103 protein-coding genes and 2 pseudogenes (2 of these 105 only partly in view) are annotated in these 112,760 nt (G+C 71.0%); 36 read left to right on the top strand and 69 right to left on the bottom strand.

Translation table 11 applies throughout. The features are described 5' to 3' along the window. From glgB to STRCI_RS01815, 5 genes are all read right to left on the bottom strand, one after another. Positions 1–1,966: the 5' portion of a 1,4-alpha-glucan branching enzyme gene (glgB, locus tag STRCI_RS01835; RefSeq protein ID WP_269657013.1), read on the bottom strand. 242 nt of this gene lie to the left of the window's left edge; the window shows 1,966 of its 2,208 coding nt (coding positions 1–1,966); it begins with the start codon at positions 1,964–1,966; its stop codon lies off the left edge, out of view. Between the two features lie 4 nt (positions 1,967–1,970). Next, positions 1,971–3,338, bottom strand: a complete 1,368-nt coding sequence (locus tag STRCI_RS01830; protein ID WP_269657012.1) for a maltokinase N-terminal cap-like domain-containing protein — start codon at positions 3,336–3,338, stop codon at positions 1,971–1,973. Positions 3,339–3,395: 57 nt separating this feature from the next. After that, positions 3,396–5,114, bottom strand: coding sequence for a maltose alpha-D-glucosyltransferase (gene treS / locus STRCI_RS01825; protein ID WP_269657011.1), 1,719 nt, complete (start codon positions 5,112–5,114; stop codon positions 3,396–3,398). Beyond that, complete coding sequence (locus STRCI_RS01820) at positions 5,111–7,093, bottom strand: alpha-1,4-glucan--maltose-1-phosphate maltosyltransferase (RefSeq protein WP_269657010.1); 1,983 nt, start codon at positions 7,091–7,093, stop codon at positions 5,111–5,113. The genes treS and STRCI_RS01820 overlap by 4 nt, the downstream gene beginning before the upstream one ends. Before the next feature lie 79 nt (positions 7,094–7,172). Next, positions 7,173–7,472 (bottom strand): DUF5133 domain-containing protein, encoded by a 300-nt coding sequence (locus STRCI_RS01815; protein WP_269664467.1) that lies wholly within the window; start codon positions 7,470–7,472, stop codon positions 7,173–7,175. Positions 7,473–7,776: 304 nt separating this feature from the next. Between STRCI_RS01815 and STRCI_RS01810 the strand changes: the two genes are divergently transcribed. Together STRCI_RS01810 and glgX are read left to right on the top strand one after the other, a co-directional pair. After that, on the top strand, positions 7,777–8,283 hold the full coding sequence (locus tag STRCI_RS01810; RefSeq protein ID WP_269657009.1) for a pep a2: 507 nt from the start codon (positions 7,777–7,779) through the stop codon (positions 8,281–8,283). Beyond that, the gene (gene glgX / locus STRCI_RS01805; protein ID WP_269657008.1) at positions 8,280–10,427 is read left to right on the top strand and encodes a glycogen debranching protein GlgX; all 2,148 of its coding nucleotides are present in this window, start codon (positions 8,280–8,282) and stop codon (positions 10,425–10,427) included. The genes STRCI_RS01810 and glgX overlap by 4 nt, the downstream gene beginning before the upstream one ends. 10 nt (positions 10,428–10,437) lie before the next feature. Here glgX and STRCI_RS01800 read toward each other — a convergent pair whose 3' ends face one another. Continuing rightward, the gene (locus STRCI_RS01800) at positions 10,438–11,241 is read right to left on the bottom strand and encodes a VOC family protein (RefSeq protein WP_269657007.1); all 804 of its coding nucleotides are present in this window, start codon (positions 11,239–11,241) and stop codon (positions 10,438–10,440) included. 171 nt (positions 11,242–11,412) lie between these two features. On the opposite strand from STRCI_RS01800, the gene STRCI_RS01795 reads away from it, so the two are divergent. Further along, positions 11,413–11,751: an ANTAR domain-containing protein gene (locus STRCI_RS01795; RefSeq protein WP_269657006.1), complete on the top strand. Its 339-nt coding sequence runs from the start codon at positions 11,413–11,415 to the stop codon at positions 11,749–11,751. A gap of 6 nt (positions 11,752–11,757) precedes the next feature. Here the strand turns inward: STRCI_RS01795 and STRCI_RS01790 are convergent, their stop codons facing one another. Then, on the bottom strand, positions 11,758–12,555 hold the full coding sequence (locus STRCI_RS01790) for an RNA polymerase sigma factor SigF (RefSeq protein ID WP_269657004.1): 798 nt from the start codon (positions 12,553–12,555) through the stop codon (positions 11,758–11,760). A gap of 362 nt (positions 12,556–12,917) precedes the next feature. On the opposite strand from STRCI_RS01790, the gene STRCI_RS01785 reads away from it, so the two are divergent. Next, entirely contained in the window at positions 12,918–13,433 is a 516-nt protein-coding gene (locus tag STRCI_RS01785) for a hypothetical protein (RefSeq protein ID WP_269657003.1), read from the top strand. Positions 13,434–13,445: 12 nt separating this feature from the next. Here the strand turns inward: STRCI_RS01785 and hemC are convergent, their stop codons facing one another. Both hemC and STRCI_RS01775 read right to left on the bottom strand, forming a co-directional pair. Next, entirely contained in the window at positions 13,446–14,381 is a 936-nt protein-coding gene (hemC, locus tag STRCI_RS01780) for a hydroxymethylbilane synthase (RefSeq protein ID WP_269657002.1), read from the bottom strand. A gap of 307 nt (positions 14,382–14,688) precedes the next feature. Next, on the bottom strand, positions 14,689–15,972 hold the full coding sequence (locus STRCI_RS01775; RefSeq protein WP_269657001.1) for an MFS transporter: 1,284 nt from the start codon (positions 15,970–15,972) through the stop codon (positions 14,689–14,691). Between the two features lie 74 nt (positions 15,973–16,046). Between STRCI_RS01775 and STRCI_RS01770 the strand changes: the two genes are divergently transcribed. After that, a complete protein-coding gene (locus STRCI_RS01770; protein WP_269657000.1) occupies positions 16,047–17,048 on the top strand; it encodes an ArsR/SmtB family transcription factor in 1,002 nt (333 codons plus the stop codon). Here the strand turns inward: STRCI_RS01770 and STRCI_RS01765 are convergent. The 3 genes from STRCI_RS01765 to ligD form a co-directional block, all read right to left on the bottom strand. Next, entirely contained in the window at positions 17,026–18,045 is a 1,020-nt protein-coding gene (locus tag STRCI_RS01765; RefSeq protein WP_269656999.1) for a questin oxidase family protein, read from the bottom strand. The genes STRCI_RS01770 and STRCI_RS01765 overlap by 23 nt on opposite strands. Positions 18,046–18,136: 91 nt before the next feature. After that, positions 18,137–18,913, bottom strand: a complete 777-nt coding sequence (locus STRCI_RS01760) for an NPP1 family protein (protein WP_269656998.1) — start codon at positions 18,911–18,913, stop codon at positions 18,137–18,139. A gap of 155 nt (positions 18,914–19,068) precedes the next feature. Beyond that, on the bottom strand, positions 19,069–20,049 hold the full coding sequence (ligD, locus tag STRCI_RS01755; RefSeq protein ID WP_269656997.1) for a non-homologous end-joining DNA ligase: 981 nt from the start codon (positions 20,047–20,049) through the stop codon (positions 19,069–19,071). 182 nt (positions 20,050–20,231) lie between these two features. Between ligD and STRCI_RS01750 the strand changes: the two genes are divergently transcribed. After that, positions 20,232–20,882, top strand: a complete 651-nt coding sequence (locus STRCI_RS01750) for a TetR/AcrR family transcriptional regulator (protein WP_269656996.1) — start codon at positions 20,232–20,234, stop codon at positions 20,880–20,882. Between the two features lie 45 nt (positions 20,883–20,927). Here STRCI_RS01750 and STRCI_RS01745 read toward each other — a convergent pair whose 3' ends face one another. Both STRCI_RS01745 and STRCI_RS01740 read right to left on the bottom strand, forming a co-directional pair. Further along, the gene (locus tag STRCI_RS01745) at positions 20,928–21,965 is read right to left on the bottom strand and encodes a YncE family protein (RefSeq protein WP_269656995.1); all 1,038 of its coding nucleotides are present in this window, start codon (positions 21,963–21,965) and stop codon (positions 20,928–20,930) included. A 56-nt stretch (positions 21,966–22,021) separates the two neighbouring features. Beyond that, positions 22,022–23,725 (bottom strand): hypothetical protein, encoded by a 1,704-nt coding sequence (locus STRCI_RS01740; RefSeq protein ID WP_269656994.1) that lies wholly within the window; start codon positions 23,723–23,725, stop codon positions 22,022–22,024. A gap of 109 nt (positions 23,726–23,834) precedes the next feature. Here STRCI_RS01740 and fes (STRCI_RS01735) point away from each other — a divergent pair, with 109 nt between their 5' ends. Then, positions 23,835–25,085, top strand: a complete 1,251-nt coding sequence (fes, locus tag STRCI_RS01735) for an enterochelin esterase (RefSeq protein ID WP_269656993.1) — start codon at positions 23,835–23,837, stop codon at positions 25,083–25,085. On the opposite strand, the gene STRCI_RS01730 is transcribed toward fes (STRCI_RS01735), so the two are convergent. The 10 genes and pseudogenes from STRCI_RS01730 to fes (STRCI_RS01685) form a co-directional block, all read right to left on the bottom strand. Then, entirely contained in the window at positions 25,012–25,779 is a 768-nt protein-coding gene (locus STRCI_RS01730; RefSeq protein ID WP_269656992.1) for a 4'-phosphopantetheinyl transferase family protein, read from the bottom strand. The two genes, fes (STRCI_RS01735) and STRCI_RS01730, sit on opposite strands and share 74 nt — an antisense overlap. After that, entirely contained in the window at positions 25,776–25,955 is a 180-nt protein-coding gene (locus STRCI_RS01725) for an MbtH family NRPS accessory protein (protein WP_269656991.1), read from the bottom strand. The genes STRCI_RS01730 and STRCI_RS01725 overlap by 4 nt, the downstream gene beginning before the upstream one ends. Continuing rightward, a complete protein-coding gene (locus STRCI_RS01720; RefSeq protein ID WP_269656990.1) occupies positions 25,952–29,803 on the bottom strand; it encodes an amino acid adenylation domain-containing protein in 3,852 nt (1,283 codons plus the stop codon). The genes STRCI_RS01725 and STRCI_RS01720 overlap by 4 nt, the downstream gene beginning before the upstream one ends. Continuing rightward, positions 29,800–30,027 (bottom strand): phosphopantetheine-binding protein, encoded by a 228-nt coding sequence (locus STRCI_RS01715; protein WP_269664466.1) that lies wholly within the window; start codon positions 30,025–30,027, stop codon positions 29,800–29,802. The genes STRCI_RS01720 and STRCI_RS01715 overlap by 4 nt, the downstream gene beginning before the upstream one ends. A gap of 9 nt (positions 30,028–30,036) precedes the next feature. Then, positions 30,037–30,663: pseudogene (locus STRCI_RS01710) on the bottom strand (isochorismatase family protein); the annotation flags it as partial. Between the two features lie 15 nt (positions 30,664–30,678). Further along, positions 30,679–32,307 (bottom strand): (2,3-dihydroxybenzoyl)adenylate synthase, encoded by a 1,629-nt coding sequence (locus STRCI_RS01705; RefSeq protein WP_269656989.1) that lies wholly within the window; start codon positions 32,305–32,307, stop codon positions 30,679–30,681. Further along, positions 32,304–33,497, bottom strand: coding sequence for an isochorismate synthase (locus tag STRCI_RS01700; RefSeq protein WP_269656988.1), 1,194 nt, complete (start codon positions 33,495–33,497; stop codon positions 32,304–32,306). Before STRCI_RS01700 ends, STRCI_RS01705 begins: the two co-directional genes overlap by 4 nt. Positions 33,498–33,624: 127 nt before the next feature. Then, on the bottom strand, positions 33,625–34,407 hold the full coding sequence (locus STRCI_RS01695; protein WP_269656987.1) for a 2,3-dihydro-2,3-dihydroxybenzoate dehydrogenase: 783 nt from the start codon (positions 34,405–34,407) through the stop codon (positions 33,625–33,627). Next, on the bottom strand, positions 34,404–35,372 hold the full coding sequence (locus STRCI_RS01690; protein WP_269656986.1) for an ABC transporter substrate-binding protein: 969 nt from the start codon (positions 35,370–35,372) through the stop codon (positions 34,404–34,406). Before STRCI_RS01690 ends, STRCI_RS01695 begins: the two co-directional genes overlap by 4 nt. A gap of 51 nt (positions 35,373–35,423) precedes the next feature. Beyond that, positions 35,424–36,737: an enterochelin esterase gene (gene fes, locus STRCI_RS01685; protein ID WP_269656985.1), complete on the bottom strand. Its 1,314-nt coding sequence runs from the start codon at positions 36,735–36,737 to the stop codon at positions 35,424–35,426. Positions 36,738–36,860: 123 nt separating this feature from the next. Here fes (STRCI_RS01685) and STRCI_RS01680 point away from each other — a divergent pair, with 123 nt between their 5' ends. From STRCI_RS01680 to STRCI_RS01660, 5 genes are all read left to right on the top strand, one after another. Then, positions 36,861–37,868, top strand: coding sequence for a FecCD family ABC transporter permease (locus tag STRCI_RS01680; protein WP_269656984.1), 1,008 nt, complete (start codon positions 36,861–36,863; stop codon positions 37,866–37,868). Then, a complete protein-coding gene (locus STRCI_RS01675) occupies positions 37,865–38,911 on the top strand; it encodes a FecCD family ABC transporter permease (protein ID WP_269656983.1) in 1,047 nt (348 codons plus the stop codon). Before STRCI_RS01680 ends, STRCI_RS01675 begins: the two co-directional genes overlap by 4 nt. 50 nt (positions 38,912–38,961) lie before the next feature. Then, entirely contained in the window at positions 38,962–39,471 is a 510-nt protein-coding gene (locus STRCI_RS01670; protein ID WP_269656982.1) for a MarR family winged helix-turn-helix transcriptional regulator, read from the top strand. A 69-nt stretch (positions 39,472–39,540) separates the two neighbouring features. Continuing rightward, positions 39,541–40,008, top strand: a complete 468-nt coding sequence (locus STRCI_RS01665) for a peroxiredoxin (protein WP_269656981.1) — start codon at positions 39,541–39,543, stop codon at positions 40,006–40,008. Positions 40,009–40,097: 89 nt separating this feature from the next. Beyond that, a complete protein-coding gene (locus STRCI_RS01660) occupies positions 40,098–42,440 on the top strand; it encodes an ATP-binding SpoIIE family protein phosphatase (protein ID WP_269656980.1) in 2,343 nt (780 codons plus the stop codon). A 17-nt stretch (positions 42,441–42,457) separates the two neighbouring features. Here STRCI_RS01660 and STRCI_RS01655 read toward each other — a convergent pair whose 3' ends face one another. After that, positions 42,458–42,898, bottom strand: a complete 441-nt coding sequence (locus STRCI_RS01655) for a cupin domain-containing protein (protein ID WP_269656979.1) — start codon at positions 42,896–42,898, stop codon at positions 42,458–42,460. A gap of 187 nt (positions 42,899–43,085) precedes the next feature. On the opposite strand from STRCI_RS01655, the gene STRCI_RS01650 reads away from it, so the two are divergent. Next, complete coding sequence (locus STRCI_RS01650) at positions 43,086–43,871, top strand: sulfite exporter TauE/SafE family protein (protein ID WP_269656978.1); 786 nt, start codon at positions 43,086–43,088, stop codon at positions 43,869–43,871. A 115-nt stretch (positions 43,872–43,986) separates the two neighbouring features. Further along, positions 43,987–45,051 carry a LacI family DNA-binding transcriptional regulator gene (locus STRCI_RS01645; RefSeq protein WP_269656977.1) on the top strand — a complete coding sequence of 355 codons (1,065 nt, stop codon included), beginning with the start codon at positions 43,987–43,989 and terminating at the stop codon, positions 45,049–45,051. On the opposite strand, the gene STRCI_RS01640 is transcribed toward STRCI_RS01645, so the two are convergent. The 4 genes from STRCI_RS01640 to STRCI_RS01625 are packed head-to-tail and all read right to left on the bottom strand — an operon-like array spanning position 45,014 to position 49,646. Continuing rightward, positions 45,014–46,423: a glycoside hydrolase family 32 protein gene (locus STRCI_RS01640; RefSeq protein ID WP_269656976.1), complete on the bottom strand. Its 1,410-nt coding sequence runs from the start codon at positions 46,421–46,423 to the stop codon at positions 45,014–45,016. The two genes, STRCI_RS01645 and STRCI_RS01640, sit on opposite strands and share 38 nt — an antisense overlap. Then, positions 46,420–47,274 carry a carbohydrate ABC transporter permease gene (locus STRCI_RS01635; protein WP_269656975.1) on the bottom strand — a complete coding sequence of 285 codons (855 nt, stop codon included), beginning with the start codon at positions 47,272–47,274 and terminating at the stop codon, positions 46,420–46,422. Before STRCI_RS01635 ends, STRCI_RS01640 begins: the two co-directional genes overlap by 4 nt. A 15-nt stretch (positions 47,275–47,289) precedes the next feature. Beyond that, entirely contained in the window at positions 47,290–48,240 is a 951-nt protein-coding gene (locus STRCI_RS01630; RefSeq protein WP_269656974.1) for a carbohydrate ABC transporter permease, read from the bottom strand. Beyond that, positions 48,237–49,646 carry an extracellular solute-binding protein gene (locus tag STRCI_RS01625; RefSeq protein WP_269656973.1) on the bottom strand — a complete coding sequence of 470 codons (1,410 nt, stop codon included), beginning with the start codon at positions 49,644–49,646 and terminating at the stop codon, positions 48,237–48,239. The genes STRCI_RS01630 and STRCI_RS01625 overlap by 4 nt, the downstream gene beginning before the upstream one ends. A 161-nt stretch (positions 49,647–49,807) precedes the next feature. On the opposite strand from STRCI_RS01625, the gene STRCI_RS01620 reads away from it, so the two are divergent. After that, positions 49,808–51,358 carry a glycoside hydrolase family 32 protein gene (locus STRCI_RS01620; protein ID WP_269656972.1) on the top strand — a complete coding sequence of 517 codons (1,551 nt, stop codon included), beginning with the start codon at positions 49,808–49,810 and terminating at the stop codon, positions 51,356–51,358. On the opposite strand, the gene STRCI_RS01615 is transcribed toward STRCI_RS01620, so the two are convergent. Then, positions 51,348–52,274 (bottom strand): phosphotransferase family protein, encoded by a 927-nt coding sequence (locus STRCI_RS01615; protein WP_269656971.1) that lies wholly within the window; start codon positions 52,272–52,274, stop codon positions 51,348–51,350. The two genes, STRCI_RS01620 and STRCI_RS01615, sit on opposite strands and share 11 nt — an antisense overlap. Positions 52,275–52,418: 144 nt before the next feature. On the opposite strand from STRCI_RS01615, the gene STRCI_RS01610 reads away from it, so the two are divergent. Further along, the gene (locus tag STRCI_RS01610; protein WP_269656970.1) at positions 52,419–53,393 is read left to right on the top strand and encodes a TauD/TfdA dioxygenase family protein; all 975 of its coding nucleotides are present in this window, start codon (positions 52,419–52,421) and stop codon (positions 53,391–53,393) included. A gap of 4 nt (positions 53,394–53,397) precedes the next feature. On the opposite strand, the gene STRCI_RS01605 is transcribed toward STRCI_RS01610, so the two are convergent. Next, positions 53,398–53,895, bottom strand: a complete 498-nt coding sequence (locus tag STRCI_RS01605) for a hypothetical protein (protein WP_269656969.1) — start codon at positions 53,893–53,895, stop codon at positions 53,398–53,400. Between the two features lie 117 nt (positions 53,896–54,012). Here STRCI_RS01605 and STRCI_RS01600 point away from each other — a divergent pair, with 117 nt between their 5' ends. Next, complete coding sequence (locus tag STRCI_RS01600; RefSeq protein ID WP_269656968.1) at positions 54,013–54,876, top strand: LLM class flavin-dependent oxidoreductase; 864 nt, start codon at positions 54,013–54,015, stop codon at positions 54,874–54,876. Positions 54,877–54,882: 6 nt separating this feature from the next. Here STRCI_RS01600 and STRCI_RS01595 read toward each other — a convergent pair whose 3' ends face one another. Beyond that, positions 54,883–55,716: a YhjD/YihY/BrkB family envelope integrity protein gene (locus tag STRCI_RS01595; RefSeq protein ID WP_269656967.1), complete on the bottom strand. Its 834-nt coding sequence runs from the start codon at positions 55,714–55,716 to the stop codon at positions 54,883–54,885. A gap of 204 nt (positions 55,717–55,920) precedes the next feature. Between STRCI_RS01595 and STRCI_RS01590 the strand changes: the two genes are divergently transcribed. Both STRCI_RS01590 and STRCI_RS01585 read left to right on the top strand, forming a co-directional pair. Next, entirely contained in the window at positions 55,921–57,765 is a 1,845-nt protein-coding gene (locus tag STRCI_RS01590; protein ID WP_269656966.1) for a glycoside hydrolase family 15 protein, read from the top strand. 119 nt (positions 57,766–57,884) lie between these two features. Beyond that, positions 57,885–58,589 (top strand): DinB family protein, encoded by a 705-nt coding sequence (locus STRCI_RS01585; RefSeq protein WP_269656965.1) that lies wholly within the window; start codon positions 57,885–57,887, stop codon positions 58,587–58,589. Here STRCI_RS01585 and STRCI_RS01580 read toward each other — a convergent pair. The 4 genes from STRCI_RS01580 to STRCI_RS01565 form a co-directional block, all read right to left on the bottom strand. After that, positions 58,586–58,912, bottom strand: coding sequence for a hypothetical protein (locus tag STRCI_RS01580; RefSeq protein WP_269656963.1), 327 nt, complete (start codon positions 58,910–58,912; stop codon positions 58,586–58,588). The genes STRCI_RS01585 and STRCI_RS01580 overlap by 4 nt on opposite strands. Positions 58,913–58,940: 28 nt before the next feature. Further along, a complete protein-coding gene (locus tag STRCI_RS01575; protein WP_269656962.1) occupies positions 58,941–60,119 on the bottom strand; it encodes an alpha/beta fold hydrolase in 1,179 nt (392 codons plus the stop codon). 213 nt (positions 60,120–60,332) lie between these two features. Continuing rightward, positions 60,333–62,264 (bottom strand): choice-of-anchor D domain-containing protein, encoded by a 1,932-nt coding sequence (locus STRCI_RS01570; RefSeq protein WP_269656961.1) that lies wholly within the window; start codon positions 62,262–62,264, stop codon positions 60,333–60,335. Between the two features lie 165 nt (positions 62,265–62,429). Next, positions 62,430–63,893 carry a metallopeptidase domain-containing protein gene (locus tag STRCI_RS01565; protein WP_269656960.1) on the bottom strand — a complete coding sequence of 488 codons (1,464 nt, stop codon included), beginning with the start codon at positions 63,891–63,893 and terminating at the stop codon, positions 62,430–62,432. 187 nt (positions 63,894–64,080) lie between these two features. On the opposite strand from STRCI_RS01565, the gene STRCI_RS01560 reads away from it, so the two are divergent. Beyond that, positions 64,081–65,325 (top strand): DUF4132 domain-containing protein, encoded by a 1,245-nt coding sequence (locus STRCI_RS01560; RefSeq protein WP_269656959.1) that lies wholly within the window; start codon positions 64,081–64,083, stop codon positions 65,323–65,325. Between the two features lie 12 nt (positions 65,326–65,337). Here STRCI_RS01560 and STRCI_RS01555 read toward each other — a convergent pair whose 3' ends face one another. The 4 genes and pseudogenes from STRCI_RS01555 to STRCI_RS01540 form a co-directional block, all read right to left on the bottom strand. Then, positions 65,338–65,604: a hypothetical protein gene (locus tag STRCI_RS01555; protein ID WP_269656958.1), complete on the bottom strand. Its 267-nt coding sequence runs from the start codon at positions 65,602–65,604 to the stop codon at positions 65,338–65,340. A 93-nt stretch (positions 65,605–65,697) separates the two neighbouring features. After that, positions 65,698–66,178: pseudogene (locus tag STRCI_RS01550) on the bottom strand (HIT family protein). Positions 66,179–66,274: 96 nt separating this feature from the next. Next, a complete protein-coding gene (locus STRCI_RS01545; protein WP_269656957.1) occupies positions 66,275–67,468 on the bottom strand; it encodes a glycoside hydrolase family 64 protein in 1,194 nt (397 codons plus the stop codon). A 162-nt stretch (positions 67,469–67,630) separates the two neighbouring features. Further along, entirely contained in the window at positions 67,631–68,647 is a 1,017-nt protein-coding gene (locus tag STRCI_RS01540) for a saccharopine dehydrogenase (protein WP_269656956.1), read from the bottom strand. A 135-nt stretch (positions 68,648–68,782) separates the two neighbouring features. On the opposite strand from STRCI_RS01540, the gene STRCI_RS01535 reads away from it, so the two are divergent. Further along, on the top strand, positions 68,783–69,367 hold the full coding sequence (locus STRCI_RS01535; RefSeq protein WP_269656955.1) for a TetR/AcrR family transcriptional regulator: 585 nt from the start codon (positions 68,783–68,785) through the stop codon (positions 69,365–69,367). Between the two features lie 177 nt (positions 69,368–69,544). Here STRCI_RS01535 and STRCI_RS01530 read toward each other — a convergent pair whose 3' ends face one another. Beyond that, positions 69,545–71,254, bottom strand: coding sequence for a DEAD/DEAH box helicase (locus tag STRCI_RS01530; protein WP_269656954.1), 1,710 nt, complete (start codon positions 71,252–71,254; stop codon positions 69,545–69,547). 89 nt (positions 71,255–71,343) lie between these two features. Next, entirely contained in the window at positions 71,344–71,547 is a 204-nt protein-coding gene (locus STRCI_RS01525; RefSeq protein ID WP_269656953.1) for a cold-shock protein, read from the bottom strand. Positions 71,548–71,768: 221 nt separating this feature from the next. Here STRCI_RS01525 and STRCI_RS01520 point away from each other — a divergent pair, with 221 nt between their 5' ends. From STRCI_RS01520 to STRCI_RS01505, 4 genes are all read left to right on the top strand, one after another. Further along, the gene (locus STRCI_RS01520; RefSeq protein ID WP_269656952.1) at positions 71,769–72,077 is read left to right on the top strand and encodes a helix-turn-helix domain-containing protein; all 309 of its coding nucleotides are present in this window, start codon (positions 71,769–71,771) and stop codon (positions 72,075–72,077) included. Continuing rightward, a complete protein-coding gene (locus STRCI_RS01515; protein WP_269656951.1) occupies positions 72,074–73,582 on the top strand; it encodes a helix-turn-helix domain-containing protein in 1,509 nt (502 codons plus the stop codon). Before STRCI_RS01520 ends, STRCI_RS01515 begins: the two co-directional genes overlap by 4 nt. Positions 73,583–73,705: 123 nt before the next feature. After that, positions 73,706–74,281, top strand: a complete 576-nt coding sequence (locus tag STRCI_RS01510; protein WP_269656950.1) for a transcriptional regulator — start codon at positions 73,706–73,708, stop codon at positions 74,279–74,281. A gap of 38 nt (positions 74,282–74,319) precedes the next feature. Then, positions 74,320–74,796: a GNAT family N-acetyltransferase gene (locus STRCI_RS01505; protein WP_269656949.1), complete on the top strand. Its 477-nt coding sequence runs from the start codon at positions 74,320–74,322 to the stop codon at positions 74,794–74,796. Between the two features lie 80 nt (positions 74,797–74,876). On the opposite strand, the gene STRCI_RS01500 is transcribed toward STRCI_RS01505, so the two are convergent. The 6 genes from STRCI_RS01500 to STRCI_RS01475 all read right to left on the bottom strand — a co-directional run bounded on the left by STRCI_RS01500 (position 74,877) and on the right by STRCI_RS01475 (position 79,558). Then, positions 74,877–75,860 carry a BtrH N-terminal domain-containing protein gene (locus tag STRCI_RS01500; protein ID WP_269656948.1) on the bottom strand — a complete coding sequence of 328 codons (984 nt, stop codon included), beginning with the start codon at positions 75,858–75,860 and terminating at the stop codon, positions 74,877–74,879. A gap of 5 nt (positions 75,861–75,865) precedes the next feature. Then, entirely contained in the window at positions 75,866–76,528 is a 663-nt protein-coding gene (locus tag STRCI_RS01495; protein ID WP_269656947.1) for a class I SAM-dependent methyltransferase, read from the bottom strand. A gap of 33 nt (positions 76,529–76,561) precedes the next feature. Next, positions 76,562–77,287, bottom strand: a complete 726-nt coding sequence (locus STRCI_RS01490) for a hypothetical protein (RefSeq protein ID WP_269656946.1) — start codon at positions 77,285–77,287, stop codon at positions 76,562–76,564. A gap of 135 nt (positions 77,288–77,422) precedes the next feature. After that, positions 77,423–77,965: a DapH/DapD/GlmU-related protein gene (locus STRCI_RS01485; RefSeq protein WP_269656945.1), complete on the bottom strand. Its 543-nt coding sequence runs from the start codon at positions 77,963–77,965 to the stop codon at positions 77,423–77,425. Positions 77,966–78,008: 43 nt separating this feature from the next. Continuing rightward, complete coding sequence (locus STRCI_RS01480; RefSeq protein WP_269656944.1) at positions 78,009–78,929, bottom strand: LysR family transcriptional regulator; 921 nt, start codon at positions 78,927–78,929, stop codon at positions 78,009–78,011. Positions 78,930–78,985: 56 nt separating this feature from the next. Beyond that, on the bottom strand, positions 78,986–79,558 hold the full coding sequence (locus tag STRCI_RS01475; protein ID WP_269656943.1) for a hypothetical protein: 573 nt from the start codon (positions 79,556–79,558) through the stop codon (positions 78,986–78,988). Positions 79,559–80,296: 738 nt separating this feature from the next. Here STRCI_RS01475 and STRCI_RS01470 point away from each other — a divergent pair. Next, a complete protein-coding gene (locus STRCI_RS01470) occupies positions 80,297–80,749 on the top strand; it encodes a GNAT family N-acetyltransferase (RefSeq protein WP_269656942.1) in 453 nt (150 codons plus the stop codon). A 13-nt stretch (positions 80,750–80,762) separates the two neighbouring features. Continuing rightward, positions 80,763–81,554, top strand: coding sequence for a maleylpyruvate isomerase family mycothiol-dependent enzyme (locus tag STRCI_RS01465; RefSeq protein ID WP_269656941.1), 792 nt, complete (start codon positions 80,763–80,765; stop codon positions 81,552–81,554). Positions 81,555–81,576: 22 nt separating this feature from the next. On the opposite strand, the gene STRCI_RS01460 is transcribed toward STRCI_RS01465, so the two are convergent. Continuing rightward, a complete protein-coding gene (locus STRCI_RS01460) occupies positions 81,577–83,283 on the bottom strand; it encodes a DUF885 domain-containing protein (protein ID WP_269656940.1) in 1,707 nt (568 codons plus the stop codon). Positions 83,284–83,414: 131 nt separating this feature from the next. Between STRCI_RS01460 and STRCI_RS01455 the strand changes: the two genes are divergently transcribed. Both STRCI_RS01455 and STRCI_RS01450 read left to right on the top strand, forming a co-directional pair. Further along, a complete protein-coding gene (locus STRCI_RS01455) occupies positions 83,415–84,254 on the top strand; it encodes an endonuclease/exonuclease/phosphatase family protein (protein ID WP_269664465.1) in 840 nt (279 codons plus the stop codon). 54 nt (positions 84,255–84,308) lie between these two features. Then, positions 84,309–85,457 carry a PDDEXK family nuclease gene (locus tag STRCI_RS01450; RefSeq protein ID WP_269656939.1) on the top strand — a complete coding sequence of 383 codons (1,149 nt, stop codon included), beginning with the start codon at positions 84,309–84,311 and terminating at the stop codon, positions 85,455–85,457. A 7-nt stretch (positions 85,458–85,464) separates the two neighbouring features. On the opposite strand, the gene STRCI_RS01445 is transcribed toward STRCI_RS01450, so the two are convergent. The 4 genes from STRCI_RS01445 to STRCI_RS01430 form a co-directional block, all read right to left on the bottom strand. Continuing rightward, complete coding sequence (locus STRCI_RS01445; protein ID WP_269656938.1) at positions 85,465–86,466, bottom strand: HEAT repeat domain-containing protein; 1,002 nt, start codon at positions 86,464–86,466, stop codon at positions 85,465–85,467. Positions 86,467–86,472: 6 nt separating this feature from the next. Next, complete coding sequence (locus STRCI_RS01440) at positions 86,473–87,135, bottom strand: HEAT repeat domain-containing protein (protein WP_269656937.1); 663 nt, start codon at positions 87,133–87,135, stop codon at positions 86,473–86,475. A gap of 48 nt (positions 87,136–87,183) precedes the next feature. Then, positions 87,184–88,320: a PP2C family protein-serine/threonine phosphatase gene (locus STRCI_RS01435; protein WP_269656936.1), complete on the bottom strand. Its 1,137-nt coding sequence runs from the start codon at positions 88,318–88,320 to the stop codon at positions 87,184–87,186. Between the two features lie 64 nt (positions 88,321–88,384). Beyond that, positions 88,385–89,584 (bottom strand): cysteine desulfurase-like protein, encoded by a 1,200-nt coding sequence (locus STRCI_RS01430; RefSeq protein ID WP_269656935.1) that lies wholly within the window; start codon positions 89,582–89,584, stop codon positions 88,385–88,387. A gap of 108 nt (positions 89,585–89,692) precedes the next feature. Here STRCI_RS01430 and STRCI_RS01425 point away from each other — a divergent pair, with 108 nt between their 5' ends. Continuing rightward, positions 89,693–90,616 (top strand): LysR family transcriptional regulator, encoded by a 924-nt coding sequence (locus tag STRCI_RS01425; protein WP_269656934.1) that lies wholly within the window; start codon positions 89,693–89,695, stop codon positions 90,614–90,616. 59 nt (positions 90,617–90,675) lie between these two features. Then, a complete protein-coding gene (locus STRCI_RS01420) occupies positions 90,676–92,217 on the top strand; it encodes a serine hydrolase (RefSeq protein WP_269656933.1) in 1,542 nt (513 codons plus the stop codon). Here STRCI_RS01420 and STRCI_RS01415 read toward each other — a convergent pair. After that, positions 92,204–92,914: an AAA family ATPase gene (locus STRCI_RS01415; protein ID WP_269656932.1), complete on the bottom strand. Its 711-nt coding sequence runs from the start codon at positions 92,912–92,914 to the stop codon at positions 92,204–92,206. The genes STRCI_RS01420 and STRCI_RS01415 overlap by 14 nt on opposite strands. Before the next feature lie 87 nt (positions 92,915–93,001). Between STRCI_RS01415 and STRCI_RS01410 the strand changes: the two genes are divergently transcribed. Further along, entirely contained in the window at positions 93,002–93,457 is a 456-nt protein-coding gene (locus STRCI_RS01410; protein ID WP_269656931.1) for a GNAT family N-acetyltransferase, read from the top strand. An 81-nt stretch (positions 93,458–93,538) separates the two neighbouring features. Here the strand turns inward: STRCI_RS01410 and STRCI_RS01405 are convergent, their stop codons facing one another. The 4 genes from STRCI_RS01405 to STRCI_RS01390 form a co-directional block, all read right to left on the bottom strand. Then, positions 93,539–94,975, bottom strand: coding sequence for a GH1 family beta-glucosidase (locus STRCI_RS01405; RefSeq protein ID WP_269656930.1), 1,437 nt, complete (start codon positions 94,973–94,975; stop codon positions 93,539–93,541). Between the two features lie 66 nt (positions 94,976–95,041). Next, positions 95,042–95,962, bottom strand: a complete 921-nt coding sequence (locus STRCI_RS01400) for a carbohydrate ABC transporter permease (RefSeq protein WP_269656929.1) — start codon at positions 95,960–95,962, stop codon at positions 95,042–95,044. Between the two features lie 12 nt (positions 95,963–95,974). Beyond that, complete coding sequence (locus STRCI_RS01395; RefSeq protein ID WP_269656928.1) at positions 95,975–96,973, bottom strand: carbohydrate ABC transporter permease; 999 nt, start codon at positions 96,971–96,973, stop codon at positions 95,975–95,977. Between the two features lie 89 nt (positions 96,974–97,062). Then, positions 97,063–98,367, bottom strand: a complete 1,305-nt coding sequence (locus STRCI_RS01390) for an ABC transporter substrate-binding protein (protein ID WP_269656927.1) — start codon at positions 98,365–98,367, stop codon at positions 97,063–97,065. Positions 98,368–98,665: 298 nt separating this feature from the next. Between STRCI_RS01390 and STRCI_RS01385 the strand changes: the two genes are divergently transcribed. Next, positions 98,666–99,679, top strand: coding sequence for a LacI family DNA-binding transcriptional regulator (locus STRCI_RS01385; protein WP_269656926.1), 1,014 nt, complete (start codon positions 98,666–98,668; stop codon positions 99,677–99,679). 146 nt (positions 99,680–99,825) lie between these two features. Here the strand turns inward: STRCI_RS01385 and STRCI_RS01380 are convergent, their stop codons facing one another. The 4 genes from STRCI_RS01380 to STRCI_RS01365 all read right to left on the bottom strand — a co-directional run bounded on the left by STRCI_RS01380 (position 99,826) and on the right by STRCI_RS01365 (position 103,862). After that, the gene (locus tag STRCI_RS01380) at positions 99,826–100,617 is read right to left on the bottom strand and encodes a hypothetical protein (RefSeq protein ID WP_269656925.1); all 792 of its coding nucleotides are present in this window, start codon (positions 100,615–100,617) and stop codon (positions 99,826–99,828) included. Between the two features lie 24 nt (positions 100,618–100,641). Next, the gene (locus tag STRCI_RS01375; protein ID WP_269656924.1) at positions 100,642–101,304 is read right to left on the bottom strand and encodes a DUF4232 domain-containing protein; all 663 of its coding nucleotides are present in this window, start codon (positions 101,302–101,304) and stop codon (positions 100,642–100,644) included. A gap of 110 nt (positions 101,305–101,414) precedes the next feature. Beyond that, positions 101,415–101,642, bottom strand: a complete 228-nt coding sequence (locus tag STRCI_RS01370) for a hypothetical protein (RefSeq protein ID WP_269656923.1) — start codon at positions 101,640–101,642, stop codon at positions 101,415–101,417. 120 nt (positions 101,643–101,762) lie between these two features. Beyond that, complete coding sequence (locus tag STRCI_RS01365) at positions 101,763–103,862, bottom strand: MMPL family transporter (protein WP_269656922.1); 2,100 nt, start codon at positions 103,860–103,862, stop codon at positions 101,763–101,765. A 75-nt stretch (positions 103,863–103,937) separates the two neighbouring features. Between STRCI_RS01365 and STRCI_RS01360 the strand changes: the two genes are divergently transcribed. Beyond that, the gene (locus tag STRCI_RS01360; RefSeq protein ID WP_269656921.1) at positions 103,938–104,435 is read left to right on the top strand and encodes a MarR family winged helix-turn-helix transcriptional regulator; all 498 of its coding nucleotides are present in this window, start codon (positions 103,938–103,940) and stop codon (positions 104,433–104,435) included. Between the two features lie 28 nt (positions 104,436–104,463). On the opposite strand, the gene STRCI_RS01355 is transcribed toward STRCI_RS01360, so the two are convergent. The 3 genes from STRCI_RS01355 to STRCI_RS01345 all read right to left on the bottom strand — a co-directional run bounded on the left by STRCI_RS01355 (position 104,464) and on the right by STRCI_RS01345 (position 106,458). After that, a complete protein-coding gene (locus STRCI_RS01355) occupies positions 104,464–105,135 on the bottom strand; it encodes an enoyl-CoA hydratase-related protein (RefSeq protein WP_269656920.1) in 672 nt (223 codons plus the stop codon). A gap of 40 nt (positions 105,136–105,175) precedes the next feature. Continuing rightward, entirely contained in the window at positions 105,176–105,748 is a 573-nt protein-coding gene (locus STRCI_RS01350; protein ID WP_269656919.1) for a TetR/AcrR family transcriptional regulator, read from the bottom strand. A 140-nt stretch (positions 105,749–105,888) separates the two neighbouring features. Continuing rightward, positions 105,889–106,458, bottom strand: coding sequence for a hypothetical protein (locus STRCI_RS01345; RefSeq protein WP_269656918.1), 570 nt, complete (start codon positions 106,456–106,458; stop codon positions 105,889–105,891). Positions 106,459–106,749: 291 nt separating this feature from the next. Between STRCI_RS01345 and mscL the strand changes: the two genes are divergently transcribed. Further along, entirely contained in the window at positions 106,750–107,196 is a 447-nt protein-coding gene (mscL, locus tag STRCI_RS01340) for a large conductance mechanosensitive channel protein MscL (RefSeq protein ID WP_269656917.1), read from the top strand. A gap of 83 nt (positions 107,197–107,279) precedes the next feature. Here the strand turns inward: mscL and STRCI_RS01335 are convergent, their stop codons facing one another. The 4 genes from STRCI_RS01335 to STRCI_RS01320 form a co-directional block, all read right to left on the bottom strand. Beyond that, positions 107,280–108,422, bottom strand: a complete 1,143-nt coding sequence (locus STRCI_RS01335) for an acyl-CoA dehydrogenase family protein (RefSeq protein ID WP_269656916.1) — start codon at positions 108,420–108,422, stop codon at positions 107,280–107,282. A 37-nt stretch (positions 108,423–108,459) separates the two neighbouring features. Then, positions 108,460–109,080 (bottom strand): TetR/AcrR family transcriptional regulator, encoded by a 621-nt coding sequence (locus STRCI_RS01330; RefSeq protein WP_269656915.1) that lies wholly within the window; start codon positions 109,078–109,080, stop codon positions 108,460–108,462. Positions 109,081–109,134: 54 nt separating this feature from the next. Further along, positions 109,135–110,952 (bottom strand): AMP-dependent synthetase/ligase, encoded by a 1,818-nt coding sequence (locus STRCI_RS01325; protein WP_269656914.1) that lies wholly within the window; start codon positions 110,950–110,952, stop codon positions 109,135–109,137. A gap of 262 nt (positions 110,953–111,214) precedes the next feature. Further along, entirely contained in the window at positions 111,215–111,418 is a 204-nt protein-coding gene (locus tag STRCI_RS01320) for a hypothetical protein (RefSeq protein WP_269656913.1), read from the bottom strand. Positions 111,419–111,610: 192 nt separating this feature from the next. Here STRCI_RS01320 and STRCI_RS01315 point away from each other — a divergent pair, with 192 nt between their 5' ends. After that, positions 111,611–112,760, top strand: the 5' portion of a protein-coding gene (locus tag STRCI_RS01315) for an oxygenase MpaB family protein (protein ID WP_269656912.1). 86 nt of this gene lie beyond the right edge of the window; only the first 1,150 of its 1,236 coding nucleotides appear in the window; it begins with the start codon at positions 111,611–111,613; its stop codon lies off the right edge, out of view.

Raw genomic sequence — 112,760 nt, 5'->3', positions numbered from 1 at the left:
GGAGGAAGGCGAAGACATTGTCCTCCGCCGCGTCCCCGGCGACCCAGCGGAAGCCGCCCGGGTCGGTGTCCCGCTGCCACAGCGCCGGGGCCGCCCGGTAGACCGTGTTGAGATCACGGACCAGGTCGCGCACGCCCCGGTGATCGGGCTCGGCGCCGTACGCCGGGTCCAGCAGCCACCAGTCGGGGCCGTCGGGCTCCGACCACTCGGCCCCTTGAGCGAACTCCTGCCCCATGAAGAGCAGTTGTTTGCCGGGGTGGGCCCACATGAAGCCCAGATAGGCGCGGTGATTGGCGCGTTGCTGCCACCAGTCGCCGGGCATCTTGGACACCAGCGCCTGCTTGCCGTGGACGACTTCGTCGTGGGAGATGGGCAGGACGTAGTTCTCGCTGTAGGCGTACACCATCGAGAAGGTCATCTCGTGGTGGTGGTACTTGCGGTGCACCGGCTCGTGCTCGATGTAGCCGAGGGAGTCGTGCATCCAGCCCATGTTCCACTTCAGGCCGAAGCCGAGCCCGCCGCTGTCGGTGGGCCGGGTGACTCCGTCCCAGGCGGTGGACTCCTCGGCGATCGTCACCACGCCCGGCGCCCGCCGGTACACGGTGGCGTTCATCTCCCGCAGGAACGCCACGGCGTCCAGGTCCTCCCGGCCGCCGAAGACATTGGGCGTCCACTGGCCGGAGTCGCGGGAGTAGTCGAGGTAGAGCATCGAGGCGACCGCGTCCACCCGCAGTCCGTCGATGTGGAACTCCTCGCACCAGTACACCGCGTTGGCGACGAGGAAGTTGCGCACCTCGACCCGCCCGAAGTCGAACTCGTACGTCCCCCAGTCCGGATGCTCGGCCCGCCGGTCGTCCCCGGGCTCGTAGAGCGGCTCCCCGTCGAAGCGGGCCAGCGCCCAGTCGTCCTTGGGGAAGTGGGCGGGCACCCAGTCCATGATCACGCCGATGCCGGCCCGATGGAGCGCGTCGACCAGGAACTTGAAGTCGTCGGGGGTGCCGAGGCGCGCCATGGGCGCGTAGAACCCGGTGACCTGGTAGCCCCAGGAGCCCGAGAACGGATGGTGGGCGACCGGCATCAACTCCACATGGGTGAAGCCGAGATCCTTGACGTAGGCGGGGAGTACGTCGGCCAGCTCGCGGTAGGTCAGTCCGGGCCGCCAGGACGGCAGATGCACCTCGTACACCGAGAACGGCGCCACATGCACCGGCACGTCCCCGCGGTGCGCCATCCACTCGGCGTCGCCCCACTCGTACCGCGAGGAGTGCACGATCGACGCCGTGTCCGGCGGCACCTCCGCGTGCCGTGCCATCGGGTCGGCCTTGAGGAAGCGGTGCCCGTGCCGGGAGTGGATCTCGAACTTGTACCGCGTGCCCTCGGCGACCCCGGGCAGGAACAGCTCCCACACACCCGCCGCACCGAGGGAGCGCATCGGGAAGGCGGTGCCGTCCCAGTAGGTGAAGTCAGCGGCGACCCGCACCCCTTGGGCGTTCGGCGCCCACACGGTGAACCGGGTGCCGGTCACCCCCTGATGGGTCATGGGCTCGGCGCCGAGCGCCTTCCACAGCTGCTCGTGCCGACCCTCCCGGATCAGATGCAGATCCAGGTCGCCGAGGGCGGGCAGGAAGCGGTACGGGTCCTCGACCTCCTGCTCCCCGTCCTCGTACGACACCAGCAGCGTGTACGACGGGATCCGGGCCAGCGGCAGGACGCCGGAGAAGAGCCCCTCGCCCTCGGAGGTCAGGGCCCGGCGCTCACCGTCCACGACCACGCTCACCGCGCGCGCGAACGGGCGCAGCGCCCGGAACACCACTCCGCCCGGGACCACATGGGCCCCCAGCAGCGCGTGCGGATCGTGATGGGCACCGGCCAGCAGCCGGCCCCGGTCGGTGGGATCCAGCGGCGGGGCCGTCCCGCAGCGTGCGGGGCCGGAGGACTCGGGCAGCGAGGTGTCGCGCAGCGCCATGGGGTCAGCCTCCTCGTACGGCGAGACGTTCGATCGCCGCCATCGGTACGGGAAGCCAGTCCGGACGGTGTCTGGCTTCGTACAGCACTTCGTACACGGCCCGGTCGGTCTCATAGGCGCGCAACAGGCCGTGTTTCTTGCGCGGATCCCAACCGGCGGCGGACGCGTAGCCCGCGCAGAACGCCTCCCGGCAGCGGCGCGCCCACTCCGGACGCCACGGGCGGCGCTGCCGGGCCGCGTAGTCGAAGGAGCGCAGCATCCCGGCGATGTCCCGCACGGGGGAGTGCGGGCTGCGCCGCTCCGCCAGCGGACGCGACGGCTCGCCCTCGAAGTCGATCACGAACCACTCCCGTCCGGCCCGCAGCACCTGGCCCAGATGCAGATCGCCGTGGATGCGCTGCGCGGGCGGACCGGAGTCGCAGGTGCTGAGCGCCCCGAAGGCGGTCCGCAGACCGGGCACGAACGGCCGGAGCGCCGGTACGCAGTGCGCCGCGGCATCCAGCCGCTCGGTCATGCCGGCCGCCGTACGGGCGTTCTCGTGCCGGGTCTCGCAGGGGAACGCCGAGGCGAGCGCGAGATGGACCTCGGCGGTGGCCCGCCCCAACTGGTGTGCCTCCGCCGTGAAGTCGGCACCGGAGGCGAGCGCCTGGAGCGCCAGCGCCCAGCCGTCGGTCGCGTCCCGCAGGAAGGGCTGGAGCACTCCTAGCGTCGCCTCCCACGGGCTGGTGGTGCGGAACCAGGCGACGGGCTCGGGCACCCGTGGGCAGCCCTGCCGGGCCAGTGCGCCCGGCACCTCCAGGTCCGGGTTGACGCCCGGCTGGATGCGCCGGAACACCTTCAGCACGAAGGCGTCGCCGTACACCAGCGAGGAGTTGGACTGCTCGGCGTCCATCAGCCGTGGCGTCAGACCCGGGGGGACCGGCACGGACGAGCAGGACTCGAAGCGCAGCGGGCCCGCCGTCCCGGGGTGGCGCAGCCGGTCCAGGAGCATCTGCGCGGAACGGAGGTCCTGCAGCGCGTCGTACACCGTCAGCCCCGCGAGCGGTCCCTCCTCGGCCCGCCCGATGAGGCTGCGGCCCAGCCGCGGGGACGGGTGCTGGCGCACGCCGAGCAGCAGCTGGTAGCAGTCGCCGGCCGGGGGCGCGGTGGTGCCGCCGGGCGCCGGCACCGGGACGTGGCCCGCGTGGATCAGCAGGTGCAGACAGCCCGGGAACAGCTCGTTCATGGACAACAGGGCCAGGTCGGTGACCGGCCGGTCCTTGCCCGCGAACCACCGCTGCCGCGGCAGCCACTGACGCAGCAGACCGCCGAGCGAGACCATGATGTCGGCGACGGCCGGAGGGCTCGGCCTGAGGGATGCGGTCTTCGTCATGGTGACGCGTCCTTTCGTCGGCACACGCTCAAGGGCACACGCACAAGGGGCAGACGCTCAGGGTCGGCGGCCGATGCGGGAGGCGACTCGGGAGAGCCGGAACCAGTAGAAGCCGTGTCCCGCGAGGGTGAGCAGGTACGGCAGCTCGCCGATGGCCGGGAAGCGGACCCCGCCGAACAGCTCGACCGGGTGCCGTCCGTCGAACTCGCGCAGATCGAGTTCGGTCGGCTGGGCAAATCGGGAGAAATTGTTCACGCACAGGACGAGATCGTCCTCGTACTCCCGCAGAAAGGCCAGTACCGCCGGGTTGGACGACTGGAGTTCGGTGAAGGAACCGAGTCCGAAGGCCGGGTTCTGCTTACGGATCTCGATCATCCGGCGTGTCCAGTGCAGCAGCGACGACGGCGACGCCATGGCCGCCTCGACATTGATGACCTGGTGGCCGTAGACCGGGTCCATGATCGTGGGCAGGTAGAGCCGACCGGGGTCGGCCGTCGAGAAGCCCGCGTTGCGGTCCCCGGTCCACTGCATGGGGGTGCGGACGGCGTCCCGGTCGCCGAGCCAGATGTTGTCGCCCATGCCGATCTCGTCGCCGTAGTAGAGGATCGGCGAGCCCGGAAGGGAGAGCAGCAGGGCGGTGAACAACTCGATCTGGTTGATGTCGTTGTCCAGGAGCGGCGCCAGGCGGCGGCGGATGCCGATGTTGGCGCGCATGCGGGGGTCCTTGGCGTATTCCGCCCACATGTAGTCGCGTTCCTCGTCGGTGACCATCTCCAGGGTCAGCTCGTCGTGGTTGCGCAGGAAGATGCCCCACTGGCAGCCCGAGGGGATGGCCGGGGTCTTGGCGAGGATTTCGGAGACCGGGTAGCGGGATTCGCGGCGGACCGCCATGAAGATGCGCGGCATGACGGGGAAGTGGAAGGCCATGTGGCACTCGTCGCCACCGGCGCGGTAGTCGCCGAAGTAGTCGACGACGTCCTCCGGCCACTGGTTGGCCTCCGCCAGCAGCACCGTGTCGGGATACATGGCGTCGATCTCGCGCCGGACGCGCCTGAGGAACTCATGGGTGGCCGGGAGGTTCTCGCAGTTGGTGCCCTCTTCGGCGTAGAGATACGGCACGGCGTCCAGCCGGAAGCCGTCGATACCGAGGTCGAGCCAGAACCGCAGGGCGCCCAGGATCTCCTCCTGCACGGCCGGGTTCTCGTAGTTGAGGTCCGGCTGGTGGGAGAAGAAGCGGTGGAAGTAGTACTGCTCCCGCACCGGGTCGAAGGTCCAGTTGGACACTTCCGTGTCGACGAAGATGATCCGCGCGTCCGCGTACTGCTTATCGTCGTCGGCCCACATGTAGAAGTCGCCGTACGGCCCGTCAGGGTTCTTCCGGGACTCCTGGAACCACGGGTGCTGGTCGCTCGTGTGGTTCATGACGAAGTCGATGATGACCCGCATGCCGCGCTGGTGGGCGGCGTCGACGAACTCGACGAAGTCGGCGAGGTCGCCGAACTCGGGCAGGACGGCGGTGTAGTCGGAGACGTCGTAGCCGCCGTCCCGCAGGGGGGACTTGAAGAACGGGGGCAGCCACAGACAGTCCACGCCGAGCCACTGGAGATAGTCCAGCTTGGCGGTCAGGCCCTTGAGATCACCGACGCCGTCACCGTTGCTGTCCTGGAAGGAACGGACGAGCACTTCATAGAAGACGGCGCTCTTGAACCAGTCGGGATGCCGGTCCTTGGCCGGGGTGTCCTCGAAGGTGTCATGGACGGGCTCGTTGACGGTCATGACGCGGTAGACCCTCCGATCTGCGGCGAGGCGGGCGAAGCCTGGACGTGGAGTACATGTGCGGGTGCCCGGCCGGGCTCCAGGCGCACATAGTTGGTCCTGCCCCACAGATAGGTCTCACCCGTCAGTTCGTCGTGCACGGACAGGGATTCGTCCCGGTCCAGGCCGAGTTGCGGCATGTCCAACGAGACCGTGGCCTCCTGGGTGTGGTGGGGGTCGAGGTTGACGACCACGACGACCGTGTCCTTGCCGGTGCGCTTGCTGTACGCGAGCACCGCGTCGTTGTCGGTGTGGTGGAAGCGCAGGTTCCGCAGGTGGTGCAGCGCGGGGTGGCGGCGGCGGGCGGTGTTGAGCTTGGTGATGAGTGGAGCGATGGTGTCCGGGGTGTCCCAGTCACGTGGACGCAACTGGTACTTCTCCGAGTCGAGGTACTCTTCGCTGCCCTCGCGCAGGGCGGTGTTCTCGCACAGTTCGTAGCCGCTGTAGATGCCCCAGGTCGGCGAGAGGGTGGCCGCGAGGACGGCGCGCAGGGCGAAGGCGGCCGGTCCGCCGTGCTGGAGGAAGGCGTGCAGGATGTCGGGGGTGTTGGCGAAGAAGTTCGGCCGCATGTAGGCCGCCGCCTCACCCGAGAGTTCCGTGAGGTACTCGGTCAGCTCCCGCTTGCTGTTGCGCCAGGTGAAGTACGTGTACGACTGCTGGAAACCGACCTGGGCCAGGGTGCGCATCATCGCCGGGCGGGTGAACGCCTCGGCCAGGAAGATCACATCGGGGTCGGTGCGGTTGATCTCCCCGATCACCCGCTCCCAGAACAGCACCGGCTTGGTGTGCGGGTTGTCCACCCGGAAGATCCGCACCCCGCAGCCCATCCAGTGCCGCAGCACCCGCAGCGTCTCCGCGACCAGCCCGTCCAGGTCCGCGTCGAAGGCGATGGGGTAGATGTCCTGGTACTTCTTCGGCGGGTTCTCCGCATAGGCGATGGTGCCGTCCGGGCGGTGATGGAACCACTCCGGGTGCTTGTGCACCCAGGGATGGTCCGGCGAGCACTGCAACGCGAAGTCCAGCGCCACCTCCAGACCCTCCTGCCGGGCCTGCCGGACGAACCAGGTGAAGTCCTCCAGCGTGCCCAGCGCCGGGTGGACGGCGTCGTGCCCGCCCTCCGGCGAGCCGATCGCCCACGGCACGCCGACGTCCTCGGGGGCGGGGTCGAGGGTGTTGTTGCGGCCCTTGCGGAACGTGCTGCCGATGGGATGGATCGGCGGGAGATACACGACGTCGAAACCCATCGCCGCGATCTCCGGCAGCCGGCGCGCCGCCGTCCGGAACGTCCCGTGCGGCACCTCCGCCGTCCCCTCGGAACGGGGGAAGAACTCGTACCACGACCCGAACAACGCCCGCTCCCGCTCCACCAGCAACGGCAACGGATCCGAGACGGTCACCAACTCCCGTAGCGGATACCGCGAGAGGACCTTGTCCACCTCGGGCCGGAAGGCCGCCGCCAGCCGGGACACGACCGGCTGGGAATCGTCCCGGAGGTCCTCGACCGCACGGAGGAGGACAGGGCGCCGCTTGGCGGGCACCCTGGCCGCCGCGCGCTCGAAGAGGTCGGCGCCCTCCTCCAGGACCACCCCGGTGTCGATTCCGGCCGGCACCTTGATCCGGGCGGTGCGCCGCCAGGTGGTCAGCGGGTCGCTCCATGCCTCGACCTGGTACGTCCAGTTCCCGGTGGCGGTGGGGGTGACCTCCGCGCCCCAGCGGTCGGTGCCGGGGGCGAGTTCACGCATCGGGGTCCAGGGACCCGGACGGCCCAGTGGGTCCCGCAGCACGACATTGGCGGCCACGGCGTCGTGCCCCTCCCGGAACACGGTCGCCGAGACCTGGAACGTCTCGCCCACGACCGCCTTCGCCGGGCGCCTGCCGCACTCCACGGCAGGCTGCACATGCCGTACCGGGATACGGCCGATGGCCGCGGTTGCCTTCATGGTTGCTCTCGCCTCCGTCGTGCTGGTGGCCGGGCCCCGCAAGGCCCGGCCGTGGGATTCAAGCTGTGCCGGAAGGGGTCTACCTGCCGGCCCGGGAATGCCGCTTGGCCGTAGGTGGACCTCGTCGGACGGCGACGCCGGCCCGGGGGCGTTCGTCCTGCTCGCGCAGATAGGCGCCCACGCTGCTGCGCAGATAGCGCTCGGCGGCGTCCGCGGCCTCGCGCGCGCAGCGCTTCCCCATCAGCACGCACAAGGTGTAGCCCGAGTCCTCGAAGGTGGCCCGCACCGAGCGGTCGGCCGGGGACGCGAGCATGACGCGCTCCCAGGCCCGGTACCGCCCCAGTTGGCGGGCTACCTCGGCTTTTGCCGGTAGCAACATGACGCCGTTCACCTCTCGGGTTTCAGGGCGCAGGTCCACCGGTCGGTCGGGGGTGGCCGTGCGCGGACGCACGCATGCCTCACGGGCGCGCGGGTCTTCACTCATGGTGCACGTGTGACGACTCAGCGTCTTGTTAGAGCTTCAACTATGTCGCCGGTTGCGCTCGGTGCTCCTGTTGCACGAATGGCGTAGCGCTCCCACTCTTGAGGTGACTCAGAAGCGATCGACGCTCACGCTTCGCGTTCGGGGCCCGTCCCGCGGGGACGGAGGAAGCGCCGAGCCTCGCCGGTGAGGAGCCAACGAGATGAAGACCGCAGTGCCTTGCTACTACCACCTCGACGTGGAAGTGAGCCCCGAGCGCGTCGGACAGGTCGGGCGCATCCTGGCCGCTCACCTCCGGTACTGGGACCTGGAGAACCTCGTGCAGCCGGTCTGTGGCGGTGCCGAACTCCTGCTGAACGCCATCGACGAGCACGCCACGGACAAGAACACGTCGATCGAGATGTGGTGGAACGGCCAGCACCTCATCACGGCCATCGGGGACAACGACCGTGACCTGCGCCCGGACCAGGATCTGCGCGGCTGCCTGGAGCAGATCGCCGCGATCAGCGACGGCTGGGGCTGCTGCGCCACGGACACCGGCAGCAAGGTCATCTGGTTCTCGCAGCGGGCCCGCGCCGGCGAGCGCATGCCGCTGGTGCCGACCGCCCCGGCGCCCAGCCTCCGCGAGGTGCGCCAGGTGCCCCGCGAGGTCCCGGCCACCGCACTGGCCGCCCCCGCCCCCGACCGGGTGCTGGAGGGAGCGCGGTGACGGCACGCACCAAGCGCTCAGGGGTGCCCGCCTGGAGCGGGCACCCCTACCCGTTGGGCGCCTCCTACAACGGACAGGGCACCAACTTCGCCCTGTTCAGCGAGGTCGCCGAGCGGGTCGAGCTGGTCCTGGCCGACGACCGGGGACGGCACAGCGCCGTGGAGATGACCGAGGTCGACGGCTTCGTCTGGCACTGCTTCCTGCCCGGCGTCGGCCCCGGCCAGCGTTACGGCTACCGGGTGCACGGCCCCTGGGCCCCGGCCCTCGGTCACCGCTGCAATCCGGCGAAACTGCTCCTCGACCCGTACACCCGAGCGGTGGACGGGCAGATGGACAACCACGCCTCCCTCTTCGAACGCGGCCCGGACGGGCCCTCACCGGGCGACAGTGCCGGGCACACCATGCTCGGCGTGGTCACCGACCCGTACTTCGACTGGGGCGACGACCGGCCGCCGCGCCGCCCGTACGCGGACACCGTCATCTACGAGGCCCATGTGCGCGGTCTGACCCGCACCCACCCCGCCGTCCCCGACGAACTGCGCGGTACCTACGCCGGACTCGCGCATCCCGCGGTCATCGAGCATCTGACCTCGCTGGGCATCACCGCGGTCGAGCTGATGCCGGTGCACCAGTTCGTCCAGGACGGGGTGCTGACCGACCGGGGCCTGACGAACTACTGGGGCTACAACACGATCGGCTTCTTCGCCCCGCACAACGCCTACGCCGCCCACGGCACCCGCGGCCAGCAGGTCGCCGAGTTCAAGTCGATGGTGAAGGCGCTGCACGCCGCCGGTCTCGAAGTGATCCTGGACGTCGTCTACAACCACACCGCCGAGGGCAACGAGAAGGGCCCGACCCTGTCCTTCCGCGGGATCGACAACGCCTCCTACTACCGGCTGGTGGACGGCGACTGGTCGCACTACTACGACACCACCGGCACCGGGAACAGCCTGCTGATGCGGCACCCCTACGTGCTTCAGCTGATCATGGACTCGCTGCGGTACTGGGTCACCGAGATGCATGTCGACGGCTTCCGCTTCGACCTCGCGGCCACGCTGGCCCGGCAGTTCCACGAGGTGGACCGGCTCTCGGCGTTCTTCGACCTGATCCAGCAGGACCCGGTGATCAGCCGCGTCAAGCTGATCGCCGAGCCGTGGGACGTCGGCGAGGGCGGCTATCAGGTGGGCAACTTCCCGCCGCTGTGGTCGGAGTGGAACGGCAGGTACCGCGACACCGTGCGCGACTTCTGGCGCGGCGGCGAACACACCCTGGGCGACTTCGCGTCCCGGCTGACCGGCTCCTCCGACCTGTACCAGCACAGCAGGCGCCGGCCGCGCGCCAGCGTCAACTTCGTCACCGCGCACGACGGGTTCACCCTGCGCGACCTCGTCTCCTACAACGACAAGCACAACGAGGCCAACGGCGAGGGCAACCGGGACGGCGAGAGCGCCAACCGGTCCTGGAACTGCGGCGCGGAGGGCGACACCGACGACGCGGCCGTGCTGGAACTGCGCGCCCGCCAGCAGCGCAACTTCCTCGCCACCCTGCTGCTCTCCCAAGGCATCCCGATGCTCTGCCACGGCGATGAACTCGGCCGCACCCAGCGCGGCAACAACAACGCCTACTGCCAGGACAACGAGGTCTCCTGGATCGACTGGCGGCTGACCGGCGAGCAGCGCGACCTCGCCGACTTCACGCGGTACGTCATCGGCCTGCGCTCCGCCCACCCCGTACTGCGCCGCCGCCGCTTCTTCCGCGGCCAGACCGTCACCCATGCGGGCCAGCCGCTGCCCGACCTGGTGTGGCTGCTCCCCGACGCCCGCGAGATGACGGAGGAGGACTGGCGCCGCTCCGACGCGCACTGTGTGGGCGTGTTCCTGAACGGCGACGCCATCGCCGAGCCGGACCGCTGCGGCCGCCCTGTCGTCGACGACTCCTTCCTGCTGCTCCTCAACAGCTACTGGGAGCCCGTGGAGTTCCAGCTCCCGGACGCCGCCTACGGCGACCGCTGGACCACCCTGATCGACACGGCCGAACCCAAGGGCGCCCCCGACGAGACCGAGCACAAGGCCGCCACGACGATGACGGTCACCGCCCGCAGCCTGGTCCTGCTGTCCCGCCCGTCCCGGGCGTCGGGACCCTAGGCCCTAGGCCCTAGCGCTCGCGCCGCGAGGTCACCGTGAACTGGGCGCCGTCGGAATCGCGGAGCACGGCCTCGTCGTCGGACTTCGACAGCACACTGCCGCCGTTCTGCTCGGCGATCCGGGCGCAGGCGGCCACGTCATGGACCGCGAAGTGCACCTGCCAGTGCGGGCGGATGGTCGGGTCGGGAGCGGCGCCCAGCGCACCCGACTCGATCCGGGCCACCACATCGCCCCCGCTGCGCAGCACGACCTCGCCGCCCTCGTAGTGCACCTCGCAGCAGCCGGGGCGCTGCGAGGCCCAGTCCAGGACCTCGCCGTAGAAGATCGCGGCGTCGAAGGCGTCGCGGGTGTGCAGGCGGATGAAGGCGGGGGAGGAGCGGCGCCAGGTCTCCCAGTCGCTGACCAGCTCGCCCTCCCAGATGCCGAAGGTCGCGCCGTCCCGGTCGGCGAGCAGGGCCGCCCGGCCGGGAGGGAAGGAGATCGGCCCGACGGCCGAGGTGCCACCGCGCTCCTGCACCCGCGACACCGCCTCGTCCGCGCTGCGCACGGCGAAGTACGGTGTCCAGGCGACCGCCATCTGCCACATCGAGGCGACGGCGGCGATACCGGCGACGGGGTGCCCGTCGGCCAGGGCGATCCGGAATCGGTCACCGAGCTTGCCGGTGCGCCAGCGCCAGCCGAGGACGGCGGTGTAGAAGGCCTGTGTGGTCTCCAGATCCCGGCTGGTCAGGCTCACCCAGCAGGGAGCGCCGAACACGGAGTGCGTGGAGACGACGTCCCGCGTGCCGCGGGGAAGCTTCGTGTCGTGGTTCATGACTGGTCGCGTCCTGGTCTCGCCGGGCCGGCGGCCACCGGCGTCTCTTCCCAGTGTCCGGCCGTTACCCCTGGGGGCGCCTGCCGAGTACCCCGGCCGGCTTGCCGAAACAAAGATGATTCCAGGCTCTGGGCGGTGGCATACCGCCGCCCGAGTGACGAGTATGGATACGTGTCCCGCATACCGCCGCATGAGCCGGCCGACGAGACCGGCCGCATCTCCGAGCTGCAGCAAGAGGTGGACCAGCTCAAGGAGGCCGTCACTTCGCACGCCGTGGTGGACCAGGCGATCGGGATGGTCGTGGCCCTGGGCCGCGTCTCCCCCTCCCAGGGATGGGCGGTGCTCAAGGACGTGTCCCAGCACACCAACATCAAACTCCGCCAGGTCGCGGACCTGATCCTGATCTGGGGGCGGGACGGCGAGATGCCCCCGGAGATCCGCGCCGAACTGGAGGACGCCCTCGACCGGCACGGTCCGACGCAGGTCCCGGGGCGTACCGAGGAGCTCTAGCCCCGCTCACGGTGCCTGGACGAGCAGCTCCTCCCGCAGGTGCGCGAAGCAGCCGCTGAGCAGCCGGGAGACGTGCATCTGGGAGATCCCGAGCTGCTCGGCTATGCGGCTCTGGGTCATGCCGTGGAAGAACCGCAGATAGAGGATGGTGCGTTCGCGCTCGGGCAGCCGCTCCAGACAGGGCCGGACGGCCACCCGGTCGACGACGACGTCGAAGGCCGGGTCCGGTGCGCCGAGCGAGTCACCGAGGGCGTACCCGTCGGTGCCGGGCATCTCCGCCTCCAGGGACAGCGCGGAGAAGCAGTCCAGGGCCTCCATCCCGGAGCGGACCTCGGCCTCGCTCAGATCGGTCAGGTCGGCGATCTCCCGGACGGTCGGGGATCGGCCCGGGGTCGTCTGCGACAGCTCCTTCGTCGCCTGGCGGACCCGGTTGCGCAGATCCTGGATCCGGCGCGGCACATGCAGTGTCCACATGTGGTCGCGGAAGTGCCGCTTGATCTCGCCGGTGACGGTGGGTACCGCGTACGCCTCGAAGGCGCAGCCGCGGTCCGGGTCGTAGTGGTCGACGGCCTTGACCAGGCCGAGCGCGGCCACCTGGTAAAGGTCTTCGAGGGCCTCGCCGCGGCCCTTGAACCGGACCGCGATGCGTTCCGCCATGGGCAGCCAGGCCTGGACCAGGCGATCACGCAGTGCCTTGCGTTTCGGGCCTTCGGGCAGCCGCGCCAGTAGCTGGAAGTCGGCCGCGGTGTCAGGGGCGTCGTTGTGCGGGTGCTGGTGCTGCTTCGTTCTGCCGGTGGTGGGCATGAAGCGCACCTCCCTCAGCGGGTGAAGGTGGGCTCCTGCAGACGTGCCTCCGGTCCGAAGCACTCTTAGAGCGTTCCCGGCGTCGACCACTCAAAACTTTTGCCCCGATATAAGGGAAAATGATGCACATTCTGAGATCGGTCGATCTCGGTGCGTGAGAGCACCCCGTCGGCACGTCGGCCGACGTGATGTGCGGCACGCTCGGGTGACCCCGTGTCGGGCCGCTCGGCGGATAGTCCCTGGGCAGCGCTTGATCAGCGATCAAAGCGGGTGAATGCGCTGGCCACAGCGCATTCTGCTCATTTGACAGTGCGCTGAGCACACAGATAGGAAGCAGCTCTCTGAGGTCGAAGAGGTGCAGTGTGTGCGAGCCGAACGTGGTCGGGGACTGGCAGGAGTACGACGAGCATGCCGGTCTGCGTGTCCGCGTCCACCGTCTGGAGAACGCCGAGCCCCCGCGCGGACGTGATGACGCCGCCGAGGGCATGACGTATTTCTGCCTCCGCGTGACGGTCGAGAACCGTGGTGAGCGGCACTACGGCATCCATCTGGAGGACGGGCAGATCGACGTGCGGATCGGCCCGGACGGGGAGAGCGCCTTCGTCGACTGGCGCAACACCCAGTTCATCGAGGGCTTCGACGTCTACCCGCTGCGCCGGGCCACGGCCGTGCTGTACGGGGCCGGACCGGAGGCGAGCCTGAGCCAGATCGACGTGCAGATCCAGCTGCGCGTCGAGGAGGAGTGGACCGAGCGCCGGCTGTGGGCCGGTGGCATCGGGCTGCACGAGGGGCCCGTACACTCCGGCGCGGGCCGGGAGTGCCTCGCCCACCAGGTCAGCAACTTCCTGCGCGACCAGGCCGAAGAGGGCACCGCCTGACCCGTCGCGGGTTCAGTGCGGGATGCCGTCGATGATCTCGCGGGCGCCCTGACGCAGCAGCGCCACGGCGACCGAGGTGCCGAGCGTGGCCGGATCCAGTCGCCCCGCCCACTCGTGGGCGTTGAGCCGGGTCTTGCCGTCCGGGGTGAACACACACGCCCGCAGGGACAGCTCCCCGCCGTGGTCCACGCGTGCGTACCCGGCGATCGGGCTGTTGCAGTGGCCCTGCAGGACGTGCAGGAACATCCGCTCGGCGGTGGCCTCGCGGTGGGTGTCCGGATCGCCCAGGCCGCTGACGGCGTCGATCAGCTCGGTGTCGCCCTCCCGGCACTGCAGGGCGAGGATGCCCGCGCCGATCGGCGGCATCATCGTCTCGGGGGAGAGGACCTCGGTGATCACTTCGCGCCGGTCGATGCGCTCCAGACCGGACACCGCGAGCAGCAGCGCGTCCGCCTCGCCGGCCGCCAGCTTCGCCAGCCGCCGGTTGGCGTTGCCGCGGAAGGGCACGCACTCCAGCTGCGGATGGGTCGCGGCGAGCTGGGCGACCCGGCGCACCGAGGAGGTGCCGATACGGGTGCCGTCCGGCAGCTCGTCCAGGGTGAGGCCACCGGGGTGGATCAGCGCGTCGCGGATGTCGTCGCGCTTGAGGAACGCGGCGAAGACGGTGCCCGCGGGCAGTGGCCGGTCGGCGGGCACGTCCTTGACGCAGTGCACCGCGAGATCGGCCGCACCGGCCAGCAGAGCGGCGTCCACCTCCTTGGTGAACGCCCCCTTGCCCTCGACCTTCGCCAGGTCCCCCAGCCACTTGTCGCCGGTCGTCTTCACCGGCACGACCTCGGTGCGCACCCCCGGGTGCAGGGTAGTCAACTCGGCGCGGACGCGCTCCACTTGGGCGAGCGCCATGGGCGAGTCGCGGGAGACGATACGGATCAGTTCGGGGACGGACATGCCGACACGATAGACCTTCGGATCTCAGGTTCCCTGCGGTACTGCTCGATTCCCCCCGGTTCAGGACAGAGGCCACTCGAAGGGGAAGTGCGCTTCCTGCCGGCGCTCGGCCCGCTCCGACAGCGCGGCCACGTCGTCCGGCCCGCGCACCAGCTGCCGACGATCTCGTGGAGGAACGGATCGAAGGCGGCGGTCTGTTCGCACGGAGTCATGCCGAGCCGGGTGAACAGCTCCCGGTACTCCGCCTCGGCCCGCCGCAGCCACGGCTCCACGACGGCCGGGAACGCGTCGGGGCCCGGGTGGTCGCTCAGGGCGGTGAACAGCTCCCGCGCGTCGACCCACGTGTCCTGCGTCTCCATGCGCGGACCGCAGCGGTGGCCGGTTCATCGGTTCCACCCGATTTCCGAGCCCCCGGACGGCCGTACGAGAGCACTGCGAGGGCCCCGGCCGTGAGCAGACCTCCCACGAGGAAGGTGCCGCGCACCCCGACCCCCGTGAGCGCGGCGCCGCCGAGGAGGGCGCCCAGGGCCACGCCCGCGTTGAAGGCGACCGAGTTGGCCGCGAGAGCCGACTCGGTGCGGCCCGGGGCCACTTGGAGCACCTGGCTCTGCGAGGCCATGAACCCCGGGCCCACCGACGCGCCCAGCAGCATCAGCAGGGCCACGCACGCCACCTTGTTCTGCCCGGTCGCGTACAGGCCGAGCAGGGCGATCAGCTGGGTGGTCACCGGTACGGCGAGGGTGGCCCGCGGGAAGCGGTCGAGGAGCGGGCCGGTGACGGTGACCCCGGCCAGGCCCGCCGCCCCGAACGCCAGCAGCACGGCGCTGACCGCGTCCTCGTCGAAGCCGCTGACCTCGTCGAGGAAGGTGACGACGTAGGTGAAGGCGGTGAACACGCCCGTCACCGACAGGGCGGTGGTGGCGACGACGACGAGGAAGCGGCGCCGGTCGGGGGTGACACCGTAGGCCGAGTGGCTCTCCTGCGGGCGGGACGTCGGCAGCAGGACGGCGATCGCGATCAGTGACACCACCGCGAGCGCGCCGAGCACCACGAACGGGGTGCGCCAGCCCGTGTGTCCGCCCAGCCAGGTCCCGGCCGGCACGCCGAGCACCGTGGCCAGGGAGCCCCCGACCGACAGCAGCCCGATGATCCGGCCCCGCCGCTCGGGCGGGTACAGGCCGACCGCGACCGGTCCCATCACCGACCAGTACAGCGCCTGGGCGAGCGCGGTCGTCGCGCGGGCCGCGAGGAGCGGTCCGTAGGAGACGGACTCCAGGGACGAGGCCCAGCTCGCGGCGGCGAGGAGGCCGAGCAGGACGGTCAGGAGATGGCGGCGGGGGATCGCCCGGGTGGCGTGGGCCAGCGGCAGCGAGACCACGACGACGGTCAGCGCGTACCCGGTGACGAGCAGGCCCACGGACGGGAGCGAGACCCCGAGGTCGTCCGCCATGAGGGGGAGCACGCCGACCGGGAGGTTCTCGGTGGTGTTGAAGGTGAACGCGCCCAGCATCAGCGCCGCGACGACGGCGCCCCTGCGCCAGGCGGCGCCTCGGGCGGTGTGTTCAGGGGCAGTTGATCGGTAATCGGTCATCGGGGCCAGCGTGCGGGGCACGCGAACGCCGCTCTACTCTTTCGTCCCAGGCCGAATCGAGGACGGAGGCCGCCTTGCCCCTCACCCTGGACCTGGGCACCGACGACCTGACCCGCTGCCGGTTCGCGATCTCACCGCTGTGCCAGACCCACGAGGCGCTACGGCTGCTGCGCCGCCCGGCCCGGCACGGCTACCACCGCGGCTGGCTGCGCCGCGTCCGCCGTACCGTCGCCGGACTCGACCTGGCGCCGCTATGGCTGTTCATGCAGCCGCCCGGCCGCTACACCCCCGACTTCCTCGGCCCGCCCCCGCCCGAGCCGTACCCGGCCATCGAGGACGAACTGGCGCGGATGCGGGCCACCGACCCGGCCCTCGCCCACGCCGAGCTGGCCCGCTCGCTCGCCGGTACGCCCGGACTGGCCGCGTCCGCCGAGGGGCGCGCGGCGCTCGACGACCCCGCCGCCACCGTCCGGCGCCTGGCCGACCTCACCGAACGCGCCTGGCACGCCCTGCTCGCACCGGACTGGGCCCGGCACCGCGGCGTCCTGGAAGCCGACATCGCTCACCGCTCCCGGCAGGCCGCGGACGGCGGACTCGACGCGCTGCTCACCGGACTGCACCCGGGCATCGGCTGGGCCGGGCACACGCTCACGCTGCGGATGTCGGGTGACCACGCGGACGCCCAACGCGCCGACGGGCGGGGCGTGTTGCTGATGCCGAGCGTGTTCGTCTGGCCGGACGTGGTCAGCGGCTTCGCCCGCCCCTGGCAGCCCACCGTCATCTACCCGGCCCGCGGCATGGGCCGCCTGCACGACACCGCCCCGCCGGACCCGCCGCAGGCCCTGGCCCGGCTGCTGGGCCATCAGCGCGCCGCGGTCCTCACCGGTCTGACCGTCCCCGCCTCGACCACCGAACTCGCCGCCCGCCACGGCCTCGCCCCCTCGACGGTCTCCGCCCATCTGGCGGTGCTGCGGGAGGCGGGCCTGCTGACCTCGCGGCGCGAGGGGCACTATGTCCTGTACGGGCGGACCGAGTTGGGCGACTCGCTGGTGGTCAGGCGACCAGCGGCTCGCTGATCTCGATCGCCCGCTGGGCCGCGGCGAGCGCGAGGTCGTCGCCGACGTCCAGGGCCGTGTCGGTCAGCTTGATGACGTGCTCGTCGCCGTGCGCGAGCGCCCGCTCCATGACCTCCTCGGCGGTGAGCCGCACGGACGGCCGGTAGGCGACCGGCTCATCGGGGGCGTACATCGCGGTGACCGCGGCGGACGCGGTCCAGGCCGCGTGCAGGCTCGGCACCCACAGCTCGCGCGGCAGCGAATCCAGGGCGCGCAGTACGGCGTTGGGAGCCGTCGCCGCGTGCACGAGCATGGTCGGCTCGCCGTGGCCGTGGGTGGCGTAGCGGTGGGTCGCGGCCCGGACCAGTTCGGTGAGCCGGTCCCGCGCGATGTCCGGGTCGGTGACGTCCTCCGCCCAGCCGGGCAACCGGTGTACGGCGGCCAGCCGGTTGCGGAACCCCATGTGCCCCGGCGCGATCGGGGGTACGGCGTCCAGGGCCTCGCTCGCGATCGCCGTGCCCGGCAGCACGGCGAAGCCGGTCAGGGGCTGATGCCGGGCCGCCCAGTAGCCCAGCGCGTGGGCGAGTTCGGCGCGCCGCGGCGCGGACTCGCCGGTTTCCAGGGCGCGTACGGCGTGGCCGACCCGGATGATCACATGCGTGGCGCCGCCGTAGAGCCCGGGGAGCAGGCGCGACCACCACTCGGTGAGGACGTCGCGCCAGGGGCGGTCGCCGAGGGCGCGGGCGAAGTGGTCCGTCCAGTCGGCGATCCGGCGTGGATCGCCCAGCGCGGTGGGCCAGTTGTCGTCCGTGACCGGGGCCACCCGGTCCGGGAAGTCCTCCAGCCGGTCCTGATACAGATCCACCCAGCGGTGCACCGCGCCCGCCTGCCCGTTCGCGGCGAGCGCCTCGACGACCATGGGGGCGTGGTTGGTGAGCCAGCCCTCGTGTTCCGGACCGGCGGCGTGCAGGCGTTCCAGCGCTTCTTCGAGCAGTCCGCTCGTGTCGGTGGTGTTCATGCCGATCACGCTAGACGGCGGGCGACGGCACCGGATCGGGCCCGGGGCGGAGCGCCGGACGGCGCTGGTCCTAGTCCCCGGGCCCGAGGCCTCACGCGTACGGGTCGAAGGTGATGCCCGACGGCTTGGCGGACGACAGGTGGTTGCCGAAACTGGCGTCCTTCAGGCCGAAGTTGGCGCTGCCGAAGTTGTAGGCGACCAGCTTGTCGCGCACCCCCGACGGGTAGCCGTTCCAGCCGACGAGCGGCGGGTACTGCCAGGTGCCCCGGTGGTTCTCCGGCGGCTCGTCATTGGAGTTGGCGAGCCGGAAGCAGTGCGTGCTGATGCCGTCCTTGTGGTACACGATCTTCGCGTGCGTGCCGTCGAAGCGGACGGACGAGGCCGCGCTCACCGTGAACGAGCCGTGGTTGGACGTCGAGACGTACTTGACGGCGCCGCTCTGCACCCAGATCACGACGTGCTCCCAGTCGTGCCGGTGCCCGCCGATGCTGCTGCCCGGGATGGCCTGGTCCTTCTCGAAGTACAGGCCGTACAGGTACGCGCACCAGCCGTTGTTGCACTTGTAGCGCGAGTAGCTGTTGGTGTTGGCGAGGTCCGAGGCGTCCCGGCAGCTGCCGTTGAGGGCGCCGGTCGGGTTCAGGCCCCCGTTGACGGTCCCGTCGGCGCTGATCGCGGGCGTGGAGTAGCAGCCGTCCGTGTCGTAGTCGAACGCCGGCTGGTAGGTGAACTCGGCGGACTCGGCATTGGCGGGCAGCGCCGGCGGCGGCGCCGCGAAAGCGACGGAGGGGAAGGCGATGACGAGCGCGGCGGCACCGGCAAGGCCGGTGAGCCATCTTCTGCGGTGCTTCTTCGACGACGGTGACGACACTGCGTCCTCCTCGCGGGCGCAGCCCAACGGCTGTGGGGGAATGGGGAGTTCAGCTTCCCGGCTTTTCATGTCCGCGCCAAGAGTGAAAAGGCATCACTCCGGTTACGGCCGACCCAACAGTCGGATCTTGAAAAAGGGTCAGTCCTGAAGAAGGGTCAGTCGACGTCGTCCGGCAGGTCGGCCGCCGACTCCTCCGGCGTCAGGTCCGGCCGCAGCCGCAGCCACGACGGCTGACGCAACAGCCCGGCCCGGGTACGAGTGCTGAACCGCACCTCCCCGACCAGCCGCGGCATGACCCAGTGCGCACCCGGTACCGCGGGCACGGGATCGAAGGGGCATACGTCCGTCTCGGCGGCCCGGAGCAGCGCGCCGAGCTGCTCCCGCTCCTTCGCGCTCCACCCGGTGCCCACCCCGCCGACGTACCGCAGCCGCCCGCCGGCCCGCTGCCCCACCAGCACCGCACCGGGCAGGCCCGTGATCTGTCCCTTCCCCTGCAGCCAGCCGCCCACCACGACGTCCTCGCTGCGCATGTTGCGGATCTTGATCCAGGACCGGGACCGCACGCCCGGCTCGTACACGGAGTCCAGCCGCTTGCACACCAGGCCCTCAAGCCCGTGCTCGCGGGTGGCACGCAGGGCCTCCTCACCGTGGCCGACGATCGCCGCGGGCGTCGACCAGCGCGGCCCCTCCAGGCCCAGCCCCTCCAACTGCTCGCGCCGCCGCACATAGGAGAGCCGGACCAGGGAGCGTCCGCCGAGGTGCATCACGTCGAACAGCGCGAAGTGCACCGGCACCTCGGCGGCCCGGCGTGCCGCCCGGCCCGGTGAGTGCGCAAGACCCATCCGGGACTGGAGCAACTGGAAGTCCGCGCGGCCCTGTTCGTCGAGGGCCAGCACCTCCCCGTCCAGCACCGCGGGCGTGGTGCCGAGCACGCCGGACAGGGGGCTGAGCTCGGGGTAGGCGGCGGTGACCTCCTCGCCGGAACGGGCCCGCAGGACCAGACCGCCGTCCCCGTCGAGGTAGGCCACCACCCGCTGGCCGTCCTGCTTGGTCTCGTAGGCCCAGCGCGCGTCCTGCGCGGCCGGCGGCAGGGTGCCGGGCGTGGCGAGCATCGGAGGGATCAGGGGCAGACTCACGGGTCAGTTGTCGACGGGCGGAGGGTCCCTCACGCCCTCCCGCCTCGGGTTTCGCCTGAACGGCCGCCGCGCGGGGCGGGCCCCGGTCCCCGTAGGCTTCCGTCTTTGGAACAACCGCCGCACGGTGCCCGTAGGGACCGGCCCGCGCGGCAGGCAGGAACGGTCCCGGTGCGGAGACGATCATGGCAGGCAGGGCGGTCCGGGCAGAGCAGGTCAGCGCGACCCGGGAGCTGATCCTGTCCGCCGCCGAGCGGCTCTACGCCGAGCACGGGGTGTACGCGGTCTCCAATCGCCAGGTCGGCGAGGCCGCCGGACAGGGCAACAACACCGCCGTCGGCTACCACTTCGGCACCAGGACCGACCTGGTCCGCGCGATCGTCCGCAAGCACGCGGCGCCCATCGAGGAGATCAGGACCGGGCTTGTCGAGCGGGTCGTCGGCTCCACGGAACTGCGCGACTGGGTGGACTGTCTGGTCCGGCCCGTCTTCGAGCACCTCGCCGCGCTCGGCACCCCCACCTGGTACGCCCGGTTCTGCGCCCAGGTCATGACCGACCCCGCGCTGCACCGGATCATGGTCGAGGAGGCGCTCGGCTCCCCGGCGCTCCGCGAAATCGTCGAAGGGCTGCGCCGCAGTCTGCCCGACCTGCCCGACGAGGTCCAGGCCGAGCGCGGCGACATGGCCCGTCAGCTCATCGTCCACATGACCGCCGAGCGGGAACGCGCGCTCGCCGAGGACACCGCCACTCCCCGCGCCGGCTGGCAGGACGCCGCGACCGGCCTGGTCGACGCCCTCGTCGGCATGTGGCGGGCCCCGGTCACGCCGAGGGGCTGACCCGCACCCCTGGGTGGGACGCGGGTCGGCTCATGACTGCTGCGGTCAGCGGGCGACGCGGATCCGGGTGATCCGGTCCGCACCGCCCGCACCCGCACCGGACTTGTCGACCACGTACGCGGTACGGCCCTCCAGCTCCACGTGGTTGGGGTTGGCGCCGGTCGCGATCGTCTCGACGACCGTGCCCGTACGCGGGTCGACGACGGTGACGTTCGCGGCCGCACGGTTGGCCACCAGCACCTTGCCCGTGCGGTCGTCGGCGGCGACGGACAGCGCGCCCGCGCCCGTGGCCACCGTCTTCGTGACCGCCCCCGACCTCAGGTCGACGACCGAGACGGTGCCCGCGGTCTGGTCGGCCGTGTACGCGGTACGGCCGTTCGCCGACAGCGCGACCGAGATCGGGCCGTCACCGGCCGGGACGAACCGCGGTGTGTCCGACTTGGCGGAGACCTCGATGATCCGGTCGCCGTTGAGGTCCGAGGCGTACACCGTGCCCGTGTCCTCGTTCACGTCGAGCCCGGCGGGACCGGCGCCCTCGACGGTGATCCGCCGCTTCTCCTCGAAGGTCTTGGAGTCGTAGGCGACCAGCGTGCCGTCGCCGAAGGCGCTGGCCCACACGGTGTCGCGCTCGTCGTCCACGACGATCTCGCGGGCGTGCGCCACATTCGGCAGGGTGGCCAGGTGCGCCCCGGTGCGCTGGCTGTAGACGGCGACCGAGTTGTTGCGGGTGTTGGTCACCCAGACGGTGTTGTGCTCGTCGTCGACGGCGACGCCGTACACCGCCTCCAGGGCGCCCGTGGCGGCGTCGGTGACCGGTGGGGTGATCGTCTTCTCGATCGCGAGCGTGTCCGGGTCCACCTTCAGCAGGCTGCTGGTGGTGACCGGCGGACGGCCCACCGCGACGGTGACCCAGAGCGCGTCGTTCCGCTCGGAGTACGCCGACTGGTACAGGCCCCGGACCAGCGAGGCGGTGGTCGCCGTCGAGCCGCTCGCCCCGGCGGAGGCGGTGCCCGCCAGCGCCACGGTGCTTCCGGCGGTGAGGGCTACGGCGACAGCGGTCGCGAGGACGGTACGTGAGGTCATGCTGGGACAACTCCTTGATGAGGACTGTTGGTTGGCTGGCAAAACAGGGAGAGTGGTCAGTCGGCCGCGGGGGTGCGGCGGCGGACGACGAAGAGCGTCGTGGCTGCGGCTCCGGCTGCGCCGCCCGCGGCGGCCGCCGCCGCGGACCAGGCGATGGTCGCGACGGAGACGGGGGCCTCCACGGTGGCGGCGGCGAGGGTCTTCGTCGTCGTGTCGGGTGCGGTGGTGGAGGACGCCTGGGCGCCGCTCGCGTCCGCGCCGCTCGCCGCTCCGGTCGTCGTGAAGGCGACCTTCAGTGAGGTGGGCGGGTTGGGGGCGAGGAAGCGCAGCCAGTGCTCGCCGACGGTGGTGTCCGCGGGAACGGTCACGTCACCCTCGTAGGAGCCCTGGTCGTCGGTCTTCCACTGGCCGAGGATCGCCTCGTCGTCGAGCTTGATGGTGAGCTGCTCGCCGGCCGGGAACTTGGACACCTCGAAGTGGAGCTTGCCGCCCGGCTGGACCTGGGTGGCGGTGATCTCGGCCTTGGCACCGGCGGAGTTGGTGGCGCTGGCCGGGGCGCCGGAGGCGGCCGGGACCGGGGTGGTGGACGCGGCGCCGGTACCGGAGCCGGTGGTTGCGGTGGTTCCGGAGGTGACCGTGAAACCGGCCTTGAGGCTCGTCGGCGGGTTCGGGGCGAGGAAGCGCAGCCAGTGCGCGCCCTTCGTGGTGGCGTCGGGGACGGTCACACTGCCGGAGTAGGAGCCGTCCGCGCCGATCGTCCACTGGCCGAGGATCTTCTCGTCGTCGAGCTTGACGGTGAGCCGCTCGCCGGCCGGGAAACCGGTCACACGGAAGGAGACGATGCCGCCGGCGGCGACTCGGGAGCCTGCGGTGATGGAGGCGGAGGTCGCGGTGGTGCTCGTACCGCTCCCGGAGCCGGAGCCGCTCCCCGAGCCGGACCCTGAATCGCTTCCACCTCCGTCGCCGTCTGAATCACCGCCGCTTGCCGGGGACTTGACCGTGAAGTCGGCCTTGAGGCTCGTTGCCGGGTTCGGTGCCAGGAAGCGCAGCCAGTGCGCCCCCGCCGACGTGGACGACGGAACGGTGACCGTGCCCGAGAAGGTCCCGTCCGCCTTCACCGCCCCCGTCCACTGGGCGAGGATCTCGCTGTCGTCCAGCTTGACGGTGACGTTCTGGCCCTCGACGAAGCCGGAGAGCTTGAAGGAGACCTTCCCGCCCGCCGTGGCCTCGGCCCCGCTGGTCAGCTTCACCGCGGGGTCGGCCGCGGGGGTCGACGGCGTCGGCGTGGGTGTCGGCGTCGGAGTCGGCGTGGGCGTGGGTGTCGGCGTCGGCGTGGGCGTCGGGCTCGTGGCCGCCGTGACTGTGAAGGTCTCGCTCTTCACGCTTGTCTGCGGGGCCAGGAAGCGCAGCCAGTGGCCGTCGCCGGGGCTTGCGTCGGCCGGGACGGTCACCGTCCTCGACACGCTGCCGTCGTCGCCGATCGGGAACTGCTTCAGCAGGGTGGTGTCGTCGAACTTGACGCTGAGCGTGGCCCCGGCCGGGAAGCCGGTTGCCGTGAACGACACCTCGCCGCCGGGTCGTACGGAGGTCGTGCCCAGGTTGACGGCGGGTGCGGCGGAGTCGGCCGCGAGGGCGACCGAGCCGGTGAGGTCGGTCCCCGGAGGGCCCGTCAGCGGAGCGGACAGGGCGCCGAGGCCCAGGGCCGCCGCACCGGCGGTGACGATGAGGACGCGCCGTACGGCGGGTCTGTGGGAAGTCATGGCAGACGTACTCCTGGCAGAGGAAAGAGAGCAGGTGAAAGGGGAAGAGGGGGGCGAGGTTAGGGTGGCCTAATCGGAAGAACCGACCCGCCGACCGGAGTCCGCCCACATGCCCGTGCCCGTGCCACCCGAGGACACCCCGCACCACCCGCCCCGTCTGGCGCGGCCCGAGCCCGTACCCCGGCTGCCCGCACCGGCCTGTGCGCTGCCCGGCCGGGACGGCACGGTGGATTTCTGGGCGGAGGTCCGCCGCCGGGGCACGCCCTGGACCGGACCCGACCCACTGGGCGCCGCCGACCACCTGGCCGTCACGTTCCTGTGGCGCGGCGGCCCCACGACCCGGGCCGTGCAGATCCTGCCGAACAAGCTCGGCGATCCACGGGACCCCGAGGGCAACCTGATGGAGCGCGTCGCCGGCACGGACGTCTGGCACTGGACCGTCCGGCTGCGTGACGACTGGCGCGGCACCTACGACTTCTACGTCGACGAGGGCGACGGCCCCGACCCGGGCACCCCCGGGTACTGGCCGTGGCTGCGGACGAAGCGCCGCGCGGACCCCCTCAACGCCCGTACTCTGCCCCACCGTTGGGACAGCGGTCCGGTCTCCTACGCCGAACTCCCCGCCGCCCCCCGGGTGATGGACCATCGGCCGGACATCGAGCGGGGCACCGTCACCGAGCACGAGGTGGACAGCGCGCACCTCGGCGCCCGGCGCCGGGTGTGGCTGTACGAACCGCCGCGCGCGGCACGGACGTCGGAGAAGCTGCCGGTGCTGGTGCTGCTGGACGGCGACCACTGGCAGCCCCGGCTCGGGCTGTCCCGCCTGCTGGACACGCTCATCGCCGACGGACGCATCCCGCCCGTCGCCGCGGTCCTGCCGGACGCCGTGGACGAGGCCACCCGCTGGGCGGAGTTGTCCTGCCGGCCCGAGTACATCGCCTTCCTCGCCGAGGAGTTGCTGCCCTGGGCCACCGGACGGCTCCCGCTGACCGACGACCCGGCTCGTACCGTGATCGCCGGACAGAGCCTCGGCGGGCTGACCGCCGCCTACGCCGCGGTCCTCGCACCTCATCGCTTCGGCAACGCCCTGGTGCAGTCGGGCTCGTTCTGGTGGCCCGTCGGGGAGCGGGCCGAGTGGCTGAACGGTGTCATCGCCGGACTGCCACGGCTGCCGGTGTGCTTCCGGCTCTCCTTCGGGGAGCAGGAGTGGGTGGCGCTGCCCGCGGCCCGCCGACTGCGGGACACGCTCGGCCGACTCGGCTATCACGACTCCTCCTATCGGGAGTTCAACGGCGGACACGACTACCTCTGCTGGCGCACCGAACTGGCGGACGGACTGGTGGAGTTGCTGGAACGCTGAGCCCCGCCACGCAGGCCGCGGTCCAGCCCATGGGCATCTCGACGTCGGCGAAGGCCCAGCCGGTCGGCCCGGCCGGACGTGGCCCGGTCCCGACGTACAGCTCGTGCAGGGCCCGGAGCGACAGACCGTCGCCCGTCGCCTTGAGGAACGCTTCCTTGCGGGTCCAGCAGCGCGCGAAGGCGGCGACGCGGGCCTTGGGCGGCAGGTTCTCCAACTGGGCCCGCTCGGACGGGTGCAGTGCCCTGGACGCCTCTGCCGCCAGCCGTGGGTCGGGGACCCGCTGGACGTCGACGCCCACCGGCGCCGAGGCGAGCCCGAGGAGGGCGAGTCCGCCGGAGTGGGACAGCGAGAAGTGCACGCCCTGGCCCGCTGGTCCGGCCAGCGCGGGCCTGCCGTGGAGGTCGCCGCAGCGCGGACAGGATTGCCGGATCAGCCGCAGGGCGGGAGCCGCGATGCCCGTGTACGCGCTGAGTACCCGGCGCAGGGCGCTGTGCGCAGCGACGTACAGGGCCCGTTCGGCCGGTCGGCGCAGGGCGGCCGCACGGCGCCGCTCGGCCGCGTCCAGCACCGACTCGTCCAGCGGCGCGCCCGGCTCGGGTGCGCGGACGACCCAGAGCAGGGGACCGTGCGCGAGGTGCGGGGGCCGCAGTCCCGGGCCGCGGACCAGCACCCGGGGCGTGAGCGTCGTGGTCATCCCTCGGCCGCCTCGACTCGTCGCGCACAGTCCGCGTGCGAGGCGGGCCCGAAGCCCGTGGTCCAGCCGGCGGGGACGGCACGCCAGACGGGCCACAGCGACAGCTGTCCGGCCGCGTTCTCCAGCACCAGGTGGGTCGCCCGGTCCTCGGGTCCGGGATCGAAGGGACCGGTCATGCGTCCAGCTCCTTCAGACGGATCGTGAGGCGCTCGGCGACCGCGTCGAGCTGCGCCGCTTGCAGGAGTTGCGGATGCGTGCAGTCCAGGTCGTGGTTGTCGATGACCCCGCTCACATGTGGGCGCCAGGCCCGGCGGGTCAGCCACTCCTCCGCGCGCGGTGCGGCGGCGGTGAAGAACAGCACGTCGCCCTCGTAGCGGCGGTGGTGGTGCTCGCGCATCATCCGCGCGTGGTTCGGCACGATGTCGACGATCCGGGCCAGCGTGTGCTCGGACAGGCCCGCCAGCGGACTGCCCGCCCGGCGCAGCGTGGCCAGCACGTCGTCCCGGGTGCGCTCGCCGCGGCGGTCGAAGCCCGCCATGCGGAGCACCGCGGTCAGCGCGTCGCCCTCCTCGGGCGCCGGCCGCTCGCGCCACTGCTCGGCCGGGAACGCGTCCAGCAGCGCCAGCAGGTCGACCCGCTCACCGGCCTCCTGGAGCAGCACGGCCACCGTGTGCGCGAGCACCCCGCCGACCGACCAGCCCACCAGCCGGTACGGCCCGTGCGGCCGCACCGCGCGGATCCGCCGCACATAGTCCTCGGCCTGCTCCTGAAGACTCGACGGCAGCGGCTCGTCCCCGGCCAGACCGCGCGCCTGAATACCGTGCACCGGCTGCTCCGGCCCCAGTCGCGCCGCAAGGCCCGCATAACACCAGGCCAGCCCGCCCGCCGGATGCACGGCGAACAGCGGCGGCCGGTCACCCGTCGCCCGCAGCGGCAGTACGACGTCCAGGGCGTCGGAGGCGGCCGGTCCCGTGTCGTCGAGCCGTGCGGCGAGCGCGGCCGGGGTCGGCGCCTCGAACAGCGAGCCGATGGTCAGCTCGGCGCCGAACTCCTGGCGTATCCGCGCCACCAGGCGCACCGCGAGCAGGGAGGTGCCGCCCAGGTCGAAGAAGGCGTCGTCGGGCCCGACCTGCTCGACCCCCAGCACCTGCGCGAAGACCAGGGTGAGCGTCTCCTCGCGGGCGGTTGCCGGGCGTCGTGCGCTCTCCCCGCCCGCGAACAGCGGGGCGGGCAGCTCACGTCGGTCCAGCTTGCCGTTCGGGCTCAGCGGGAACGCGTCGAGGGCGACGACGGCGGCGGGCACCATGTGCTCCGGCAACTCCCGTGCGAGCGCGGCCCGTACGGCGACGGGGTCCGCCCCACCGGTCACATAGCCGACCAGCCGGTCCTCGCGCACCAGCGCACACGCGCCGTCGACCCCGGGCTGCGCCGTCAACGCGGTCTCGATCTCGCCGAGTTCGATGCGCTGGCCGCGCAGCTTCACCTGGTGGTCGGTCCGGCCCAGGTATTCGATCTCACCGTCGGCGGTCCAGCGCGCCAGATCGCCCGTGCGGTACATCCGGGTGCCCGCCGGGCCGAAGGGGTCGGCCACGAACCGGGACGCCGTCAGCTCGGCGCGGCGCAGATAGCCGTCCGCCAACTGCCGCCCCGCCAGATACAGTTCGCCCGGCACTCCGGGCGGACAGGGCTGGAGCCCGGCGTCGAGGACGTACAGGCGGGTGTTCCACACCGGCCGCCCGATAGGTACCGGCCCGGACGCCTCGGGCGCACAGGCGTGGTAGGTCACATCGACGGCGGCCTCGGTCGGCCCGTACAGGTTGTGCAGTTCGACGCCGGGCAGGATCCGGCCGAAGGCGTTCGCGGTCTCCCGGGGCAGCGCCTCGCCGCTGCAGAACACCCGGCGCAGCCCGCCGCATCCGGCAGCGTCCGGCCCGGACAGGAACACCTGGAGCATCGACGGCACGAAGTGGCAGGTGGTGACGGCCTGTTCGCGGATCAGCCGGGCCAGGTAGACCGGGTCCTTGTGGCCACCGGGATCCGCCACGACCAGCGTGGCGCCCTCGCGCAGCGGCCAGAAGAACTCCCACACGGACACGTCGAAGGACGACGGAGTCTTCTGTATCACTCGGTCCCCGGCGCCCAGACCGTATTCGTGCTGCATCCAGCGCAGCCGGTTGTCGATCGCCCCGTGCGACACGACCACCCCCTTCGGACGGCCCGTCGAGCCGGAGGTGTAGATGACGTACGCGGGATGCGCGGGCGTCAGCGCCCGCCCCGGGTCCACCCACGGGTACGCCGACACGTCCAGCCCTTCCAGGACCACCAACGGCGTCCCGGACCCCTCCGGAAGACGGCCCGCGCGATCGGTGACCGCACACACCGGCGCCGCGTCCTGGAGCATGTACGCCAGCCGCTGCGCCGGATAGTCCGGGTCCAGGGGCAGATAGGCCGCGCCCGCCTTCAGCACCGCCAGCAGCGAGACGATCAGCTCCGTCGAGCGCGGCACCGACACTGCCACCACCGACCCCGGGCCCGCGCCCAGGGAGCGCAGATGATGGGCCAACCGATTGGCGCGGGCGTTGAGTTCGGCGTACGTCAGCGTCGTGTCGCCGTACACCAGGGCCGGGGCCTGCGGAGTGCGGGCCGCCTGTGCCTCGATCGGGCCGATGAGGGTGGTGGGCGGGAGGGCGACCTCGGTGCGGTTGAACTCGTCGAGGACCAGGACCTGTTCGTCCGGCGTCGCGATGCCGTGCGTGGCCAGCGGCAGATGGGGGTCGGTCTCGGTGAGCCGCTCCAGCAGATGAACGAACCGGTCCTGGTGCGCGGCCAGTTCGGACTCCCCGTACAGCGCCGGGTTGCCGTCGTGGTCGATGCGCAGGCCCCGGCCGTCGGCGCGGTCGTAGACGTTGACCGTGAGGTCGTCGACCGGTCCCGCGGACAGGTTGCGGGCGCGGGCGGGGGCACCGGCGAAGTCCACGCCGTAGTCGAACGGCATGATGTTGACCAGCGGGCCCACCAGGCCCCGTGACTCGCCGAGCAGCCCGAGATCGCGGCGGATGTCCTCGTAGCGGTACCGCTGATGGCGGCGCACCTCGCGGATGCCGAGCACCACCTGCCGCACCAGCTCGGCGAGGCTCGCCTCGGGGGAGACGGTGAGCCTGAGCGGCAGCACGTTCATGACCATCCCGGGCACCCGCAGGGCCGCCGAGCCCATCCGGCCCATCATGGGCAGGCCCAGCACCACGTCCGACTGGGCGGTGGCGCGGGAGGTGTAGAGGGCCTGGGCTGCGATCAGGACGTCCGGCCAGGTGGCGCGGAGCCGGGTGGCGAGGTCGCGGAGACGGCCGGTCGTCTCCGGGGCCGGCTGGGTCGTACGGCGGTGGAAGGTGCGGGACGGCAGCGCGCCGCGGCCCGCGAGCCGGGGCGCCTCCGGGCGGTCGGCGAACGCCTCGGCCCAGTGGGCGCGGTCCGCCTCGAAGGCGGCGGAGTCGCGGTAGGCGGCATCGTCCGCGACCAGGTCGGCGAGGGTGCCGAAGGTGCGCGGGCCGGGCTCGCGGCCCTCGGCGAGCGCCGTGTACACCTCGGCCGTGCGGCGGACCAGCAGGGAGTAGCCGTAGCCGTCCATGACCAAGTGGTGGATGCGCTGGTACCAGAGCCAGCGCCGGTCGCCGACGCGGAACAGGGCGTGCCGGAACAGTGGCCCGGTCGCCAGGTCGAAGGGTTCGGCGAGGTCGGCGCGCATCCAGGACTCGGCCTGCTGCTCGGTGCAGGGGTCGTGCACGGTGAGCGGCAACTCGACGGCGGCGCAGAGGTGTTGGCGTGGACCCTCGGGGGTGTCCTCGACGGCGACGCGCAGTGCCTCCGCCTCCTCGGTGACCCGGCGCAGTGCGGTGGCGAAGAGTTCCGGGTCGAGGGGGCCGTCGATGTCCAGGCACTCGGCGGTGTTCTGGGCGGGGCTGAGCGGGTCGAGGGCCTGCGCGAACCACATGCCGGACTGGGCGGCGGTGAGCGGGAGCGTGGTCATACCGCCCCCAGCAGCCGGGCCCAGGCCGCCACGGCGGGCTGTTCGGCCAGGTCGGCGAAGTCCGCCTTGGCGTCGTACTCATGGCGCCAGCGCTCCAGCAGCGCCATGATGCGCACCGAGTCGAGGCCGTAGTCCACGAGGTTCTCGTCGAGGGGGATGTCCGCCGGTTCCTCGCCCAGGCAGTCGGCGACATCGGCGCGTATCCGCTCCACCGTCAGGGGCATGACCTGGTCCTCCTGGAACACCGCGTCGGTGGTGGTCACGGTCGCGCAGCGGCCGGCGGCCCAGCGCAGGGCCATGTCGTGGTCGGCCCGGGAGAAGTCGGCGACGGCGTCGGCGACGACGAAGGCCTGTATGTCCCGGCTCCAGGCGTCGGCGGCGGTCATCAGCACCCCGATGTGCGCGTACACGCCCGCGACGACGAGCTGGTCACGGCCCGACTCCCGTAGCAGCGCTTCCAGTTCGGTGCGGACGAAGGCGCTGTACTTCCACTTCGTCAGCACCGTGTCGCCCGGCTGCGGGGCGACACGCGCGGGCATGGCCAGCGCCTCGGGGTCGTCAGAGACTCCCGGCCCCCAGAAGTCCAGTTGCAGTCCGCGTTCCTCGGGCGACTGGCCGCCGCGCTGGGCGGAGTAGACGACCGGGACACCGAGTGCGCGGGCCCGCTTCTGCAGCCGGGCGGTGTTGTCGAGCAGCCCGGTCAGCGGGTGTTCACCGGCGGGGAAGGCGGACAGGAAGTGCTGTTGGAGGTCGTGGACGAGCAGGACGGCGCGCGCCGGGTCCACGGTCCAGGAGACGCGGCCCTCGGGCAGCTCGTCCGGAGCCGGGAGCGGATAGGGGGCGATGGCGGGAAGTGCCATGGGAACAGGGGCCTTTCAGTGCTGCTCGGCGGTGGATCGCAGCTGGTTCTTGCTGACCTTGCCGACGCCGGTCTGTGGGAAGGCGGCGACGAACTCGACGAGATCGGGGACCTTGTAGGCGGCGACGCCGCGCTCGCGCACGAACCGTTTGACGGCGACCGGCTTCAGCGGCTCGGCGCCCTCGCGCAGGATCACGTAGGCCAGGGAGCGCTCGCCGAGATAGGCGTCCGGGACCGCGACCACGGACACGTCATGGACGGCGGGATGGGCGAGGATGATGTTCTCGACCTCCTCCGGCGCGATCTTCTCGCCGCCCCGGTTGATCTGGTCCTTGGCCCGCCCCACGACGACGAGATGCCCGGACGGGGTACGGCGGACCAGGTCACCGGTGCGGTAGAAGCCGTCCTCGGTGAAGGCGTTCCGGTTGTGCTCGGGTGCCCGCCAGTAGCCGCGGATGGTGTACGGGCCCCGGGTCAGGAGCTGTCCCGGCGCGCCGTCGGGGACCTCGTGCCCGGTGTCGTCGACGATCCGGATCTCGTCGTCCGGGGAGATCGGGCGGCCCTGGGTGGAGACCACGGTCTCCACGTCGTCGTCCAGGCGGGTGTAGTTGACCAGCCCCTCGGCCATGCCGAACACCTGCATGAGCCGACAGCGCAGCGTGGGCTCCAGCCTCCGTGCGGCCGCCTCGCTGTACTTGGCGCCGCCGACGAGCGTCAACTCAAGGCTGGACAGGTCGTGTTTTGCCCGCGCGGCCGCCTCGGTCCACACCAGGGCGAGCGGGGGCACCAGGCCCGTCATGGTGATCCGCTCGCGCTCGATCAGCGGGAAGGCGGTGGCCGGGTCGGGCTTCGGAGCCAGCACCGCCGTGCCCCCGGCGTACAGCACGCCGAGCCAACCCGGAGAGCTCATCGGGAAGTTGTGCGCGGCGGGCAGGGCCACGAGGAAGCGGGTGTCGGCGTCGACTCCGCAGATCTCGTTGGAGGCCCACAGGGAGTACAGGTAGTCATCGTGGGTGCGCGGGATCAGCTTGGACACGCCCGTCGTGCCGCCCGACAGCTGGAGGAAGGCCAGCTCGTGCGGCTCGGGTTCGTCGAACGGCCCGGCGGGATCGCACGGCACGTCCGAGAGCGGCGTGTGCTCGCCCGGTTCGCCCACCACGAAGACATCGCGCAGACTCGGCGCCAATTCCTTGACCCGCGTGGCGAGTCGGCGGTGGTCGAAGCCCGCGTGCACATCGGGGACGACGTAGGCGACGGCCTCGGTGAAGGAGCAGAAGTGGCCGATCTCCGTCTCGCGGTGCGCGGGCAGGGCGTATACGGGCAGCGCGCCGATCCGGAACAGCGCGAAGACGACCTCCACGAACTCCCCGACGTTCGGGAGCTGGACGACGACCCGGTCGCCCTTGGCGATCCCGCGGGCCGCGAAACCTGCCGCCAACCGGTCGGCGCGGGCGTCGAGTTCGCCGTACGTCCAGGTGCGGCGCTCGGGAGCGGGGTCGACCAGTGCGACGCGGTCGGGGTGGGCGGTGGCGCGCTCGCGCAGCATGCGCCCGAAGGTCTCGCCCCGCCAGTAGCCCGCCGCCCGGTAGCGCGCGGCGAACTCCTCGGGCCAGGTAGGCGCGTCGACGCCCGGAGTGACGGTCACAGCGTCGCCCCCACCGCGTGCAGGAACGTACGGAACTTGGCGGCGGTCTCCGCCGTCTCGGCGGCCGGCGAGGACTCGGCGACCACCCCGGCGCCCGCGAAGAGCCGCAGGCGGCGGCCGTCGGCCTCGGCGCAGCGGATCGTCACCACCCACTCGCCGTCCCCGTCCGCGTCCTGCCAGCCGACCATGCCCGTGTACGGGCCCCGGTCGAAGGGCTCCGACTCGGCTATCACCGCGCGCGCCACGTCGGTCGGCGTGCCGCACACGGCCGGTGTCGGATGCAGCGCGGAAGCGAGATCCAGTGCGGTGGTGTCCGGGTCGGCGAGCTCGCCGGTGACGGTGGTCGACAGGTGCCACATCGTCGCCGTCCGCACCAGCGTCGGCCGCTCGGGCACCTCAAGACGCGTGCAGAACGGCGCCAGGGCCTCGCGTACGGCGGTCACGACGACGGCGTGCTCGTGCAGGTCCTTCGGGGACTCCAGCAGGGCCACCGCCCGGCGCACGTCCTCGGCGAGGTCGGTGCTGCGCGGCGCCGACCCGGCCAGCGGGTTGGCGGTGAGCCGGCCGCTCTCGCGGGCGACGAGGAGTTCGGGGCTGGCGCCGATGAGCGTACGTCCGGGGCCGCTCGGCACGGCGAAGGTGTAGCCCTCGGGGTCGCGGTGGGCGAGGGCGCGCAGCATGGCGGGAAGATCGGGGGCGTGCTCGGAGGTGAGCTCCAGGGTGCGGGCGAGGACGACCTTGTCGAACTCCCCGGTACGCATCCGGGCGACGGCGGCGGCGACCGCCTCGCCGTACCGCCGCGCCGCCGGAACCTCTCGCACCCGCCACTCCGGCCGCTCACCGTCCCGGGGCACGGGCAGCGCGATGAGCGGGTCCTGACGCAACGGGGGCGCCCAGTGCACCACGTCCGGCACCGCGAGCGAGGGCGGCGCGTCAGGTGTGAACGGCAGCGAACCGACGACGACCGGCGCGGGCGCTCCCGGCTTGCGCAGCGCGTCCAGCACCTGCCGGACGCGGTGCGGCAACGGGCCGTCGGCGTGCGGGACTTCGGCGGTGGTGCCGCGCCCGAGCAGGGTACGGCGGGGCGTGGCGAGGAACCGGTCGGTGGCGGGCCGGTAGGCGTCGAGGAGGGAGGTCGCCGCGCCGGGGGAGACCGGTGGGGCGTCGGGGGCGTGCACGGTGAGGGACATGGGTGACTCCAGTCGTCCGGCGGAGGGCGCGGCAGGAGGGTGAGGGGTGGTTCGGGCCCGCGGGAAGGCGTGGTGGGACGGTGATAGGGGGCCGGCAGGGTGCCGCGGTGGATGGGTGAGGGGCCGGTCAGGCCCGCAAGGTCGCGCCGCCGTCGACGTACAGGTCGTGCAGGGTGATGTGGCGGGCGCGGTCGGAGGCCAGGAAGACCACGGCGTCCGCGATGTCGGCCGGGTCGGCGATCCGGCCGAGCGGTATGCCCGTGCGGTAGCCGGCGAGGTCCCCCTCGATCACCTTGCGCGCGGCCGCGTCCTGGTCGGCGGACGTCCACAGCGCGCGCTGCATGTCGGTGAGGGTGGAGCCGGGGGAGACGGTGTTGCAGCGGACCCCGCTGGCGGCGACCTCAAGGCCCAGGCATTTGGTGAACATGACGGCGGCGGCCTTGGAAGCGGCGTAGGCGGCCATGCCGGTACGGGGGATGCCGGCCGCGTTGGAGGCGACGGTGACGATGCTGCCGTGACCTCGCTCGGCCATCCGGCGGGCGACGGCGCGCGAGACGTGGAACACGCCACCGGCGTTCACCGCGAAGGTCGCCGCCCAGTCCTCGTCGCTGAGGTCGACGACGTGCGAAGCGCGCAGGATCCCGGCGACGTTGACAGCGATGTCGAGCGGTCCGAGGGTGCGCTCCACCTCGTCGACCAGGTCTTCCACGGCCGTCGCGTCGGTGACGTCCAGGGTCCGGGCGGCGACCCGGGTGCCGTGTTCGTCGGCGAGGGCCTGTACGCCGTCGGCGGCGACGTCGGTGGCGACCACGCGGGCGCCCTCCGCGACGAGGGCGGTGACCACGGCGGCGCCGATGCCCCGGCCCGCCCCCGTCACGAGGGCGAGCCGTCCGCCGAGCGCTGCGCTCATGAGACGAGCGCCTTCGTCACGTCGTCCAGGACGACGCGCGCCGCGAGCGGGCCCCCGGCGCTGTTCCAGGCGGAGCCGTCGATCACGACGACCTGCCCTTGCTGTTCCGCCTTCAGCCGGCCGAAGTTGGGCACCTCCCGCGCCTCCTCGTACGCCTGCTCACCCACCGCCTTGTCGCCGAGCGCCCCGAAGAACAGCCAGTCGCCGTCGATGGTGGACAGCTTCTCCAGGCTCACCGGCTCGCTGTGCCCGGTGCCGGTGCCCTGCTGGTCCTTCGGGCGGTCCAGGCCGAGCGCGGTGAGGGTGGCGCCCACGTGCCCGACGCCCCGGCCGACGACCGAGGGCGCCCCGTTCTGCCAGCGGATCACGCTGACGACAGCGCCCGCGTTCGAGCCGAGCCTCTTCGTCGTCGAGGCCACGTCCGCCTCGAACCCGTCGAGGAGTTCGGTGGCCCGTGCCTTCTTGTTGAGGGCGTCGGCGGTGGCCGTGAAGGCGTTCGTCCAGTCCTCGTTGAGCTTGGCGGTCACCACGGTCGGCGCGATGGCCTGGAGCTTGGCGACCTCGCCCTTCACCGCCGTCGTCTCGTCGAGCAGGATCAGGTCCGGCTGCAGCGCGGCCAGCTTCTCCATGTCGGCCTCCGCGACGGTCGCGACGACCTCGGCCTTGCCCGCCTTGTCGGCGAGGTAGCTCGACACACCCGACTGTCCGCGCCCGGCGGTGGTGCCGATCGGCTCGATACCGAGGGCGAGCGAGGCGTCCAGCGTGGGCTCGCTCAGCGCGACGACCTTCTGCGGCGCGGCCGGTACCTGGACCTTACGGCCGGTGGCGTCGGTGACCTGCCGGGTGTCAGACCCTTCGGCGGCGGCGCTGTCGCCGCTGTCGCCGCCGCAGCCGGTCAGGAGCAGCGCTCCCGTCGCGATGGTGGCGGTGAGGACCGCCCTGCGGGAGGTCCGGCTCGATGACATGAAGATGCAACTCCTTGTGGACGCAGACGTGTGGACAAAAATGCGGGGGACTCAGGTGGACGCGCCGAGCAGTCGCACCAGGCCGTCGGCCAGGGCCCCGTGCCAACAGGCGTAGTCGTGGCCGCCGTTGAACTCCTCGCGGGTGACCGGGTAACCGGCCTCGCGCAGCGCTTCGTACAAGGCGCGGGTGTGCTCGACCATGGCGCCTTCGTGCAGCCCGACGTCCAGATGGACCGTCAGGGGCCGTCGCGGGGCTGCGGCGAAGCGGCTCACCAGCCAGGGTGTGCCGAAGACATGCGGTTTCGGCCCGCCGCGCGGGTTGAACCCGGGGCGCCACCACAGGGAGGCGGACTGGGCGAGGACCAGGCCGAACCGGTCGGACCGTACGAATCCGGCGTGCAGCGCGGTCATCGCGCCGAGGCTCTGCCCCGCGACAGCGGTTCTGCGCGGGTCGGCGGTGAGCGGCCAGCGGGCCGCCGCCCAGGGCAGCAGTTCATCGGCGAGGAAGGTCACGAAGTCGTCGCGGGCGCCCAGTTCGCGCGCCCGCGTGTGCCGGTCCACCGCGTCCGGCGCCAGCACCACGAGCGGCGGCAGCGCCCCGTCGGCGATCAGCGCGTCGAGTGTGTCGCCGAGGGCGAGCCGCCCGAACCACATGTCGCCGTCGGTCAGCACCGCTACCGGCAGCGGCGGACTGTCGCCCGGATCGTGCCCCGGCGGCCGGTACACCCACACGTCACGGGCGCCGCCGAGCGTGGCCGTGGCCATGCGGTGCCGCTCCACCCGGCCCGCCGGGACCGTGCCCCGCCGTCCGGCCCACGGCTCGGCCGGAGCCTGCGGCAGCGCGAACACGGACGAGGCCGCGGATCGCCAACGGGTGGGTACCGTACGGCGGTTGAGGGGATCGGCGGCGGCGTGCACGGTCAGGGCCCGCAGTCGCTCCTGGAGCGCGTCGCCGTGACCGGGCGGCGCCTTGGGTGAGATGTCCGCGGCCAGCCGGTAGGAGCCGCGATGATCGGCGCGCAGCCGCAGGCACAGATGCCATACGTCGGTGCCGGGCACCCGCTCCAGCAGCGAACCGGCGAGCAGGTCGCGGTCGACGAGCCGGTTGGCGTACAGCAGCACCTGGCGGGTGGCGCGGTGTCCGCGCCACAGGAAGGTGACGGCCCGATGTGCGGGGTCGCCGTCCAACTCCTCGACGAGCGGGGTGCCGAGGCGCTCCACCTCCTCCCAGAACTCGGCGGTGAGCGTCGTGCGCCGGGTCTCATCGGCTGTGTCCAGCCGGTCCAGCAGCCGTGCCACACGTGGTCCGGTGATCCGGACCGGCCGTGCGTCGGCGTGGGGGACCCGGACGGGGGCAACGGTCATCTCTCCTCCTCTCGCCGCGGACGGCGGGGCAACGGAGGGCACGCCGAAGGGCAGTTGGGCGTGCCTGGCAAAGTGTCGACGAAATCGTCAGCACCTATACTTAGGTTAGCCTAAGCTAACCACATGCAATTGGAACACGCCCCCACCCGGCTCCGGTCCGGGGGGCTGCCACTAGGCCTGGTCCTGCTCGCCGTCGCCGTCGCCCTGTCCCTGGCGGTGGGCACCCAGCGGATCCCCCTCGATCAGGTCTGGACGGCGCTGGTCTCGCCCTCGGGCACCGAGAACGACGCGATCGTGCGGGACCTTCGACTGCCCCGCACCCTCATCGGCGTCGCCGTCGGAGCCGCCCTCGGCCTGGGCGGCGGTGTCATGCAGACGCTGACCCGCAACCCGCTCGCCGACCCGGGCCTGCTCGGGGTGAACGCGGGCGCCTCGGCCGCCGTCGTCACCGCGATCGGCGTCCTCGGTGTCACCTCGTTCGGCGGCTACCTGTGGTTCGCCCTAGCCGGAGCAGCGCTGGCGGCCCTGGCCGTGGGCGCCCTGGGCGGCGGCCGACAGGCCACCCCGGTCCGCCTCGCCCTCGCCGGAACCGCCCTCAACGCCGCCCTGTTCGGCTACGTCAACGGCCTGCAACTGTGGGACCTGAACACCCTCGACACCATGCGTGTCTGGTCCGTCGGCACCCTCGCCAAACGCGACGCCGCGCTGCTGCTCACCGTTCTGCCGCTGCTGACGGCCGGGGCCGCGCTCGCCCTTGCCCTGGCCCGCCCGCTCGCCGCCCTCGCGCTCGGCGAGGACCAGGCCCGCGCCCTCGGCACCCGGGTCCGGCTGACCCGGCTGCTGTCCGTCCTCGCCATCACCCTGCTGTGCGGAGGAGCGACCGCGCTGTGCGGCCCCATCGGCTTCCTCGGCCTGATGATCCCGCACGCCGTCCGCGCCTTCTGCGGCCCCGACCCGCGCCGACTGCTCCCGTACTGCGCCGTGTACGCCCCTGTCCTGCTGCTCGTCTCCGACGTGCTCGGGCGCCTCGTCGTCGCCCCCTCCGAGATCGAGGTGGGCGTGGTCACCGCCTTCCTCGGCGGCCTCGTCTTCATCCACCTCGTACGCCAGCGGAAGGCGGCCCACCTGTGAGCCTCGTCGAGTCACGCCCCGGAGTGCTGCGCACCCGCCACTGGTCGCTGCGCTACGACCGTCGCGCCCTCCTGGTCTGCGCCGCCCTGGCCGTCCTGGCGGCGGCCGTGACCGTACTGTCCCTCGGCACCGGCAGCTACCAGCTCTCGCCCGCGCAAGTGCTGCGCACCTTCGCCGGAAGCGGCCCGCCCGGCGCCGAGTTCATCGTCCTCGACCTGCGCCTCCCACGCGTTCTCGTGGCGGTGCTCGCGGGGTTCGGGCTCGGCATGGCGGGCGCCGTGTTCCAGTCGCTGACCCGCAATCCGCTCGGCAGTCCGGATGTGATCGGCTTCGGCAACGGCGCCTCGGCGGGCGCGCTGGTCGCGATCATCCTGTTCGACGCCGGTACGACCCAGACGGCCGCCGGCGCGGTCTGCGGCGGTCTCGCCACCGCGGCCGCCGTCTATCTGCTCGCCTGGAAGCGCGGCGTGCACGGCTACCGGCTCGTGCTCGTCGGCATCGGCGCCTCCGCGGTGCTCGGCTCGGCGACCAGCTTCCTGTACGTCCGCGCCGACATCGGCAAGGCGGCGCAGGCGGCGAGCTGGATGATCGGCTCGCTCAACGCCCGCGACTGGGGTGACGTCCGCGTCGCCGCGCTGGGCCTGGTGGCGCTCGTCCCGCTGGTGCTCGCCCGCACCCGCCGGCTGACCCTGCTGGAGATGGGCGACGACACCGCCGCGGCTCTCGGTGTGCCGCCCGAGCGCAGCCGCCTGGTGCTGCTGTGCGCGGGCACCGGTCTGACGGCGATGGCCGTGGCCGCGGCGGGCCCGGTCCCGTTCGTGGCGATGGCCGCGCCGCAGCTCGCGCGCCGGCTCACCCGCGCCTCCGGCCCCAATGTCCTGCCCGCCGCCTGGACGGGCGCCCTCCTGGTGTGCGCGGCCGACCTGGTCACCCAGCGCGTTACGGGATCGGCGCTCCTGCCGGTAGGGGTGACGACGGGCATCGCGGGCGGCGCCTACCTGGCCTGGCTGCTGCGTGCGGAACGACGGCGGGGGCGGATCTGAACCCGTCGCCAATTAATTGAGTTAGGCAACGAGAGGGTAAACTGGCCGGTATGCCCACCCCACCGCTCCCGGACGTCCCCGCCTCCGCGGAAGTGACCGAGATCGAGCGCGCCCTCACGAGAATCACCTACCTGAGCACCCGTGCCCGTCGGCACGAGCGCCTGATGGCCGTGGCCGGAGTCCCGCTGGACCGGGCCGCCGTGGCGCTGCTGCGGCAGGTCGCGGACACCGAGCCGCTGCGCCCCGGGGAGCTGGCCAACCGGCTCGGGGTGGAGGCATCGCACGTCACCCGCACCGTGCAGCAGTTGGAGAAGTCCGGCTATGTCTCCCGGGTCCCCGACCCCGCCGACCGCCGGGCCCAGCGCATCGAGCTCACCGAGACCGGCCGCGCCGCCGTCGCCCGCGTCCGGGACGCCGGAACCCGCGGTATGCAGCTCGCCCTGGCCGACTGGAAGCCCGAGGAACTGCGGCAGCTCGCCACCCTGTTCCACCGCATGGTCGACGACTTCCTCCGGTACGCCGCCGACGAGGAACCGGAGCAGTACAGCGCCCCGGCCTGACCGGAAGCCATGGTTCTACCCTCCGGTAGCATCGCGCCGCAGACGGTCCGGACGATGGAGGGACAGAAGTTGAGCGCACGCGTGGAGATCGGGGACACGGTCGAGGACTTCACCCTCCCCGACGAGACCGGTACCGACCGCAGGCTGTCCGAACTGCTGGCCGAGGGGCCGGTGGTCCTCTTCTTCTACCCCGCCGCCATGACCCCCGGCTGCACCGCGCAGGCCTGCCACTTCCGGGACCTGGCCGCCGAGTTCGCCGCCGTCGGCGCCCGGCCCGTCGGCGTCAGCGGCGATCCCGTCGAGCGCCAGCAGGAGTTCGCCGGTCGGCACACGCTCGGCATGCCGCTGCTGTCCGACCCCGACGGCACGGTCCGTGAGCGGTTCGGTGTGAAGCGTGGCCTCTCGCTGGCCCCGACCAAGCGGACCACCTTCGTCATAGGGCAGGACCGCAAGGTGCTGGAGGTCGTGCGCAGCGAACTGCGCATGAACACCCACGCCGACCGCGCGCTGGCGGCGCTGCGCGGCCGCGAGGGCTGAGACGCGCGGTTCCCTCCGGCGCGGCGGGCGCGGTCGCCCCGCCCGGTGCGCGGTTGATGCCCCGCGCCAGTGGGACCATTCTGGACACTATGGAACAAGTCGCCGCAGCGGCGACCATCGACGCCCACGGCACGGTGACGGCGTGGAGCGAAGGTGCCCGGACCCTCACCGGATACCCGGCCGAGGAGGTCGTAGGACGCCCGGCGGCCGATCTGCTCGCCGAGGACGTGTCGTCCGCGGCGCTCGTGGCCCGCGCCGGGCGGGTCCTTCTGCGCCACCGTGACGAGGGCACCGTCGCCGTCACCGTGTCGGCATGCCCGCTGCTCGGCCCCGACGGCTCTGACGCGGGCCATGTGATCACCACCGGACGGCACCGCGAGGGCCCGGAGGCCACCCACGGCGCCCGCGCCTTCGAGCAGGCCTCGATGGCGATGTCCGTCTTCGACACCCGGCAGCGCTACGTACGGCTGAACGCGGCCGCCTGCCGGGTGATGGGCGTCCCCGAGGAGGTCCTGCTCGGCCGGCCCTTCCTGGAGACCGTCGAGGACGCCGAGCACAGCCACGGCTTCCACGGAAACCTGCGCCAGGTCGCCGAGACCGGCCGTCCCGTCCATTTCGAGAGCTTCACCGGCGCGCCCGCCCTCAACCGGGACCACGCCTGGAACATCGAGATGTGGCCGGTCCGGGACGACGACGGCGAGGTGGACGGCGTCGCGCTGGCGGCCTTCGACAGCAGCGACCAGTACTGGTCCCGGCGCCGACTCGCCCTCCTCAACGAGGCCGCCGCCTCCATCGGCACCACCCTGGACGTGGTCCGCACCGCCGAGGAACTCGTCGCCCTGATGGTGCCGCGGTACGCCGACTTCGTCAGCGTCGACCTGCTGGAGTGGGTCCTCGGCGCCGATGAACTGCCCACCGTGGCGGAGGGCGACATCGTGCTCAGGCGGGTCGCCCACGGCTCCGTCCACGAGGGCACCCCCGAGGCCGCCGTCCACCTCGCCGAGACCGATGTCTACCGCGTGTTCTCGCCACCGGCGCGCGCCCTGCACACCGGGCGGGCCGTGCTCAGCCAGGCCGGCGAGCCCGACTTCGTCCGCTGGGTCGCCGAGCGCAACGCCCGCGCCCCCGCCGGACGGCCGTACCGCCAAGGCGCCCACTCGATGATCGCCGTGCCGCTGCGGGCCCGTGGCACCACTCTCGGCGTGGTGGTGGGCGTGCGGATCGCGCACCCGGAGGACTACAGCGGCGATGACATCGTGCTGGGCGAGGAGCTGGCCAGCCGCGCCGCGGTCTGCATCGACAACGCCCGCCGGTTCGCCCGGGAGCGCAGCACCGCGCTCGCCCTCCAGCACAGCCTGCTGCCGCGCGGGCTGCCCGGGCAGGTGGCGGTGGAGGTCGCCCACCGCTATCTGCCGTCCGGTTCACCGGCCGGGATCGGCGGCGACTGGTTCGACGTGATCCCGCTCTCCGGCAGCCGGGTCGGCCTGGTCGTCGGCGACGTGGTCGGCCACGGCATCCCCTCCTCGGCGACCATGGGACGGCTCTGCACGGCCGTACGCACCCTCGCCGACGTGGACCTGCCGCCCGACGAACTGCTCACCCACCTCGACGACCTGGTCACCCACCTCGCCTCGGACGGCCATGACGACGAGGTCGCCGAACTCGGCGCCACCTGCCTCTACTCCGTCTACGACCCCGTCTCGCGCCGTCTGACGATGGCCGCCGCCGGGCATCCGCCCCCGGCCGTCCTGCTGCCCGACGGCACCGCGAGCCTGGTCGAGCTGTCCGCCGGACCCCCGCTCGGCGTCGGCGGACTGCCCTTCGAGTCCGTGGAGTTGCGGCTGCCCGAGGGCGCGGTCGTCGCCCTGTACACGGACGGCCTGATCGAGGAGCGCGACCGTGACCTCGACCACGCGGGCGCGGAGTTGTGCCGTGCGCTGGCCACACCCGCCGACTCGCTGGACACCCTGTGCGACACCGTGCTGAAGGCGGTCATGCCGGAGGAGCCCAGCGACGACGTGGCCCTGCTGCTGGCCCGCACCCGGGCGCTGGGCGCGGACCGCGTCGCCACCTGGGACGTGCCGCCGGACCCGGCCGCGGTGGGCATCGCCCGGCAGTCCGCCACCGAGCAACTGGCCGTCTGGGGCCTTGAGGAGACCGCCTTCGTCACCGAACTCGTCGTCAGCGAACTGGTCACCAACGCCATCCGCTACGGCGAACCCCCCATCCAGCTCAGGCTGATCCGCAACCACAGCCTCATCTGCGAGGTCTCCGACGGCAGTTCCACCTCACCCCATCTGCGCCGGGCCCACGCCTACGACGAGGGCGGTCGCGGACTCCTCCTGGTCGCCCAGCTCACCCAGCGCTGGGGCAGCAGACAGACCGGCCGCGGCAAGACGATCTGGGCCGAGCAACTGCTGCCGCCGGCCTGATCAGCGGAAGGGCCCGGTCACTGGAAGCCGCAGCCCGGGTTCGGCGCGTCCTGCGAGAACGGCGCCCCGTGCGGCAGCACGTACAGCACCTCGAGGACGATGGCCGTGTCCCCGAGGTTGCGGCCTATGTGCACATTGCCCGGCCCGGCGGGCTCCTCGATGAAACTCCCCTTGGGATAGACGCCGTCGGAGGCGCAGGTGGAGTCGAAGTGGCTCAGCGTGCCCTTCTTCACGACCCCGTACAGCGGACCGTCGTGGAAGTGCCACCCGGTGGCCTGACCGGGCGGGACGGTGATCTCCCGCAGTATGTAGTCGGTCGCGCCGATCGTGGTCTGGCTGATGACCCGTCCGGTGACCCCGGGTCCCGGGGGAGTGGCCTGGGCGGTACCGGCACCGCCGACGAGAAGGGTGGCGGCGGCCACCGCGGAGGTGACGGCGGAACGGAGCGCGAAGCGCATACGTGGCCTCCCGGCCGAGAGCGGACAGCGTCGACTTCGCGGCGAACATAGGCGCACGGAGGGCCAGTTGGGGCCGGAACCGCAAGATCCGCCCACCCGCGGCTCGTGAACACCTCGTTGCGGATCCGTCGAGCGGGTGTCCGGCGCGCCGATACTGAGCGGCGGCGGCCGAGGAGCGGGGAGCGGGATGGACTGGACGGTGTGGACCGGTCTTGCCGCCGGTCTGCTGATCGCGTCGGTGACCGCGCCCGTCGGTGTGTCCGGGGCGGTGTTCCTGCTCCCGGTCCATCTCAGCGTCTTCGGCGTGCCGAGCCCGGCGGTCACGCCGACGAATCTGCTGTTCAACGTGGTGGCCGGGCCGGGCGCCCTGTGGCGGTACCGCCGCGACGGCGCCCTGCGCGGCGGCCTGGCCCGGCGCCTGATCGTCGGCACCCTCCCCGGTGTCGTCATCGGTGCCGCGATCCGCGTCTTCGCCCTCCCCGGGCCGGGGGTCTTCCGGCTGCTGGTCGCAGGTCTGCTGCTGCCGCTCGGCGGGTGGCTCTGCGTCCGCACCCTCGTCCCGGCCCATCGCCGGACGATCACGGCGGCGGAGCCGTCCCCGGCGGGGCTCACCCTGCTGGCCGTGACGGTGGGGATCGTCGGCGGCATCTACGGCATCGGCGGCGGATCCCTGCTCGGACCGGTCCTTGCCGCAAGGGGTCTGCCGATGGCGCGGGTGGCGCCTGCCGCGCTCGCCGCGACGTTCGCCACCTCGGTCGTCGGCGCGGGCACGTACGCGCTGCTGTCCCTGGTCGGTCCCGGCGACGCCGCACCCGACTGGTGGCTCGGGCTCGCCTGCGGGCTGGGCGGCCTGGCCGGGGGCTATCTCGGCGCCCGCCTCCAGCCCCAGCTGCCCGAGACCGTCCTGCGTCTCCTCCTCGGCGGCCTGGCCGCGACCGTCGGAGCGCTCTACGCGGTGCAGAGCCTGACCTGAGCCCCTCCTGTCCCCGGGGGCTCTCCTCGGACCGACGTCGGCACGGTGTTCGAGGCGGGGCACGGATAGGGTGAGGGTGATCAACCAACGGGTGGGGACAAGGGCGGCGGGCGCAATGGGTGCAGGTGAGGAGAGGCAGCCGGCGGGATCCGCGCGGCCCACGTCACGGGATGTCGCACGGCTCGCCGGGGTGTCGCACACCGCCGTGTCCTTCGTCTTCAACGGCCGCGCCGAGGGCAACCTCTCGCACGCCACCCAGGAGCGCATCCGGCAGGCCGCCGCCCAGCTCGGCTACCGGCCCGACCCTGTGGCCCGCGGTCTGCGGCGCCGTCGTACGGCCGTGATCGGCCTGGTCACCGATGAGATCGCCTCCTCGCCCTTCGCGGGACGGCTGCTGCGCGGCGCGATGGAGACCGCCTGGGACAGCGACCACCTCGTGCTGACCGTGGACTCCGGCGGCGACCCGGCCAAGGAGGACGCCGCGGTCGCCGAACTCCTCGACCGGCGCGTCGACGGCATCATCTACGCGGCCATGTCCCTGCGCCGGGTCCGCGTCCCGGAGGGACTGCACCGCACGCACTCCGTCCTCGCCAACTGCCTGCCCGAGGACGACTCCCTGCCCGCCGTCATCCCGGCCGAGCGCGCGGGCGGGCGCACGGCGGCCCGGCTGCTGCTGGAACAGGGGCACCGCCGTGTCGCCCACATCGGCGGACTCGACGACATCGCGTCCGTCGAGCGGCTGCGCGGTTTCCGCCACGCGCTGCGGGCGGAGGGGATCACCGTCCCCGACGAGTGGGTGGTACGGACCGGCGGCGAGATCTCCGGCGGGTACGAGGGCGCGCTGCGGATCCTCGCCGACGTGCCCGCCGACCGCCGTCCGACCGGCATCTTCAGCTACAACGACCGGGTCGCGGCAGGCGTCGTGCACGCCGCGACCCGGCTCGGCATCACCGTCCCCGGGGAGCTGTCGGTGGTCGGCTACGACGACCAGGAACACATGGCCGCGTTCCTCACCCCGCCCCTCACGACGGTGGCCCTCCCGCACCGGGCGATGGGCGAGGCCGCAGCCCGGCTCCTGCTGGACGCCATCGACACGGGCCGCACCCCGCCGGCCACCACCCGGCGGCTCGCCTGCGACGTGGTCACCCGGTCGTCGGTGGGACCAGCTCCCACCCTGTGACGACGGAGCCCGCACCCGTCACCGTGAGCTCCGGTACGTCGTCCGGGCGCCGGTAGACCCGCTCGGTGACCGTCGCCCGGTCCCCGACGAACAGCTCCAGCAGGGAGCCGTCCACCAGGACCCGTATCCCCAGCTCCGGTCCGCCGGGCACCCGCACCTCGATCGGCTCCGAACCTTCCCGGCCCGTACGTGGCCACCCGGAGCGGTCCAGCGTCACGACACCGTCGGCCGGATCCAGCCCTACCGTCAGCTCCGCTCCCGCTGCGGACCTCAGCAGAGTCACCGTCGTCGGGGCGACCGCGGTGACCGTCAGGTCGTACGCGTGCGGCAGCAGGGACCGCCTACCCGGTGCCGTCATGAACGGCTCGTCCGCGCGCAGCAGTTCCAGCTCCGGCGCCGGTACGACCCGCAGTGCCCCGTCCTCGTGGACGTCGACGACCCGTGGCGCGCTGAGGACCCCCGCCCACCCGGCGCGGTCCACCTCGCCCTGCTCCCGCGCCTCCCAGCTCCAGCCCCACATCAGGGCGCGGCCGTCCTCCTGGAGCACCGCGGGAGCGTAGAAGTCCCGTCCCTGGTCCAGCCGCCCGCCCCCGCGCGCCTCGAATCGCAACTCGTCGGACTCGCACGGCGTCAGACGGCCCGTCAGATAACCCGTCGCCCATGGGTCGCCGTCCCACAGCGAGACGACCAGGACGTGGTCACCACCGGCGGTCGCGTACATCTGCGGGCACTCCCAGCCCACCGCACGGTCGCCGAACGCCTCAGTCGCCACCGGGTCGTTGCCGTCCAGCAGCACGCCCGCGAACCGCCAGTCGGTGAGGTCGTCGCAGTCGTACAGCAGCACCGAGGGCGTTCCGTCGGCGTGGCCCACGCCGAGCAGGGCCCGGCGTCGGCCGCCGCTGCGGAGGACGAACGGGTCGCGGAACATCACCACGTCCAGGCCGGCGGGCGGCCCGGGGACAACCGGCGTGGGCAGCGGCCGCCACTCGGCGAGCGTGGGGTCGTCGGGGTCGGCTGCCCGGGCCAGGCAGACCGTGCCGAGACCGGTGTGCCCGTGGTCGACGCCCGTGTACACCGCGGTCGGCACTCCACCGTCGTCGACCACGCACCCGGACCAGCACCCCGCCTCGTCCGGCCCGCCGGGTGTCGGCGTGAGCGCGACCGGATGGTGCTCCCAGGTCACCAGGTCGGCGCTGGAGACATGACCCCAGTGGACGTTGTTGTGCACGGGCGCGTCCGGGTTGTGCTGGTAGAACAGGTGATGCCGGCCCCGCCAACGGAACGGGCCGTTGGGGTCGTTGACCCAGTTGGCGGGCGGACGGACCCGGAAGCGGGGGGCGTTGGGGTCCAGGGAGGCGGGGGCGTGGCTCAACGGTTGACTCCTGCGGACGTGATGCCCTCGCGCAGAGGGCGCTGGCCGACGACGAACACGGCGACGGCGGGGATCATGGAGAGCACGACACCGGCGAGCACGACCGAGATCGAGCCGGTGCCGAGATTGCCCTGGAGCGAGACCAGGCCCAGCGGCAGGGTGTAGTTCTGGGCGGAGGTCTCCAGGATCAGCGGGCGGAAGAACTCGTTCCAGTGGTAGTTGAAGGCCAGCACGCCGACGATCGCGAGCCCCGGTGCGGCGAGCGGGGCGTAGACCGAGCGGAAGGTCCGCCAGGGCCCGCAGCCGTCCAGCATCGCCGCCTCGCCGAGGTCCTTGGGCATACCGAGGAAGTACTGGCGCATCAGGAAGGTGCCGAACGCGGTCGGGAAGGCCGGGATGATCAGACCGAGCAGGGTGTCGGTCAGGCCCATCGACTTCAGCACCAGGAACACCGGCACGATGGTGACCTGGAGCGGCACCATCATCGTCGCCAGCACCAGCCCGAACAGCGGCTTCTTGAAACGGAACTCCAGGCGCGCGAAGGCGTACCCGGCGAGCCCGGCGGTGATCATCTGGCCGACCGCGATCAGCGCGGTCACCAGCGTCGAGTTCAGCGCGAGCAGCCAGACGTCGAGCTGCTCGAAGACCCCGCGATAGGAGTCCACGGTCGGATCCGTCGGGATGATCCTCGGGGGCAGGTCGAAGGACTCGGCCGGGGTGCGCAGGGAGGTCGACACCGTCCAGATGACCGGCCCGAGGGTCAGCAGGGCGCACCCGGCGAGACCGGTGATCCGCGCCCAGGGCGCGAGCGAGTGCCGGGCACGGCTGAGGTTCAACGTCGCTTGGCTCATGGGGGATTCACCGGCTCACTGGTAGTGGACGAAACGCCGGCTGAGCCGGAACTGGAGGGCGGTCACCGCCATGATCAGGACGAACAGCAGCACGCCCACCGCGGACGCCTCGCCGAAGCGGAGCTGCTCGAAGGCGCTCTCGTAGATGACCATCACGACGGTGCGGGTGGAGTCGCCGGGTCCGCCGTTGGTCAGGACGTAGGGCTGCTCGAAGACCTGGAGGGCGTTGATGATGCCGACAACCGAGGCGACCAGCAGCGTCGGCGACAGTAGCGGCAGGGTGACCGTGAGGTGCTTGCGCAGACCCGTCGCGCCGTCCAGCGAGGCCGCCTCGTGGATCTCCTTGGGGATGTTGTTCAGCCCGCCGACGAACAGCAGGAAGGAGAAGCCGAACTGCTGCCAGACATAGACCAGGACGACCGCCGTCATCGCCGCGTTCTCCGACGTCAGCCAGGGCACCGGCGCGATCCCGACCAGCCCGATCAGCCAGTTGACCACCCCGAAGTCCTGGTTGAACAGGTACTTCATCACCACCGAGATCGAGGCCGCGGACAGCACCAGCGGGAAGAAGAACGCCGACCGGAACACCGAGCGCAGCCACATCGGCATCCGCCCGTTCACCGCCAGCGCCAGCACCAGCGCGATCAGCAGTTGCAGCGCGACCGCGAGCACCATGAACACCAGCGTGTTGCGGAACGAGACGAGCACCGTCGAATCGCCGAACACGTCACGGTAGTTGGCCGCGCCTGCGAAGCTCGGGTCGTCGATGACGTTCCAGTGGAACAGGCTCAGCACGATCGATCCGGCGATCGGTACGACGGTGAAGACCACGATGCCGACGACGGTCGGCGCCAGGAACAGCGCGGCCAGCAGCCGTGTGCCGCGGTCCCGGGCGGAGGGCCGCGGGGCGGACGGGGCGGGGGCCGCCGGACGCGGCCGTACGGCCTGGATCTGGGTGTTCGTCATACGTCACGCTCCATGGCCTTCTCCAGGTCGCTCTGCATCCGGCGCAGCGCGGGACCCACCGCGCGCCGGGAGGCCAGGGCCGTGCCGGTGTGCTTGAGCAGCACCTGCTCCACCTCGGCGACCTGCGGCGGCGCCGGGATCGGCCCGGTGTCGGGGAACTTGTCGAGGGTGTCGTAGAAGACCTGCCAGTGCCGTGGGCCGGTCTCCCGGTAGCGGGCCGCGTCGAGCATCGAACGGCGCGCGGGGGTGGTCTGGTTGGTCTCGAACAGCCGCATCAGGGTGTCCCGGCGCGCGGCGTACTTGATGAACTCCCAGGCCTCCTCCTGGCGTTCGGAGGTGCGCAGGAGTGCGTAGCCGGCGGCGCCGAACTGCATGCGCTGGGTGCGCCAGCGGGGGAAATACTGCACGTCATAGTCGCTCGCCCCCATTCCGGTCAGATGCAGACCGCCCGCCCAGAAGCCGCCCGCGGGCGTGACGCCGACCCGGCCGGTGGAGAACACTCCGACGAGGTTCTGGCCGTTGCCGCCCTCGGGGCGGGTGCACAGGTCCTCCTGGATGAGGGAGGCGAGATAGTCGTACGCCTCCTCCACCCGTTCGTCGGTCGCCTGCGGGGTCGTCCAGCGGAACCCGCCCCCGCGGCCGGAGCGTTCGGCGGCCGGGTAGAAGCCGTCCCACAGCCAGTCGCCGCCCGGCGCCTTGGACTCGGTGAGGAGGTTGGTGCCGTTGGCGAAGAGCCAGGGCACCACTCCGCCCCACAGGCGGTTGGTCCAGAAGTACGGGGTGAATTGCGAGCCGCTGGACTTCTTCATGTCCCGCAGCAGCGCGGTGAAGTCGTCGCGGGTCCAGTCGGGGGCGGGGAAGGTCGCGCCCGCGCGCTGGAGGACCTGGTGGTTGAGGTACATGTCGGCCGCGTTGAACTCGACCGGCAGCTGGTACAGGCTCCCCTCGTACATCATCGACTCCACCAGTGAGGGATGGACGTCGGCGAAGTACTCGCGCAGCTCTGCCGCGTCCCGCTTCACCCACTTGTCCAGGGCCACTCCGAGGCGCTGCGCGAACAACTGGACGCCCTCGGTGGCGACGTAGACGAGGTCCGGGGCGGTGCCGGCGGCGATCTGGGTGAGGATCTTGGCGAAGAAGTCCGACCAGTCGACGGCCTGCACCGCGTTGATCCGCAGCTTGATGTCGGGGTGGAGCTCCTTGAAGCCGTCGGTGAGCGTGCGTATGGCCTCGGGGCCGTAGGCGGGGCCGAGGGTGGCGACGACGAGGGAGCCGTCGTCGCGGCCGGGGATGTCGGCTCCGGTGAGCCGGTCCCAGGAGGCGGCGGTGCCGGCCAGGGCGGCGGCTCCCGCGCCGTAGGCGCCGTACCGCAGCAGGGTGCGGCGGTTGAGGTGCGAGTCGGTCATCGGGCGGGCCTAACTCGTGTTAGTCGAGCAGTGATGCCCCAGATGATGTGGACCGGGTTCCATGCCTGTCAAGAGTCGTGCGCCCCTTGACCTTTAACGTGTTAGGTCCCAGAGTCCTGGAGCACATGAGCCGCCGTGCCGACGGAAGGGACCACTGCCCGATGCGAGGCATGACCAGAAGAGCGCTGTTCGCCGGATCGGCCGCGGGGACAGCGGCCGCGCTGCTGCCCGCCGCACCCGCGAACGCCCGGCCCGGGCGGGCCGCCGCGGACGCGAGCTACCGCGCCGAGTACCACTTCACCGTGCCCGACCAGTGGAAGAACGACCCGCAGCGCCCGATCTGGATCGAGGGCGAGTACCGCTACTTCTACCTCTACAACCCCGACTACTTCGCGGGCGGAACGACCGCCGGAACCGCCTGGCGCCTGGCCACCAGCACCGATCTGGTGGCCTTCCGGGACCGGGGGATCGCCGTACCGAAGGACACCACACCGAACGGCGACGTATGGTCCGGCTCGGCGGTGGTCGACACCGGGAACACCGCGGGCCACGGGGCGGGCGCAGTCGTCGTCCTGGCCACGATGGAGCCGGATGAGACCGCCAACTCCCAGGCCCAGTACCTGTATTACTCCACCGACGGCGGCCGCACCTTCACCCACGACGGCACCGATCCGGTGCTGCCCAACCCCGGAGTGAAGGACTTCCGCGACCCGAAGGTGATCCGGGACGAGGAGCGCGGCCGATGGGTGATGGCGCTGGCCGAGCACACCAAGGTGGGCTTCTACCACTCGGCGAACCTGCGCGAGTGGACGTACGCCGGCGGCTTCGTCAAGGAGGGGCTCGGCGTCCTGGAATGCCCCGACCTGTTCCGCCTCACCGCCGAGGACGGCACCGCGCGATGGGTGCTCGGGGTGAGCGCCAACGGCAAGGGCTCCGGGCTGCCGAACACCTACGCCTACTGGACCGGCGACTTCGACGGCAGCGCCTTCACGCCGGACGCCCCGGAACCGCAGTGGCTGGACCACGGCTGGGACTGGTACGGCGCCGTCACCTTCGACAAGCACCGCGCCGACGGCTCGGTCGACCCCCGGGCGCGCTACGCCATCGGCTGGCTGAACAACTGGGACTACGCCAACATCACCCCCACCATCGACACCGACGGCTTCAACGGCACCGACTCCATCGTCCGCGAGATCACCCTGAGCCGCACCGCCCCGGACACGTACTACCTCGCCTCACGCCCCGTCGCCGCCCTGGACGACCACGTCTCCCGCACGGTCGACCTCGGCGACCTGGAGGTCGACGGCACCCGTGTCCTGGACTACCGCGGCACCGCCTACGAACTGTCCTGCGAGATCACCTGGGACCAACTCAAGGGGGCGGGCGTGCAGTTGCGCCGCTCCGGCGACGGCTCACGCCACATCGACGCCGGGATCTACGGCGACTACGCCTTCCTCAACCGCCGTAACACCGTCAACCCGGATGTCTCCGGCCGCCGGCAGGAGAGCAAGAGCCCCTTCGACCCCTCGGCGGGCCGGGTGCGGCTGCGCATCCTGGTGGACCGGACGTCGGTGGAGATGTTCCTCGACGACGGCCGGTATACGCACTCCTCGGAGGCGTTCCCGTATCTGATCGACACCGGTCTCGCCCTGTTCTCGATCGACGGAAGGGCGGTGTTCCGGAACACGGTGATACGGGAGTTCAGGATCTGAGCCCGAACCACGCCTCCGCGAGCGCGGGCAGCGTCTGCCGGCCGGGGGCGCCCAACTCCCTGAGATACCAGGGCAGGTTGCTGTACACATGCAGCAGCGTGTAGGCGAGCAGCACGGATGGTTCGAAGGTCTTGCCGTAGGCCTTGCCGAGCAGGCCCAGCAGTTCGGGATTGCCGCCGGTGACGAACAGGCCGACGCCCACGAAGTCGTAGGCGGGGTCACCGATCATCGCCGGTTCGAAGTCGAAGAGCCCGGTAAGACGCCAGCCGTCGGGATCGACGAGGAAGTGCTGCCGCATGACCTCGGTGTGCAGCAGGGACCGTCGCGGAGCGCGGGGCAGCGGCACCGAGGCCAGGAAGTCCGGGATCTGCTCCAGCCACACGTCCGGGAGCGCGTGCGCGCGCTGCTGCTCCACCGCCTTCACGCTCTGCCGGTCCACGAAGGCGCCCCAGTCGCCGGGGCCGAGCGCATCCTCCAGTGGCCCGGCGTCGAGCGAGTGCAGCACGGCGAGGGCCTCACCGATCTCGGCCACGAGCCGTTCCCGGTGGGCCCTCGGCACGCGCTCCCAGCAGTGCGCCAGATTCTCGCCCCGCAGACGGGACATCAGGACGTACCGCCAGCCGTTCTCGTGGGCCCCGAACTCCCGCACCCGGGGCGTCGGTACGGGCAGCCGCCCGTGGAGATGCGACAGAACGCGGCCCTCCGCGACGCCGTCCCCGGCGGCGGCCGCGGGGAAGAGCTTGAGGACGTGTTCGTCGCCGACTGCGTAGACCGGCTGCGATCCGTCCGCGAAACGCGTGAGCGGTGCACCGGCGAGGCCGAGGCGTGCGCACAGCTCCCGCACTCCCGGGCGCATGACGCTCTCGTCGGGGACGACCGCGTCCCATTGCTCGTCGGTTTCCACCAGAGGCAGCATGATCCGGACCGTAGACGGCCGTACGCCACCGCCACAACGCGTTATTGGCGTCCAGGACGCCCTCGCCAGCCCCGTGGATTCCTGACACGATCTTGTGGGAACCGGCGGTCGCCGGAGCCGGTGCTGACGAGCGACGGAGTGCGCATGACGACGGACAGGGGCCCGGCGCAGGGGGCGGAGCGGAGTGCGGGGATCGAGGTGAAGCCGGCCGCCGGGCACATCGGCGCGGAGATCACGGGCGTGGACCTGGCGGCCGACCTCGACGACGCGGTGGTCGCCGCGATCAGGGCCGCGGTGCTGCGCTGGAAGGTCGTGTTCTTCCGCGACCAACGCCTCGACCACGCCGGACATGTGGCGTTCGCCCGGCGCTTCGGCGAACCGGTCGTCCTGCCCCGCCGCGGCAAGGCGTCCCCGCCGGACTTCCCGGAGGTGGAGACCACGGCGGACCGTCTGGAACTGGGCGGCCGCTTCGGCATGGACCACGACGAATGGCTGCGCCGCCGCCGGCACACCCTGCTGCGCGGCTGGCACTGCGACCACGGCGCCCGCGTCGACCCACCCGCCGCGACCATCCTGCGCGCCGATACGGTCCCGCCGTACGGCGGCGACACGACCTGGTCGAACCTGGCCGCCGCCTACGCCGGACTGTCCGTCCCCGTAAGGGAGTTCGTGTCGACCCTGCGGGCCGAGCACCGCCTGGGCGTCGGCTACCAGCCACGCCCCGGGGACGACGCCTATGTCCGCCACCTCCTGGACCACCAGGTCGCCACCCTCCACCCCCTGGTACGGGTCCACCCGGAGACCGGTGAGCGGATCCTGTATGTCAACGGCTACTACGTCGACCAGATCGCCGACCTCTCCCGCGCCGAGAGTCAGGCTCTGCTCGACCTCCTCCTCGACCAGGCGGTCCGCCCCGAGTACACGGTCCGCTTCCGCTGGGAGCCGGGCAGCGTGGCCTTCTGGGACAACCGCGCGACCATCCATCTGGCCCCCGGTGACACCACCCACCTCGACCATCCCCGCACCATGCACCGCGTGATGCTGACGGGCGACGTGCCGGTCGGCGTGGACGGAAAGCCCTCGGAGCCGATCGTGGGGAGTGAACCGGGACGCTGGTGAGCCCTCAGACGCTGCTCCGGCAGTACAGATGCGCCCCCGCCGTCCGCGCCCGGCGCGCCAGCGCCGTGAACGTCTCGACCGCCTCCCTGGCGATCCGGTAGTCCCCGAAGTCCACCTCGTCGATCTCCTGCCACCGCATCGCCACCATCGCGACGGCGTCCTCGGGGAGTTCGGCGAGGACGTCCCGCCAACGGTCGGGCAACTGCTGAAGGAGCAGCCCCGTGTCCCAGGGGGAGTCGGGACCTATGGACTCCCCCTGGGGATAGGGCGGTTCGGGCCAGACCAGTTCCGGCTCGTCCGCCTGGTCGGCGAAGGGGACGGCCTCGGCGTGGGCCACGAGCTGGGCCACGACGACGTTCGGGTCGAGCCCCTTCGCGTCGATCCAGTCCGCCCCCGCCTCCGCCAGGGACGTCCCGCGCAGCCAGTCGCCGCCGGGGCCGATGGCCTGGTCCACCGCGGCGGCGCGGTCGCTCGCGGCGAAGTAGTCGTGCAGTACACCCATCGCGGTCTCCGTGGTCGTTCCGGTCCTGTGATCGAGTAGAGCAGAAGGCACTGACAATCCCGCCGCGCGGACGCGAATCCGATTGCCCCGCTCACCACGAGCCACCATCCTGCTCGGATGCGCTTCTCGATCAACATCCCCAACTTCGGTGACTTCGCCGACCCTCGCAACGTCGCGACCGTGGCGGCCGCCGCCGAGGAGGCCGGCTGGGACGGCCTCTTCGTGTGGGACCACGTACTGCACCGGCAGCACCAGGGACGCCCCTTCGGCGATCCGTGGATGCTGTTGACCGCGGCGGCGCTGGCGACGTCCCGGATCCGGCTGGGCACCCTGCTCACCCCGGTCCCGCGCTACCGTCCGCAGCAACTCGCCCGCCAGGTGGCCACCCTGGACCGGCTCAGCGGCGGCCGGGTCACCTTCGCCGCCGGGCTGGGCGGGCCCGTCGAGGACGAGTACCGCAGCTTCGGCGACGCCGCCCCGCCGCGCGTGCTCGCCGAGCGGCTGGACGAGGGACTGGAACTCCTGCTGCGCTTCTGGTCCGGCACGCCGGTGAACCACCGGGGTCCGCACTACGAGGTCCAGGACGTGACCCTGCTGCCCGGCACCGTTCAGCAGCCCGGTCCGCCGGTGTGGATCGGCGGGTTCTGGCCACGCCGGGCGCCCATGCGGCGGGCGGCCCGCTGGGACGGCGCGGTGCCGTTGTTCGAGACGGCACGGCACGGTCATGTCCCGGACGCGGCGGAGGTACGCGAACTCGTCGACTACGTGCGCGGACACCGTACGGCCGAGACCGGCCGCCCCTTCGAGATCGTGCTCGGCGGCGCCACGCCCCCGGACCCCGCCCAGGCCAGAGACGTGATCGGCCCGCTGCACGACGCCGGGGCCACCTGGTGGGACGAGCGGCAGCTCCAGACCGGACCCGACCTGGACCGGCTGCCCCCGGTGCTGCGACGTATCGAGGCCGGCCCGCCGGTGATCTGAGCGCGGCTACTGGTCGTCCTCGGAACCGGCCGTTCGCTCGGCCCGGTCCTGCACCAGCACGGCACCGATCGTCACCGAGGCGACGACGGCCGCGCTCACCACGATCAGCCAGGAGAACAGGGTCAGGATCAGGCCGAGTGAGCCGTACTCGGCCAGCGCGCGATTGAGCGCGTTCGGGATGTAGATCCGGGCCGTCAGCGCGAGCGCGGTCGTAGCGCCCGCGGCCAGCACCGCGCCGGGCAGCAGCGGCAGCCAGGGCATCCGGCCGGCCAGCAGCAGGTGCTGCGTCAACAGCCACACTCCTGTGCTGACCAGGAAGAACAGGATGGTGCCGAGCCACAGACCCACACCGAAGCCATTGCGGACAGGGCCCTGGAGGAGGACGGCCAGCACCAGGACGAACAGCCACACCACCCACCGCCAGGCCGCGATCCTGGTCTTCGCCCGCGGCAGCCGCCAGGCACGTTCGCAGACCCGGGCCATGACCCGGCTGAAGCTGGTGGCGGAGGCCAGCGCCACGACCAGGCCGACGACGCCGGTGGTCTGACGCAGGCCGTCGTCCGAGGGGTGCTCCAGCACCTGGCCCAGCTCCAGATCCGACCGGCCAGTCAGCCCGAACATGGCACGCAGGGACTCCCGCAGCTGGTCGCGGACGCTCTGCGGAGAGAAGGCGGCCATGGCGAACAGCAGCGGCACCGCGGCCAGGAACGTCTGTGCCGCGAGCCTCGTCGCGGAGTCCAGCAGGTTCGCCGAAACCAACCGGCTCGTCAACTCGCTCATGACGGGGAAGCGCCGCTCCGTACGGGCGTGCAGGAGCTTCAGCCGCGTCAGCCACGCCATGCCACCTCCCGCTCGGCCACCGGGCCGTCCACGCCAGTCAAGGCGGCACCCGCCGCGCGCGTCGAGCGCTGCTGAGCCGATCGGGTCGCGCGTCGGCCCAGGAGGTCGCTGCCGGGCCCGTTTCCCTCGAACGGCCTACACCGCTCGTGGTGCCGACCGGCCGGAGCGAGGGTGGCACTGGCTGAGTCCGGCAGGAAGGAAGCGATGACCATGAGACGCTACCCGCCCATCGCGGACCACGGCATGGTCGGCGACCTCCAGACCGTGGCTCTGATCTCCTCCGACGGCGTTATCAATTGGTTCTGCGCGCCGCGGTTCGACTCACCCAGTCTCTTCGCGTCCCTCCTCGACCACGACCGCGGAGGCCATTTCGCGATCACCGTGGACGGCGCGGACGTGAGCACGCGCCAGCTGTACCTGGCCGACACCGCCGTGCTCATCACCCGCTTCCTCACCCCCGAAGGCGTCGGTGAGGTGGTCGACTTCATGCCCGTGCACCGCCCGGAGACGGCCACGGACCGGCACCGGCTGATCAGGGTGATGCGGGTGACCCGCGGCCGGATCCGCTTCTCCGTCGCCTGCCGCCCCCGCTTCGACTACGCCCGCGCCACCCACCGGCTCACGCTCCACGACGGCGTCGCGCACTTCACCGGCCCGGGCATCGACGTTCACCTCCAGCCCGCGGGCCCGCTGGCGCTCCAGCCGGACGGCGAGGACGTCGTGGCAGACGTGGAGCTGGCGCAGGGACAGCTGGCGGCGACCGTGCTGACGGTGTGCGCGGCCGGAGGGGAGCAGCCCGCGCCGCCCACCCGCGAGAGCATCCACGCGGAGTTCGAGGGGACCTGCGGCTTCTGGTACCGGTGGATGCGCCGCAGCCGCTACCAGGGGCGCTGGACGGCGGCGGTCAACCGGTCCGCGATCACCCTGAAGCTGCTCACCTACGCCCCCAGCGGCGCTCCCGTGGCGGCCGCGACGGCGGGCCTTCCCGAGCAGATCGGCGGCGAGCGCAACTGGGACTACCGCTACACCTGGGTGCGGGACGCCTCCCTGTCCCTGAACGCGCTGGTCGGACTGGGCTTCGACGAGGAGGCCCATGCCTTCCGCCGCTGGATCGGCGAACGGCTGCGCGAGGGCCGTACGGTGACCGGTGAGCCGTTGCAGATCATGTACCGCATCGACGGCGACCCGCACCTCGCCGAGGAGACCCTCGACCACCTGGAGGGCTACCGTGCCTCCGCACCCGTCCGGATCGGCAACGGCGCCGCCGACCAACTCCAGCTCGACATCTACGGCGAGGCCACCTACGCCTTCACCCGCACCCAGGACCTCGCGCACCACATGCACTACGACGGCTGGCTCGCCCTGCGCGGCATGCTGGACTGGCTGGTCGACAACTGGGACCGCCCGGACGAGGGGATCTGGGAGACGCGCGGCGGCCGCAAGGACTTCACCTACAGCCGCCTGATGTGCTGGACGGCCTTCGACCGCGGCATCCGGGTCGCCCGGGAGATGGCCCGCCCCGCCGACCTGACCGCGTGGACCGCCGCGCGGGACGCCATCCTCGCGCAGATCCTCGACCGCGGCTGGAGCCCCCGGCGCCAGGCCTTCGTCCAGCACTACGGCAGCGAGGTCCTCGACGCCTCACTCCTGCTCATGCCGGCGGTCGGCTTCATCACGCCCCGCGACCCGCGCTGGCTGTCCACGCTCGACGCCATGGACACCGAGCTCGTCTCCGACAGCCTCGTCTACCGCTACGACCCGGCGGCCTCCCCGGACGGACTGCGCGGCAGCGAGGGCACCTTCTCGCTGTGCAGCTTCCTGTACGTAGACGCCCTGGCCCAGTCCGACCGTCTCGACCAGGCCCGCTACGCCTTCGACAAGATGCTCACCTACGCCAACCACGTGGGCCTCTTCGGGGAGGAGATCGGCCCCACCGGCGAACAACTGGGCAACTTCCCTCAGGCCTTCACCCACCTGGCACTGATCACCGCGGCCCTGTCCCTGGACGAGGAACTCAACCGCCCGGAGCACTCGCGCTGGATGAACTGACCGCCCACACCTCGCCACCCGCCCCGGGAAATCCACTCGCCCGCCCGCACCCGAGCCACTACGCTCCGGCGGCACGACACAGGCGCGACAAGCGACATGCGACGGCGAGGGGAGCCGGCATGGAGGTCCCAGGCGTGCGGACGGACCGTTTGGGTGTGCTGATCGACCAGTTCGACCGGGCCAGGGAGATGGCCCAGGTACGGCTGACCGGACTCGGCGATGAGGAGTACCTGTGGGAACCCGTCCCCGGGTGCTGGTCGCTGCGGCGCCGTGGCGAGGCGACGGCGCCCAGGGCGTTCGGGCCGGGGGAGTGGGTGCTCGACCTGGGCGCGCCGGACATCCCCGCGAACGAGTACGAGGAGATCGCCCGGCAGGCCGCGAGCGGCATGAGCGTCGCCAAGATCGCCGAGGACTGGAGTGTGAGCGTCGAGCGGGTCCGGGAGGTCCTCGACCACACCGGCCCTCCGGAACCCGACAGGACCGCCGTCACGACCATCGCGTGGCGGCTGGGCCATCTGCACGTCCAGTTCGCGGGCCAGTGGGAGTGGACCTTCGGCGAACGGCACCAGGACCCCAGGCTGATGGTCGACTTCACCCCTTCCGCCGTCCTGACCCTGGAACGGTTCTGGCCGCTGGTGGACCGCTGGCGAGACCGCGTCGCTGCCCTGACCGAGGAGGAACTCGACACGGTCGGCCTCTCGCGGTACCCCTACGGCTCCGACCCCGACGAACCCTTCATCAGCGTCCTGTGGGGCAGCAGCCTGGAGTTCATCCACCACATGGCCGAGATCGCCCTGCTGCGCGACCTGTACGCGGCACGCTAACCCTCGCCCCGGCCCCGAGCCGAGTCGACCTCAGCGGCCAGCACACCCATCTCGTGCAACCGCGCGAAGTACTTGGACGCGTACTCGTCGTCCCCGATGGAGGGGAGGACATTCCCCAACATCGCGGTCCGATCCCGCAGGACACCCTGGCGCCGTTCGTCCAGGGGCCCCTCCATCGCCGACGAGACACACCCGGCGAGAGCGGAGTCCAGTGACACCATGCAGGTGCCTTCGGGCTCACGGCGGTAGAAGCCCCGGGGAAACGGCAGCTCCATGAACTCGCCCCAGAGCCGCGACAGTTGATCCAGCCTCGTTTCCGCCATGCAAGTGATCATCCCGCATGGCCAGGAGTCAGTCCATCGGCGTCAGGACGTCGTCCTCGTCGAGGAAGTAGCTGCCTTTGGCCAGGCCCTCCACGGTGTGGTCCTTGAGCCAGTGCCGGGACATCCGCTGCACTGTCTTGGCCCTGATTTCCCAGGGGATCTGATGGCCCGCGCAGGCGATGCGGAACGTCAGTTTGTGCGAGCCGGGAATGAGGTCGTACAGCGCGGGCACCGAGAAGTACAACAGGCCCAGGTTGGAGGCCGTGTTCACGATCGAGTCGAGGTCCCCGTAGATGATGAGCACGGGGACGTCCGCGCCGAGGATGCCGTCCAGGCCCACGGTGGTGGAGTTCCAGCCCCACCAGTAGGGGTTCTTGACCCGCATCACGCCGCCGGGCACCCCCGGTGCCCCTTCGGCTTCGGGACCCCAGGTCGCGCCGATGGAGTCGTTCTCCATGATGGCTTTCCACACGACGTCGACCATGCCCTCTTCCCGCTGCCTGCGGCACTTCAGGTCCCTGTCCCACGTGGCTTGGACACCCGCTTTGGTGGAGAGGGTCATCGGGAAGCCGAACACGGCTTCAGGAGTCTTCACCGGCAGGTCCACGGGCGCCTCCCAGCGCGTCCCGGGCTTGCTCTGCCTGCCGTTCGGCGGGAAGACCGGCGCGAGCAGCAGCAGGCTCCTGACGTTGTCCTTGTGCTGGATGGCGTACGGCCCGAGCTGCTGCGCTGCGGCCGACCAGCCGATGAGATCGACCTTCGACGCGGAGGTGAGGGTTTTGATGTAGGTGACGACCTTGTGCACTTCGTCCCAGTTGCTCTGCGAGTTGTCCAACTGGGCCTGGTACTGCACAGGACCGGAGGCACCACCTGGATGCGTTGAGAGGAGAGGCTTCTGGACGGGGTTCACATTGCGTGGGTCGGACATCTCGGGGCGGGTGGACCGGCCGGACCCCTGGAGGTCCATGATGAAGACGTCGTAGCCCGCCTGGGCGAGGTCGTCGGCCCAGCCGTACTTGGGGTGCTGGAGATCGAACCCTGCCAACGCCGGAACGCTGCGGCCGTGCAGCATCAGTACCGGCTCACGCGGATGGTTGGGCTTGGTGCCATCGCGCTCCCGCACGAAGAGAGTGGCGGGCTTGTTCTTGTTGGCGGGGATGGTCGATGTCCACGGAATCGAGTGATCAGTGAGCTTCGGTGCTGCCATGGCTGCGCTCCGACGGTGATACGCGAAGGGGTGGTGGCGCGCGGCAGTCACATCGGGCGTCGGGCGGCGCACCTTCGCCGCCCCCGTCGGGCCGCCCTGTGCCACATCGTCCTTCTTTCACGATAACCCCAGGCCAGAGGCCATGCCCTGTCCAATGTTCAAAGGTCTGCGAGCACCGTCCGCGGCCCCAAATGCGCCTGTCACAAAGGACGATCAGACAACTCCCGCGCGCCCTTCCCCGGAGAGGGGGATCGTGTGCGGACTGCCGGCAGCGTCGTGCGTGACGGTGAGGACAGCCGTACGCTGCCCCGGCGCCGTCGGGACGAAGGTGACCTCGATGACGCACCGCTGCCCGGGCAGCAGGCGCCCCCGCCCACCACAACCGTCCCGAAGACGGAAGTCGCCGGAGTCCGCCCCGGTGAGACTCACGCCGGTGATGTCCAGCGCGGCCGATCCGGGACCGGACACCGTCACGGTCTGCGGCGGACTCTCCGAACCCACGTCCTGCGCACCGAAGTTGAGTGCGCCGGGGGTGATCCCGATGCCGGGTACCAGCCCCGTCCCGGACAGCGGCAGCCGGTGCGGTCCACCCACCGCATTGCTGGTGACGATGAGCTCACCGGTCCGCAGTCCGCCGCCAGTGGGCCGGAAGAGAACCCTGACCATGCACTCATCGCCGGGCCGGACACCCCCGACGCAGCCAGGACCGTTCACGAAGTCACCTGTGGTGTGCAGGGAGTTGACGATGAGGCGGGCATTGCCGGTGTTGCGGATCGTGAGGTCGCGCCGGTCCGTGCCGCCGGGCGGCCGCGCACCGAAATCCAGGGCGGCGGGCTCGAAGGACACCAGCGCTCCGGAACCGTTCCCGGACAACGGGACTTCGTACCGCAGGCCGTGGGCGTCGGTCATCGCGAGCACGGCGGACCGGCTGCCGAGGGCGGCCGGGGTGAAGGTCACGGCGACGGGGAAGGTCCCGCCCGCCGGTACGGGCTGCCCGGGTGGGGGAGTTACGTCGAAGTCGTCGTCGCCGGTCACTTCGGTGGTCCGTATCCCGACCGGGGCGGGACTGTTGTTGCGAAGGGTGACGGTCGCGGGAGGGGAGGGGGTCCCGACGGCCTGGGAGCCGAAGTCGACGCTCGTGGGGTCGAGTACGACGGCCGGGGCGGCGACCCCGACACCGCTCACCGGGATGCCCGGCGCGGGGCCCGGCTCATTCGTGACCAGAAGGAGCTCGGCGGTCCGCTGCCCCAAGTCCACCGGCCGGAAGGCCACTTGCACTCGGGTCGACTGCTCGGGCTTCAGCTCCGCCCGGATGTCGGGCCGCCCGTCCTGGTCGGCGAACGTGAAGTCGGCCGCGTGGGCGCCGGTGAACGAGGCGCCGGACAGGAGCAGCGCGGCGCGACCGGTGTTGGTCAGTTCGATCCACTGAGGCGCCCCGGACGTCCCCACGGGCTGCGGGCCGAAGGACAAGGACGCCGGGACAGCCGTGAGTTCGGGCTCGGCCACTCCCTCACCGGTGAGCCCCAACCACTGCCGACCGCCCTCGGCATCGGACTCCACCACGAGAACTCCGGTACGGAGTCCGGGCATACGGGGCCGGAACACCATGTCCACGTCGCAGCTCTGGCCCGGCGCCAGGCTGCGCGGACAGGGCGCGCAGCCGGTGCGTACGATCAGGAAGTCGTCGCCCGCGACGACGTCGGTGAGGGTCAGGGGTACGGTCGGCCCGGGATTGCGCAGGGTCACCGTACGAGGCGGCGACTGGTGCCCGATCCGGGTGACCGGGAAGGCGAGCCCGTCCGCAGCGGGTGGGTTGAACTCGAGCCGGGGTCGGACACCGGTGCCCGTCAGCGGGACCTCGATCGTCCGGTACGGAAGATCCGTCGACAGCAGCAGGGCGGCCTGATGGACACCGGCGGCGGTCGGGGCGAACACCACGTCGACGGCGCAGGTGGAACCGGGGGCGAGCGTGTTCCCGCACGGCGGCCGACGGCCCCGGACGAGGGCGAAGGCGGGGTCGTTCGTGTCGATCCCGCTGATGACGAGCGTGGTCTCGCCCAGGTTGCGCAGGGTGAGGGTCTGCGGCGCGCTGACGGTGCCGGGCACGGCGACGAAGGTGAGGCTCTCCGGCGTCAGCCGCGGCACGGGACGCAGGTCGAGGGTGCGCGGGACCTCCGTGTTGTCGGCCCGGTCGGTCGACCAGTAGGCGACCGTGGTCAGACCGGGCGCGGTGATGCTGAACCGGACCTGACGCTGCGTGCTGGTCCTGCGGGCCAGCGGCTGGGCGCCCGCGGCCTCGTAGGTCAGGCTCTAGAAGCCGGACAGTGACCCGGGGTCGGCTCCGTTCAACTCGATGGTGACATGCCCCGGGACGGGGTGGCTGACCGTGCGGGTGGTCGTCGGAGGGATCTTGTCGATATTGATCCGAAGCGTCCTCGGCAGTTCGCCGGCGCCGGATTCGTCCTCGGCGGCGTAGCAGAGCGTGGTGCTGCCCTGCTGGGTCACCTTCACGGTCGCGGTGGGTCCGGTGACGGTGGTCGGGTTGATGGGGTGGGCGCCGGTGGCGCTGAACGTGATCCGGGGTACTCCGCGGCCCGGGGCGGCCGTACTGGTCAAGTGGACCTCGACAGCGGAGTTGTGCCAGCCGGCCGCGTTCGGCAGCGGCGACATCCTGGCACCGGTGAGCAGACCGACCGGCGGCCGGGGACCGATGTGCACGGTGGCGGTCCGCTCCGCCATGTTGAAGCCGAGCACGCTGATCACGAGGTTCTCGCGCGCGTCGGCGAAGTAGTCGCCGGGCTGCAAGTCCTGGACGCGGCTCATCGACTGCCGTAAGTACGGCACGCCGTCGCGTACGTGACGCACCAGCACACCGGGCCGGTCGATGCCGCTGTCCCAGCCGGTGGCCTGCGGCATCCGCAGTTCCACGGCGTAGTACTGGGTGGAGGAGCCCAGCCGGATCCGGATGAGCCGGATACCGGGCGGCGGCTTGTCCAGCGCGCTGAGGGTGAATGTCGCGCCGCGACCGAGCGAGGAGAGGTCGAGCTTCTCATTGCCGCGGAACCAGCCGAGCCGGTCCTGGTAGACGCCGCACAGGGCCGGCCCGCTCTTGGCGAACCGAGGATGGGTATGGGTGGGCGACCTTCCGCCGAAGGTCTCCGCGCTCATGATGTCCCAGCCGTCGCCGTATTCGCTGAAGGCGGGCTCGTCACTGAAGGAGTGCGGCAGGCCGTAGCCGTGACCCATCTCGTGCGCGGCGAAGGTGTTGAACCAGGCTCCCGGATCGAGGTTGACGAGACCGAACTCCTGCTCCCCGTCACCGACTTTGAGCACCTGGCGCATCGAGGAGCCCGAGTCGATGGGCGCGTTGAGGAGGGCGATGATGCCCTGGAACGCGCTGAAGTCGACCGCTGTGTCGGCCGCTTCGACGCACGCGCGCACGAGATCCGTCCGGGCCCCGGGCCAGGTCCAGGTCCTGGCGGTGGCCAGCGACAGTTCGAGGGTGAACCATCCGAACACCGTCGACCCGGTCAGCGAGATCGCCCCGCCGGACATGTCCCGCCAGTAGTCGGCCATGCCCCCTTTTCCGGCCCCGGCCATCGTGAAGAGGTCCTCGAAGAACGGCGCCTCCTGCGGCTGGGCCGCGACATCGGAGAACTTGCACATCAGAACGGCCCAGGGCGTGGGGCCGCCCGGCCGATACACGGCGGCCTGCCCGCCCGCGGCCGATTCCGGCCCCGTCGAGTCCTCTGGCGGTACGGGAAGATCGCTCATGGCTGGCCCCCGATGCCTTGTCGGACTTCCCCGCCGGACAACAACTCCCCTGCCTCCGAAGCGCACCACCGCGCGGGAGGGCGGTCAATCCGACGCTTGCGAACGCGGCGTCCGCATCGGCGTCATGAGAATGACGGAGAGTGGGCCGAGCGGAGGGAATGTCAGTGCCGCCTGGCAAGATCGCGGTATGGCTGAATGCGTGGAAGACCTGTTGGTGGCCGGCAACGGATGGGCGGAGCGGATCCGGGACCGGGTGACCGGCCTGCCGCCGGAGCTGACCGCTCTGGTGCTGCACCTCGGGCAGACGGGGACGTTCTGGGACTGGCACTACAAGGTGGACGCCGCCTGGAAGCGTGAGACCAAGGCGCTGCTCAAGGCGGACGGCGGCCGGGAGTTGATCGCGGAGGGGATACGGGCCCTGGCGGCCGGCGGGTCGCTGCACGACTGCACCGACCCGAACATCACCTTGCAGGAGCTCTGGGCGATGTCGGACCCGTCCCCCGTCCGTGACCTGGCCAACGGCTTCGCGCTGGCCGCCGGTTACCTGGCCCGGGCCGCCTCCCCCGCCGAACTCGACGCCCTGGTGGCCGACTTGCTGATGGTGGTCCGCAAGAACGCCTTCGTGCTGGACGGCTACTACAAGCGCGACGACGAACTGGTGGGAGCTGTCTTCACCGCGCTCGCCGACCTGTCGGCCATGGAAACCCTGTGGATCCTGCACCGCGAGGTCCAGCCCGGTGCCCACTCCCACCGCCATCTGGCGAAGATGGTCAAGAAGACCGCGAAGCGTCTGGGAGTGCCGCCCCACCAACTGGAGGAGCGGACGATCCACACCCACGGCCTCGGCCCTGACGGCTCCCTGCGACTGGGCTGGAGGGGCCACGGCGCGAACTGGCTCAACATCCCGTACGAGGCCGTCATCACCGTCTCCGACACGGGCCGGGTATGCCTGGACTGGACGGACGTGGACGAAGGCGGGGCCGTCACCCGCACCTTCACCCCGTTCCGCTCGCCGACCGGCTTCAAGACGAGATACCTCTCCCAGAACGTCGACGTGACCCGTCGACAGGCCCGCACGATCGAGGACGCCCTGAGCGCGGAGCGCCGCCGCCTCAGGGCGCTACAGCACCAGTCGCGCGTGTGGCCGCACGAGGAGTGGGCGCGCTACTACCGCGACCACCCTCTCACCGGCATCATCGCCCGCGCGCTGATCTGGGAGTACGAGACAGCCGAGAACACATGGACCCCGGCCCTCCCCACCCCCGCCGGCTGCGTGACACCGGACGGCGGCACGATCAACCCCGCGGCCACGACGCGCGTACGACCGTGGCACCCCGACCGCGCAACACCCGCTCAGATCACGGCCGTTCGCACGCTCCTCACGGACCGCGGAATCCAGCAGCCCTACGATCAGACGACGGAAACCACCTGAGCCGGCCGGTCCTCACCCGTCCCGCTCAGGCAGGGAGGAGTAGCCGCTCGGACCCGGCGTCCGCCCCTCCGGAGGGTAGTCGCAGTCAATGCTGGAGATCTCGTAGTCGTCGCCCTCGCTCTGCTCCTGGTCGACGACCACCGCGGCAGTGCACACCCGGCCGTGCTTGTCGGTGAACGTGACTATCTCGCTGTAATCCGTCGGCTGGCTGCACCCCGTCAACGCCATGGCCGCCACACCGGCGACCACCACCACACCGAACCCCCACCGCGGCTTCATCCCTCGCCCCCTCCACACCCGAACCCACCAACACTCCGAATCCCACCGCCACCGAACACGCCCCGGCCGCCCGCCCGGTTCCGGGAGGACGACCTACGCCGCAGCGCACAGCCCGTCCAACTCGCCCGTGATGGCGCCCCGCAACACATCGTGCTGCGGGGCCGAGCCGGAACCGCTCGTCATGCCACCGGTCAGGCGGGTACAGCCACACCGGCTTGCCGACCGACTCGGTCGGCTCCCAGGCGAATCGAGGCCAGATATGCGCGTGCAGGAACGGATCCGTGTTCCCGAGGATCTCCAGATTGACCCGACGGAATCCGGGGTCCAGGCGCCGACAGGCTCGCTCCACCGCTTCACCGAGCCGGTCCATGTCGGACAGGAACGCCAGCCTCTTGGCCCTGGGCAATTCGGACAGCCGTTGAACGCCGGGCTCGTCCACGAGGAGAACCGAGTATCCCGGCAAGAACTGCACGTCGCCGATCACCGCGAACCCTGACTCAAGTCGTCGCAGCACCGTAGGGTTCTCGCCCCGCAGCGCGGCTCCGACCCGGTCCGCCCGCCAGTCCGTGACCATGGCCCCCGATCCAGGTGGGTACAAGTGCTGACACCAGCTTCCACCGAGTCCTCGGCCCGCACGCGGAGACGCACGTACCGTGTGCGGGCCCCGGCTTCAGCTCAGCGGATCAAGCGTGAGATACGCCTGTTGAGGGTTGCCGTCGTGGACGAGGGATTCGTGGTTGCCGACGTCGTCGAAGGCGAAGGCGTACGCCTTGCCGTCGGTCATCTGCGCGTGGATGACCCGCGCGTAGTGGTTGGTCACCGAGTCCCGGTAGAAGTTCGCCGACGAGGTGTCCGGCTGGTTGGGATTCGTCAGCAGGGTGGAGCGGTTGAAGCCCGCGCACAGGGTGCGTGAAATCGGCCCGCGTACGGCGTCGTTGGGCGCGTCGAGCAGTTTGTGGCAGCGGAAGATGCTGTCCGCGTCCGGCTTCTGGAAGCTGGTGACGACGGTGCCGGACCCATTGGTGAAGTTCATGACGTTGCCGGAGACACGGCCGTAGTACTTCGTGTTGGGCTGGTTGGCGAACGGTGTGACGGTCAGTGTCGAAGTGGTGTACCTCTGCCAGACACGGTTGACGTAGTCGTTCATCACGGACGCCGGGAGCCCACCGGTCTCCAGCCCGTGGCCGGGGGAGAGGACCCTCAGCACGCTGCCGTCGGGCCGGGTCTGGATCAGGTTGGCCCACCCGCCCGACTGGGCGCGCAGTGCGGCGAAGACGGCGTTGTACCCACCGGACTTGAGGCGTCCGGTGCTGATCGTCGTGCCGTCACCGCGCCGCACGCCGACCGCGTAGGGCGCCGAGAACATGTCCACCTGGGTGCTGTTGAGCCACAGCCCGCCGTCGTTGAGGGTGTACTCGGACCAGTTGAAGAGGATGTTCCGGTTGGGGTCGCTCGGATTCTGCACGGCCGGCTGCACCAGTCCGCCGGTGGTCAGACGGAAGTCGAGCTTGCGTCCGTAGGAGAAGTAGATCCGGCCCGAGAACTTCGGCATCCGGATCGTCAGCGACTGCCCGGCGGCCGGCCCGGCGATGGACGCGTCCGGCGCGGGAGTGGGCGGATTGCCTCCGGCGGGCCAGGCGTGGAAGGTGCCGTTCACATCCGCCCAGCCCTGCTGGCCGGTCGTGAGCAAGGTCCCGATGTTGTAGATGTACACCGGCTCGCCGCGACCACTGCTGTTCTTGATCGTCAGCGGAATGGTGGCCGGGACCGCGGCCTGCGACGGCGCCGCCCACATGAGCAACGTGCCCAGCAACGCGACCGCCGCGGCCAGCGCCACTAACGGGTGCTTGATTCTGTGGAGCATGCTCGGACCTCCGTGGGGATGGGAGTGGGGTTGGTCCGTACCTGCTTCTGAGAGCGCTCTCAGAGTTGCGCCGAGATGACGGCTTGTCAACGAGTGGGGCGTAAGCCGATTCATCCGGAGCGATGGCCCGGCATCCTCAACTGCCCGCCCCCGCCGCACCTTTCAGGCGGCAGCGACCGGCACATCCACGAACACGGCACCGATCTCCGCCAACCGCTCGGCGGCATGGGCGGCGTCGACCAGCGCCTCCGGCGCATGAATCCCCGGCAGCACCCTCTCCCCACGCAGCCCGATCAGCCGCTCGACACCGAGAGCGATCCCCAGCGCGGTGAGCGGCCGCTGCCCCGCCGGGTGGAGGAGATAGCGGCTCATGCTCACCGGCTCGCCGTGCGGAGAGACCCCTACGAGCTCGATACGGATCTCAAGGGACGGGTCGCCCCCGCGACGCCGCCCGGTTGACTCACCGATGGCGAGGGCGAAGCTGACCTCGGACGCGCCGGTGGCGTGGGCGAGGCTCGGCACATCGAGGATGGGGACCTTCCGGCCGGCCAGCACCCGGCCGTCGGACGTGGCCACCCCCTCCTCCGCGTCGGGCCCGTCGACCCAGGCGAAGACGCCGTTACGGCGCACCAGCCCGGCCGAGGTGACATTCCCCCACCGCTCCAGGTCCGCCACGCCCGCGGGCCCGCCGCTGTCCGCCTCGTCGAGCACGGCGCCCACCCGGACGGCATCGACGCGGCCGAACTCCCGCGCCTGGTCCAGTACGGCGAGGACGACGACACCGGCGCAGTAGTGACTGGCGAGCAACACCGGCGCGGCGGTCGCCCGCTGTGCGGCGCCGATGACTTCCGGCGCTATGTCGACCAGGCCGCTGGAGAGGCTGAGATAGGGCAGCTGATGCCGCTGGGCGTAGCTCAAAGCGTTGAGCCCGCTGTCCCACACCGCGGCCACGACCGCCGAGTACCGCTCGCCGGGCGGTAGCCCGAGATCGGCACGCGCCAGATCGACGGTGACGGCGGTCGCGGTGCCCAACTCGTCGGCCACCCGCCGTGCGCGACCGAGGTTGCGCCCCGCGATGGTCAGCGGCAGCTCGGGGTGCCACTGCCGAAGCAGCGCGGCGGCTCCCGAACCGGCCTGCCCCGAGCCGCCCAGGATCAGTACGGATTCCGTCGGTTCCACGATGAACTCCCTCCGCAGGGCCGCGGTTACGGCCACTCCCCAGCAAGCTACATCTCGTAGCTTACATTTTGTAGGTTACGTTTTGTAGCCTAATCTCGGAGAGTGAGGCAAGGGGGTGCGAGGCAAGGGAGGACGATGGCGACCACGACGCCCCGGCTGTCCAGGCGGGCCAGACGGGAACAACTGCTCGATGCCGCGACGAGCCTCGTCCGAGGCCAGGGCACCGACGGCCTTACCCTCGTCACCCTCGCGGAAGCCGCGGGAGTGAGCCGACCGATCGTCTACGACCATTTCGGCACCCGTCCGGGCCTGCTCCGAGCCCTCCACGACCGCCTGGAGGAACGCCACCGCGCCGCGATCACCCAGGCCCTTGAGGACGCGCCGGCCACCGCGCCCGACGTCGCCCGCGTCATCGGTACGGCGTACTTCGCGTGTGCCACGGACATGCCCGAACTCGCCGCCGTGACGGCCGCGTTGAAGGGCGGCGCGGAGTCGGAAGCGACCGACGACGACCTGACCGACGGCTACACGGACTTGATGACCGCCACGCTGTCGCCGTACACCGACCTCCCCCGCGAGGCCCTCCGCCTGCGCTGCACCGCCCTCCTGGGCGCGGCCGACGCGATCGCCGACGAACTGAACCGGGGCCGCACCACGTCCGAGGAGGCGGTCGCGGCCCTGACGGAACTGATCCTGGGCGGCCTCGGCGCGCGGGGGTAGCGCCGGCAGCGCTCCATCCCGTGAGGCGGGCAGGGGCCGAGGTTCACGAGCGGTCGCCGAGGCCGCCGTCTGACACGGGTCTTCGAGCGGAAGCCAGGAAGCCGGAGCCTTGCGTGCCATAAGCCACGGGCCCGGCACCGGATTCCGGCGCCGGGCCCGTGAGGCCATGGGGCGGTCCTACGTTGCCGGGTTGCGGCGGGTGGTCCGGCGGTCGGAGCCGCGGGCGGCGTTGCCGGTCGCCCCGCCTGCCGTTGTCCGTCGGCCGGACCCTCGGGTGGCCTTGGCGCCACCGTCGGCTGCCGGACGGGCCGCCGATCGGCGGTCGGAGCCGTGGCCGGTCGCGGTGCCCGCACCACCGGTGGAGCCGTCCGCTCCCACTCGCCGGGCGGAACCGCGCCTGCCGTTCGCCGTGGCCGTGCCGGTGGCCGTCGCCTCGCCCGCGGCCCTGCGGTCCGAGCCCCGGTTCCCGGTTCCGCGAGCGGCGCCCGCCGTCGCTCCGGCCCGGCTTCCGCCGCGGCGGCGGGACTGCTTGCCGGGCTCGGTGCCGGGCTTCCGGCTCGCTCGGGACACCGTCGGTGCCGCCGGTTGGGGGACCTCGATGGTGACGGGCACGCCGGACGGCTCGCGGGCGCCGGTGATCGTGGCCAGCTCCGTGTCGCTCGACGTCACGCGGGCGGTCCGGGGACGGATGCCCGCGTTCGACATGAGCTGGGTGACATCCCGCTTCTGGTCGGGCAGGACCAGCGTGACCACGCTGCCTGAGCCACCGGCGCGGGCGGTGCGGCCACCCCGGTGCAGGTAGTCCTTGTGGTCCGTGGGGGGATCCACGTTCACCACGAGGTCGAGGTCGTCGACGTGTATACCCCGGGCCGCGACGTTCGTCGCGACCAGCGCGGTGACCTGGCCGTTCTTGAACTGTTCCAGGGTGCGGTTCCGCTGCGGCTGGGAACGGCCGCCGTGCAGTGCGGCGGCACGCACGCCGACCGCCAGGAGGCGCTTGGTGAGCCGGTCGGCGGACCGCTTGGTGTCGAGGAAGAGGATGACCCGGCCGTCCCGCGCTGCGATGCGCGTCGTGACGGCCTTCTTGTCGGTCTCGTCCAGGACGTGGAGCACATGGTGCTCCATCGTGGTCACCGCACCCGCGGACGGATCCACCGAGTGCACCACGGGGTCGGTCAGGAACCGCTGCACCAGACGGTCGATGTTGCGGTCCAGGGTGGCCGAGAAGAGCATGCGCTGGCCGTCGACCCGCACCTGCTGGATCAGCTTGGTGATCTGCGGCAGGAAGCCCATGTCGGTCATCTGGTCGGCTTCGTCCAGCACCGTGATCCGGACGTCGCCGAGCGTGCAGTCACCACGCTCGACCAGGTCATTGAGCCTGCCGGGAGTGGCCACGAGCACTTCGGCGCCGCGCCGGAGGGCGCCGGCCTGCTTGGTGATGGACAGCCCGCCGACCACGGTGGTCATCCGGAGATTGACCGCCGTCGCGTACGGGGTCAGCGCGTCCGTCACCTGCTGCGCGAGCTCGCGGGTCGGCACCAGCACCAGGGCCAGCGGCGCCTTGGGCTCCGCGCGCAGCCCGGCCGTACGGGCCAGCAGCGCGAGCCCGAAGGCGAGGGTCTTGCCGGAGCCGGTGCGACCCCGTCCGAGCAGGTCACGTCCGGCGAGCGAGTTCGGCAGCGTGGCGGCCTGGATGGGGAAGGGGGTGGTGACGCCCTGTGCGGTGAGCGTCTTCAGCAGTCCCGCGGGCATGTCCATACCGGCGAAGTCCTCGACGGCGGGCAGCGGGGGCGTGGTGCTCTCCGGCAGCCGGAATTCCCTGGGGGTCGACGGGGACGGTGAGGGGGACGAGGTGCGCCGGTTCGGCTTCTGGGACCTGCGGGGCATGCAGCTAATTGCCTTCCTGGAAACAGCACAAACCGGGGTCCGCACCAAGACGGTGCGGACCCCGGCAGAGCGGATACGCGTCCGGGCGATCAGGCGGGGACGATGTTCTCCGCCTGCGGGCCCTTCTGGCCCTGCGTGACGTCGAAGGAGACCCGCTGGCCCTCGTGGAGCTCACGGAAGCCCTGCGACGCGATGTTCGAGTAGTGCGCGAAGACGTCGGGGCCGCCGCCGTCCTGCTCGATGAAGCCGAAACCCTTTTCGGCGTTGAACCACTTCACGGTTCCCTGTGCCATGACCTTCTCCTTCTGTAGGCAGAGGCCCCATCCGGAGATGCCGGAAAACAAATAATGCGCCCGATGGATAAACATTCCCGTCAGGCGCACATAGGTTCATGGGTACCACAACTGCAACACCAAAACGTTACCACAACTCGATCGACCACGGCGGATCCCCGGACGGCATGCGTAATGCGCATGGCTCATGAGGTTTGCGAGGTAGAGTCGCCGCTGTGGGTATGAGTCTGGATGATCGGGTGCGGTCCGCGGTGGCCGCGTTGTTGCACGCGACCGGCGAGTCGCAGACGGAACTCGCAGCCGCTCTCGGCGTGAGCCAGGCTCAGGTGAGCCGCCGTCAGTCCGGCACCGCCGCATGGAGTCTGGCGGATTGTGACGCGGTCGCCGCGCATTACGGCATCGACGTCCTTGACCTCATGGCGGGCCCGACCCGGGCCTCGGAAGCCCTGCCCCAGGGCCGCCGCCGAGCGACGGCACGCCAGACCGGCTCGGTACGTCCCGCGGCCGCACAGGACGGGGGAGCCTGGTGACGGACTTCGACGCGATCGACGCGCTGCTGGCCGAGGCGAAGAAAGAAGCCCCGCTGCCACCGGCCGAGGAGCGACGCGCGCTGCGCGAGGGGCTGAACGTCTCCCGCGTCCAACTCGCCCAGGTCCTGGACGTCAGCCCGTCGACGGTCGCGGGATGGGAGTCCGGACGCGAGCCCGGCGGGGAAGTGCGCGAGAAGTACGCGTACTTCCTCAGCGGTGCCCGCGGCAAGCTGGCGGAAGCTGCAGCTCTGGTCGAGGCGGATGAGCCTCCGGTCGAGGCCCCAACGGACGACGGTCAGGAATCCGGCCAGGACGACGACGGTGAGACCTTGGCCACACCGGAGCCGTGCGTGCTGTGCGGGCAGCCCGCGCGTCATCAGGTGGCCGGGTTTCCGCAGCACCTGGACCCCGCCGAATGCGGCGGCGCGGAGCCCGTGCGGACCGCGGAGCCCGCGCGTCCGTCGACCCCCGAGCCCCGTCGGCCCGTACCCGCCGAGGAGCGGGACGCCCTTCCCGCGCGCGGCGTGAAGGTGGTTCCCGTCGGCCGCCGTCTCAAGACCGCCGACGCTCCGGACCTGATCGGGTCCGCCGTCGCGGCCGTCCTGGCGGAGCACTCCGGCGATGTGGACGCGGCGACAAAGGCGCTCGTCCGGCGGGCGATCCCGGACGCGATGGAACTGCTGGACCACAGCCGCAAGGGCGGCCGCTACGACGTCGTCGCCCACCCCTGGCTGCCCGAGATCCTGCGCAAGCAGACCGCCCGGAGCGCCGACCAGATCTGGGAGGCGCGCCCCAAGTGGGCCCGGCCCGAACTGGCGCCGGGGGAGCACGAGGTGACCGCCCTCGACCTCAACGGCGCCTACCTTTCCGCGCTCAAGACGCACCTGCCGCTCGGCCAGCTGGAGCACTCCACCGGCAACCACCACGACCGCCGCCGCGCCGGCGTCCACCTGATCACCCCGCCCGACTGGGACCACGACGCGTATCTGCCGAACCCGGTCGGCAGCCGGGACGAGCCGGGCCCGCTGTGGGTGACCGAGCCGACCCTGCGCCTGCTGCTGCGCTGTGCGAATCCGACGTACGGGCTGTGCGACCCGCCGGAGATTCACGAGTCCTGGACGTCCGGGGCCACCGAGGGGCTGCTGGAGAAGTTCCGCGTCACCCTGAAAGACGCCCGCGACCGGGCGATCACGCAGGGCGATGAGGTGACGCTCGAATACGTGAAGGCGATGTACTCGAAGTTCGTCTCCACGCTGGGGGAATCGAACTACAACCGCGAGCTGTACCGCACCGACTGGATGCACCTCATCCGCTCCCAGGCCTTCGCGAACCTGTGGTGGAAGGCGCACCGCGCCTACGACCAGGGCCTGATGGTCGTCCGTGCGATGGGCACCGACGAACTGCACGTCGTCGGCGACTGGCGCGCGGTGTTCGACGAGGGGCGCGGGGTCACTCAGGTGAAGGTCAAGGACGTTTACACCGTCGGGACGGAGAGCACCGACTGAACCGGGCCGCGCGAAATGCGGGCAGCCTCTTGAGCGGCGGTAAATCCGTTAGCATGTGCGTGCGTTGGAATGGCCCTGCGCAGGAGAATCCCGCCGGTCGGTTCGTGGAGCGAGGAGACGAGAGTGCCGGACAGGAATATCGAGTTCGGTAAATTTGGCGCCAGCGGTATCAAGGGATACGAAGCCGCGGCCCGCCAGCTCGACTCACTCGCCGGTTTCATCACCACCCCGCTCACGACGCGGCGCGGTCTGCTCGCCCGACTGCACTACCTGACCCGCACTCCCCACGCCCGCCAGGCGGCCCGCGACGCCGGTCTCACCGTCACCGACCGCACCCTTCAGGCGTGGCTGGAGGGGCGGCGCAACCCGTCGAAGAGGAACCTGGACAAGGTCGAGACCGCGTACCGCACGGTCCGCCGTCACAATGTCGCCCGCTACCTCCTGGCGCGCCTCAACCGCCAGGGCCGCGGCACCCGCGTCGAGTTCCACCCCCTGAACCAGTCCCAGGTCGACCGGCCGCGCCAGCGTGTGGTCTCCTTCCGCACGCTGAACGTCCGTCACTGGGACCGCATCGTCGAGGCATGGGCCGCCGCCGATTCCGAGGCGCTGGACGCGGCCTGGGTCAGCGACGCCACGGCGGATCTCGGCTCGGAGTGGGGCCAGTACGAGTACGTCACCAACATCGGCTTCGCCGCGTAGCCTCACCCGGTAACCGCACGGTCAGCCTGGAGGCCCCGATGGACGTAGTACTGAGGGAAGTGCGCGACACCGATCTGCCCGTCTTCTTCGCCCACTCGACCGATCCCGAGGGGCTTCGGATGGCGGCGTTCACCGCCAAGGACCCGTCCGACCGGGCCCGCTTCCAGGAGCATTGGGCACGGATCCGCCAGGACCCGGCGATCATCGTGCGCACTGTGATCGGTGCCGACGACGAGATCGTCGGGCACGCTTCCGTGTACGGCCCGCCCGAGGAACGTGAGGTCACGTACTGGATCGGGCGCCCGTACTGGGGCCGAGGAGCAGCCACCGCCGCCCTGAGGGAACTCCTCCGCCTCGCGCCGGAACGCCCGGTGCACGCCCGCGCGGCCGCGGACAACCTCGGCTCCCTCCACGTCCTGCGGAAGTGCGGCTTCGTGATCACCGGCCAGGAACGGGACTTCGCCAACGCACGAGGCGAGGAGATCGACGAGGTGCTCCTCACCTTGCGCGACTGACCCCGAGCGCCGCCGCTGCCCAGGGCCGAGCCGTCGCGACGAGGTTTGACAAACGCGCCTACGTTTCCACGGCACCAGGTCTAAAGCAGGCTGAGTGCCTGCATCGCATCGCGCTCGATGCGCGAGAGCTCGTGGAGCATGGAGCCGGCCTGCGTGAGGTTCTTCGCCTCGCCGGATTCTCCTGCTGCCGCGATGAGTGCGGCCACCTGTGTCCAGAGGGTGGCGGCCTCGGTATACAGGCTGTGGCCGGTGCGCAGGTGGCTGCTGCCGATCACCTGGGTGCACTCGGCGAGGAAGTCCCGGTAGAGATTGCGGAACAGGGCGCCGCCGGTGCCGGCTCTCTCCATGAGGACGGCGGCCCGTGGCAGGTCCTCCCGCGGATTGTCGCTGCGCTGCAGCCACTTGGGCACTTGCTTGGCGGTCTTCTCGATGCCCCGGTGGCCCAGGTTCGCGATGGGCGGGTTCAAGAAGGCGTCGGCACAGGTCCTGATCGCGGGGATGATCCGGTCCTGCGGTGTCCTCAGGCCGCTGGACACTGTGATGGTGAAGGAGCGGTGCTTGGCGGTCATCGGGCCGCGCTCGGCCCTGGCCCTGGCCAGGCCGGCGAGACTGGTGGTGACAGCTCCGCCCTGCGGGTCGGTGTCCACCAGGTGGGCGTCCTGTTCGTCGTAGCCGTACATGGCCACGACGTGGCCGCCGAAGTGCACCTTGTTCGTGAAGTAGTCCAGGTGGTAGCTGTCGAGCTGAAGGGCGACCGGCCGGCCGGCGTCGATGGGTGCTGCCACGTTCTGCCAAGCCTTGCGCGGGGAGGTGGTCTCCTCGACCAGCAGCTCAAGTCCGAGTGCGGCGGCCAGGTTCCTGGTGAGCTCGAACGGCTTGACCCGACCTCCCAGGAAGGGAAAGCCCATGCCTTTGCTGTCCCAGTAGATGAAGGACAGCCCGGAGCCGAGCCCGAACAACATGGGCTCGGACAAGTCGAGTCCCTCGTGCCGTAGCAGCACGCCCAGCGCCGTCGTCTCGCAGTGCTGCATACCGCGGGCCTCGATGTCTTTCACCATGGCCATGTCGCTCATTCTCCGCCGCACAGGCCCGAGGCTTTGCGAGCGAGCAGCTGAATCTCCCGGAACTGCCGTCGGTCAGTGGGCTCGGGCTCCCGAACCACCCGCGCCACCTCGGCCAACCCCGTCTCCCGCAGCATCGCGGCGAGATGATCGGGCCACCAACGGTAGGCCGGGGCAACCGTGTGATCGAAGACCTGGGTCGGGTGAGACGCACTCTCGCTGGCCGAGAAGCCGATCAGGAGGTGGCCACCAGGAGCCAGCACGCGGTTGAACTCAGCCAGGATGGCGGGGATTTCCCGCGGCGGAGTGTGAATGATCGACCAACGCGACAGCACGCCGCCCAGCGCGCTGTCAGTGATGTCCAACGCGGCCATCGACCCTAGGTCGAACCGCAGCCCCGGATAGGCCTGCCGAGCCAACTCAACCATCGCGCGAGACGCATCGACTCCGAACGCGGACAACCCCAACTCGCCGAGATGCGCGGTGACATACCCAGGCCCGCACCCCAGATCCGCGACCTGCCCGCCCTCACCCACAACCTCGGCGAACACACCCAGCATCGCCCGCTCCAGGGGCCTGTCACGCAGCGAGTCCCGGAACAGCTCCGCGTACGTGGAGGCGACATCGTCGTAGGCCTCGCGGGTGGCACTGAGCACATCGTGGTCAACCATGCTCGCGACAGTACTTCCTGGCACTGACAGGGCTCACTCCCCGCGCATCAGCAGCAGATCCTCGCCCCAGGCATCGAGGGTGGGGCCGTGGCCGGATTCGCGGGCCGCGGTTTCGACTTGGGTGAAGAGGCTCTGCTGGAGGGGTGCGTCGCTTGTCGATGTGATGCGTGCGATCTTGTTCAGGAGGGGATCCGTTTCCCATCCCGGCAGGGGGAACCTCTTCAGTTCCCACTCCAGGTATTTGTTGTAGGGCCTAGGGCGACGGTCCAGGGCGAACAGGAACTCCAGCAGGAAGCCCAGGCTGTCGGACGCGTCGAGGTGGGCGGCGAGTGGGTTGCCGTCGCGGGCGTTCTTGATGGAGCGGTAGAGGGAGTTGGCGTAGGCGTCGAGCCAAGCGGCCGCCGCCGCGGTGGCCTCGTCGTGGTCGCGTCGGCCCTTGGCGGCGATGATCTCGGTGATCTCGCCGTCGAGTCGGTCGATCACCACCTGGGCGCGGGACAGCGCGTAGCGCTCGTGGCCGTCGAGCGCACGGAACCGGTCGAGCGTGATGACGATGGCGTCGAGTTCCACCGAGCGATGACCGTCCAGGTCTGAAAGACGGCTCTGCGCACCTTCTGCGACGACGACGTACACATCGCGGTCCGAGTATTCCGTCGCCATCCCGTCGTGAGCGTGGGAGCCCTTCAGGACGAGCCCCACGACGGCCGGGTCGCTGCCGGCGTGGTCGAGCAACTCCGCATACGTCAGTTTCGCCAACATGCCTTGATCTCCAGTGAGTTGAACGGACTGAACACACCGATCAGCCCTCCCGTCCCACCGACGTGAGGGCCGTCACTCCGTTGGCCGCGGTCGCGGCCCTGAGGATCAACGCACGGTCGGCATGCTAGTCGTTGGTCACCAGCCTCTGCGTACCGTGGCCTTGGGGCCGGTCACCAGGCTCGCCGACGGGACGTCATCGGCGACGACCGCGCCGGCGGCGATGACGGCGTCCCGGCCGATGCTGACGCCGGGCAGGATCGTGGCACCGGCGCCGATCCACACGTTCTCCGCCACGTCGATGGGCGCGCCGGTGAGATACAGTCGCCGTTCCTCCGGGTCGACCGGGTGGCCGCTGGTGATGAACGTGACCTTCGGACCGACCATGACGCGAGCGCCGAGCCGGATGCCGGCGTAGTCCAGGAACGTGCAGTTCTGGTTGATGAACACGCGCTCGGCGAGGTCGAGGCGGAGGCCGTGGTCGGTGTAGAAGGGCGGATAGACGGTGACTCTCGGCGGCAGCGGCTTGCCGAGGATCTGCTCGAACAGTGCCGCCTTTCCTGCCTCGTCGTCGAAGGGCAGGATGTTCAGGCGGGAGGTGAGTTCGGTGACCCGTAGGACCCTTTCCGCCATGGCCTTGAACTCGGCGCTGTGGATGCGCATGAGACGGTCGCCGGACATGCCGCGGCTCCTTGCTGTCGTAGCGGTGATGGGCTGAGTCGCGTCACCAGGACGGCCGCCACACCGGCTCGGGGAGCTTGGGCAGGCTGTCGAGGTGGGTGAGGATTCCGCGGAGTCCCGGATGCGGGTTCGTCCTGGGGAGGAGGAGCGAGAGCGGGTAGGCGAGGGCCGGGTTGACGACGGGGATGCGGCGCAGGTCGTGGCGCGGCGGCCAGATGTACCGGTCGCGGGCCCCGACGAGGGTGGCCACGTCCGCGGAGTCCGCGAGGGTGTCCAGGAGTACTTCGTCCCCGAAGTGCGGGCCCGCCGCGTCGATGCGTAGATCGAATGCGGTGGCGAGCTGATCGTAGAACTCCGCCCATTCGCTCATGGGCGCGATGCCCGGCACCCAGATCCGGTGCTTGCGCAGTTGCCGCGGCGTGAGCTTTCGCTCGGAGGCGAGGGGATGTCTCGGGCCGACGAGCAGTTCCAGCGGGGAGTCGAACGCGTGGATCATCTGTACGTCGGGCGGCAGCGCGGCCGGGTCGGTGACGGTACGGAACGAGGCGTCGACCTCGCCCGACGCGACGGCTGCGACGGCCATACGCGGGTCGCTGACCCGGAGGGTCACGACGTCGAGGTCCGTTCCGGGATGCGATCGCCAGTACTCGTGCAGGACCACGGCCTGCGCACTCCGCAGTCCGAGTACGTCGATCCGAAGCGCCCGGGAGCCCGGGCGCACCGCGGCGATCGCGCGCTCGACCCCCGCGACGAGGCTCCGCGCATGCGGAAGAAACGCCTGCCCGTCGAGCGTCAGCTCCACGCCCCGGGCGGTACGACGGAACAGCCGTACCGCCAGCTCGCGCTCCAGCGCGGCGATCCGCTTGGACACCGCCTGCTGCGTCACGCCCGACTCATCGGCCGCAAGCTGAAACCGCCCGAGTTCGGCGGCCCGGACGAACGATCGCAGTGCCTCGGTGTCCACGGGTGCACCCTAAGCGGGCACAACCAAAGGTTGTGGGTCACCGCGGACGGGTTGCGTCAGGCGTCGAGGCGTTCCGTATAGGCCTCGGTGGGCGGAGCCGGGACCGGACTCGTCATGCCCGAGGACCAGAACCCCGCCGTGCCCGGGACGGGCGTGATGTCGTTCAGGTACGGAGCCGGCGCCGTGCCGCTCGGGCCACGGACGATGACCCAAGTGCCACCGTCGCGCCGTAGATACGTACTGCGGCTCTGGTCCCGGTAGTTCCAGCCGCAGATCCAGGCCGCGCGGCCCTGGGCGTCGGCCGCGATGCCGCTGAGCGCGCCGACCGTGAATCCGGCCTCGACCCGTGTCCAGGCCGTGCCGTCCCACTGCGCGAGCGCGGGGTTGCCGGGACGCCCCGGCGGTCCGCCGATCCCCGCCTCGGTGCCCACCGCCCAGACATCGCACGGACCGGCCGCGTGGACGTCGGCGATGCCCAGCCGCAGACCCGTGATCGGCGGCAGTACCGTCCATGCCCCGTTCCAGCGGGCCACCAGCCCGGACCAGCCGCCCCCGCTCGCCTGATCCCCGCTCACCCAGACCTCGCCGGGCGCACGCCAGACGACCCGGTAGAGGTTCGCACTCGCCACCGGCAGCGGATCCAGCCACCGCCAGCCCCGCCTGCCCCCGTGCAGCAGCCGAAGGGCGCCCCCCCCGGCTGCCGCAGACCCAGACCTGCCCGCCCCGACCGACCGCCACCGCGCTCAGCCGCAGGTCCGGTTCCCCCTGCCCCGGAAAGGCGACCTCACCCCAGGTCGTACCGTTCCACCGCAGCAGCGCGCTCCCGCCCCCGGCACGCTGACCCACACTCCACGCGGCATGGGCGCCGACACCGGCGACATCACTCAACCGCGTGAGCTCCAGGGGCGATACGTCGGCCTTCGACCAGCCACCGCCGTCCCACACCATGGCCAGTGCCCGCGCCCCGCCGGCTCCGCCCAACTGCTCCTCACCGACAGCCCACGCCAGTTCAGTCCCGGCAGCGGCGATACGGCGCAACTGCGCCGGAGGAGTACTGCCGGGTGCGGGCACGGCCTGCCAGCCCTCGGCCCGGGGCACCGGGGTGACACCCCGGGCCGGATCAGGTCCGAGCGCGACCGCTGACAGTGTGCCGATCGCCCCGGCCACAAAGCGCCTTCGTCTCACGGGCGGATCCCTTCCGGTGCATCGCTCGGACAGAAGGGACCACGGTGAACCGGCACACCGAAAAGTTCTAGATACACGCATGACAAAGCACAGCGGCCGACCGAAAGGCGAAGCACCGGTAGCCCCGCGATCCGGCTCGGTAGCGTGGCGATCACGCGGACTGGGAACTCCGGCAGGCGTCCATGGCGGACGTCGATGCCGTGGCCGAACTGCGCGCGGTGGTGCTGCGCGCCGATCTCGAACAGCTGGGGCGGTACGACCCCGTCCGGGTGCGGCAGCGACTGCGGGACGGATTCGACCCTGCCCATACCTGGGTGATCGAAGTCGGCGGAGCCTTCGCCGGCTGCGTGGCACTGCGACCGGCCCAGGACGCGCACTGGCTGGAGCACTTCTACCTGGCCCCGCACCTCCAGGGCAGCGGGCTCGGTTCGGCCGTACTGCGCCACCTGCTGGAGCGCGGTGACCTTGCCGGTGCCCTGATACGACTGAACGTGCTCCAAGGCAGCCCTGCCCGCCGCCTGTACGAACGACATGGCTTCAGGGTCGAATCCGAGGACCTGGTCGACGTCTTCATGGCACGCCGGATCAACAGCGCGAGCTGGGAAAATGGTGTGCCGGCCGATGGGGCACGGTGATACAAAGCCGGGCGTGGAAAAGACTTTGGAGTTCCCCGTACTGCTGCGGCTGATCGACGAACGGGCTGAGGCCTTCCGAGCCGCCGTCGCCGCCGCTCCCAGCCTCGACGCGCAGGTGCCGACCTGCCCCGAATGGACACTGTTCGATCTCGTGCAGCACCTGGGCGGAGTGCACCGCCGCTGGGCCGCCAACGTCGCCGCGGGACCGGCCGACGGTCCGGCCACGCCCGCCTCGGAGGGAGCGCTGGTCGCGCCCCGGGAACGCGAGGCGCTGCTGGCCTGGTCGGCCGAGTCGACGAGGCTGTTGCAGAGCGCGCTGCGCGAGGCCGGACCGGATCGCGGTTGTTGGACGTGGTGGGGTGCGTCGGAGTCGCCGCAGACCTCCGGCGCCGTCGCCCGGCACCAGGTCCAGGAGGCCACGGTGCACACCTACGACGCCCAAGTCACCCTGGGCGCCCCGCAGCCGCTGCCGGAGGAGGCGGCACTCGACGGTGTCGACGAGTTCCTGACCACCTGCTGCGCCACGACCAGTGCCTGGCCCCACCAGCCCGCCGCCGTCGACTTCCACGCCACCGAGGGCCGCTCCTGGCGTCTCTCGCTCTCCGCCGACGGCGCGGGGAGCACCCGCCTTTCCACGTCCGCCGCCGTTCCTGCCGCGGGCCCGGACACAGCCACTGCCTCCGCCCGAGCCACGGCCGGTGAACTGGTCCTCACCCTGTACGGCCGCATTCCGGTGGACTCCCTGAAGATCGACGGCGACCGCGTCCTCTTCGACCTGCTCGACGCATGGGAGCCGGACGAGTAGGACGGCGTCGACGTGGCCTCCGCTACAGCGTGGACAGTTCGGTGACGAGGTCGTCCAGGCCGAGTGAACCGAGTGAGAGCGCGGCCATGTGCCATGCCTTGGCGTCGAACCGGGTGCCGTGTCGCCGCTGCGCGGCCGCCCGGCCCCGGAGCCAGGCGCGTTCGCCGAGTTTGTAGCCGATCGCCTGCGCGGGCCAGCCGAGATACCGCATGACCTCGCTCTCGACGAAGTCCTCGGGGCGGCTGCTGTAGCGGCCGAAGAACTCCAACGCCCGCTCGGGTGTCCAGCGTTCACCCGGCCGGAACGGCGAATCGGCCGGGATCGCCAGCTCCAGGTGCATACCGATGTCGACGACGACCCGCACGGCCCGCATCATCTGCTGGTCGAGGTACCCGAGGCGGCGCTCCGCGGTCCCCAGGAAGCCCAGCTCGTCCATGAGCCGCTCGGCATACAGGGCCCAGCCCTCGCAGTTCGCGCTGATGCGCCCGACCGTGGTCTGGTAGCGGGACAGTTCCCCGGCCACGTGCAGCCACTGCGCGCGCTGGAGGTGATGGCCGGGCACGCCTTCGTGGTACCAGGTCGACACCAGGTCGTGGGCGGCGAACGAGGTGTGCCCCAGCGTCGGCAGCCAGGTGCGGCCCGGCCGGGAGAAGTCCTCCGAGGGCTGGGTGTAGTACGGCGCCGCCACACTGCCCTCCGGGGCGATGCACGACTCCACGCGCTTGATGCGCTCGGCCAGTTCGAAATGCGTGCCGTCCAGCGCCTCGATGGCCTCGTCCATCAGCGCCTGGAGCCAGCGGCGGGTCTCCGCCACGCCCGTGATGCGCTCACCGTGCTCATCCGCCCAGGCCAGCGCCGCCCATGGCGAGGTGGCCCCGGGCAGTACGCGGTCGGCCTCCGCGCGCATCTCGGCCAGCAGCCGGTGAAACTCCGACCAGCCGTAGGCGTACGCCTCATCGAGGTCCAGGTCCGCGCCCGTCCACAGCCGGGAGAAGCGGGCGTACCGTTCCCGCCCCACCACCTCCGGCGCGCCGACGACGGCCGGCGCGTACACACCGGACAGCCAGTCACGCAGGGCGGCCAGACTCCGAGTGGCCTGCGACGCGGCCTCCGCCAGCTCCGGACGCAGTCCCGGCGGACCACCGGCGGCGAACCCGGCGAACCAGCCGCCACTCCCACCCTCCATCCACTGCGTCAACTGCCCCACCACTGCGGTGACTTGGCGCGGCCCCGCAGGTAATCCACGGTCCATCCCCTCGGCCAGTGCGGCCCGATAGCCCTCCAGCGCGGCTGGTACCGCCCGCATCCGCCGCCCGATCACCTCCCAGTCCCGCTCACCCTCCGTCGGCATGAGGGTGAACACCCTGCGCACCTGCTGCACGGGCGAGTCGATGGTGTTGACCTCACGCATTCCCTCACCTGCCTCATACATCGACAGCTGGGCCGTCAGCCGCTCCCGCAACAGACGCGCGCACCGCCGCTCCGGGACGCTATCCGCGCCCGGCAGCTCCTCGGCCGCGGCCAGCCGCTCCAGGGTCCGACGGGCCAGGTCGGCCCGGGCGGCCTGGCCGGCGGGGGAGTAGTCGGGAAGCGATTCGGCACCCTTCTCGGCACCCAGGAGCGTCGCGGTGACGGGGTCGAGACCGATCAGCTCGTCGACGTAGGCATCGGCCAAGCGGCGGGGCAGGGCGGCGGTATCCGCAGACGGGGCGGGAGGACGGTGAGTCATGAGATCCATCCTTACGGCAATGAGGTCTGGCGGAGGCCCCGGAGATCTCGTCGACAGGTTGCTGACAACTTCGTCCCATAACCTTGTGGTTGGAGACGTCGGATGCCCTGCGCATCCCCAGCCAGGAGGCGATGTTGCTCGGAGTGGGCGCGCGGTTGCTCGCGGGGGCCGTGATCGTGGTCTGTATGGTGCTGATCGGCCCCAGCGCACCGGGCGGCGCCCTCATCGGCGGATCACGGCCCGGCGTCGCCGTGAAGGACGCCGTACCGAACCGGGTTATGACGTGGAACCTCTGCAACCCCTGTGAGGAGAGCAACGTCGACCGCGCGGCGGAGATCGCCAAGTACGCGCCTCAGGTCATCGGCCTCCAGGAGGCGTGTGAGCCGGATGTCGCGCGGATCCGGGAGTATCTGGAGAATCTGCACGGGCTGGTCTACCACGTCGAGTACGGGACGGTACTGCGCAAGTGGGGCCGCTGCGGCGGAGCTCCGTGGAGTCCGGGAGCCTACGGCCAGGCGATCCTGTCGGCGGCGCCGATGACGGACCCTGTCAGCGTGGAGTATCCCGAAGGCGGGTCGGAGGACCGCGGGTACATGGCCGTCACCACCCGGGTGGGCGGCAAGCAGGTGCGGGTCTTCAACACCCACCTCGCCGAACGTCGTCAGGAGCAGGTCCGGGCGGACCAGGCGCGCGTGCTCGCCGCTGTGGTGGCCCGGCACGACCGGGCCATCGTCCTCGGTGACTTCAACGCCGTACCGGACGCTCCCGAACTCGCCCCGATGTGGGAACTCGCCACGGATGTCGACCCGCAGTGTCATCCTTCGCCCGTCGGGACGTGCGAGCCGACCACGGAATGGCAGAGCAAGTTCGACTACATCTTTCTGCGCGGCATCACCCCGCTCAGGCACCGCGTCCTGGCCTCCCCGTACTCGGATCATCTGATGCTGCAGTCCGACCTCGACTCCGTGTGAGGTAATGGGACGTGATCGGTGGGGAACGGTCAGTGACCGCGAGGGTGGGAGCGCATGTCGGATCAGCCGGTGTTCGTCCTGGGCGAGGAGCTGCGGGCGCTGGAGCTCGCCGGGTTCGAGACCGAGGAGGAGTTCCAGGAGTTGCTCGCGCGTCATCCGCGGGTGCTCGACTTCGGAACGCTGGCCAGTGGGCGGCCGCTGCGACTGGTGTTGGTGGCCCGGGAGATGGGGGTGCCGACGAGCACGGAGGGCGGCCCGGCGTACTGGCTGGATCATCTCTTCGTCGACGCCGACGGGGTGCCGACCCTGGTGGAGGTCAAGCGGGCCACCGACACCCGGATCCGCCGTGAGGTCGTCGGGCAGATGCTGGACTATGCGGCGAACGCCGCCCGTTACTGGCCCGCCGCACTGCTACGGCGTTCCTTCGAGGACACCTGCGCCATGGACGGCCGACCGGTGGAGGAGGCGTACGGAGAACTCCTCGGTGACCAGCCGACGGAGGAGTTCTGGGCGACGGTCGAGGAGCGGCTGGCCGCCGGGCAGATGCGGCTGCTGTTCGTCGCCGATCGGATTCCGCTGGAGCTGCGGGCGATCGTGGAATTCCTGAACCGGCAGATGCGGCAGACGGATGTGTACGCCGTCGAGCTGACCCAGTACGGAGACGGCGGCGACCTCCGGGTCCTCGTCCCGCGGATCCACGGCGAGGTCGCCACGGCGGCGAAGTCCCCTTCCGGCCGCGGCCCCACACGCAAGACGACCCGCGCCGACATGGACGCGGCGATCCAGTCCCGCCCCGATCCGGAAGTGCGGCGGATGGCGACCGCCCTGCTCGATCACGCGGCGGGGAAGGGCCGACCGGAGGGCGGAACGGCCAAGTACCGGAGCATGTCCGTCTATTACCCCGCGGCCGGGCGGCAGGTGCCGGTCTGGACGCTGTCCTTGCAGGACGGTCCAGCGCGGGACGACCTCTCCTTCGCCTTCGGCTCGATCATCCATCACCTCGGCCGCGAGCGGGCGGCGGAGTTCGCGGCTTCCCTGCCGGCCGTACCCGGGCTGGTGGAGATGCTGGCGGCGCTACCCGTGAAGAACTACAACGCCTGGCCGTCCGTCTCCCTGACCTCCCTGGCCGCCGAGCCCGGCGCGTTGGAGGGCGTCCTGTCCGCGATCGAGCGGCTCATGGACGGACAGAACAACCCCACTTGACCGCTCCTCAGCGCGATGCACGCAGCGTGAGGATGTACGCCGCGGTCAGCGCGACCCCGCGGTCCTCGTCGTCCGCGAGTTCCGTCAGGGCGCGTGACGCCGTGGCGCCGGGGATGTCCGCGAGGGCCTGCGCGAGACGGCGACGTACGGCGTGCGTGGCGCCACCGGCCAGGCGGTCGACGAGTCCGGCGGCGATCGTCTCCGCCAGCGAGGGATCGCCGGCCAGCGTGCCCAGCGCGTCAGCGGCGTCCACGTCGTTGACCTCGTCGACGATCATGTCGATGAGCGTGGGGACCGAGTCGGCCACGCCACGCGCTCCCAGCACCACAGCGGCGCATCTGCGGACCACCAGGTCGGGGCTGGTGAGGGCGTCCCGGAGCAGGGCGGTCGCCGCCGGGCCCGGAACCTCGGCGACGGCCCGGACGGCCCGCTCGCGCACCTCCGCCTCCGGCGAGGCCAGGCTCTGCGCCAACAGCGCAAGTGCCGCGTCGCCGCTCTGCACCAGCGCCCAGTGCAGGGCTCCGGCGACGATGGGGTCCGACTCGGTCAACGCGGCGTCCACCAGGGCCTCCACCGGCATCGGCGCCCCTTCGACCGAGGCCAGGGCGGCTCGCTGACGTATCCCCGCGCTCTCCGACGCGAGGGCCTGGAGGAGGGAGACGGTCTGGAGCACGTCCTGCCAGCCGGTGGGCTCCGCGGCGTCGATGCGGCTGAGCTGCCGGAGCAACTCCGTCTCCCGTGCGATGCGTGCCTGCGTCTGGCGGATCAGGTCGGCGACCAGATCCGAGGGCCGGAAGGCGGGATCGTCCAGGGCGCGTCCGACGTCACGCAGCGAGAGTCCCAAGGAGCGCAGGCTCTCGATGTGGAAGATCCGCTGGATGTCCGCGCCGGAGTACTCGCGGTAGCCGCCGGCCGTGCGTCCCGTCGGCCGTACCAGGCCGAGTAACTCGTAGTGCCGGAGCATGCGGGCGCTGACCCCGGACCGTCGTGCCACGTCGCCGATCAACACCGCTGTTCACTCCTCCTGCCTGCCGGGGCCCAGGGCCACGATCCGCTTCGCCTCGTCCAGCGCGAACTCGAAAACGGCGTCCGGGTCGCGCGCCAGCCGCTGGGTCGCCACTGCGTGCTGCCGCACAGGGACGAGGCTATGCGTCGTCGCGGCGTGGAGGGCGGGCTCGGCCTCGTCACCGAGTGCGATCAGGGCCTGGCTGAGGCTTAGCTGTGTGTCACGTCCACCGCGGCCCAGCTGGGTCGCCAATGCTTCGGCCAGCTCCGGCTTCGCGGCCTCGGGGACCAGGACGACCGCGGCTCGCCAAGCGCTCCGCGCCACCTCGTCGCTGGCGTCGGTCAGATGCGCGCGGGTGATCGCCGACCATGCCTGGCGGTCGCCGACCTTGGACAAGGTGTGCAGGGCCTGACTGCGTGCCTGCGCCCGCTCCGACCGCAGCTCCTCGGTGAGTTTTGGAACGGTGAGCGGCGCGGGGTGCCGGGTGATCGCCCAGGTGAGCATGTCCCGCACGAAGAACTCGGGCTCCACCGCGCATCGCTCGATGAGCCCGTCGACGTATCGAGGGTCCGGGGCCGTGCCCATGGCCAGCGCCGCCCGGAGTCGCACGGACGAGTCGCCGTGCCGCAGCCCCTGGAGCGCTGCCATGGTGTTCGTGTTCTGTGTGGGCATGGAGAGCACCTCCTCGGCCACAGTGAAGGGCTTGTCACTGTGTCAAGGTCAAGCCGGTGCCTCGTACGGCCGGCGCGGTTTCCGCTGGATCGCCACCATGGCCGCGTCATCGCCGAGCCGGCCGCCGACGTGGCGCAACAGGTCCGTGCGCAGGTGGGCCAGGAGCGCGTCGGGGCCCTTGCCGGTCGTGCCGGCCGCCCGTTCCGCGAGCGGGTAGAACAGGCCCTGGCTGTCGCGGGCCTCGATGACACCGTCGGTGTAGAGCAGGACGACGTCGCCGGGCTCGAAGGCGAACACCTCCGGGGTCAGTTCGGCCTCCGCGAACTCGGTGAGCCCCAGGGGCGGTGCCGCCTGGCGGGTTTCGAGCGCACGCACCTTGCCGTTGCGCAGTAACAGAGGAGGCGGGTGCCCGCAGCTGATCAGGTGAAGGACCGGCTCGTCGTCGGGGATGTCCAGTACGGCCGCGGTGATGAAGGCCTCGCCGCGGTCCTCGGCCGCGGCCTCCAGTGCCGCCGGGTCGTCCAGGTCCGAGGAGACGGTGCCCTCCAGGAAGGTGACCAGCGCGGACAGGTCGGCCCGCCGGTGGGCCGCGCTCCGGAACGCGCCGAGCAGGAGCGCGGCATCCCCGACCGCCCCAAGACCCTTGCCCCGCACATCGCCGATGACGAACCGGGTTCCCCGCTCGGTGCGGGCGGCGGCGTACAGGTCGCCGCCGATCTGGGCCTCGGACTCGGCGGCCAGATAGAGGGAGGCGATACGCAACGGACCGACCCGGTGGGGGAGCGGCTTGAGCACGACCTCCTGAGCCGCCGTCGCCACGGACCGCAGCTGGGTCAGCTCCTTCTCGTGGTGCTCGCGCCGGGCCGCGAACGAGGTCACGAACGCCGACATCAGGAGCAGGGTGATCAGCTGGAAGGTGTGGTTCAGATCGACGAGGCTGGTGCGCGCCATCGCCACCACGGACTGGGCCAGGATGGCGAGCGCGCCGATGCAGGCGGTGGCCCGGGGCCCGGCGAACGACGCGGTGACCGCCGGCGCGGCGACCAGGAATGGTCCGAGATGGACGCTGGACGGGGCCAGGATGTCGATCACCGTGACGATCACGATCAGAGCGACCGGTACCGCCAGCAGCGCGTGGCGTGGCTCCTGTGCCAGAGGCTGCCCTTTGTGGCGTCCAGAAACCATATGTTCTGGATACACCTCAACGCGCTCCGGCGCCCGCGACGGCCCCGCCGCGGCGCGCGTGGGATCAGAGGAACGAGGCGAGTCCGTCGAGGAGGCGGTCCACGTCGTCGGTGGTGTTGTAGGGGGCCAGGCCCGCGCGCAGGGCGGGGGCCTCCAGCTTGAGCGCGCTGAACGGCTCGTAGGCGTAGAACGACCCGGCCGGTGCCACCACGTCCCGCGCGGCCAGATGTGCCTGGGCCGCGCCGGCGTCGCGGCCCTCGAGGGTCATCAGGACGGTCGCCGTGCGGTCGGGAGCCTTCGAATGCACGGTGATCGCCTCACACAGGGACCGAAGCCCCTCCTGAAGCCGCCCTCGCAGTGCCAACTCGTGCTCATGAAGTGAGGCCAGCGAGCGGGTCAGACGCTCCCTGCGGGACGTCTCGGTGCCCGGGTCCAGTGCGGCGAGGAAGTCGACGGCGGCGGTGGCGCCCGCCAGGATCTCGTACGGCAGCGTGCCGAACTCGAACCGCTCCGGAACGGTGTCGGGGGAGGGCAGGAGCTTGTCCGGGCGCACGGTTTCGAGGAACTCGGGGGCCGCCGCGAGCACCCCGCAGTGCGGTCCGAGGAACTTGTACGGCGAGCAGACGAACAGGTCCGCTCCGAGCGCGGGCACGTCCACGAGGTGGTGTGCGGCGTAGTGGACGCCGTCCACGTACACCAGGGCGCCGACCTCATGGGCCCGGTCGGCGATCCGGCGCACGGGAGGCTTGGTGCCCAGGACGTTGGAGGCCGCCGTGACCGCGACCAGCCGGGTCCGGGGCGTGAGAACCCGTTCGTAGGAGTCGAGGTCGAGTTCCGTGGTCTCCGGGTCGATGTCGATCCAGCGGACCGTCACTCCTGATCGCTCGGCCGCCTGGATCCAGGGGCGGACGTTGGCGTCGTGGTCGAGGCGGCTGAGGACGATCTCGTCGCCCGCGCTCCAGTCCTTGGCCAGGTGACGGGAGAAGTCGTACGTCAGTTGCGTGGCGCTGCGGCCGTGGACGACGCCGTCGGCGGGCACGTTCAGCAGATCGGCGAAGGCGGCTCGGAACCCGGCGACGGCGCGTTCGGCGTTGAGCTCCGACGGGCTGACGGTGCCCCGGTTGGACAGGGGGCCGGTCAGCGTGGCGGCGATGGCGTCGGCGACGGGAGCGGGGGTCTGCGTGCCGCCCGGACCGTCGAAGAAGGCGAGCCCGGTGGCGAGGGCGGGGAACTGGGCCCGCAGGGCGGTGAGGTCGATGGCCATGGTCCCTGCTTTCTGCCGGCGCGGTGCCTGGCGTCGCGGTCCCCCTTACTCTGGCGTCGACCTTGCGACACGTAAAGCGATGGATCACGAAGAGAAAGTTCATGAACGATGAAGTCCCAGCCGGATCTGAAACTCCTGGCCACCTTCCTGGCCGTGGTGCGTCAGGGCTCGATGGCCGAGGCGGCTTCGGAACTCGGCTATGTGCCCTCCGCCGTGTCCCAGCACATCGCCGCGCTCGAACGCGACCTGGGCATCGAGCTCATCGTCCGCCGCCCCGGCAGCCGACTGATCCTCACGGCGGGCGGCCGCGCGCTCGCCCAGGCGGCCGAGACACTCTTCGACGCGACCGCGCGCTTCCAGGACGTCGCCCACGGCATCGCGAACCGTGAGATCGCCGAGCTGCGGGTCGGCATCTACCCCAGCGCCATGACCTACCTGCTCCCTGAGGTCCTGTCCACGCTCGGGGCCCGCCGCCCCGGTCCCCGCGTCCGGCTGGTCGTCGTGGAGACGGACGAGGGCGTGCCGAGGGTGCGGTCGGGGGACATCGACCTGCTGATCGCCTACCGCTATCTGCCCGAGGACCCCCCGGCCCCGTCCGAAGGGCTGACGCTCACCCTGCTGGGGCGTGAACCGCTGGTCCTGGTCACGGGCGCCGAACCGGAGCGCGCCCGCCCGGTGGAACTGGCCGAGTGCCTGCAACGGGAGTGGGTCTCGGGCCATGCGCGCAACCCCGACCGGCGGCTGCTGCACCGCTGGGCCGGAGAGCTCGGCATCGTGCCCCGGGTGACGCTGGAGACCGACGACCTGCACAGCATGCTGGCCATGGTCCGGGCCGGACTTGCCGTGGGTCTGATCCCGGCCACGCTCCTCGGCGCGGGAAACGACGCCGGGGTCGAGCGGGTGAACCTGCCCGCGGGCGTCGCCCCGCTGCACCGGGAGATCCTGGCTGTCAGCCGCCCCGGATCCCGCCCGCCGGTCATCGACGAGCTGGTCACCCTGCTGGGCCGGGCCGTGGAACTGGCCGGGGCCTGAGTTCCCGGGCCTGTCGGGCTGCGCGCGACAGACCGCGTGGCGGGACTTTCAATGGAAGGGTGAGCACTCTCGCTTGGATTGCCGCAGCCGGTCTCACGGCGCTGCTGGGCGTCGCCACACCGGAACCTTCGCCACCCCCGCCCCAGCCGCCGCCTCAGCTCGACGACGCGGATGTGCGGCGGGCCGTCGACCGCCTCGACGGAGTGGTGAGGGATGCCATGAAACGCACCGGCGCTCCGGGGGTGGCCGTAGCTGTCGTCTACGAGGGCAAAGTGGTTCACATGGAGGGGTACGGCGTCCGCAAGGCGGGGGAGAAGGCCGCCGTGGACGCCGACACAGTGTTCCAACTCGCGTCTGTCTCGAAGCCGATCGCCTCCACCGTCGTCGCCGAGGCCGTGGGCGTCGAGGGCTGGGCCGAGCCCGTCGCCCCGCACCTGCCGGACTTCCGGCTGAAGGATCCGTGGGTCACCGAGCATGTGACGGTCGCCGACCTCTTCGCGCACCGCAGCGGCCTGCCCGATCACGCCGGAGACCTCCTCGAAGACCTCGGCTATGACCGCGAGTACATCCTGTCCCGCCTGCGCTACGAGCCCCTCACACCGTTCCGCGACAGCTACGCCTACACCAACTACGGTCTGACGGCCGCGGCCCAGGCGGTCGCCGACGAAAAGGGCGTGCCCTGGGAGAAGCTCACCGAGGACACCCTCTACAAGCCTGCCGGCATGGACTCCACCAGCTCCCGCTTCGAGGACTACGAGAAGGCCGCCAACCGGGCCTGGGGCCACGTTCGGACCGAAGACGGCGACTGGAAGGCGGAGTTCGTCCGGGACCCGGACGCGCAGTCCCCCGCCGGCGGCGTCAGCTCCACCGCCCGCGACATGGCCGTCTGGCTGCGGCTCCAGCTCGCGAACGGCAAGCTCGACGGCGAGCAGATCATCGACGCCGAGTCCCTGGAGCGCACCCACTGGCCCCAGTCCGTCGCCAGCCCGCCGCATGCGCCGGCCGGCCGCACCGGCTTCTACGGGCTGGGCTGGAACGTGAGTTACGACGACGAGGGCCGCCTCAGGCTCTCGCACACCGGAGCCTTCGAGCTCGGCGCGCACACCAACGTCACGATGCTGCCCGGCGAGCAGCTCGGCATCGTCGTGCTGACCAACACCTCACCTGTCGGGGTCGCCGACGCCGTCGCGCTGGACTTCTTCGACATCGCGCAGACCGGCGAGATCAGCCGCGACTGGATCCCGCTCCTGGACCAGGTGTACCAGGCGCAGTTGGACGGGGACCGGTCGAAGACCGACTATGCCGACCCGCCCTCCGACGCGACGCCAGCGAAGGCCGCCGACACCTACACGGGGACGTTCGGGAACCGATACTACGGGCGGGCCGAGGTCGTCTCGGGCGAGGATGGCACGCTGACGCTCCGTCTGGGGCCCGAACCCCAGTCGTACCGGCTCACGCACTACGACGGTGACACGTTCAGTTTCCGGACGGTCGGCGAGGACGCGGTGGGTCTCACCGGAGTCACCTTCACCCCCGACGGGAAGTCCTTCACCGTCGAGTACCTGGACAAGGAAGGACTCGGCACCTTCAGGCGTCAATGACGTGCCGAAGATAGGACCGCGGGTCGGCGAGATAGCGGCGCCAGTGGTCGACCAGGTCGAGCTCGTGCCAGGCCGTTCGCTGCATGCCGTGCTCGCCGACCTCGATGATGTCCGCGCCCGGCAGGGCGGTCAGCAGGGGCGAGTGGGTGGCGCAGATGACCTGACCACCGGCCTTTACCAACTGGTCGACATGACCGAGCAGTTCCAGGCAGGAGGCGAACGACAGGGCGGCTTCCGGCTCGTCCATCACATACAGCCCCGGCAGCAGGAACTTGCCCCGGAACGCGGCGAGAAAGCCCTCACCGTGGCTGACCGCGTGCGGCGCGAACCCCTCCCGGTCCAAGGCGTCCACGGCGGTCTCGGCACGGAGGAAGAACCCCTTGCGAGCGGACCAACTGCCCAGCATGCGCCGCCCGCCCGCGGCCGCGTCGAAGCGGATCTGCTCACCCAGCACCGATTTTTCGCGCGGGCCGGCGTACCGCCAATCGTGCGAGCCGCCCCAGGGGTCCAGACCGAATCCCTCGGCGAGGGCCTCCACCACCGTGGACTTGCCCGAGCCGTTCTCCCCGACGAGAAAGGTCACCGGCGCCTTGAACCGCAGCCCGTCCGCCAGCAGTTGGCGCACGCAGGGCACCGACCACGGCCACTCGTCCGCGTCGTACGAGGCCACATGTGCGTACGCGTGTTCGACGATCACATCCCGAGTCTGCCACAGGGCCTGGCGCCGGCGGCTCAGGAGACGGTAGGAGTGGAGGCCGACCGGTCGTCCGAGGAGCGCTGATTCGTGAGTTCATCGCTGCGCCTGGCGAAGATCAGCCCGCAGAACGTCGATGCGGCGTGCCACCTGCGCGTCCACCCCGACCAGGAGCGTTTCGTCGACCCGGTCGTCACTTCGCTCGCCGAGGCGTACGCGTACGGGGAGGTCGCCTGGCCGCGGGTGATCTGTGACGGCGAGCAGCTGGTCGGGTTCGTCATGGCGGGCTTCGACCCGACGCATGAGGTGGAGCCCTACCGCAGCTATCTGTGGCGGCTCAACATCGCCGCGGACCGGCAGCGGCAGGGCTACGGCAGCTTCGCGGTGGCAGCGGTGTGCGCCGAGGCCCGCCGGCGCGGCCAGAGCCGCCTGTGGGTGTCCTGGCAACCGGGCGTCCGCGGACCCGAACCCTTCTACACACGGCTCGGCTTCCGCCGCACCGGCGAGGTCGTGGACGGCGAGATCGTCGCGAAGCGAGAGCTGTAGCTCCACGGCAGGGCAATGGACATGGACCCGCCCCCGGTCCGGGAAGGAGGACACGGGGGCGGGATGTCCCAGCCGCCGGGGTCAGGCGGTGGCGGGCAGGATGCCGGTGCGGGCCACCTCGGCGTACCAGCGGGCGCTGGCCTTGGGGATGCGGGTTCCGGTGGGGTAGTCGACGTAGACCGTGCCGAAGCGCTTGCCGTAGCCGTGTGCCCACTCGAAGTTGTCCAGCAGCGACCAGAGGAAGTAGCCGCGCACATCCGAGCCGTCCGCTATGGCCCGGTGCACGGCGGCCAGGTGACCGTGCAGGTACGCGATCCGGTCGGGGTCGTTGACCCGGCCCGAGGGGTCCGCGTAGTCGTCGAACGCCGCGCCGTTCTCCGTGATGATCAGCGGTAGCTGCGGGAAGTCAGAGGACAGTCGGCGCAGCAGGTCGTACAGCCCCGTGGGGTCGACGGCCCAGCCCATCGCGGTGGTGTCGCCGGGCGGCTGGTGGAAGGCGACCTGATCGGCCGCCGGCCACGGGGTGTGGTCGCTCTTGCCGTGGCCGTCGGAGCTGTGGGTGCCGCTGCCGTCGGCCTCCGAGACGACGGTCGGCGTGTAGTAGTTGACGCCGAGGAAGTCCAGCGGCTGATGGATCCGCTCCAGGTCACCGTCGCGCACGAAGGACCAGTCGGTCAGGCTCGCGGTGTCCTTCAGCAGGTCCTCCGGGTAGGTGCCCTGGAGCATCGGGCCGGTGAAGACCCGGTTGGCGAGCGCGTCGATCCTCCGGACGGCGTCCGCGTCGGCGTCGCTGCCGGTGAGCGGGCGGACATGGTGGACGTTGAGCGTGACCGAGCACTGGGTGTCGGGGCGCGTGTGGGCGCGGATCGCCTCGACGGCCATCCCGTGAGCCAGGTTGAGATGGTGGGCGGCGCGCAGGGCGGCGACCGGGTCGGTGCGGCCGGGGGCGTGGACGCCGGAGCCGTAGCCGAGAAAGGCGCTGCACCAGGGCTCGTTGAGGGTGGTCCAGGTCTTCACCCGGTCTCCGAGGGCGTCCGCCGCGATCGCCGCGTACTCGGCGAACCGCTCGGCCGTGGCCCGCTCGGGCCAGCCCCCGGCGTCCTCCAGCTCCTGCGGCAGATCCCAGTGGTACAGCGTGGCCACCGGCTTGATGCCCTTGTCCAACAGCTCGTCGACGAGGCGGCGGTAGAAGTCCAGTCCCTTCTGTACGGCGGGCCCGCGACCGGTGGGCTGGATCCGTGGCCAGGCGAGGGAGAACCGGTAGGCGCCCAGGCCGAGTTCGGCCATCAGGGCGACGTCCTCACGCCAGCGGTGGTAGTGGTCGGTGGCGATGTCACCGGTGTCGCCGTTACGGACCCGGCCCGGGGTACGGGCGTAGGTGTCCCAGATGGACGGGGTACGGCCGTCCTCGGTGGCCGCCCCCTCGATCTGGTACGAGGCTGTCGCCGAGCCCCAGAGGAAGGAGTCCGGGAAGACGGTCGGCCGGGCGGATCCGTTCTGTCGTGCTGCGCTGGACACGTAAGTCCTTTCGGAATGGGGGGCGTTCGAGAATGCGTTGAGGTGGGAAGGGGTGTGGGGCCCGGCTCAGCCCTTGACGGCGCCCGCCATGATGCCGCTCACGATCTGGCGGCCGAAGACGATGAACATCGCCAGCAGCGGCAGGGTGCCGAGCAGCGCGCCCGCCATGATCAGCGACTGGTCGCGGACGTAACCGGCGCTGAGCTGCGTGAGCGCGACCGGCACCGTCGGGTTGGTCATGTCGAGGACCACGAACGGCCAGAAGAAGTCGTTCCATGCGTGCACGAACGTGATCATGAACAGCACGGCCATCGCGGGCCGCGCGATCGGCAGGACGATGCTCCAGAAGATCCGCAGCGAGTGCGCCCCGTCCACCCGGCCGGCCTCGACCAGTTCGTCGGGGAGTGCCTCCGAGAGGTACTGGCGCATGAAGAACACCCCGACCGCGCTCACCAGCGTCGGGAAGATGACGGCGGGCAACTGCTGCGACCAGCCGAGTTCGGACATCATCATGAACAGCGGTACGACGCCCAGTTGCGGCGGCACCATCATCGTGCCGATCACCAGCATGAGCAGGGCGTTGCGCCCCCGGAACCGCAGCTTGGCGAAGGCCAAGCCCGCCAGGGTCGCGAACAGCACCGTGGACAGGGCGATCACCCCGGCCACGATGAAGCTGTTGATCATGGCCTTGCCCATCGCCGCCTCGTCCCAGGCGCGGGCGAGGTTGCTGAACAGGTTCGGGCCGGGCAGGAACGGCGGCGGGGTCTGGCTGACCCGGGTGTTGTCGGTGGAGGCCGCCACCATCGTCCAGTACAGCGGGAAGATGGACAGGATCGCCATGACGGCGAGCAGGACGTAGGCGAGCGGGCCCGCGTGGTGCTGGCGGCCGGCGCCCTGGCGCAGCAGTCGGCGGCCACCGCGTCGGGTCTTCACGGCAGGGGTCCGGACCGGGGTTTCCGGGCGGACCGCGAGGCTTTCAGTGGTCATCTCGGCTCCAGGTCAGGACGTACGGGAACGCAGCCGCGCGATCAGGCGCTGCACCACGAAGACGAGCACGAGCAGCAGGAACATCGCCCAGGCGACGGACGCCGCGCGCCCCATCTGGTAGTTCTTCCAGCCCTCCTCGTACAGCAGCAGGCCCAGCGTCTGGTACTGGTTGTCCGCGCCGCCGGTGACACCGTTCGGGCCCTGGCCGAAGATGAGCGGCTCACCGAAGAGCTGGGTCGCGCCGATCGTGGAGAGCACGATGGTGAAGACGATCGTGGAGCGGATCCCGGGCACGGTGACGTGGGTGAACTGCTTCCACCGCGAGGCGCCGTCCAGCGAGGCGGCCTCGTACCGCTCGGCGGGGATGGCCTGCATGGCGGCCAGGTAGAGCAGCGCGTTGTAGCCGGTCCAGCGCCAGATGACGATGGAGGAGATCGCGGCCTGGGCGGGCCATTTGTCGGCCTCCCAGTCCAGCGGGTCGAGACCGACCAGCCCGAGCCCCCAGTTGATCATGCCGAAGTCGCGCTCGAAGAGCATCGTGAAGACGAGCGCGGCGGCACCGACCGAGGTGGCGTAGGGGACCAGCGAGGCGACGCGGAAGAAGAGCGAACCGCGCATCTTGTAGTTGAGCAGGTGCGCCAGACCGAGCGCCATCAGCAGCTGGGGCACCGTGGAGATGACGCCGATCGTGATGGTGTTCTGGAGCGCGTTCCAGAACCGCGAGTCGTTCCAGAGATTGATGTAGTTGTCGAAGGCCAGCCACTCCATCGAGTTGAGCGTGGCCAGTTCGACGCGGTGCAGGGAGATCCACGAGGTGTAGATCAGCGGGTAGAAACTGAACGCGGCGAACACGACGAAGAACGGCGCGACGAACGCGTACGGCGCGCCCTTGACGTCGAGCCGGTGCAGCAGCGCGCCGCGCCGGCCGCGGCCGGTGCCGTCGCCGCCCGACTTCGAGGACGGGCGCGGACGCTCCTCGCCGGCCAGGGCGTTGGTGGTGGAGGTGGCCACCGGACTTCCTTCCTGAGTGCGGGTGTGTCAGCCGGGCGGCCCCGGGCCCGCGGAGGTGTGCGGGCCCGGGTGTCCGGAGGACCGGCGGATCAGCCGACGGCCTTCTCGATGCGCTCAGTCGTGGTGTTCCAGGCCTTGTCGCGCTCGGTGCCCTGCTCGACCAGCGCCAGACCCTGGGAGAAGGTGTCCTTGATCGTGCCGTCCTTGCGGCCGAGGACCTGCTTGTCCGGGATGTCCTGCGCGGCGGCGCCGAAGATCTCGCCGAGCGGTGCGCCGCTGAAGTACTCCGAGGTGATGTTCTTGACGTCCTCGCGCTCCAACGCGGCCTGCGAGGAGGGGAAGTTGCCCAGCTTCTCGAAGATGTAGGCCTGCTGCTCCGGCGCTGTCAGCCACGCGACGAGCTTCGCGGCCTCCTCCTTGACGGGGCTGGCCTCCATCACGCCGAGGAAGGAACCGCCCCAGTTGGCGCCCTTGGGGGCCTTGGCGACGTCCCACTTGCCCTTGTTCTTCTCACCGGCCTTCTCGCTGATGTGGCTCAGCATCCACGCCGGGCAGGTCGCGGTGGCGAAGGTGCCGTTGGCCAGGCCGGGGTCCCAACCGGGCTGGAACTGACGGAGCTTGGCGCTCAGGCCCTCCTCGGCGGCGTCCGCGGACAGGTTCCAGGCCTCCTTGACGGCCGGGTTCTTGTCGTAGATCAGCTCGCCCTGCTCGTCGTAGTACTGCTCGGAGTAGCCGTAGACCATGGCGTTGTACAGGCCGCTGGCCGAGTCCATGTAGGAGACGCCGTCACCCTTGAAGTCCTTCTTGAAGGTGCGGCCGACCTCGACGTACTTGTTCCAGTCCCCGGCCCACAGCTTGGACACCTTCTCGCGGTCGGTGGGCAGGCCCGCCTTCTCGAAGTAGTCCTTGCGGTAGCAGACGGCCATCGGGCCGCTGTCGGTGCCGAGCCCGAGAACCTTGCCGTCCTTGGTCGTGACCTGCGACTGCTTCCAGGGCAGGAAGTGGTCGGTGCCCGCCACCTTCGAGAAGTCGGCGAACTTGTCGGCCTGGGTCTCGGTGATCTCCTTGGCCCGGCCGATCTCGATGCCCTGGATGTCCTTCAGACCGTTCCCGGCGGCGAGATGCGTCTGGAGCGCGGTGTAGTACGTCTGCTCGTCACCGGCTATGTCGGCCTTGATCTCGACGTTCGGGTTCTCCTTCATGTACTGCTCCAGGAGGCCCGACTCCTTGAAGCCCATCACCCCGAACATGCCCATCGTGATGGTGACCTTGCCGTCCTTCTTGCCACCACCCGTGACCGAGTCGTTGCCGCTGCATCCGACGACGAGTGACAGCGCGGCGACGGCCGCGGCTGCCGCCACCACCTTCGTGCGCATGGAACCGGGACTGCCCATGGATCTCCTCCTAGCGGCGACGCTGACACATCGGAGCAATGACTTCTGCGATGACTACAGCGGCTCAAAAAGCGGTGGGTACGTTCCCAACGCGGGGTGGGAACGTGCCCACCGCCGAACGGAAGACTCGCGCCGACGAACGCTTATGTCAATGACTTGAACGCAACTGCCCGTCCGACGCCGCGACCGGTGCGCGTTCCCGAGGGTCCGTGGGATGCTCCGCGCAGGCGGCGTCTGCAAGAATCGTCGCTGGCCACGTCCGCGGCACCGCCGCCGCGGCTGCCGAGGAGGGGAGCACATGCCGGGGAACCGCCGTCCCACGATCAAGACGGTCGCCGCCCGTGCCGGTGTCGGCCGTACGACGGTGTCCCGGGTCGTGAACGGCTCGGATCTGGTGAGCGCCGACGCCCGGGCCAGGGTGCTCGCGGCGATCAAGGAGCTCAACTACGTTCCCAACTCGGTCGCCCGGGGCCTGGTGACCAGCCGGACCAACGCGGTGGCCCTGGTGATCCCGGAGTCCGAGAGCCGGCTCGGCTCGGAGCCGTTCTTCGCCGCGCTGATCCGCGGGGTGAGCGCGGCGCTGGCCGAGAGCCGCACCCAGCTCCAGTTGATGCTCGTCCGTGACCAGGCGGAACGGGACCAGCTGACCGAGTCGGTGGCGACCCGCCGCGTCGACGGCGTCCTGCTGGTCTCCGTCCACACCGACGACCGGCTGCCGGGCATGCTGGAGGAACTGGGCCTGCCCACGGTGCTGGCCGGCCGCCGCGGGGCGGACGAGCAGCTGAGCTATGTGGAGTCCGACAACGCCGGGGGAGCGGCCGCGGCGGTCCGGCACCTCCTGGGCCGCGGGCGGACGCGGATCGCCACGATCACCGGTCCGCTGGACATGGACGTCGCCCGCAGCCGGCTGGCCGGCTGGCGCGCCGCCCACCAGGAGGCGGGACTGTCCCCGAGTGAACTCCTCATCGAGGAGGGCGACTTCACCGAGGAGAGCGGTGGCCGCGCGATGCGTTCGCTTCTCGAACGCATCCCGGACCTGGACGCCGTTTTCGCCGCCTCGGATCTCATGGCGGTCGGCGCGCTGGCCGAACTGCGCCGCCAGAAACGCCGCATCCCCGACGACGTCGCCGTGGTCGGCTTCGAGGACTCCATCCTCGCCCGCCACACCAACCCGCCCCTGACGACGGTGCGTCAGCCGGTGGAGGAGGTGGGCCGCACCATGGCCCGGATCCTCACCGACATCACCCTCCACGACGCGGACCGACAGCACATGACGCTGCCCACGGAGCTGGTGGTGCGGGAGTCGTCCTGACCGATGTCCCGCGGTCAGGCGGGTTCTTCAGCGCCGTAGTAGCCGTGATCCAGCCGGAACCGCATGGCGTCGGTGCCGGCTGCCTGGATGTGGCGGGTCAGCGTCGAACTCAGCGGCTCGGGGAGTTGCCTGCCGTGTGCTGTGGTTCACTCCAGCGAGCCGAACAACTGGGCCGCCCCGTCGAGTTGGGCCGGGTGGGGAGGCTGTGCGATGAGGGCGGCGAGGAGGAGCTCAGGATCCTCGGCCAGGAGCAGCCGTTGCACCGCCCTGTCGTACCACATCAGACCGCCGGACTCTCTGGCCGGGATCCCGGCCCAGGCCAGCAGGACGCGAATCCGCTCCATCGGATCGGGACAGCGGTCTTGGAGGAGAGCGGCGAGTCGGTCACCGGCGTCCTGAAGTTGACGTGACCAGGCTTCACGGTCGCGCCCCGGCGTACGGGCCACGTCCGCGGCCGCGTCCGACAGCCCGGCGGGAGCGGCCTGGACCCAGCGCGTCCGGCGCCGGTCGGCCTCGGTCTGCTGTACGGCCAACTGGGCCTGGACCTCCCGCGATCCGGTCAGTCCCCGCTCCGCCAGCCAAGCGGTGAGCGCGGGGCCGTCACGCAGGTCGGCGTCGCAGTCACCGAGCCCTCGCAGGCCGGACTGATGGTGCAGGGTCCAGCAGGCGATCAGCTCGCCGTTCACATCGTGAACCATGATCGTCGGCCAGCCGAGGCACCGGCACCGGTCACCGGTACCGCCGTCCACCAGGGCCAGCAGATCGGCCAGGTCGGCGATCTCGGCACCGGTCACCACGGTCCGCGCCAGATCGCCGGACTCGGCCTCGTGAGGTGGCCCCTCGACGATCACGACGCGCCCGGCACGGTTCAGTACATCCCGCAGCCGGGCCGTCGTCGGAGCGCTCTCGGCCATGTCCGGTGTTCCCTCGGAGATCACGTCCGCGAGGATATCGGGAGAGGCTCAGTAGGTGAGCGCGTCCTCGGCGGTGCCGAGGAAGCTGGTGGCCTGCATGTCGTTGACGGTGACGGGGCCGCCGTTGATCACGACGGTCGCCGGGGTCTCGGCGGCGCTGAGGGTGACTTCCACCTTGTCGGTGCTCTTGCCGCCCGCGGTGTCGGCGCGGGAGAACATGATGCCGGCGTAGGCGCGCTCGCCGGGCTTGAGGATCCAGTCCTCGGTGTCGGGGCCCATGTGCTCGGCCGAGCCGTCGAGTTCCGGGATGGTGATCACGAGTTCGTTGGGCGCCAGCAGGCATGCATCGGCGCCCTTGTTCGTCGCTGTCAGCAGTGCGTGGTTGACGGGCTTGGAGGCGACGGTGACGTCGTAGCTCAGGTCCGTGGTCTCGCACATGCCCACGCCTCCGTCCTGATCGTCGTCGGCGCCGGGCTCCGCGGACGGGGTGGCGCCACCGCTGTCCGCGGAGCTGCCGCTGTCGTCACCCGGGTCGGTGGTCGCGGGAGTGTCGGCGTCCTTGTCGGCGCCCGCGGGGGACGCGCTCGCCGCCTTGCTCGGGGCGGCCGCGTCGGTCTCACCGTCGCCGTTGCAGGCGGTCAGCGCCACGATGCTGAGGGAGAGGAGCGCGAGTACGGCAGCGGTGCGTCTCGGACGAGTGGTGTGAGCCATGAGGAGTCCCCCGGGAAGTTGGAATGTCCCGGTGATCGTGCCTCATGGAACCGGCGTCGCCATCCGCTCGCACCGACAAAGATCTGTCTGCGAACATGTTTGTGACACTGTCACAGCGGCCGCTGGCCGATTTCGCGCTCCATGACGCGCCGGGCCGCCTCCTCTTCCGCCGCCGGCGGTGAGAGTTCGTCGAGGGTGTCGAGCTCGTCGTCCGATTCCAGTTCCCGTTCCCAGGCCGCCGCGAGCCGCTCCTGCTCCTGGCGCGGCTTGGCGCCGACGGCCTCGCGATGATCCGGGTCCAGGGCTGTGAGGAAGCGTCCGACCGGGTCTGTGGACATACGGTGCTCCTTGTCGCGAGAACGGGGTGTCACGCTGCCCCAGCATGGCCGAACGCTTCCTCCACGGGCCGCCCGACACCGCCGGGGACACCCCGTTGGCTCTCACGGCAGGGTCCTCCGTCAGGCCTTCGTGGCGTGCTGTGCCGTCTGCGCGGTGCCGCGGGCCGGCGCGCTCGGCCACCACGCCTTGGGCCCGATGTCGATCACCAGGGCGGGCACCAGCAGCGACCGGACGACGAGCGTGTCCAGCAGTACCCCGAAGGCGACGATGAAGGCGATCTGCACCAGGAAGGCCAGCGGAATCACCATCAGGGCCGCGAACGTCGCCGCGAGGACCACACCCGCCGAGGTGATCACCCCGCCGGTCGTGGTCAGCCCGCGCAGCACCCCTCGCCGGTTGCCGTGGACCAAGGTCTCCTCCCGGACCCGGGACATGAGGAAGATGTTGTAGTCCACGCCGAGCGCCACAAGGAACACGAACCCGTACAGCGGTACCGAGGCGTCCGTGCCGCTGAACCCGAGGAGATGCTCGAAGACGAGCGCCGAAACCCCCAGCGTGGCCAGGAAGTTGAGCGCGACGGTCGCGACCAGCAGCACGGGTACGAGCAGCGAGCGCAGCAGCGCCATCAGGATCAGCAGGATGACGGCCAGCACGATCGGCACGATGACCGTCCGGTCGCGGGCGGCGGTCCGCTGGGTGTCGTACTGCTGCGCCGTGTACCCGCCGACCAGGGCGTCCGCCCCGGAGACCGCGTGTACGTTCGCGCGCAGCCGCCGAATCGTCTCCTTGGCCTCGTCGCTGTCCGCGGCGGCGTGCAGGGTGGCGTCGATGCGGACGCGTCCGTCGACGACGAGCAGCTCGGCCGCACTGGGCTGTCCGGTGGCGGAGACCGCGTCGGCCGAGGCCACGCCAGAGGTGGCCGTGGCGGCGGCGGTCACCTCGGTGGCCCGGTCGGCGTCGGCGATGATGATCGCGGGGTTGCCGGACCCGCCGGGGAAGTGCGCGCCGAGCGTGCGCTGCGCGGCGACCGAGGGCGCGTCGTTCACGAAGATCTCGTCGAGGGGCACGCCCTTGGAGGAGAGGGCGGGGGAGAAGGCCGCGAGGGTGCCCAGGACGAGGGCGGTCACCATCCAGGTCAGCCGCGGCCGGCGGTTCACCGTCGCGGCGACCCGGCGCCACACCCCACTGCCGCCCGCCGCGGGCTTCGCCCGGGACGGCCAGTAGGCGGTGCGGCCCAGCAGTGCCAGCACGGCGGGCAGGAAGGTGAGCGTGGCGAGTACGGCACATCCGATGCCGATGGCGCCGACCGGTCCGAGGGCGCGGTTATTGGTGAGGTCACTGGCGAGCAGGGCGAGCAGTCCGAGGGCCACGGTGGCGGCGCTGGCGGTGATGGCGCCGAAGGAGCGGCGTACGGCGGCCATCGCGGCCGTGACGCGGTCCTCGCTCGCGGCGAGTTCCTCGCGGAAGCGCGCGGCGAGCAGCAGGGCGTAGTCGGTGGCCGCGCCGATCACCAGGATCGACAGGATGCCCTGTACCTGTCCGTCGACCCGGACCACGTCCTGCTCCGCGAGCGCGTAGACGACCGCGCAGGCCAGCCCGAGTGCGAACACCGAGCTGAGGATGATCAGGAAGGGCAGCAGGACGCTGCGGTAGACCAGGAGCAGGATCAGCAGCACCGCGCCGAGCGCCACGCCCAGCAGCAGGCCGTCGATGCCCGCGAAGGCGTCGGACAGGTCGGCCTGGCTCGCCGCCGGTCCGGCGATCTGCGCCGTGGCTCCCGCCACGCCCTCTGCCGCGTTCCGTATCCCGTCCAGTGCCGTGGGCAGTTCGTCGCCCAGGTCCGGTTCCAGTTGGACGACGGCCTGCATCGCGCGACCGTCCGTGGAGAGCGAGGCGGGTGACGGCGTGCCCACGAAGCCGGGCTGTCCGGCGAGGGAGCCGAGGGCGCGGGTGGCGGTGCTCAGTTGCGCCGCGCTGATCCGTTGCCCGTCCGCCGTCCAGACCACGACGGCGGGCAGGGTCTCGGACTGATCGAACGCCTCGCGGGCCTTGAGCACTTGGGTGGACTCGGCACTCTGCGGCAGGAACGCGGCCTGGTCGTTGGTGGCCACCTCGCCCAGCTTGCCCGCGTAGGGGCCGAGCGCGCCGCCCACGCCCAGCCAGACGAGCAACAGGGCGAGCGGCACCAGCCACCGGGCCCAGCGCGGTGCGATGTTCATGAAGGTCCCCAGCAGTCGACGAAGTATGTCGATGGCAAAGTATCTCAATCATCGAGCGACTTTATACTGGGGGTCATGAGCGATCCCGGCACGCCCGCGCTGCCTCTTCTGGGAGATGACCCGACAGGGTTGCAGTCCTTCGCCGTTCTCCTGCGCCGGATGAACGGCGAGTTCAACCGGATCGCTCAGGAGTTCGCCCATGCCCAGGGGCTGCATCTGACCGACGTCCAGGCGTTGATCGCCGTGCTGGACGCCGACCCCGACGACGGCCCCATGACTCCCGGCCGGCTGCGCAGGCAGCTCAATCTCACCTCCGGTGCGATGACCGCGTGCATCGACCGACTGGAGCGGGCAGGGCATGTGCGGCGAGTGCGCGCCGTCGACGACCGCCGCGTGGTGCACCTGCACTACGCGGCGGCGGGCAAGCGCCTCGCCCGGGACTACTTCAGGCCCCTGGCCCACAGCACCGATACGGCGCGCGGCCGCTTCACCCCTGAAGAGCTGGGTGTGGTCGTACGGTTCCTGGCCGAGATGAACCGGGAGCTGGTCCTCCTGCGCCAGGACTCCGACTAGCGGAGTGTGGTGATCGAGGCGACGACGGTCAGCCGAGCGGGTTGGTCGTCTCGCGGAGGGTGGTCAGCGCCGGGGCGTACATACGGGCCTTGATGGTGCCGAGGGTGTCGCCGGCCTTGCCCGCCAGTGCCGCCGCGATCTCTACGGCGGTGGAACGCACCGCTTCCTCGGCGACCGCGTGGTCGACTATCCCGGCGGCCGCGGCGTCCGAGCCGCCGTAGCGGCGGGCGGTGACCATGGACTCGTGGGCGGACTGGGGTGCCAGGCGGGACTGGATGAGCGCCGCCATGCCGGGGGTGAAGGGGATGTTGATGTCCGCCTCGGGCAGGCACCAGAAGCCGCGGTCGGCGCGCATGACGCGGAAGTCGTGGGCGAGGGAGAGCATCGCGCCGGCGGCGAAGGTGTGCCCCTGCAACGCGGCCACGGTGATGACCGGCAGCGACAGCATCCGCGCGAACAGCTCATGGACCGAGACGACGTAGTCCAGGTGCTGGTCGGCGTGGGCGAACAGCCAGTCCAGGTCGAGGCCGTTGGAGTAGAACTTGCCCGTGGCGGCGGTGACCAGGGCGCGGGGGCCCTCCGCCTTCTCCACCTCGTCGAGGGCGGCACCGACAGCGGTGATCCAGTCGGGGTGGAAGCGGTTCTCTCCGTCTCCCAGGTCGAGGACGAAGACGTTGTCCTGGCGGTCGAGCGAGGGCATGGTGACTCCTTCGGGTGCGCGGGTGGAGCTGCTGAACGGATCAGGTACGGGGTGCGGTCCCGTCGTGGCGGGGCAGGGCGTGGACGAGGAGGTCGTGGATCTCGGTGGCCACGGCCTCCAGCGGCGCGGTGCTCCGCTCGGCCCGGCACATGATCACCGCGCCCTCGACGGCGGCGATGATGAACGCGGCGAGCCTGCGGCCCCGCTCCTCGGTGACGCCGTGCCGGAGGAAGAGCGCCGCGAGCGCTTGCTGCCAGCGGGCGAAGACGGCGGCGGCGGAGCGGGCGAGCTGGGGCGCGTCGTCGTTGGTCTCGACGGCGACCGCCGTGATCGGGCAGCCCGCCCGGAATGCGCTCTCCACGAGCCGGTCGCGCCACAGGGCGAAGAACGCGTCGACGGCCTCGACCGGGTCGTCGACCTCCATGGCGGCTTCGATGAGCCCGGCGATGAAGTCCCCGGCCAGAGCCACCGCCTCGTCGATGAGCTGCGCCCGCCCGCCGGGGAAGTGGTGGTACACCGACCCGCGCGGGGCCCCGCTGTGTGCGAGCACCCGGTCGATACTGGTCGCGCTCGCGCCGGACTCACGCAGCAACGCGGCAGCACTGAGGATCATCCGGTCCCGACTGTCACTCCTGCGCGGACTCACCGCCCACCACCTTCCCGACGACAGAGTGGGAGAGGCCCCCCGTGGGGCCTACCTGCCGGTAACTTATGGGGGATGGCATAGAACGTGCAAGGGGGTGCGGCGAGGGCTCAGCGCTCCAAGAGGGCCGTCTCCTCGTCGGTGAGCCGGTCGAAGCAGGTGTCCTCCGTGGCCACGGCGGAGGAGTCGCTCCAGGTCGCGAGCGTGCTGTGCCGGGCGTGAAGGGTCCAGCCCCGCTTCTTGTAGGTGGCCATGAAATGCGTGCCGTCGTCCCCGAGCGGCACCTCGTCGTCGGCGCCGGTCTTCTTCCAGCCGCGTGCCACCAGGTCCGAGAGGGCGACGTCCAGATTCCCTCGCATACGGTCCTGGTCGGAGGCGCCCGTCTGGTGATGGAACCAGGAGACCGTGCAGGGCGAGAGGCGTGCCGTGAGCGCGGCCAGCTTCCGTTCCTTGTTCGTCGCTCCCGGGCCCGGCGACTCTCCGGCTTCCACCTTCGTCCTGCCCTCGGGCAGGCCGGCGACCGCGACGGCCGCTTCCAGGTCGGCCCGCACGGCCCGCTGGTCGAAGGGCGCCGGGGAGGCCGCGGCCGGGGTGGAGGGCTCGGCGCCGCCGCAGCCGACGACAAGGGCCAGGCCAGCGGCGGTGACGAGGAGTCGGGCCCTGGCCACGGTGGTACGCATGCGGTTCTTCTCTCGGTGCCTGGTGACCGGGCACCGGTGAGCCGGTCCGGGTCGGTGTTGCGCATCTTGGACCCGGATCCTCGCACACACGTTCTCTGGCCTGCGGAGTCAGGGGTTCTGATGCGATGTCTGTACGACGCTCAGACCATCGGCAGGGCGCTTTCACCGGAACGAGTGAGGCGGTTGGACGCGCGGAGAAGTCGCCGGGCAGCATTACCCGCCGGCGACCATCCGGCCGCCGTGCCCTAGCTGTCTCAACATTCTCAACACACCCCATTTCAGGAGTACTTGGTGTTCCAGGGATTTCGCTCGTTCCTGCTGCGCGGCAATGTGGTCGACCTGGCGGTCGGCATCGTCATCGGCGCCGCGTTCACCGCCGTCGTCACCGGCTTCGTCACCGCGTTCCTCACGCCGCTGATCGGCGTGGCGACCGGCGCGGTCGGCGACTTCAGCAAGCAGGCCTTCACCGTCGGGGGGACTGACTTCCCCTACGGCGCCTTCCTGAACGCCCTGATCAGCTTTGTGCTCGTCGCCGCCGTGATCTACTTCGCCGTCGTGGTGCCCGTGGGCCGGCTCCAGGCGCGGTTCAACCCGGTCAAGGACCAGCCCGTGGCCAAGTCCGACTGCCCGGACTGCCTCAGCACGGTGCCCGCGGCGGCCGTGCGGTGCGCGTTCTGCACCTCCGAGCTGGCGGGCCGTCCCGGATTCCCCGCACAGGTGACGACCTCCGTCGGCTGACCCTCGCTGCCGCGGGGATCTGGACCAGGCCGGGGACGTCGTCCTCGCCGAGGTGTCCGGCGCACTGGACACCTTTCGGCCACCTACAGCCCGTATGTCCTGCCGATGATGTCGCGCTGGATCTCGCTGGTGCCGCCGTACACCGTGGACACGACGGTCTGCCGCAGCAGGGCCTCCATGCCGTACTCCGTGGCGTAGCCGTAGCCGCCCATCATCTGCATGCCCTCCAGGGTGACGTGCTTGGCGAGTTCGGTGCACTTCAGCTTGGCCATGGACGCTTCGCGGGCGAACATGCGGTCGGGTTCGGCGTCGATCGCCGCGGCGACGTCGTCCAGGAGCAGTCGGGCGCACTCGAGCTCGGTGGCCATGTCGGCGATGCGGTGCTTGAGTGTCTGGAACGAGCCGATCGGACGGCCGAACTGCTCGCGCTGGCGCACGTATTGCAGCGTGTCGTCGAAGGCCCGCTGGGCCACGCCCAGCATCAACGCGGCGAGGATCATGCGCTCCAGGTTCAGCCCGGCCATCAGCTGGCTCCAGCCCTGCCCGGGCGCGCCGACGACCGCGGAGTCGGGGATGAAGCAGTCCGTGAAGTAGAGGTCGTTGACGTCCTTGCCGCCCATGGTGTCGATGCCCCTGATCCGGAGGCCCTCTGCGTCGGTCGGCACCATGAACTGAGTGAGGCCCTGGTGCTTGGAGTCCCCTTGCCCGGTGCGGGCGACGAGCAGGATGTGGTCGGCGAAGTGGGCGTTGGAGCACCAGGTCTTCTGGCCGTTGAGCAGATAGCCGCCGGCGGCGCGGTCGGCCCGGCAGGTGAGGGCGCCCACGTCGGAGCCCGCGCCCGGCTCGGACATCGAGATGGCCTCGACCCGGCCCCGTGTCACGCCCTGGAGGACGACGCGCTTCTGCTGCTCGGTGCCGAACTTCTCGTAAGCGGCGGCGGCGATGACGGTGGTTCCGAAGCCGCTGATGGGCGCCCGCCCGTAGGCCGTCCCCTGGAGGAAGAGACAGAGGTCCACCATGCCGCGGCCCGCGCCGTCGTACTCCTCCGGGACGGCGATGCTCAGCCAGCCGAGGGCCGCCATCTTCTCGTAGAGCCGCTGGTTGTGCTGTTCCTGGCCGTTGGCCGTGAGCTTGTCGCGCTGTTCCTTCGTGCCGCACTCGCGGCGGCAGAAGTCGGCTATCGCCTTGACCAGGTCGCGGCGTTCGTCCGACAGGACTCGGGGCATGGGGTTCCTCTCCTGAGGGCAGGGTGACCAGCGGCGCTCAGTCGTCCCGTACGGCGGGATGGACCGTGTTGAGCAGGTGGAGCACGGTGCGGGTCAGCATCACGTGCAGATCGCTGCGGCTGAGGGTGCCGCGCACCAGCCATTCGCGGGAGGCGGCCTTGAGCATGCTGCTGTGGGCGCGAATCATCGCCCGGAGCTTGGGCGTTGCCTCGGTGACGTCGGTCATCATGGCGGCTTCGAGGATCCGGTCGGTGGCGATCTCGTCGGCTTCGAGCATGATCTGGTCGATCTCGGGGTCGTTGCCGAGCGATTCGAGCCCGATCGCGGAGAGCCACATGTCCCGGTTGCGCTCGACGACTTCGAGCCACCGGTCGACACAGATCGACAGGCGTTCCTCGGGGGTGGTGGGCGGCAGCCGTTCCGAGACGGAGGCGGGGACGACCATCATCTGCCGTACGACGTCCAGGTAGAGCTGTCGTTTGCCGCCGAAGTAGTGGTTGATCAGCGCGCGGGCCACACCGGCCTCGGCCGCGATGTCCGAAGTGGACACCGACGCGTAGCTGTTGGCGCCGAACAGCCTGCGCGCGACGGAGAGGATCTCCGCCCGCCGGGCGTCCGGCTCCATCCTGCGACGCGGTGCCTGGCGCTGATCGACCATGGCGTCATTCCTCTCGTTGTGGTGCTGTCGATGACGGATCCCGTGGACCGGGCTCTATGTGTACATCGACTCGATCGTGTCGGCGTGCCGCTGGTCGATGGCCTTGCGGCGCAGGCTCAGCTTCGGGGTCAGCTCGCCGGATTCCGCGGTCCACGGCCCGGCCAGGACCCGGTACCGCTTGACCTGTTCGGCCCTGGAGAGCACCGAGTTGGCGTGCTCGATGGCGGTGTCCAGGGCCGCGAGCACGGTGGGATGGCGGGCCAGTTCCGTAAGGCCCGGTTCGGTGATCCCGTTGGCCTTCGCCCACAGCGGGGCAGTCTCCTCGTCGAGCACCAGGAGCGCGGTGAGGTAGCGGCGCCGGTCGCCGATCGCGACGGCCTGCGCGATGAGCGGGTGCGCCCGCAGCAGGGACTCGATCTTCGTCGGGGCGATGTTCTTGCCGCCGGCGGTGATGATGATCTCCTTCTTGCGGTCGGTGACGGCGACGATGCCCCGTGAGTCGACCGATCCGACGTCGCCGGTGGGCAGCCAGCCCTCAGGGTCGGTCGCGGGCTCGATGCGGCCGTCGGCCTGGAGGTACCCGGCGAAGACGACGGGGCCGCGGACCAGGAGTTCACCGTCCGGGGCTTCCTTGACCTCGATACCGGGACCGGCCCGCCCGACCGAGCCGAGCGCGAACACCTCGGGCGTGCTGACCGTCGCGGCGCCCGTGGTCTCGCTCAGACCCCACACCTCGTACACCGCGAGACCCACGCTCGCCAGGAACTCCAGTACCCCGGTGGGAATCGGTGCCGCTCCGCTGAACGCCCTGCGGCACGCGCCGAATCCGATGGCGGCGCGGAGCGGCTCCAGCACCTGGGCGTCGAGCTGTTCGAGGCTCTTGGCGAGCTCCGCGGGGATGTCCTGGCCGGCCGAGCGCAGGCGATATACCTCAAGGGCGGTCTTCCGGGCCTGCGCGACAGCCGTGGCCTGTGCGTCGGGAAGCGTCGCGAGCTTCGCCTGGAGGCCCGCGGCGAAGTTCTCCCAGACCCGCGGGACGCCGAAGAACCCGTGCGGCAGGGCGGCGAGCAGCGTCGGCAGGAGCTGTGCCGGATCCGGACAGATGGTGACGTGGCCGGCGTTGCAGATCGGCAGGTAGATCCCGAGGACCCGCTCGGCGATGTGTGCCATCGGCAGGTAGGCGACCGTGCGTGGATGCTCCGGGCCGGGCACGAGCTGATCCTGCATCAGGGACTCGTGGATCACGTTGCGGTGGGTGAGCACCACGCCCTTGGGCTCGCCGGTGGTGCCCGAGGTGTACACCAGGGCCAGCGGATGGTCGGGCCGGGCGGCGTCCGTGAGCTCCTCGAACGCGGCGTCGTCGGGCGGCAGGGCGCCGCGCACCGCCGAGTAGGCGACGAAGCGCGGGTCGCCGACGGGGGCGGCGCTCCAGTCGAGGAGCACCACGGCCCGCACGTGCGGCAGGTCCTTGAGGACCGGCTGCCACCGGCGCAGTTGCTCCTCGCCCTCCAGGACGAGGACGGTGGCCGCGCTGTGCCGGGCCAGCGTGCCGATCTGCTCGGTGCTGAGCGTGTCATAGGTGCTGCATGCCAGGGCGCCGATGTGGATCGCGGCGAGGTCCGTGACCCAGTGCTCCGCGCGTTTGGACATGGAGATGAGCATGCGGTCGCCCCGGCGCAGACCGAGTGCGGTCAGGCCGCGGGTGAGGGCGGCGACCTCGGCGCGCAGCTGCGTCCAGGTCAGGGTCCCCGCGTCCGGGCCGGGACCGGTGGTCAGTGCGGGGCGCTCGGGGAACTGCTGTGCGTTGCGGCGCAGCAGCCCGGTGATGGTCAGGCCCTCGGTGGACTGGTGCAGCGGCTCTGCCGGGGTCACGGCGGGCTCCCTCCGTCGTGGAGCGGATCTGCTTCAGCGGCCCCACAGTGGACCCGCTCTTGGCGTGGTGTCAATAGAGCAATCGCAAGCGCTTGGACAGACGCCTGAGAGCCTCGCCTGCTCATCAACTCTCGCTAACTGAAAGCAATTTGAATCGAAGTCGACTCTATTGACACTGCGCCAGTAGTGCCCTTACCTGTCCGCGCCGGACACGCGCCGCACGGGCGGCGGAGAGGAAGTGTGACGACAGTGACCGAGGCATTCATCTACGACGCGGTCCGCACCCCACCACGACCCGGTGCGCGACGGTCGCGGCGTCCTGGATCTCGACGGTGAACTGTTCGAAGTGCCGGCGGAACTCACGGCGTACCACCTGCTCGACCAGCACTTCCTTGGTGGCCAACCGGCGGTAGACGGTGATCCGGGACACCCGCGCGAGCCGTGCGACGTCGCCATGGTGGAGCACCTGATCCCCGTCCGGCAGAACTGCTCGTAGGCGGCATCGAGCAGACGCAGGGCCACCTCGTCGTCCGGGACCGTGAAGCCTCTGGCGCTCGGGCTCCGATTGTGCTCCCCTGTTGAAACAAAGATTCTGACTGTGTATCAGCGTATCAGAGCGACTATCCCGGCTGCCGAACTCAAGGAGGAGTTCAGAGCTATGGACGGACTCAGCAGGCGCAAGATGCTGTTGGCGGGAGGGGCCCTGGGGGCCTTCGGCGCACTGGGCGCCGCGTCACCGGCCGGCGCCCGTTCCTTGTGGACGTGGTCGCCGAGCGCGTCGGTGGCGGGCGCGGGAGCGGGCGCCGACCCGGAATGGGTGTGGGACGAGGAGGCCGACCGGCTCATCGCCGCCGTGATCGACCGTGGCGATGTGCCCAGGGTCAACGAGCAGTTGCGTACCTGGACCCGCAACGACCAGGCGCCACCGGCCGGACTGCCGCAGGACGTAAGGGACTTCATGGCGAGGGCCGCCCAACTGCCGTCCTGGGCCGACCGGGGCAAGCTGGAGGCGGCGGCGAAGTTCAGCGAGGGCCGCAGCCTGTACCTCAACGTGCTCAACGGCATCGGCGGCGGCATGCTGAGCACGGCCATTCCCAGGGAGGCGCGTTCCGTCTACTACTCCAAGGGCGGCGCCGACATGGAGGACCGGGTCGCCAAGACGAGCCTGCTCGGCTTCGCCATCGGTGACCTCAAGGCCTACCGGGCGGACGGCGACTGCATCGTGCAGGCCGTCAAGACGCGCATGGTGCACGCGGCGGTGCGGCACCTGCTGCCCAAGTCCCCGGAGTGGACCCGCACCAGCGGCGGCCAGACGATCCCCATCAGCCAGGCGGACATCCTCGTCACCTGGCACAGCCTCGCCACCTACGCCATGCAGAAGCTGCTGGAGTGGAAGGTCCAGGTCACCCCCGCCGAGTCCGCGGCCTACCTGCATGTGTGGCAGGTGACTGCCCACCTGCTCGGCGTCCGCGACGAGTACATCCCCGCCACCTGGAACGCGGCCAACGCCCAGTCCAAGCAGGTCCTCGACCCGATTCTGACCTCCACCAGGGAAGGCGTGGAACTGACCGACACCCTGCTGGGCCAGCTCGCCGAGCAGACCAGCCCCGGCGGCATCGACCGCCCGCTCGTCAACGCGTTCGCCCGGTATCTGGTCGGTGACCGGGTCGCGGACCTGGACCGCATCCCCCATGAGCCGTTCTGGGAGAAGACGATCGAGGTCGTCTGGCCGAAGCTGGTGGCCTACCGCGAGGGCCTGATCGCGCTGCCGCTGGTCCCGCCGCTCGCCTGGACGGTCGACGAGGCGG

The sequence above is a fragment of the Streptomyces cinnabarinus genome, assembly GCF_027270315.1.
GTDB classification, from domain to species: Bacteria; Actinomycetota; Actinomycetes; order Streptomycetales; family Streptomycetaceae; genus Streptomyces; species Streptomyces cinnabarinus.
This window is presented reverse-complemented; position numbering and strand designations above follow the sequence as displayed.

What these genes read in the sequence shown, in the direction of transcription:
- STRCI_RS01830 (WP_269657012.1), bottom strand. Translation starts at nt 3,338, where the DNA reads ATGACGAAGACCGCATCCCTCAGGCCGAGCCCTCCGGCCGTCGCCGAC.
- treS (WP_269657011.1), bottom strand. Translation starts at nt 5,114, where the DNA reads ATGACCGTCAACGAGCCCGTCCATGACACCTTCGAGGACACCCCGGCC.
- STRCI_RS01820 (WP_269657010.1), bottom strand. Translation starts at nt 7,093, where the DNA reads ATGAAGGCAACCGCGGCCATCGGCCGTATCCCGGTACGGCATGTGCAG.
- STRCI_RS01815 (WP_269664467.1), bottom strand. Translation starts at nt 7,472, where the DNA reads ATGTTGCTACCGGCAAAAGCCGAGGTAGCCCGCCAACTGGGGCGGTAC.
- STRCI_RS01810 (WP_269657009.1), top strand. Translation starts at nt 7,777, where the DNA reads ATGAAGACCGCAGTGCCTTGCTACTACCACCTCGACGTGGAAGTGAGC.
- STRCI_RS01800 (WP_269657007.1), bottom strand. Translation starts at nt 11,241, where the DNA reads ATGAACCACGACACGAAGCTTCCCCGCGGCACGCGGGACGTCGTCTCC.
- STRCI_RS01790 (WP_269657004.1), bottom strand. Translation starts at nt 12,555, where the DNA reads ATGCCCACCACCGGCAGAACGAAGCAGCACCAGCACCCGCACAACGAC.
- hemC (WP_269657002.1), bottom strand. Translation starts at nt 14,381, where the DNA reads ATGTCCGTCCCCGAACTGATCCGTATCGTCTCCCGCGACTCGCCCATG.
- STRCI_RS01775 (WP_269657001.1), bottom strand. Translation starts at nt 15,972, where the DNA reads ATGACCGATTACCGATCAACTGCCCCTGAACACACCGCCCGAGGCGCC.
- STRCI_RS01765 (WP_269656999.1), bottom strand. Translation starts at nt 18,045, where the DNA reads ATGAACACCACCGACACGAGCGGACTGCTCGAAGAAGCGCTGGAACGC.
- STRCI_RS01750 (WP_269656996.1), top strand. Translation starts at nt 20,232, where the DNA reads ATGGCAGGCAGGGCGGTCCGGGCAGAGCAGGTCAGCGCGACCCGGGAG.
- STRCI_RS01745 (WP_269656995.1), bottom strand. Translation starts at nt 21,965, where the DNA reads ATGACCTCACGTACCGTCCTCGCGACCGCTGTCGCCGTAGCCCTCACC.
- STRCI_RS01740 (WP_269656994.1), bottom strand. Translation starts at nt 23,725, where the DNA reads ATGACTTCCCACAGACCCGCCGTACGGCGCGTCCTCATCGTCACCGCC.
- fes (WP_269656993.1), top strand. Translation starts at nt 23,835, where the DNA reads ATGCCCGTGCCCGTGCCACCCGAGGACACCCCGCACCACCCGCCCCGT.
- STRCI_RS01730 (WP_269656992.1), bottom strand. Translation starts at nt 25,779, where the DNA reads ATGACCACGACGCTCACGCCCCGGGTGCTGGTCCGCGGCCCGGGACTG.
- STRCI_RS01725 (WP_269656991.1), bottom strand. Translation starts at nt 25,955, where the DNA reads ATGACCGGTCCCTTCGATCCCGGACCCGAGGACCGGGCGACCCACCTG.
- STRCI_RS01720 (WP_269656990.1), bottom strand. Translation starts at nt 29,803, where the DNA reads ATGACCACGCTCCCGCTCACCGCCGCCCAGTCCGGCATGTGGTTCGCG.
- STRCI_RS01715 (WP_269664466.1), bottom strand. Translation starts at nt 30,027, where the DNA reads ATGCCCCTGACGGTGGAGCGGATACGCGCCGATGTCGCCGACTGCCTG.
- STRCI_RS01700 (WP_269656988.1), bottom strand. Translation starts at nt 33,497, where the DNA reads ATGTCCCTCACCGTGCACGCCCCCGACGCCCCACCGGTCTCCCCCGGC.
- STRCI_RS01695 (WP_269656987.1), bottom strand. Translation starts at nt 34,407, where the DNA reads ATGAGCGCAGCGCTCGGCGGACGGCTCGCCCTCGTGACGGGGGCGGGC.
- STRCI_RS01690 (WP_269656986.1), bottom strand. Translation starts at nt 35,372, where the DNA reads ATGTCATCGAGCCGGACCTCCCGCAGGGCGGTCCTCACCGCCACCATC.
- fes (WP_269656985.1), bottom strand. Translation starts at nt 36,737, where the DNA reads ATGACCGTTGCCCCCGTCCGGGTCCCCCACGCCGACGCACGGCCGGTC.
- STRCI_RS01680 (WP_269656984.1), top strand. Translation starts at nt 36,861, where the DNA reads ATGCAATTGGAACACGCCCCCACCCGGCTCCGGTCCGGGGGGCTGCCA.
- STRCI_RS01670 (WP_269656982.1), top strand. Translation starts at nt 38,962, where the DNA reads ATGCCCACCCCACCGCTCCCGGACGTCCCCGCCTCCGCGGAAGTGACC.
- STRCI_RS01660 (WP_269656980.1), top strand. Translation starts at nt 40,098, where the DNA reads ATGGAACAAGTCGCCGCAGCGGCGACCATCGACGCCCACGGCACGGTG.
- STRCI_RS01655 (WP_269656979.1), bottom strand. Translation starts at nt 42,898, where the DNA reads ATGCGCTTCGCGCTCCGTTCCGCCGTCACCTCCGCGGTGGCCGCCGCC.
- STRCI_RS01650 (WP_269656978.1), top strand. Translation starts at nt 43,086, where the DNA reads ATGGACTGGACGGTGTGGACCGGTCTTGCCGCCGGTCTGCTGATCGCG.
- STRCI_RS01645 (WP_269656977.1), top strand. Translation starts at nt 43,987, where the DNA reads ATGGGTGCAGGTGAGGAGAGGCAGCCGGCGGGATCCGCGCGGCCCACG.
- STRCI_RS01635 (WP_269656975.1), bottom strand. Translation starts at nt 47,274, where the DNA reads ATGAGCCAAGCGACGTTGAACCTCAGCCGTGCCCGGCACTCGCTCGCG.
- STRCI_RS01630 (WP_269656974.1), bottom strand. Translation starts at nt 48,240, where the DNA reads ATGACGAACACCCAGATCCAGGCCGTACGGCCGCGTCCGGCGGCCCCC.
- STRCI_RS01625 (WP_269656973.1), bottom strand. Translation starts at nt 49,646, where the DNA reads ATGACCGACTCGCACCTCAACCGCCGCACCCTGCTGCGGTACGGCGCC.
- STRCI_RS01620 (WP_269656972.1), top strand. Translation starts at nt 49,808, where the DNA reads ATGCGAGGCATGACCAGAAGAGCGCTGTTCGCCGGATCGGCCGCGGGG.
- STRCI_RS01615 (WP_269656971.1), bottom strand. Translation starts at nt 52,274, where the DNA reads ATGCTGCCTCTGGTGGAAACCGACGAGCAATGGGACGCGGTCGTCCCC.
- STRCI_RS01610 (WP_269656970.1), top strand. Translation starts at nt 52,419, where the DNA reads ATGACGACGGACAGGGGCCCGGCGCAGGGGGCGGAGCGGAGTGCGGGG.
- STRCI_RS01605 (WP_269656969.1), bottom strand. Translation starts at nt 53,895, where the DNA reads ATGGGTGTACTGCACGACTACTTCGCCGCGAGCGACCGCGCCGCCGCG.
- STRCI_RS01600 (WP_269656968.1), top strand. Translation starts at nt 54,013, where the DNA reads ATGCGCTTCTCGATCAACATCCCCAACTTCGGTGACTTCGCCGACCCT.
- STRCI_RS01595 (WP_269656967.1), bottom strand. Translation starts at nt 55,716, where the DNA reads ATGGCGTGGCTGACGCGGCTGAAGCTCCTGCACGCCCGTACGGAGCGG.
- STRCI_RS01590 (WP_269656966.1), top strand. Translation starts at nt 55,921, where the DNA reads ATGACCATGAGACGCTACCCGCCCATCGCGGACCACGGCATGGTCGGC.
- STRCI_RS01585 (WP_269656965.1), top strand. Translation starts at nt 57,885, where the DNA reads ATGGAGGTCCCAGGCGTGCGGACGGACCGTTTGGGTGTGCTGATCGAC.
- STRCI_RS01580 (WP_269656963.1), bottom strand. Translation starts at nt 58,912, where the DNA reads ATGGCGGAAACGAGGCTGGATCAACTGTCGCGGCTCTGGGGCGAGTTC.
- STRCI_RS01575 (WP_269656962.1), bottom strand. Translation starts at nt 60,119, where the DNA reads ATGGCAGCACCGAAGCTCACTGATCACTCGATTCCGTGGACATCGACC.
- STRCI_RS01565 (WP_269656960.1), bottom strand. Translation starts at nt 63,893, where the DNA reads ATGAGCGATCTTCCCGTACCGCCAGAGGACTCGACGGGGCCGGAATCG.
- STRCI_RS01560 (WP_269656959.1), top strand. Translation starts at nt 64,081, where the DNA reads ATGGCTGAATGCGTGGAAGACCTGTTGGTGGCCGGCAACGGATGGGCG.
- STRCI_RS01555 (WP_269656958.1), bottom strand. Translation starts at nt 65,604, where the DNA reads ATGAAGCCGCGGTGGGGGTTCGGTGTGGTGGTGGTCGCCGGTGTGGCG.
- STRCI_RS01545 (WP_269656957.1), bottom strand. Translation starts at nt 67,468, where the DNA reads ATGCTCCACAGAATCAAGCACCCGTTAGTGGCGCTGGCCGCGGCGGTC.
- STRCI_RS01535 (WP_269656955.1), top strand. Translation starts at nt 68,783, where the DNA reads ATGGCGACCACGACGCCCCGGCTGTCCAGGCGGGCCAGACGGGAACAA.
- STRCI_RS01530 (WP_269656954.1), bottom strand. Translation starts at nt 71,254, where the DNA reads ATGCCCCGCAGGTCCCAGAAGCCGAACCGGCGCACCTCGTCCCCCTCA.
- STRCI_RS01525 (WP_269656953.1), bottom strand. Translation starts at nt 71,547, where the DNA reads ATGGCACAGGGAACCGTGAAGTGGTTCAACGCCGAAAAGGGTTTCGGC.
- STRCI_RS01520 (WP_269656952.1), top strand. Translation starts at nt 71,769, where the DNA reads ATGAGTCTGGATGATCGGGTGCGGTCCGCGGTGGCCGCGTTGTTGCAC.
- STRCI_RS01505 (WP_269656949.1), top strand. Translation starts at nt 74,320, where the DNA reads ATGGACGTAGTACTGAGGGAAGTGCGCGACACCGATCTGCCCGTCTTC.
- STRCI_RS01500 (WP_269656948.1), bottom strand. Translation starts at nt 75,860, where the DNA reads ATGGCCATGGTGAAAGACATCGAGGCCCGCGGTATGCAGCACTGCGAG.
- STRCI_RS01495 (WP_269656947.1), bottom strand. Translation starts at nt 76,528, where the DNA reads ATGGTTGACCACGATGTGCTCAGTGCCACCCGCGAGGCCTACGACGAT.
- STRCI_RS01490 (WP_269656946.1), bottom strand. Translation starts at nt 77,287, where the DNA reads ATGTTGGCGAAACTGACGTATGCGGAGTTGCTCGACCACGCCGGCAGC.
- STRCI_RS01485 (WP_269656945.1), bottom strand. Translation starts at nt 77,965, where the DNA reads ATGTCCGGCGACCGTCTCATGCGCATCCACAGCGCCGAGTTCAAGGCC.
- STRCI_RS01470 (WP_269656942.1), top strand. Translation starts at nt 80,297, where the DNA reads ATGGCGGACGTCGATGCCGTGGCCGAACTGCGCGCGGTGGTGCTGCGC.
- STRCI_RS01460 (WP_269656940.1), bottom strand. Translation starts at nt 83,283, where the DNA reads ATGACTCACCGTCCTCCCGCCCCGTCTGCGGATACCGCCGCCCTGCCC.
- STRCI_RS01455 (WP_269664465.1), top strand. Translation starts at nt 83,415, where the DNA reads ATGTTGCTCGGAGTGGGCGCGCGGTTGCTCGCGGGGGCCGTGATCGTG.
- STRCI_RS01450 (WP_269656939.1), top strand. Translation starts at nt 84,309, where the DNA reads ATGTCGGATCAGCCGGTGTTCGTCCTGGGCGAGGAGCTGCGGGCGCTG.
- STRCI_RS01440 (WP_269656937.1), bottom strand. Translation starts at nt 87,135, where the DNA reads ATGCCCACACAGAACACGAACACCATGGCAGCGCTCCAGGGGCTGCGG.
- STRCI_RS01435 (WP_269656936.1), bottom strand. Translation starts at nt 88,320, where the DNA reads ATGGTTTCTGGACGCCACAAAGGGCAGCCTCTGGCACAGGAGCCACGC.
- STRCI_RS01430 (WP_269656935.1), bottom strand. Translation starts at nt 89,584, where the DNA reads ATGGCCATCGACCTCACCGCCCTGCGGGCCCAGTTCCCCGCCCTCGCC.
- STRCI_RS01425 (WP_269656934.1), top strand. Translation starts at nt 89,693, where the DNA reads ATGAAGTCCCAGCCGGATCTGAAACTCCTGGCCACCTTCCTGGCCGTG.
- STRCI_RS01400 (WP_269656929.1), bottom strand. Translation starts at nt 95,962, where the DNA reads ATGACCACTGAAAGCCTCGCGGTCCGCCCGGAAACCCCGGTCCGGACC.
- STRCI_RS01390 (WP_269656927.1), bottom strand. Translation starts at nt 98,367, where the DNA reads ATGGGCAGTCCCGGTTCCATGCGCACGAAGGTGGTGGCGGCAGCCGCG.
- STRCI_RS01385 (WP_269656926.1), top strand. Translation starts at nt 98,666, where the DNA reads ATGCCGGGGAACCGCCGTCCCACGATCAAGACGGTCGCCGCCCGTGCC.
- STRCI_RS01375 (WP_269656924.1), bottom strand. Translation starts at nt 101,304, where the DNA reads ATGGCTCACACCACTCGTCCGAGACGCACCGCTGCCGTACTCGCGCTC.
- STRCI_RS01370 (WP_269656923.1), bottom strand. Translation starts at nt 101,642, where the DNA reads ATGTCCACAGACCCGGTCGGACGCTTCCTCACAGCCCTGGACCCGGAT.
- STRCI_RS01365 (WP_269656922.1), bottom strand. Translation starts at nt 103,862, where the DNA reads ATGAACATCGCACCGCGCTGGGCCCGGTGGCTGGTGCCGCTCGCCCTG.
- STRCI_RS01360 (WP_269656921.1), top strand. Translation starts at nt 103,938, where the DNA reads ATGAGCGATCCCGGCACGCCCGCGCTGCCTCTTCTGGGAGATGACCCG.
- STRCI_RS01355 (WP_269656920.1), bottom strand. Translation starts at nt 105,135, where the DNA reads ATGCCCTCGCTCGACCGCCAGGACAACGTCTTCGTCCTCGACCTGGGA.
- STRCI_RS01350 (WP_269656919.1), bottom strand. Translation starts at nt 105,748, where the DNA reads ATGATCCTCAGTGCTGCCGCGTTGCTGCGTGAGTCCGGCGCGAGCGCG.
- STRCI_RS01345 (WP_269656918.1), bottom strand. Translation starts at nt 106,458, where the DNA reads ATGCGTACCACCGTGGCCAGGGCCCGACTCCTCGTCACCGCCGCTGGC.
- STRCI_RS01335 (WP_269656916.1), bottom strand. Translation starts at nt 108,422, where the DNA reads ATGCCCCGAGTCCTGTCGGACGAACGCCGCGACCTGGTCAAGGCGATA.
- STRCI_RS01330 (WP_269656915.1), bottom strand. Translation starts at nt 109,080, where the DNA reads ATGGTCGATCAGCGCCAGGCACCGCGTCGCAGGATGGAGCCGGACGCC.